At 51.3% G+C, this 115,343-nt stretch carries 93 protein-coding genes, 1 tRNA gene, 1 riboswitch and 1 other annotated feature (1 of these 96 running past the window's edge); of the genes, 48 read left to right on the forward strand and 46 right to left on the reverse strand.

The genetic code is table 11. The features are described 5' to 3' along the window. The 4 genes from tmaR to dacD all read right to left on the reverse strand — a co-directional run. A protein-coding gene (gene tmaR, locus LBW88_RS07100) for a PTS system regulator TmaR (protein ID WP_034824689.1) crosses the window boundary here: on the reverse strand, window positions 1–163 show its 5' portion. It extends 158 nt beyond the left edge of the window; only the first 163 of its 321 coding nucleotides appear in the window; it begins with the start codon at window positions 161–163; its stop codon lies off the left edge, out of view. 161 nt (window positions 164–324) lie between these two features. Further along, complete coding sequence (locus tag LBW88_RS07105) at window positions 325–1,383, reverse strand: FUSC family protein (RefSeq protein ID WP_224931383.1); 1,059 nt, start codon at window positions 1,381–1,383, stop codon at window positions 325–327. Window positions 1,384–1,542: 159 nt separating this feature from the next. Then, a complete protein-coding gene (locus LBW88_RS07110) occupies window positions 1,543–2,007 on the reverse strand; it encodes a GyrI-like domain-containing protein (RefSeq protein WP_224931381.1) in 465 nt (154 codons plus the stop codon). Window positions 2,008–2,091: 84 nt separating this feature from the next. Next, a complete protein-coding gene (dacD, locus tag LBW88_RS07115) occupies window positions 2,092–3,258 on the reverse strand; it encodes a serine-type D-Ala-D-Ala carboxypeptidase DacD (RefSeq protein WP_224931379.1) in 1,167 nt (388 codons plus the stop codon). Between the two features lie 201 nt (window positions 3,259–3,459). Between dacD and sbcB the strand changes: the two genes are divergently transcribed. Continuing rightward, the gene (gene sbcB, locus LBW88_RS07120) at window positions 3,460–4,881 is read left to right on the forward strand and encodes an exodeoxyribonuclease I (protein ID WP_224931377.1); all 1,422 of its coding nucleotides are present in this window, start codon (window positions 3,460–3,462) and stop codon (window positions 4,879–4,881) included. Window positions 4,882–5,116: 235 nt separating this feature from the next. Here the strand turns inward: sbcB and LBW88_RS07125 are convergent, their stop codons facing one another. The 5 genes from LBW88_RS07125 to ltnD all read right to left on the reverse strand — a co-directional run bounded on the left by LBW88_RS07125 (window position 5,117) and on the right by ltnD (window position 10,276). Beyond that, window positions 5,117–6,469 carry a GntP family transporter gene (locus LBW88_RS07125; protein WP_224931376.1) on the reverse strand — a complete coding sequence of 451 codons (1,353 nt, stop codon included), beginning with the start codon at window positions 6,467–6,469 and terminating at the stop codon, window positions 5,117–5,119. 234 nt (window positions 6,470–6,703) lie between these two features. Then, window positions 6,704–7,483: an HPr family phosphocarrier protein gene (locus LBW88_RS07130; protein ID WP_224931374.1), complete on the reverse strand. Its 780-nt coding sequence runs from the start codon at window positions 7,481–7,483 to the stop codon at window positions 6,704–6,706. Beyond that, entirely contained in the window at window positions 7,483–8,109 is a 627-nt protein-coding gene (locus tag LBW88_RS07135) for an aldolase (RefSeq protein WP_058972504.1), read from the reverse strand. Before LBW88_RS07135 ends, LBW88_RS07130 begins: the two co-directional genes overlap by 1 nt. Next, on the reverse strand, window positions 8,106–9,365 hold the full coding sequence (gene otnK, locus LBW88_RS07140) for a 3-oxo-tetronate kinase (RefSeq protein ID WP_224931372.1): 1,260 nt from the start codon (window positions 9,363–9,365) through the stop codon (window positions 8,106–8,108). The genes LBW88_RS07135 and otnK overlap by 4 nt, the downstream gene beginning before the upstream one ends. Before the next feature lie 2 nt (window positions 9,366–9,367). Continuing rightward, window positions 9,368–10,276: an L-threonate dehydrogenase gene (gene ltnD / locus LBW88_RS07145; protein ID WP_224931371.1), complete on the reverse strand. Its 909-nt coding sequence runs from the start codon at window positions 10,274–10,276 to the stop codon at window positions 9,368–9,370. A gap of 259 nt (window positions 10,277–10,535) precedes the next feature. Between ltnD and ygbI the strand changes: the two genes are divergently transcribed. Continuing rightward, a complete protein-coding gene (gene ygbI, locus LBW88_RS07150) occupies window positions 10,536–11,297 on the forward strand; it encodes a DNA-binding transcriptional repressor YgbI (RefSeq protein WP_224931369.1) in 762 nt (253 codons plus the stop codon). A 93-nt stretch (window positions 11,298–11,390) separates the two neighbouring features. On the opposite strand, the gene LBW88_RS07155 is transcribed toward ygbI, so the two are convergent. Next, the gene (locus LBW88_RS07155; RefSeq protein WP_224931367.1) at window positions 11,391–12,746 is read right to left on the reverse strand and encodes an APC family permease; all 1,356 of its coding nucleotides are present in this window, start codon (window positions 12,744–12,746) and stop codon (window positions 11,391–11,393) included. Window positions 12,747–13,103: 357 nt separating this feature from the next. Beyond that, the gene (locus LBW88_RS07160) at window positions 13,104–14,519 is read right to left on the reverse strand and encodes a glutamine synthetase family protein (RefSeq protein WP_224931365.1); all 1,416 of its coding nucleotides are present in this window, start codon (window positions 14,517–14,519) and stop codon (window positions 13,104–13,106) included. A 213-nt stretch (window positions 14,520–14,732) separates the two neighbouring features. On the opposite strand from LBW88_RS07160, the gene puuD reads away from it, so the two are divergent. The 3 genes from puuD to LBW88_RS07175 are packed head-to-tail and all read left to right on the forward strand — an operon-like array spanning window position 14,733 to window position 17,353. After that, entirely contained in the window at window positions 14,733–15,497 is a 765-nt protein-coding gene (gene puuD, locus LBW88_RS07165) for a gamma-glutamyl-gamma-aminobutyrate hydrolase (RefSeq protein ID WP_224931363.1), read from the forward strand. After that, window positions 15,494–16,051 (forward strand): HTH-type transcriptional regulator PuuR, encoded by a 558-nt coding sequence (puuR, locus tag LBW88_RS07170; protein WP_224931361.1) that lies wholly within the window; start codon window positions 15,494–15,496, stop codon window positions 16,049–16,051. Before puuD ends, puuR begins: the two co-directional genes overlap by 4 nt. 24 nt (window positions 16,052–16,075) lie before the next feature. Next, entirely contained in the window at window positions 16,076–17,353 is a 1,278-nt protein-coding gene (locus LBW88_RS07175) for an NAD(P)/FAD-dependent oxidoreductase (RefSeq protein ID WP_265112580.1), read from the forward strand. Between the two features lie 122 nt (window positions 17,354–17,475). Here LBW88_RS07175 and LBW88_RS07180 read toward each other — a convergent pair whose 3' ends face one another. Continuing rightward, window positions 17,476–18,303 (reverse strand): SDR family oxidoreductase, encoded by an 828-nt coding sequence (locus LBW88_RS07180; RefSeq protein WP_224931357.1) that lies wholly within the window; start codon window positions 18,301–18,303, stop codon window positions 17,476–17,478. 179 nt (window positions 18,304–18,482) lie between these two features. Between LBW88_RS07180 and hisL the strand changes: the two genes are divergently transcribed. The 11 genes from hisL (at window position 18,483) to LBW88_RS07235 (ending at window position 27,969) form a co-directional block, all read left to right on the forward strand. Then, window positions 18,483–18,530, forward strand: a complete 48-nt coding sequence (gene hisL / locus LBW88_RS07185; RefSeq protein WP_100396937.1) for a his operon leader peptide — start codon at window positions 18,483–18,485, stop codon at window positions 18,528–18,530. Next, window positions 18,506–18,627 (forward strand) — a sequence feature (His leader region). It overlaps the preceding gene by 25 nt. Before the next feature lie 54 nt (window positions 18,628–18,681). Further along, on the forward strand, window positions 18,682–19,581 hold the full coding sequence (hisG, locus tag LBW88_RS07190) for an ATP phosphoribosyltransferase (protein WP_224931355.1): 900 nt from the start codon (window positions 18,682–18,684) through the stop codon (window positions 19,579–19,581). A gap of 4 nt (window positions 19,582–19,585) precedes the next feature. Beyond that, entirely contained in the window at window positions 19,586–20,893 is a 1,308-nt protein-coding gene (hisD, locus tag LBW88_RS07195) for a histidinol dehydrogenase (RefSeq protein ID WP_224931353.1), read from the forward strand. Next, a complete protein-coding gene (gene hisC, locus LBW88_RS07200; RefSeq protein WP_224931352.1) occupies window positions 20,890–21,954 on the forward strand; it encodes a histidinol-phosphate transaminase in 1,065 nt (354 codons plus the stop codon). Before hisD ends, hisC begins: the two co-directional genes overlap by 4 nt. A 2-nt stretch (window positions 21,955–21,956) precedes the next feature. Beyond that, window positions 21,957–23,024 carry a bifunctional histidinol-phosphatase/imidazoleglycerol-phosphate dehydratase HisB gene (gene hisB / locus LBW88_RS07205; protein WP_224931350.1) on the forward strand — a complete coding sequence of 356 codons (1,068 nt, stop codon included), beginning with the start codon at window positions 21,957–21,959 and terminating at the stop codon, window positions 23,022–23,024. Beyond that, window positions 23,024–23,614: an imidazole glycerol phosphate synthase subunit HisH gene (gene hisH / locus LBW88_RS07210; RefSeq protein WP_034824743.1), complete on the forward strand. Its 591-nt coding sequence runs from the start codon at window positions 23,024–23,026 to the stop codon at window positions 23,612–23,614. The genes hisB and hisH overlap by 1 nt, the downstream gene beginning before the upstream one ends. Continuing rightward, complete coding sequence (gene hisA, locus LBW88_RS07215) at window positions 23,614–24,351, forward strand: 1-(5-phosphoribosyl)-5-[(5-phosphoribosylamino)methylideneamino]imidazole-4-carboxamide isomerase (RefSeq protein WP_224931348.1); 738 nt, start codon at window positions 23,614–23,616, stop codon at window positions 24,349–24,351. The genes hisH and hisA overlap by 1 nt, the downstream gene beginning before the upstream one ends. Further along, window positions 24,333–25,109, forward strand: a complete 777-nt coding sequence (gene hisF, locus LBW88_RS07220; RefSeq protein ID WP_034824747.1) for an imidazole glycerol phosphate synthase subunit HisF — start codon at window positions 24,333–24,335, stop codon at window positions 25,107–25,109. The genes hisA and hisF overlap by 19 nt, the downstream gene beginning before the upstream one ends. After that, window positions 25,103–25,714: a bifunctional phosphoribosyl-AMP cyclohydrolase/phosphoribosyl-ATP diphosphatase HisIE gene (hisIE, locus tag LBW88_RS07225; RefSeq protein ID WP_034824749.1), complete on the forward strand. Its 612-nt coding sequence runs from the start codon at window positions 25,103–25,105 to the stop codon at window positions 25,712–25,714. The genes hisF and hisIE overlap by 7 nt, the downstream gene beginning before the upstream one ends. A gap of 171 nt (window positions 25,715–25,885) precedes the next feature. After that, on the forward strand, window positions 25,886–26,683 hold the full coding sequence (locus LBW88_RS07230) for an ABC transporter substrate-binding protein (RefSeq protein ID WP_224931346.1): 798 nt from the start codon (window positions 25,886–25,888) through the stop codon (window positions 26,681–26,683). A gap of 170 nt (window positions 26,684–26,853) precedes the next feature. Next, on the forward strand, window positions 26,854–27,969 hold the full coding sequence (locus tag LBW88_RS07235; RefSeq protein ID WP_224931344.1) for a succinylglutamate desuccinylase/aspartoacylase family protein: 1,116 nt from the start codon (window positions 26,854–26,856) through the stop codon (window positions 27,967–27,969). 269 nt (window positions 27,970–28,238) lie between these two features. Here LBW88_RS07235 and LBW88_RS26590 read toward each other — a convergent pair whose 3' ends face one another. Further along, the gene (locus LBW88_RS26590; protein WP_224931342.1) at window positions 28,239–28,445 is read right to left on the reverse strand and encodes a transposase; all 207 of its coding nucleotides are present in this window, start codon (window positions 28,443–28,445) and stop codon (window positions 28,239–28,241) included. Window positions 28,446–28,744: 299 nt separating this feature from the next. On the opposite strand from LBW88_RS26590, the gene pgsA reads away from it, so the two are divergent. Together pgsA and opgB are read left to right on the forward strand one after the other, a co-directional pair. Then, window positions 28,745–29,284 carry a CDP-diacylglycerol--glycerol-3-phosphate 3-phosphatidyltransferase gene (pgsA, locus tag LBW88_RS07245; RefSeq protein ID WP_224931340.1) on the forward strand — a complete coding sequence of 180 codons (540 nt, stop codon included), beginning with the start codon at window positions 28,745–28,747 and terminating at the stop codon, window positions 29,282–29,284. 53 nt (window positions 29,285–29,337) lie between these two features. Beyond that, entirely contained in the window at window positions 29,338–31,626 is a 2,289-nt protein-coding gene (gene opgB, locus LBW88_RS07250) for a phosphatidylglycerol--membrane-oligosaccharide glycerophosphotransferase (RefSeq protein WP_224931338.1), read from the forward strand. Between the two features lie 689 nt (window positions 31,627–32,315). Here opgB and gndA read toward each other — a convergent pair. The 22 genes from gndA to wbaP all read right to left on the reverse strand — a co-directional run bounded on the left by gndA (window position 32,316) and on the right by wbaP (window position 63,826). Next, on the reverse strand, window positions 32,316–33,725 hold the full coding sequence (gene gndA / locus LBW88_RS07255) for an NADP-dependent phosphogluconate dehydrogenase (protein WP_224931336.1): 1,410 nt from the start codon (window positions 33,723–33,725) through the stop codon (window positions 32,316–32,318). Between the two features lie 138 nt (window positions 33,726–33,863). After that, window positions 33,864–34,976, reverse strand: coding sequence for a glycosyltransferase family 4 protein (locus tag LBW88_RS07260; protein ID WP_265112579.1), 1,113 nt, complete (start codon window positions 34,974–34,976; stop codon window positions 33,864–33,866). Further along, window positions 34,973–36,115, reverse strand: a complete 1,143-nt coding sequence (locus tag LBW88_RS07265) for a glycosyltransferase family 4 protein (RefSeq protein WP_224931334.1) — start codon at window positions 36,113–36,115, stop codon at window positions 34,973–34,975. The genes LBW88_RS07260 and LBW88_RS07265 overlap by 4 nt, the downstream gene beginning before the upstream one ends. Window positions 36,116–36,157: 42 nt before the next feature. Beyond that, complete coding sequence (locus tag LBW88_RS07270) at window positions 36,158–39,808, reverse strand: glycosyltransferase (RefSeq protein WP_224931332.1); 3,651 nt, start codon at window positions 39,806–39,808, stop codon at window positions 36,158–36,160. After that, window positions 39,808–41,070 (reverse strand): class I SAM-dependent methyltransferase, encoded by a 1,263-nt coding sequence (locus LBW88_RS07275; RefSeq protein WP_224931330.1) that lies wholly within the window; start codon window positions 41,068–41,070, stop codon window positions 39,808–39,810. Before LBW88_RS07275 ends, LBW88_RS07270 begins: the two co-directional genes overlap by 1 nt. Then, the gene (locus LBW88_RS07280; RefSeq protein WP_224931328.1) at window positions 41,063–42,283 is read right to left on the reverse strand and encodes an ABC transporter ATP-binding protein; all 1,221 of its coding nucleotides are present in this window, start codon (window positions 42,281–42,283) and stop codon (window positions 41,063–41,065) included. Before LBW88_RS07280 ends, LBW88_RS07275 begins: the two co-directional genes overlap by 8 nt. Beyond that, entirely contained in the window at window positions 42,283–43,068 is a 786-nt protein-coding gene (locus LBW88_RS07285) for an ABC transporter permease (RefSeq protein ID WP_265112578.1), read from the reverse strand. The genes LBW88_RS07280 and LBW88_RS07285 overlap by 1 nt, the downstream gene beginning before the upstream one ends. A gap of 1 nt (window position 43,069) precedes the next feature. After that, window positions 43,070–44,455 carry a phosphomannomutase CpsG gene (gene cpsG, locus LBW88_RS07290; protein ID WP_224931324.1) on the reverse strand — a complete coding sequence of 462 codons (1,386 nt, stop codon included), beginning with the start codon at window positions 44,453–44,455 and terminating at the stop codon, window positions 43,070–43,072. 15 nt (window positions 44,456–44,470) lie between these two features. Then, window positions 44,471–45,886: a mannose-1-phosphate guanylyltransferase/mannose-6-phosphate isomerase gene (locus tag LBW88_RS07295; protein WP_224931323.1), complete on the reverse strand. Its 1,416-nt coding sequence runs from the start codon at window positions 45,884–45,886 to the stop codon at window positions 44,471–44,473. A gap of 531 nt (window positions 45,887–46,417) precedes the next feature. After that, on the reverse strand, window positions 46,418–47,431 hold the full coding sequence (galE, locus tag LBW88_RS07300) for a UDP-glucose 4-epimerase GalE (RefSeq protein WP_224931321.1): 1,014 nt from the start codon (window positions 47,429–47,431) through the stop codon (window positions 46,418–46,420). Window positions 47,432–47,475: 44 nt separating this feature from the next. Next, window positions 47,476–48,369: a UTP--glucose-1-phosphate uridylyltransferase GalF gene (gene galF, locus LBW88_RS07305; RefSeq protein ID WP_224931319.1), complete on the reverse strand. Its 894-nt coding sequence runs from the start codon at window positions 48,367–48,369 to the stop codon at window positions 47,476–47,478. Window positions 48,370–48,883: 514 nt separating this feature from the next. Then, on the reverse strand, window positions 48,884–50,224 hold the full coding sequence (locus tag LBW88_RS07310; RefSeq protein WP_224931317.1) for a lipopolysaccharide biosynthesis protein: 1,341 nt from the start codon (window positions 50,222–50,224) through the stop codon (window positions 48,884–48,886). Further along, a complete protein-coding gene (locus LBW88_RS07315; protein WP_224931315.1) occupies window positions 50,221–51,444 on the reverse strand; it encodes a glycosyltransferase in 1,224 nt (407 codons plus the stop codon). The genes LBW88_RS07310 and LBW88_RS07315 overlap by 4 nt, the downstream gene beginning before the upstream one ends. A 3-nt stretch (window positions 51,445–51,447) precedes the next feature. Then, window positions 51,448–52,710, reverse strand: coding sequence for a colanic acid biosynthesis pyruvyl transferase WcaK (gene wcaK, locus LBW88_RS07320; RefSeq protein ID WP_224931313.1), 1,263 nt, complete (start codon window positions 52,708–52,710; stop codon window positions 51,448–51,450). A gap of 197 nt (window positions 52,711–52,907) precedes the next feature. Then, window positions 52,908–55,118: a phage tailspike protein gene (locus LBW88_RS07325; RefSeq protein ID WP_224931311.1), complete on the reverse strand. Its 2,211-nt coding sequence runs from the start codon at window positions 55,116–55,118 to the stop codon at window positions 52,908–52,910. Window positions 55,119–55,227: 109 nt separating this feature from the next. Then, window positions 55,228–56,262, reverse strand: coding sequence for a glycosyltransferase (locus tag LBW88_RS07330; protein WP_224931309.1), 1,035 nt, complete (start codon window positions 56,260–56,262; stop codon window positions 55,228–55,230). 85 nt (window positions 56,263–56,347) lie between these two features. After that, window positions 56,348–57,100, reverse strand: a complete 753-nt coding sequence (locus tag LBW88_RS07335) for a glycosyltransferase family 2 protein (protein WP_224931307.1) — start codon at window positions 57,098–57,100, stop codon at window positions 56,348–56,350. A gap of 72 nt (window positions 57,101–57,172) precedes the next feature. Further along, window positions 57,173–58,090, reverse strand: coding sequence for a glycosyltransferase family 2 protein (locus LBW88_RS07340; protein ID WP_224931305.1), 918 nt, complete (start codon window positions 58,088–58,090; stop codon window positions 57,173–57,175). A 239-nt stretch (window positions 58,091–58,329) separates the two neighbouring features. Beyond that, window positions 58,330–60,507: a tyrosine-protein kinase Wzc gene (wzc, locus tag LBW88_RS07345; RefSeq protein ID WP_224931303.1), complete on the reverse strand. Its 2,178-nt coding sequence runs from the start codon at window positions 60,505–60,507 to the stop codon at window positions 58,330–58,332. A gap of 12 nt (window positions 60,508–60,519) precedes the next feature. Beyond that, window positions 60,520–60,954 carry a protein tyrosine phosphatase gene (locus LBW88_RS07350; protein WP_224931301.1) on the reverse strand — a complete coding sequence of 145 codons (435 nt, stop codon included), beginning with the start codon at window positions 60,952–60,954 and terminating at the stop codon, window positions 60,520–60,522. A gap of 8 nt (window positions 60,955–60,962) precedes the next feature. Next, complete coding sequence (locus tag LBW88_RS07355; protein ID WP_224931299.1) at window positions 60,963–62,093, reverse strand: polysaccharide export protein; 1,131 nt, start codon at window positions 62,091–62,093, stop codon at window positions 60,963–60,965. 299 nt (window positions 62,094–62,392) lie between these two features. Beyond that, complete coding sequence (wbaP, locus tag LBW88_RS07360) at window positions 62,393–63,826, reverse strand: undecaprenyl-phosphate galactose phosphotransferase WbaP (RefSeq protein ID WP_224931297.1); 1,434 nt, start codon at window positions 63,824–63,826, stop codon at window positions 62,393–62,395. A 792-nt stretch (window positions 63,827–64,618) separates the two neighbouring features. Here wbaP and LBW88_RS07365 point away from each other — a divergent pair. Next, window positions 64,619–66,184: a TerC family protein gene (locus LBW88_RS07365; RefSeq protein ID WP_224931295.1), complete on the forward strand. Its 1,566-nt coding sequence runs from the start codon at window positions 64,619–64,621 to the stop codon at window positions 66,182–66,184. A gap of 48 nt (window positions 66,185–66,232) precedes the next feature. Here LBW88_RS07365 and asmA read toward each other — a convergent pair whose 3' ends face one another. From asmA to udk, 3 genes are all read right to left on the reverse strand, one after another. Next, window positions 66,233–68,035 (reverse strand): outer membrane assembly protein AsmA, encoded by a 1,803-nt coding sequence (gene asmA, locus LBW88_RS07370; RefSeq protein WP_224931293.1) that lies wholly within the window; start codon window positions 68,033–68,035, stop codon window positions 66,233–66,235. A gap of 135 nt (window positions 68,036–68,170) precedes the next feature. Then, entirely contained in the window at window positions 68,171–68,752 is a 582-nt protein-coding gene (dcd, locus tag LBW88_RS07375; protein ID WP_084935026.1) for a dCTP deaminase, read from the reverse strand. Between the two features lie 87 nt (window positions 68,753–68,839). Further along, entirely contained in the window at window positions 68,840–69,478 is a 639-nt protein-coding gene (udk, locus tag LBW88_RS07380) for a uridine kinase (protein WP_007888949.1), read from the reverse strand. A 229-nt stretch (window positions 69,479–69,707) separates the two neighbouring features. Here udk and LBW88_RS07385 point away from each other — a divergent pair, with 229 nt between their 5' ends. The 3 genes from LBW88_RS07385 (at window position 69,708) to yegD (ending at window position 74,450) form a co-directional block, all read left to right on the forward strand. Next, window positions 69,708–70,322, forward strand: coding sequence for a phosphatase PAP2 family protein (locus tag LBW88_RS07385; protein WP_224931291.1), 615 nt, complete (start codon window positions 69,708–69,710; stop codon window positions 70,320–70,322). Between the two features lie 148 nt (window positions 70,323–70,470). Further along, window positions 70,471–73,035 (forward strand): diguanylate cyclase, encoded by a 2,565-nt coding sequence (locus tag LBW88_RS07390; RefSeq protein ID WP_224931289.1) that lies wholly within the window; start codon window positions 70,471–70,473, stop codon window positions 73,033–73,035. A 62-nt stretch (window positions 73,036–73,097) separates the two neighbouring features. After that, the gene (gene yegD / locus LBW88_RS07395) at window positions 73,098–74,450 is read left to right on the forward strand and encodes a molecular chaperone (RefSeq protein WP_224931287.1); all 1,353 of its coding nucleotides are present in this window, start codon (window positions 73,098–73,100) and stop codon (window positions 74,448–74,450) included. A gap of 132 nt (window positions 74,451–74,582) precedes the next feature. Here yegD and LBW88_RS07400 read toward each other — a convergent pair whose 3' ends face one another. Both LBW88_RS07400 and LBW88_RS07405 read right to left on the reverse strand, forming a co-directional pair. Then, window positions 74,583–75,923, reverse strand: coding sequence for a carbohydrate porin (locus tag LBW88_RS07400; protein WP_034824836.1), 1,341 nt, complete (start codon window positions 75,921–75,923; stop codon window positions 74,583–74,585). Window positions 75,924–76,136: 213 nt separating this feature from the next. Continuing rightward, the gene (locus LBW88_RS07405; protein WP_224931285.1) at window positions 76,137–77,099 is read right to left on the reverse strand and encodes an aldo/keto reductase; all 963 of its coding nucleotides are present in this window, start codon (window positions 77,097–77,099) and stop codon (window positions 76,137–76,139) included. 240 nt (window positions 77,100–77,339) lie between these two features. Between LBW88_RS07405 and LBW88_RS07410 the strand changes: the two genes are divergently transcribed. The 10 genes from LBW88_RS07410 (at window position 77,340) to yegS (ending at window position 91,618) form a co-directional block, all read left to right on the forward strand. Then, on the forward strand, window positions 77,340–78,566 hold the full coding sequence (locus LBW88_RS07410) for an MdtA/MuxA family multidrug efflux RND transporter periplasmic adaptor subunit (protein WP_224931283.1): 1,227 nt from the start codon (window positions 77,340–77,342) through the stop codon (window positions 78,564–78,566). Then, entirely contained in the window at window positions 78,566–81,688 is a 3,123-nt protein-coding gene (locus LBW88_RS07415) for an MdtB/MuxB family multidrug efflux RND transporter permease subunit (protein WP_224931281.1), read from the forward strand. Before LBW88_RS07410 ends, LBW88_RS07415 begins: the two co-directional genes overlap by 1 nt. Next, entirely contained in the window at window positions 81,685–84,753 is a 3,069-nt protein-coding gene (mdtC, locus tag LBW88_RS07420) for a multidrug efflux RND transporter permease subunit MdtC (protein ID WP_224931279.1), read from the forward strand. The genes LBW88_RS07415 and mdtC overlap by 4 nt, the downstream gene beginning before the upstream one ends. Before the next feature lie 71 nt (window positions 84,754–84,824). Further along, window positions 84,825–85,058: a type II toxin-antitoxin system VapB family antitoxin gene (gene vapB, locus LBW88_RS07425; RefSeq protein ID WP_224931277.1), complete on the forward strand. Its 234-nt coding sequence runs from the start codon at window positions 84,825–84,827 to the stop codon at window positions 85,056–85,058. Further along, window positions 85,058–85,456, forward strand: coding sequence for a type II toxin-antitoxin system tRNA(fMet)-specific endonuclease VapC (gene vapC / locus LBW88_RS07430; protein WP_224931276.1), 399 nt, complete (start codon window positions 85,058–85,060; stop codon window positions 85,454–85,456). Before vapB ends, vapC begins: the two co-directional genes overlap by 1 nt. A gap of 16 nt (window positions 85,457–85,472) precedes the next feature. Continuing rightward, the gene (locus LBW88_RS07435; protein WP_224931274.1) at window positions 85,473–86,879 is read left to right on the forward strand and encodes an MFS transporter; all 1,407 of its coding nucleotides are present in this window, start codon (window positions 85,473–85,475) and stop codon (window positions 86,877–86,879) included. Beyond that, on the forward strand, window positions 86,876–88,267 hold the full coding sequence (gene baeS / locus LBW88_RS07440) for a two-component system sensor histidine kinase BaeS (RefSeq protein ID WP_224931272.1): 1,392 nt from the start codon (window positions 86,876–86,878) through the stop codon (window positions 88,265–88,267). The genes LBW88_RS07435 and baeS overlap by 4 nt, the downstream gene beginning before the upstream one ends. A gap of 3 nt (window positions 88,268–88,270) precedes the next feature. After that, on the forward strand, window positions 88,271–88,978 hold the full coding sequence (gene baeR / locus LBW88_RS07445; RefSeq protein ID WP_224931270.1) for a two-component system response regulator BaeR: 708 nt from the start codon (window positions 88,271–88,273) through the stop codon (window positions 88,976–88,978). Window positions 88,979–89,118: 140 nt separating this feature from the next. Then, window positions 89,119–90,486: a tRNA 5-hydroxyuridine modification protein YegQ gene (gene yegQ, locus LBW88_RS07450; RefSeq protein WP_224931269.1), complete on the forward strand. Its 1,368-nt coding sequence runs from the start codon at window positions 89,119–89,121 to the stop codon at window positions 90,484–90,486. Between the two features lie 232 nt (window positions 90,487–90,718). Then, window positions 90,719–91,618, forward strand: coding sequence for a lipid kinase YegS (gene yegS / locus LBW88_RS07455; RefSeq protein WP_224931267.1), 900 nt, complete (start codon window positions 90,719–90,721; stop codon window positions 91,616–91,618). A gap of 60 nt (window positions 91,619–91,678) precedes the next feature. Here yegS and LBW88_RS07460 read toward each other — a convergent pair whose 3' ends face one another. Continuing rightward, window positions 91,679–92,800 (reverse strand): Gfo/Idh/MocA family protein, encoded by a 1,122-nt coding sequence (locus tag LBW88_RS07460; protein WP_224931265.1) that lies wholly within the window; start codon window positions 92,798–92,800, stop codon window positions 91,679–91,681. 308 nt (window positions 92,801–93,108) lie between these two features. Here LBW88_RS07460 and LBW88_RS07465 point away from each other — a divergent pair. After that, window positions 93,109–93,184 (forward strand) — tRNA-Asn (locus LBW88_RS07465). A 53-nt stretch (window positions 93,185–93,237) separates the two neighbouring features. Here LBW88_RS07465 and LBW88_RS07470 read toward each other — a convergent pair. Next, window positions 93,238–93,570 carry a type II toxin-antitoxin system PemK/MazF family toxin gene (locus LBW88_RS07470; RefSeq protein ID WP_034824863.1) on the reverse strand — a complete coding sequence of 111 codons (333 nt, stop codon included), beginning with the start codon at window positions 93,568–93,570 and terminating at the stop codon, window positions 93,238–93,240. Next, window positions 93,571–93,834, reverse strand: a complete 264-nt coding sequence (locus LBW88_RS07475; protein WP_224931263.1) for an antitoxin — start codon at window positions 93,832–93,834, stop codon at window positions 93,571–93,573. 674 nt (window positions 93,835–94,508) lie between these two features. Between LBW88_RS07475 and LBW88_RS07480 the strand changes: the two genes are divergently transcribed. The 4 genes from LBW88_RS07480 (at window position 94,509) to LBW88_RS07495 (ending at window position 99,274) form a co-directional block, all read left to right on the forward strand. Further along, the gene (locus LBW88_RS07480) at window positions 94,509–95,519 is read left to right on the forward strand and encodes a Zn-dependent oxidoreductase (RefSeq protein WP_224931261.1); all 1,011 of its coding nucleotides are present in this window, start codon (window positions 94,509–94,511) and stop codon (window positions 95,517–95,519) included. Window positions 95,520–95,691: 172 nt separating this feature from the next. After that, window positions 95,692–96,975: an MFS transporter gene (locus tag LBW88_RS07485; protein ID WP_224931259.1), complete on the forward strand. Its 1,284-nt coding sequence runs from the start codon at window positions 95,692–95,694 to the stop codon at window positions 96,973–96,975. 53 nt (window positions 96,976–97,028) lie between these two features. Then, complete coding sequence (locus tag LBW88_RS07490; RefSeq protein WP_224931258.1) at window positions 97,029–98,489, forward strand: mannitol dehydrogenase family protein; 1,461 nt, start codon at window positions 97,029–97,031, stop codon at window positions 98,487–98,489. 98 nt (window positions 98,490–98,587) lie between these two features. Beyond that, the gene (locus LBW88_RS07495; protein WP_224931256.1) at window positions 98,588–99,274 is read left to right on the forward strand and encodes a GntR family transcriptional regulator; all 687 of its coding nucleotides are present in this window, start codon (window positions 98,588–98,590) and stop codon (window positions 99,272–99,274) included. A 63-nt stretch (window positions 99,275–99,337) separates the two neighbouring features. Here LBW88_RS07495 and fbaB read toward each other — a convergent pair whose 3' ends face one another. From fbaB to thiM, 3 genes are all read right to left on the reverse strand, one after another. Then, complete coding sequence (gene fbaB, locus LBW88_RS07500) at window positions 99,338–100,390, reverse strand: class I fructose-bisphosphate aldolase (protein WP_100701024.1); 1,053 nt, start codon at window positions 100,388–100,390, stop codon at window positions 99,338–99,340. A gap of 203 nt (window positions 100,391–100,593) precedes the next feature. Further along, a complete protein-coding gene (gene thiD / locus LBW88_RS07505) occupies window positions 100,594–101,394 on the reverse strand; it encodes a bifunctional hydroxymethylpyrimidine kinase/phosphomethylpyrimidine kinase (protein ID WP_224931254.1) in 801 nt (266 codons plus the stop codon). Continuing rightward, window positions 101,391–102,176, reverse strand: a complete 786-nt coding sequence (gene thiM / locus LBW88_RS07510; protein WP_224931252.1) for a hydroxyethylthiazole kinase — start codon at window positions 102,174–102,176, stop codon at window positions 101,391–101,393. The genes thiD and thiM overlap by 4 nt, the downstream gene beginning before the upstream one ends. Before the next feature lie 34 nt (window positions 102,177–102,210). Further along, a riboswitch (TPP riboswitch) is annotated at window positions 102,211–102,306 on the reverse strand. A gap of 266 nt (window positions 102,307–102,572) precedes the next feature. On the opposite strand from thiM, the gene LBW88_RS07515 reads away from it, so the two are divergent. The 11 genes from LBW88_RS07515 (at window position 102,573) to LBW88_RS07565 (ending at window position 114,816) form a co-directional block, all read left to right on the forward strand. Further along, window positions 102,573–103,082: a DUF4823 domain-containing protein gene (locus LBW88_RS07515; RefSeq protein WP_224931250.1), complete on the forward strand. Its 510-nt coding sequence runs from the start codon at window positions 102,573–102,575 to the stop codon at window positions 103,080–103,082. Window positions 103,083–104,498: 1,416 nt separating this feature from the next. Further along, window positions 104,499–104,840, forward strand: a complete 342-nt coding sequence (locus LBW88_RS07520; RefSeq protein ID WP_224931248.1) for a hypothetical protein — start codon at window positions 104,499–104,501, stop codon at window positions 104,838–104,840. A 128-nt stretch (window positions 104,841–104,968) separates the two neighbouring features. Continuing rightward, window positions 104,969–105,952 carry a hypothetical protein gene (locus LBW88_RS07525; protein WP_224931246.1) on the forward strand — a complete coding sequence of 328 codons (984 nt, stop codon included), beginning with the start codon at window positions 104,969–104,971 and terminating at the stop codon, window positions 105,950–105,952. A 177-nt stretch (window positions 105,953–106,129) separates the two neighbouring features. Then, a complete protein-coding gene (locus LBW88_RS07530; RefSeq protein ID WP_224931244.1) occupies window positions 106,130–106,309 on the forward strand; it encodes a hypothetical protein in 180 nt (59 codons plus the stop codon). Between the two features lie 134 nt (window positions 106,310–106,443). Next, window positions 106,444–111,234 (forward strand): hypothetical protein, encoded by a 4,791-nt coding sequence (locus tag LBW88_RS07535; protein ID WP_224931242.1) that lies wholly within the window; start codon window positions 106,444–106,446, stop codon window positions 111,232–111,234. 74 nt (window positions 111,235–111,308) lie between these two features. Next, the gene (locus LBW88_RS07540; RefSeq protein WP_008105056.1) at window positions 111,309–111,524 is read left to right on the forward strand and encodes a hypothetical protein; all 216 of its coding nucleotides are present in this window, start codon (window positions 111,309–111,311) and stop codon (window positions 111,522–111,524) included. A 13-nt stretch (window positions 111,525–111,537) separates the two neighbouring features. Further along, window positions 111,538–111,708 carry a hypothetical protein gene (locus tag LBW88_RS07545; RefSeq protein WP_224931240.1) on the forward strand — a complete coding sequence of 57 codons (171 nt, stop codon included), beginning with the start codon at window positions 111,538–111,540 and terminating at the stop codon, window positions 111,706–111,708. Continuing rightward, window positions 111,708–112,109, forward strand: a complete 402-nt coding sequence (locus tag LBW88_RS07550) for a hypothetical protein (RefSeq protein ID WP_224931238.1) — start codon at window positions 111,708–111,710, stop codon at window positions 112,107–112,109. Before LBW88_RS07545 ends, LBW88_RS07550 begins: the two co-directional genes overlap by 1 nt. A 35-nt stretch (window positions 112,110–112,144) precedes the next feature. Next, on the forward strand, window positions 112,145–112,633 hold the full coding sequence (locus LBW88_RS07555; RefSeq protein WP_224931236.1) for a hypothetical protein: 489 nt from the start codon (window positions 112,145–112,147) through the stop codon (window positions 112,631–112,633). Between the two features lie 99 nt (window positions 112,634–112,732). After that, entirely contained in the window at window positions 112,733–112,951 is a 219-nt protein-coding gene (locus LBW88_RS07560) for a hypothetical protein (RefSeq protein WP_224931235.1), read from the forward strand. Between the two features lie 23 nt (window positions 112,952–112,974). Then, window positions 112,975–114,816: a hypothetical protein gene (locus LBW88_RS07565; RefSeq protein WP_224931233.1), complete on the forward strand. Its 1,842-nt coding sequence runs from the start codon at window positions 112,975–112,977 to the stop codon at window positions 114,814–114,816. Window positions 114,817–115,343: the final 527 nt, after the last annotated feature.

A 115,343-nucleotide genomic window follows, 5' to 3' on the forward strand; every position in this document is an offset into this window, starting at 1 on the left:
CTGGTTTGATGTATTCACTCAGGTTGTCCAGCAGCAACACACGTTTCTGGTTATCACGGACTTTCTTCTCGTTATCCACGATTTCGCGCTGCAGTTTGTTTTTACGACGAAACATACGCACAAACTCCAGAACGTCCTGAAACGATTGCTTGGCATTTTCCATGTTGGCACCTTTCTTTGAGCCTGCCGCGGCAGGCGGAATAGTCATGAGCTACAGCTTAGCGGCTGACTTAATGTGAAAGCAATTTTCACAGCTAAATTCGGACTGGCACTTATCTTAGCGCAAAGAAAGGGTGATTCACATTAAGTCATTGCCGGAGAAAACTATTTGCGCAATGCCAGTCGTACCAGGTCCGTTATACGCTCCAGTTGACGCGCCTGTTCCAGACTCAGCCATACGTAGCCGTAGATCGCCGTGGTCTCTAAGCGCCCGCTACGATTGGCCATCAACTGCTCCAGTTCCTGCGTGATCTCTTCCAGTTCATGACTGTTGGCGATCACTTGCTCCGTCTCCCCTTTCACCATCAGCGTGGCCAGGGCATTCAGGGTATCTTCCGTCATCTTCTGACTGCGACGCAGCGTCGGCGCGTTCAACAGCAGCAGGTGGCTCTCACGTGATGACCACCATGCATCAATTTGCATCTGCATAGTGTTAACCATATTACGGTTGATGGTCTGAATCGCTTCAAACACCGATTTCGGAATACGCGTCTCTTTGCTGGCTGGTTCCAACAGCGCGCGCATTTTGATCACGCTGGAGAGCTGTTTCTGGAAAGTCTTATTGAGTCGCGGTTTTTCCAGCAGGTTGGCGGAGAATCCGGTGTGATGCAGTTTCGCCATCGCCAAAAACGAATCTGACAGCTGAATGCGCCAGTGCGTGAAGGCTCGCTGCGCCAGAATCGCACTGAACAGCAGCGCCATGATCGACCCGAGGATCACATCACCGCCGCGCCACAGCGCCACGGTGAAATCACCAGCCGGAGCCCCCACCACCACGCCGAGGGTAATACCAATCAGTAGCGCCATGTAAGGATGTTTGCCCAGCGTCAGGTAGCCGCAGATGATCATCACCACGAAGCACCACGACAGCATCATTGGCAGCGAAATCAGCTCCAGCTTCAGGGCAATCAATCCCGATGCCAGCCCCGCAAAAGTACCGCTGATGCGTTGAATCACGCGCGGAAAAACATTGCCCCAGGTTGAGATCGGCCCCATTACCACCACCAGCGTGATCAGCGGCCAGGTGCCTTCCGGAATATCAGTCAAACGCACAAACAGAAAACAGAGCACAAAGGCGATAGCGATGCGCACGCCGTGCACAGCGCGATAATGGCGGTAGAACCAGAACTCAATGGCAGAGATGGGTTTGTCGGCGCGTAACATGGTGGTCCGGAAACGATAAAAATTTGCGCGCTATGTTACCCTGGCGCGACACGAACATTGAGTGCTGCACAGCACTATTTCCGCTCTTTTTTTGCAATTCAACAAGTGCGCTACATCTTATTTTCGCTTATGAAACATCGAAGTAACGCACTGATGATATTAGTCGGCTGCACGTACCGGAATGTACATGTCCACCAGCCAGTCGCCGCTGTCAGAGCCGTCGGAAAGGTAATGTTCGAAGCAGGGACGATTATCCACCTGCCAGTCGGTTTTCGTCTTGAGATGATCAAACAGGCTGTGCCAGGCAGTGAAGAAATCGTTATTCATCACTTCCATGCGCGCATGGAAATATTGCCCACCGGGTAGCAATCCCTGTTCGATGTCGTCGCCATAAGAGGGCACCGCATCGGTAGGCGCAGTGATCACCGTTTCAACGCGCAGCTCTTCCGGCGGTATGACTTCTGGATTGCCATAATAGATGGCGAGCCATTCGCCTTCGACGCCATGCTGTTCGACCCAGCTTTTCAGCTGGTTGAATCCGCGCGGCACCGTCTCTTGCCAGGGTCCCTGCAGATGATAGCCCAGCCAGCTTTGAGGATTACGCTCAACGATTGATGCTTTCATACCTTTGCCTCCGTTCAGCAGCAGAAAGCCCATTCTGGCCGCTCCCTTGATATCGGCAAGAGCGGCCATGCCATCCGCTGCGGATTACAGTTTCAGTTTTACGTAGTCACTGATACGCGTGATGATGCCGGCTTTATCCACGCCTTGTAGGGCATATAGCGGATAGCTCGCCAGCTGCTTGTCTTTGTCCATTACCTGGATTTCACCCACCTGCTCACCCGCTTTCAACGGCGCTTCCAGGTCTTTACGCTCAATCACATACTTCGCCATCACGTTTGACACTTCGGTACGCGGCAGCGACAGATAAATATCCTGGGTGGTGCCGACATCCACTTTATGCGGATTGCCGTACCAGACGTTCTCGGTGCCGATTTTCTTACCCGCATGGAACAGCTGCACGGTATCGAAGTTGTTCTGACCCCACACCAGCAGTTTACGCGCCTGCTCTTCACGCCCTTTCGAACTCTTGCCGCCCATGATCACCGCAATCAGGCGATGGCGACCCACCACATTCGACGCGATGATATTGAAGCCTGCTGATTCAGTATGGCCTGTTTTCATGCCATCAACGTGAAGGTTTTGATCCCATAACAAACCGTTACGGTTATTTTGCGTGATGCCGTTCCAGCTCAGGGTTTTCTCGGCGTACATGGCATAGAAGTCCTGCTCACCGCTGATGATGGCGCGCGACAGCACCGCCAAATCGCGCGCGGTGGTGTGCTGACCCGGCGCATCCAGGCCGTGCACGGTTTCAAAGTGGGTGTGCGTCAGGCCAAGCTTCTGTACGTAGTTGTTCATCATATTGACGAAGCTGTCCTGGCTGCCTGCCACGTAGTCCGCTAACGCCACGCAGGCGTCGTTGCCGGAATCAATGATCACGCCACGCATCAGATCACGCACCGTGACTTTATCACCCGGTTTGAGGAACATCAGCGAGGAGCCTTTGAACACCGGATTCCCCGCTGCCCAGGCATCTTTGCCTACGGTAACGTAGTCATCGCGGGTGATTTTTTTCTGATCGACCGCGCGATCGACCACATAGCCGGTCATCAGCTTGGTAAGACTCGCTGGGTTACGCTCTTCATCAGGATTACCTGCGGTGAGGATCTGGCCCGTGGTGGCGTCCATCAGCACCCATGAGGCCGCATCAATCGGCGGAGGCGTCATTGGGAATGGCATGCTGTCGTCAGCGTGCGCCAGTGATGCCCAAACAATCATTCCAGATACAGTTACCAGCAGACGCCTTTTCAACACTTCTTCCTCAAAATCAAAAAATGAATTTACCGCCGCACGTTTTACGGCAATTAGCGTCTGGATAGTTGAATAAATTGAAAAAAAGTATGAACTGCGGACAAATGCTGCGCGCCTGCCCGCAGCAGCGGTAATCAAGGTTGTGCTCCACCCGGCGGGCGACTATTCTGTGCCTTGATTTTCTACAGCCAGGATACCGCCGTGCCCGCCTCTGAGTTCACCTTTTTGTTTCACGATTATGAGACCTTCGGTAAAAGTCCTTCGCTGGACCGTCCGGCGCAGTTTGCCGGGCTGCGCACCGATAAAGATTTCAACGCCGTAGGTGAACCGCAGGTGTTTTACTGCCAGCCCGCTGATGACTATCTGCCGCAGCCGGAAGCCGTGATGATCACCGGCATCACGCCTCAGGTGGCTAAAGCGCGCGGCGTGACAGAAACAGCGTTTGCTGAACGTATTCATGGCCTGTTTACCGAGCCGCAAACCTGTGTCATCGGTTACAACAATGTGCGCTTCGACGATGAAGTGACGCGCAATATCTTCTATCGCAACTTCTTCGATCCTTACGGCTGGAGCTGGCAGAACGGCAATTCGCGCTGGGATCTGCTGGATGTGATGCGCGCATGCTATGCCCTGCGCCCGGAAGGCATTGTCTGGCCGGAAAATGATGATGGCTTCCCGAGCTTTAAGCTGGAGCATCTCACCAAAGCCAACGGCGTGGCGCACGAACAGGCGCACGATGCGATGTCCGATGTGTATGCGACGCTGGCGATGGCCAAACTGGTGAAAGAAAAGCAGCCGAAGCTGTTCGAGTTTCTGTTCACCCATCGCAATAAGCAGAAGCTGATGCACCTGATTGATATCCCGCAGATGAAGCCGCTGGTGCACGTCTCCGGTATGTTCGGTGCGGCGCGCGGCAACACCAGCTGGGTAGTGCCAGTGGCGTGGCATCCGGATAATCGCAATGCGCTGATTGTGGTGGATCTGGCGGGCGATATGCAGCCCCTGCTGGATCTGGATGCGGATGAACTGCGCGAGCGGTTGTACACCAAACAGAGTGAGCTGGGCGATCGCGCGGCAGTGCCGATCAAGCTGGTGCACATTAATAAGTGCCCGGTGCTGGCGCCGGCGAATACTTTGCGTCCGGAAGATGCTGAGCGTCTGAATATTGACCGTCAGCGCTGTCTGGCAAACCTGGCACTGCTGCGTCAGCACGCTGAAGTGCGCGAAAAAGCGGTGACGCTGTTTGCTGAGGCCGAGCCGTTTAAGCCTTCGGAAGATGTGGATGCACAGCTGTATGATGGTTTCTTCAGCGATGCCGATCGCGCGGCGATGAACATTGTGCGTCAGACGCCGCCGCAGAATTTACCGGCACTGGATTTGACCTTCGACGATAAGCGTATTGCGAAGCTGCTGTTCCGCTATCGTGCGCGTAACTTCCCCGGCACGCTGGATGATCAAGAGCAGCAACGCTGGTTGCAGCATCGCCGCGAAGTGCTGAATGCCGATCGCGTTCAGGCGTTTCTGTTAGAGCTGGAGTCGTTAGCGAGCTTGCATGAGGATAATGCAGAGAAGATGGCACAGCTGAAAGCACTGTATTTGTATGCGCAGGAGTTGGTGTCTTAGTCAGTCCACATGCGTTAACTCTGCCATATGAATCGCGGTATGTTGCGACCCAGTGCGCATAAATGCGCACCCTACGATGCCCGCTGTGACGTGTTACCCATGTGCCCGGTTTGTACCTTAATGCGTACTCTAAGATTCCTGGTCGTTTGATAGGTATTTGGGGTGAAGGCGCACATAAATGTGCGCCATACGAGTGGATTTCGTAGTGTCGCCATTTATGGCGACCGGTTTATCCTTAAATCAATTCCCACACCATCCAGGTGAGCGCAAAGCCGCTCAAGCCCATCAAGGTGGTCAGCACGGTCCAGGTTTTCAGGCCATCGGCCACTGAAAGCCCCAGATAGCGCGTCACCACCCAGAAGCCGGCATCGTTAACGTGTGACAAGCCCAATCCACCGAAGCACGCTGCCAAAGTTACCAGCACGCGCTGCATATCGGTCACATCGCCTACCGCCTGGCTCAACAGGCCGCTGGTGGTCAGAATCGCCACCGTAGCCGAACCCTGGGATGCACGCAGCGCCAGTGACAGAATAAAGGCGGCTGGCACCAAGGGCAGATGCAGAGTTTCTAGCGTGACCGCCAGCGCTTTACCCACGCCCGATTCCACCAGCACTTTACCGAACGCACCCCCAGCACCCGCCACCAGAATCACGCTGGCAGAGCTTGGAATCGCGCGACCGGTCAGATCTTCCAGTTTCTCTTTGCTCCAGCCGCGACGCACGCCCAGCAACCATGCCGCCAGCGCCAGCGCAATCAGCAGCGCAATCGGCGGGTTACCAATCACCGTCATCACGTTACGCAGAATGCTGCCTTCCGCCAGCATGGTGTGCGCCAGCGTACCCAGCACGATCAACACAATCGGCACCACAATCAGGCCCGCGATGGTCATTGCCCCCGGTGGTGGCACTTCGCTTTTTGGCGTGCCTTCCGGTTTTGCCAGCTGTAACTGCTCAAGCACATCCACGGAAAGGTGGTATTGACGCAGGTTCATCGCTTTTGCCACGTAGTAACCGACAATGCCAACCGGAATGGAGATCAGGATGCCGAGCATCATTAACCAGCCCATATCGGTATGCAGAATACCGGCCGCGGCTGCCGCGCCTGGGTGCGTCGGCAATGCTACGTGCACGGTCAACATCACGCCTGCCATCGGCAAACCAAACTTCAGCGGTGAGACGCGCGCGACTTTGGTAAAGCCGTAGATCAGCGGAATCACAATGATAAAGCCGACTTCAAAGAACACCGGAATACCGAGGATAAACGCTGCCATGGTCAGCGCGGCGACGGTACGTTTGATACCGAGCGACTTACTGAAGCGCTGCGCCAGCGATTCGGCACCGCCTGAGGCTTCAATCACTGCGCCGAGCATCGCCCCCAGCACGATGATAATGGTGATATGACCCAGCAGGTTGCCCATGCCGCTAAAGATGGTTTCCATAATCTTATCAGCCGGGATACCGGTACTGATGGCGACGATCAGACTGACAATCAGCAGAGCAACAAACGGATGAACTTTGGCTTTTATCACCAGCAGCAGCAGTATGACAATGCTGGCAGTAGCGATAGCTAACAGCAACGCGGTTGACATGATAAACCTCTAATTCTATTCCCCCCGTCATACTTCAAGCTACAGGTGCGTTGGCTACGTGGATTCGCCCCAGTCACTTACTGATGTAAGCTTCCGGGGACTCACCCACTTGCCGCCTTCCTGCAGCTCGAATTATTTAGGGGGTACTTGGGTATATTTTTAATGTTTTATGAATTCAGGTAAGACTTCACCCGCACAGGGCGCAACGCACTGTGCTGGGCGGTACAACAAAGGTTATTTCGCGTAAGGCGCGAACCAGCCGAGGCCCGCTTCGGTACGACCGCGTGGGAAGTACTCGCAGCCAACCCAACCGTCATAGCCGACCTCATCCAGCAGGCTGAACAGGTACGGATAGTTGATCTCGCCTTCATCAGGTTCATGACGATGCGGCGCAGAGGCGATCTGGATATGGCGATAACGCCCAGCGTATTCGCGAATCAGATGGCTGAGGTTGCCGTCTACCAACTGCGCATGGAACAGATCCAACTGTGTGAACACGTTCGAACGATCGATACGTTCCATCATCGCCAGCGTCTGATACTGGCTGGAGTAGAGATAGTTCGGCTTCGTTACCGGGTTCAGCGCTTCCAGCAGCAGGCGAATACCGTGCGGGGCAAAACGCTCAGCGGCATAATGCATATTGCGCACGAAGGTCTCTTCGTAAGCGGCACGATCGGCACCGTTCGGCACCGTTGCCGCCATCACGTGCACCTGCGGGCAGTTCAGCGCCAGCGCATATTCCAGCGCACGATCGATATCGGCACGCGCTTCTTCTTCACGGCCCGGAATCGCAGATACCCCCCACTCCCCGGCCTGCACGTTTCCGGCCGCGGTATTGAACAGCACCAGCTCCAGCTGATGTTTCTCCAGCTCGGCTTTGATCACCTCGGCCGGATAGTCATACGGGAACAGGAACTCAACAGCACGGAAACCGGCGTTGGCGGCTGCGGCAAAGCGTTCAATAAACGGCACTTCGCCGAACTGCGTGGATAAATTAGCTGCAAACTTAGGCATCAGTAATTCCTCAATTCCGCGACTTCATCATCGGTCAGATAACGAATCGAGCGGTCGCCGAGCGTAAACATCAGACGCGCGGTCTCTTCCAGTTCTTCAGTGTTATTAGCTGCTTCACGCAGCGATTTACCCACGACCACCGGGCCGTGATTGGCCAGCAGGAACGCGTTATAACGTGGCGCGAGCTGCGCAAGATCTTCGGCCAGACGATCGTCACCCGGTTTGTAATACGGCACCACCGGCACATCGCCCACGCGCATCACCACATAAGGCGTGAACGGGCGAATGCAGTTTTCGCTGTCGAGATCGTTGAGGCAGGAAAGCGCCGTCAGATAGTGGCTGTGCAGGTGCACCACCGCTTTGCAGGCGGGATTGTTCAAATAGAGCGCACGGTGAAACGCCACTTCTTTCGAAGGCTTGTCACCCGAAATCCACTCGCCCTGCATCGTCACTTTTGACAGGCGATCGGCCTGCAGTTCACCGAGGCAAGAACCAGTAGGTGTCGCCAGCAGGTTGCCGTCTTCCAGCAACAGTGAAAGATTGCCTGCTGAGCCGGTGGCGTAACCGCGCTGGAAAAAGGAGGCGCCAAGTTGCACCATCTCTTCGCGTGCTTGTTGTTCGGTCATGCTGAAAACTCCGTTTGTGCGCGGGCAAAGAATTGTTCGTCGCCAAAGTTGCCCGACTTCAGGGCCAGCGACAGTGGCTGATGGATGTCGCGCACCCACGGCACGCCAGGAGAAATCATCGGGCCGATGTGGAACGCCGTGACACCCAGGCTTTGTGCGACCACGCCAGAAGTCTCACCGCCGGCGACGATAAAGCGCTGCCAGCCGCGTGATTTCAGCTCACAGGTAACGGCGGCAAACAAGTGCTCAACCGCTTCGCTGCTGCGTGCCGCGCCATATTGCTGCTGAATCGCCTGCAGTTGCTGGGCATCGGCAGTGGCAAACAGTAGCGGTGCCAGCGGTTGCTGGTTATTCGCGACAACCCAATCGCACAGTTCCTGCGCGTAACCTTCCGCATCGTCGAGGCAGCGCTCAACCAACACTTCGTGCGAAGGCGCCTGCTGGCGATAAGCTTGTACCTGACGGTTGGTCATCTGCGAGCAAGAGCCAGAAATCACCACCGCACGTTCGCCCTGTGGACGTCCGGCTTGCTCGGCATCACTGTTCTGTTGCTGGGTAGCCCAGGCGCGCGCAATACCAATTGCCAGGCCGGAACCGCCGGTCACCAGCACCGTCTCTTTAAGCGCTTCGCCCTGGGTCAGCAGATGCTGTTCGTTGAGCGCATCCAGCACCACATAGTTGATGCCCTGCGTTTTCAACACGGCTAGCTGCTCACGCACCGCTGCCACGCCTTTATCCAGCTGAGCAGCATTGATCACCGCCGCCTGCCCTTTTGCCTGGCGCGTCATCAGGCGCACCAGATTGCTGTCGGTCATTGGCGTCACCGGATGATGGCGCATGCCCGATTCAGACAGCAGCTGATCGGCAACAAACAGATAGCCCTGATACACGGTACGACCGTTCACCGGCAGCGACGGAGAGATCACCGTTTGCGTTTCGCCCAGCGCGGCCAGCAGTGCATCCGTCACTGGGCCGATATTGCCGTGCTCGGTGCTGTCGAAGGTGGAGCAATACTTAAAGTAAAAACGATCGCAGCCCTGCTGTTGCAGCCACGCCAGCGCCGACAGTGACTGATCAATTGCCTGCTGTGCCGGGCAAGAGCGTGACTTCAGGCTGATAACAATCGCCTGCGCGCTCACATCGTCATGACTTTCCGGCACGCCGTTGAACTGGATAGTGGGCAGACCGTTTTGCACCAGGAAGCTGGCAATGTCCGTTGCACCGGTAAAGTCGTCTGCAATCACGCCTAAACGCATGGTTACTTCTCCTTTGACTCTGGCAGCGTGATGCCGCTGAAAATCTTGATGACTGCGCTGTCATCTTCACGACCGTGGCCGGCATTACTCGCTTCGGTGAACATGTTGAGTGCGGTGGAGGCCAGCGGCAGTGGGAAATGCAGCGATTTGGCGGTGTCTGCCACCAGGTTGAGATCTTTCACGAAGATATCGACGGCGGATTTCGGTGAGTAGTCACCGTCCACCACATGACGCATGCGGTTCTCGAACATCCACGAGTTACCGGCGGCGTTGGTCACCACGTCATACATGGTATCGAGTGGAATGCCTGCACGCGCGGCCAGCGCCATCGCTTCTGCGCCCACCGCAATGTGCACGCCCGCCAACAGCTGGTGGATGATTTTGACGGTTGAACCGAGGCCAATTTCACTGCCCACGCGATACACTTTAGCGGCCACCGCATCCAGCACCGGCTTCAGCAGCGCAAAGGCTTCGTCGCTACCAGATGCCATCACCGTCATCTCGCCGACGGCCGCTTTAGCTGCACCGCCTGAGACTGGCGCATCCAGCATCAGCAGTTGATGTTGTGCCAGTTGCTGTTCAATCGCCTGCGCATCTTGTGAAGAAATGGTGGAAGAAACCATCACCACGGTGCCAGGTTTCAGCTGCGCAGCCAGACCGGTTTCGCCAAACAGAATCGCTTTGACCTGCGCGGCGTTAACCACCAGAAGCAGTACGGCATCTAATTCTGAGGCAAAGCTTGCAGCTGAAGACTGTGCATCACGCGCGCCAGCCTGACGCAGGGTTTCTAGCGCTTGCGGATTTAAATCAACGCCCCAGGTGTTCAATCCAGCGCGAATACAGGACTGCGCTGCGCCCATGCCCATGGAACCCAAACCAATGACGCCAATGTTATTCACGGTTGCTGACACAGCACACCTCCGTTGTTAATTTAAGTGATATTTTGTTCAATGGTGTTAATTCTGCCGCAGTTACTGGCGGAGAAACGTGCGGTAAATCACATAAATTAACTTACCTGCACAGCAGATAACATTGATTCACACGACTGTATTTCTGCTGGAACGCCCATTCTAAAGGGATATACACTCACAATCGCTCAGGATAAATTGTGCTGCAGGCTGTGAATTGATGCCTTACAATGTGAAAAATTGGTAATTCAGGGAGAGCGATGTGATTCCGGTAGAACGTCATCAACAAATTTTAGCGCTGGTTGCTGAACGCGGCGTGGTGAGCATTGCCGAGCTTACCGAGCGTTTGGGTGTCTCGCACATGACCATTCGTCGTGATGTGCAAAAGCTGGAGGAGCAAGGTGCCGTACTGTCGGTATCGGGCGGCGTACGCTCAGCAGATCGTCTGGCCGCTGAGCCGTCGCATCTGGCGAAAACCAGCATGTACAGCAGTGAAAAGATGGCGATTGGCCAGTTTGCCGCGCGCCATATTCCGCGCAACAGCTGTATTTACATCGATGCAGGCACCACCACGCTGGCGCTGGCTCGCGAGCTGGTCGAGCGTGAAGATTTATTAGTGGTGACGAACGATTTCGTGATCGCCCGTTTATTGATGGAAAGCAGTGGCTGCAAGTTAATCCACACTGGCGGTACCGTGTGTCGCGAGAATCGTTCCAGCGTGGGCGAATCAGCGGCCAGAAGTCTGCGCATGCTGGCGATTGATATCGCCTTTATTTCCGCCTCCTGCTGGGGGCCACGCGGCTTGTTTACGCCGGATGAAGATAAGGTGCCGGTGAAACTAGCGGCCAGCGATGTCAGCAGTAAACGCGTGCTGCTGAGCGACAGCTCGAAATACAACAAGATTGCCACGCATCTGGCGTTACCGCTGGAGCGCTTTGATACGTTGATTACTGATACGGAACTGAGTAAAGCGGGACGTGAGGCGCTGAGTGCGGGGAGTTGGGAGTTGGTGCTGGCGGGTTGAGTTTGCAGGTCTAAAAGCAAAAGGTCGCCAACATGGCGACCTTTTGCGTACGACACGAAGTCTTTATCCGCTGCGCATAATGCGCACCGAAAATTACACTTCTTCGCTGAACTGCGGAACCGGATTGCGGAACGTGCGGGTAACAAACGCCAGGTAAATAATACCAATCGCTGCCCACACCAGGCCGAGCACCATCGAGGTCTCTTCCAGGTTGATCCACAGAGCGCCCACTGTCAGCGCACCCAACACTGGCAACACCAGATAGTTGAGGTGATCTTTCAGCGTCTTGTTACGCTTTTCACGGATCCAGAACTGCGCAATCACCGACAGGTTCACGAAGGTGAATGCCACCAGCGCACCGAAGTTGATCAGTGCGGTCGCAGTGACCAGGTCGAAGTTAATCGCCAGCAGTGCCACACCACCCACCAACAGCACGTTCAGTGACGGCGTGCGATATTTCGGATGCACGAAGCCAAAAAAGCGCTGCGGGAACACACCATCACGGCCCATCACATACATCAGACGGGAAACGCCCGCGTGTGCTGCCATACCGGAAGCCAGTACGGTGACCACAGAGAAAATCAGGATGCCGATCTGCAGGGCTTTACCTGCCACGAACAGCATGATTTCAGGCTGTGAAGAGTCCGGATTTTGGAAGCGCGAGATGTCCGGGAAATACAGCTGCAGGAAGTAAGACACACCGATAAAGATCACACCACCGATCAGCGCGGTCAGGAAAATCGCGCGCGGGATGGTACGTTCTGCATCTTTGGTCTCTTCCGACAGGGAGCTAATCCCATCAAAGCCAAGGAACGAGAAGCAAAGTATTGTTGCACCGGTAATCATCGGCACCACATGGGCATTCTCAGACCAGAAAGGCTTGCTGCTGGTCAATGTTCCTGCGCCAACACCGTGCGCCACACCGTAAACCACCATACCGGTAATCACTATCATCACCACAACCTGCAGCACGACGATCACACTGTTGAAGTTGGCAACGGTTTTGATACCACGGAGGTTAGAGATGGTCATAAAGGCCACCAGCAACACCACGAAAATCCACGATGGAATGCCCGGCACCAGCGTCTCAAAGTAGCTTTTCGCCAGCAGGATGTTGATCATCGGCATGAACAGATAGTCCAGCAGTGATGACCAGCCCACCATAAAGCCGACGTGCGGACTGATAGCCTTCTGAGCATAGGTGTAAGCGGAGCCCGCAGATGGGAAGCGGCGTACCAGCTTGCCGTAGCTCACGGCAGTAAACAGTATCGCGATCAGCGCGAAAGCATAAGCGGTGGCGACGTGGCCGTCGGTCAATCCAGAGACGATACCGAAAGTATCAAACAGGGTCATTGGCTGCATATACGCCAGGCCCATCATGACAACCGGAATCAAGGTCAGGGATTTTTTCAGGTGTGCACGCTGTGGTGCAGAGGTGTTAAGCGACATTGTTCAGGCCCCCAACAGAGGTGATCTGCGGGATACTGCGCAAAGTGCTGCAGTGAGAAGTGATATTAGTGTTTGCGATTGTCGTCGCGCCGTAGTCATCACGAAAGCGAGAACCAGCTTGCGCTGGTGCAATTGTAAACAGCCCCATCTTTGTTTTCCTCAAATCTCACGCACAACGCGTGTTGTCAGTATCTATCTATCCGGATGCGTGTCCGGCCTCGGTAATTTGTGTGTGTACTTCAATCTGCAAAAAAATAACCGACGTGGTCGACGTCGGTTAGTTTCATATTTTGCAGGCCGCGTATTCTGCCCAACTTATTCCCTGGACACAAGACGTTGCAATCATTCTCTTCGTTATCAGGCGTTCTTCAGCATCCAGTCAATCTCCGTGGCGGTGATAAGCCGTTCAAACTGCATTAACTCGTTCTGTTTGCAGCTGTGCCACACGCCGCTGAAATGCTCGCCCAACAGTTTTTGCAGAGGATAGCTATTCTCGAATTCGTACAGCGCATCGCTCTGTCGCACCGGTAATGCCAGCCCTTCCGCCTCATGGCCATTGCCCTGCACCGCATGCGGTAAAGGTAGCTGATTATCCAGACCGTGCAAAATACCGGCAAGAATTGTTGACACGACCAGGTAAGGATTTGCGTCCGCACCGGCTACACGATACTCCACGCGATGGTTATCCACATCCCCACAAGGAATACGTAAGGCCACCGTACGATTGTTGTGTCCCCATGAAGCCTGGAGCGGCACGTAAGCTTCCGGCAGGAAGCGGCGATAGGCATTGACGTTCGGTGCCAGTAACGCCATCGATGCCGGCATCAAGTCAATCATCCCGGCGAGCGCGCGTTTCAACAGCGGTGAGTCGCTGCCGTCGTCGAGTGAAAAAGCGTTATGATCGGCCGCGTCCAGCATGCTGATGTGCACATGCATCCCACTACCCGCGTACTCCTCATAAGGTTTCGCCATAAAGGTCGCGGTCATGCCGTGATTTTCGGCCACCTGACGCACCAGACGTTTCAACAAAATCGCATGGTCGCAGGCTTTCAAAACATCACGGGTATGATGCAGGTTGATTTCAAACTGGCCCGGCGAAGCTTCTGCCAGCGCACCATCAGCGGGAATACCCTGCTGTTTAGCTAGATCGTCGATTTCACGCAGAACGTCGGCAAAATGATCGAGATTATCCACCGAATAAACCTGACTTTGCATGTTACGTTCGTCACTGCCCGGCGCGCACGGTGGCTGAATATAACCTTCTGCATCGCGCTTTTTATCCACCAGATAGAACTCCAGCTCTACCGCTACCACCGGGAATAGCCCTCGATTGCGCAGTTGCTGCCACAGCCGATTGAGGACATTACGGGGTTCAACGTCAAAGGGAGTGCCATCTTGGTTACACATGGTGAGCAGGAGTTGCGCGATACGTTCAGGATCGGCGGCAGAGGGAATTAAGGTGCCGGGAACCGGGATGCAAAGGTTGTCGGGTTCACCGAGAGACTGTCCGAGCCCGGCTTCTTCGACGGTATTACCGAGGATATCCATGGCGAAAACCGAGGCCGGGAAGTAACAGCCTTTTTCCAGTTTTGCCAATGCAGAGATGGGAATGCGCTTACCGCGAAAGACCCCATTTAAATCATTAAGAAGAATATCGACATACTGCGTTTCAGGATGGCGTTCCAGCCAGGTTTTGACCTCCAGCTGGAACGCGCTTGTTCGTTTCTCTTCACTGTGCCGCGTGAAGTCTTCTACTTCTACGAGGTTCGTCATGTTCCCACCCGCCCTTTACCGTTTAGTATTGGCTCGCGTAATGCTCAAAATAACAGCCACTCTTCTAACATAGCCCTAACGCAAAAAGTGTGCAAATGTAACAAACCTGTTGAAAGAACGAACAAGCGGTTGCTAGATTGACAATATATTGCACACTTTTCAGGCCGGATACGCAAAAACGGTGAAAATATTGAACAGCAACGCGGAGACGTTATGGGCATTATTTTTGACAAACCCTTGATTGGCGTAGTGATGTGTCAGAACCACATCGGCAGCCATCCTGGACAGACGGTTCACAATAAGTATCTCGATGCCATCGTGCTTGCCGGTGGCGTGCCCTTGCCTTTGCCACATCAACTGATGCACGCCCCTCATCTATTAGAAAACAGTATGACGCTGCTGGACGGATTTCTCCTCACCGGCAGCCCGAGCAATATCGAACCCTGGCATTACGGCGAAGAAGGTAAAGAAGAGCATGCCGATCCGGCCCGCGACCGCCTCGCCTTCGGCATCATCACTCATGCGATTGGTAAAAAGATGCCGATATTTGGCATCTGCCGGGGCTTGCAGGAATTGGTGGTGGCCAACGGTGGATCCCTGTATCGCCAACTGCATATGACGCATCTTTTTCAGGAGCATCGTGAAGATGATACGTTGCCGCTCGATCAGCAATATGCGCCAGTGCACGAGGTTCAGCCCGAAGCGGAAGGCTTGTTGAGCCAGGTGCTGGGCAGCGCGCAGTCCTTTGCGGTCAATTCTCTGCATGGACAAGGCATTCGTGAACCTGGCCCGCAACTGCGCATTGAAGCGCGTGCGCCGGATGGGCTGATTGAAGCGGTGAGTTTGCGCCAGCATCCGTTTGCACTCGCGGTGCAATGGCATCCGGAGTGGCACTCCGATCAAGACCCGGTTTCGCAACGCCTGTTTGCGGCCTTTATCCACGCGGCTCTCCATTATCACGAGGGAAAACATCCATGAATGATGCCACTCTGGCGCCCGGACGACGTTTATCGCAGATCCGGCAGGAGATGGGATTGTCTCAGCGTCGCGTCGCTGAGTTGTCAGGCCTCACCCACAGTGCCATCAGCACCATTGAACAGGACAAAGTCAGCCCGGCGCTGAGTACCCTGCAGAAACTGCTGAAGGTGTATGGCCTGTCGCTGTCTGAGTTTTTCTCCGAACCGAAGGTCAACAGCACGCCGCGCGTCATCGTACGGCCGGACGAGTGCGTGGAGATCGGTAGTCTCGGCGTATCGCTGCGCATGGTGGATAACGGTGCAGACAAACGCGCGCTGGCAATGCTGATTGAACGTTACGAACCGGGTTCCAGCACCGGTGAGAAGCTGCGTCATCCCGGTGAAGAGACCGGTACGGTGCTGGAAGGAGAAATCACGCTTGTGGTGAACGGCCAGAGCTATCACCTCTATTGTGGCGAGAGCTATGTGATCGATACCGGTTTGCCACACAGTTTTACCAATATGTCTGAGCTGCCGTGTCGCATTATCAGTGCGCACACGCCAGCCAATTTCTGAGTTCACGCGCTTAAGGAGGATGTGATGCAACATGTGGGAAGTTATTACGCAGCAACTGCTAATGCGCATGAGCCATGGCCCGAACTGCAGGAATCGGTGCAGTGTGATGTCTGTATTATCGGCGGCGGATTTACCGGTCTCTCCTCCGCACTGTTTTTGACCGAAGCGGGTTACGACGTGGTGCTGCTGGAAGCGGCCAGGATTGGCTTTGGTGCCAGTGGTCGTAACGGCGGTCAGGTGGTGAATTCTTATAGCCGTGATGTGGATGTGATTGAACAGCGCTACGGCAAAGACGTGGCGAAGATGCTGGGTAATATGATGTTTGAGGGCGCGGAGATTATTCGCGATCGCATTGATCGTTATGCCATCGCCTGCGATTACCGGCCCGGCGGCATTTTTGCGGCGTTGAATCAGCGCCAGATGGGCCACTTGCGCAGCCAGAAAGCCAACTGGGAGCGCTATGGTAACCATAATCTGGAGCTACTGGATGAGCGCGCGATTCGTCGCGAAGTGGCGACCGATCGCTACGTCGGCGGCTTGCTGGATAAGCGCGGCGGACATCTGCATCCGTTAAACCTGGCGCTGGGTGAAGCGGAGGCGATTCGTCGTCACGGCGGGCGCATCTATGAACAATCCGCGGCGCTGGAAGTGAAGTACGGCGAACCGCATCGGGTTAAAACCGCCAAAGGCGAGGTGACCGCCACCTTTGTGATTTTTGCGGGTAATGCTTACCTCCCCTCACAACTGGAGCCGCGCCTGAGTCGCAAAAGCATGCCGTGCGGCTCGCAAATCATTACCACCGAACCGCTGAGCCGCGATCAGGCGTTAGGGCTGCTGCCGAATAATCACTGCGTCGAAGATTGTAATTACCTGCTGGATTACTTCCGTCTCACCGCCGATAACCGCCTGCTGTACGGCGGTGGTGTGGTGTATGGCGCACGTGAACCAGATGACATTGAAGCATTGATTAGGCCGAAGCTGCTGCGCACCTTTCCCCAGTTGAAGGATGTGAAATTCAGCCATCGCTGGAGTGGTAACTTCCTGCTAACGCTGTCACGTATGCCGCAGTTTGGGCAGATCGAGAAAAATGCGTTCTTTATGCAGGGGGATAGCGGGCATGGTGTGACCTGTACGCATTTATCGGGAAGGTTGATTGCCGAGGTGCTACGTGGGCAGGCGGAACGGTTTGATGCCTTTGCGAAATTGCCGCACCTGCCGTTTCCGGGTGGGAGACGGTTTAAAGTGCCGCTGACGGCGATGGGCGCGGTGTGGTATGCGTTGAGGGATCGGTTGGGGGTTTGATTATCTTACCAGGTCGCCATGAATGGCGACCCTACAGGTGTGATTTGCGGTCTTCGTAGGGTGCGCATTTATGCGCACCAGGAAATTTAGCGAGCGCATAAATACGCACCAGAAATAAATGCTCACTCCAGCGGCATCTTCATCGGGTCATCGTAGCTGTACTCAAATCCCAACTCATTACAGATCTTCGACCCATCTACCACCTTCCCTGCCTCTCGCTCAGGTTCAGCCGCAAACGTCGGTGCCACCAGCCCCAACTGCTTCGAGACAAACGGATAAAAATCATCACGCGCGGGATGTTTAGACGCACACAAGTTATACACGCGTCCACCTTTCGGCGTTTGCAGCAATAGCACTATCGCATCCACCACATCATCAAGATGCACCAGATTTACCGCATGACCGCCGTTATCCAGCCCGGTTTTCCCGGCAAGGAATCGTCCCGGATGGCGATTTGGCCCAACCAGTCCAGCCAAACGCACAATATCCACGCTGGTGCCCGGCAAATCGTGCAGCCAGTTTTCCAGCTCCACCAGCGTTTTACCCGCCACGCTCTCCGGCTGCAGCGCGCTGCTCTCTTTCATCACGCCCGAACCGGTACCGTACACCGATGATGAACTGGTGAAGATGATGCGCGGGACTTTATGCGCCAGTGCGGTATCCACCACGTTTTGTACCGCTTGCATATAGTCTTCGCCGCCTTGCACAGTGCGGCTGGCGGGCAAAGTCACCACCAGCGCGTCCACGGCCATCAACGTGGCTAATTCATTCGCTTCACACTCAATTTCCGGAGTAAGCACCAGTTGGAACGCCTCAATACCGCAGCGACGTGCGGCATCAACACCATCGGGAGAGGTTTTGCTGCCGGTGACCTGCCAGCCGCGTGCCGTTAACGCCATCGCCAGCGGCATACCCAGCCATCCCAGACCTACAATCGCGACTTTTTTCATACCGACTCCTGCTTTACGCGCTAAGACACTCCATCTTAGTCCCAGCGGTTGTGGCAAACCAGCGCAAACTGTTGCGGAAGGTTCCGAGAACTGACGTTAAAAAAGGGTTGCCAATCGCCGTCATCTTCGTTAGGTTAATCAGCACGCAAATGAATACTCATTCAGCAACGGAATTTACTATGACACGCGTTCAGTTCAACCACCATCATCACCATCATCCTGACTAGTCTTTCAGGCGATGTGTGCTGGGAGACGATTAGGATCTTCCAGTGGTGCGAACGCAAAGAGAGCCCCCGGAAGATCATCTTCCGGGGGTTTTTTTATGGGCGAACGCAACCCAACTGAGTTCAGACAGGATTGAATAAGAGGACAGGAACCATGTTAGATAACACCCGTATTCGCATAGCTATGCAGAAATCTGGCCGTTTAAGTGATGAATCACGCGAATTGCTGGCCCGCTGCGGTATCAAAATCAACCTTCAGCAGCAGCGTCTGATTGCGTTTGCGGAGAACATGCCTATCGATATCCTGCGTGTGCGCGATGACGATATCCCTGGCCTGGTGATGGATGGCGTGGTGGATCTCGGCATCGTCGGTGAAAACGTGCTGGAAGAAGAGCTGCTGGACCGCCGCGCACAAGGCGAAGACCCGCGTTACTTCACCCTGCGTCGTCTCGATTTCGGCGGTTGCCGCCTGTCGCTGGCGATGCCAGTGGATGCGGAATACACCGGCGTGCAATGCCTGCAGAACTCACGTATCGCTACCTCTTATCCGCACCTGCTGAAGAAATACCTCGATAAGCAAGGCGTTGCCTTCAAATCTTGCCTGCTGAACGGTTCTGTCGAAGTGGCGCCGCGTGCAGGTCTGGCTGATGCCATCTGTGACCTGGTCTCAACCGGTGCCACTCTCGAAGCCAACGGCCTGCGTGAAGTGGAAGTCATCTACCGCTCCAAAGCGGTGCTGATTCAGCGCGATGGCGAGCTGCCAGCGGCGAAACAAGAACTGATCGACAAAATGATGACGCGTATTCAGGGCGTGATCAAAGCGCGTGAGTCCAAGTACATCATGCTGCACGCGCCAAGCGAGCGTCTGGAAGAAGTGATTGCTCTGCTGCCAGGTGCTGAGCGCCCAACCGTACTGCCATTGGCAGGTGATGTCAGCCGCGTGGCGATGCACATGGTGAGCAGCGAAACCCTGTTCTGGGAAACCATGGAAAAACTGAAAGCGCTGGGTGCCAGCTCGATCCTCGTACTGCCAATCGAAAAAATGTTGGAGTAACAGCATGAGCACAATCATGACCCCAATTGACTGGCAACAGTGCGATGAACAGCAGCAGCAAGCGCTGCTGATGCGCCCGGCGATTTCTGCCTCGGCGAGCATCAGTGAAGTGGTGCGCGACGTGCTGGCGAAAGTAAAGGAAGAAGGCGATGACGCGCTGCGTGAATTCAGCGCGCGCTTCGACAAAGCACAGGTGGAAAACCTGCGCGTCACGCCTGAAGAGATGCAAGCTGCCAGCGATCGTTTGAGCGATACGCTGAAGCAGGCGATGGCAGTGGCCGTGGGGAATATCGAAACTTTCCACAATGCGCAGATTTTGCCCGCGGTAGATATCGAGACGCAGCCTGGCGTGCGCTGCCAGCAGATTACCCGTCCGGTGCAATCTGTTGGGCTGTATATTCCTGGCGGCTCCGCCCCGCTGTTCTCCACGGTGCTGATGCTGGCAACCCCAGCACGTATTGCCGGTTGTGGTCGTGTGGTGCTGTGTTCTCCTCCGCCGATTGCGGATGAGATTCTGTACGCGGCGCAATTGTGCGGCGTTAAAGAGGTGTTTCAGGTCGGCGGTGCGCAAGCGATTGCCTCACTGGCCTTCGGTACCGAAACCGTGCCAAAAGTGGACAAAATTTTTGGCCCAGGCAACGCCTATGTGACCGAAGCGAAACGTCAGGTCAGCCAGCGCTTAGATGGTGCAGCAATCGATATGCCTGCAGGCCCATCAGAAGTGCTGGTGATTGCTGATGAAGGCGCCACGCCAGCGTTCGTGGCTTCAGACCTGTTATCACAAGCGGAACACGGCCCGGATTCACAGGTGATCTTACTGACGCCTTCGCTGAAACTGGCAGAAGGCGTGGCGCTCGCAGTGGAAGAGCAGTTGGCACAACTGCCACGTGCGGCCACCGCGCGTCAGGCACTGGAGAGTAGCCGTCTGATTGTGTTACGCGATTTGGCACAGTGCGTGGAAATCTCCAACCTGTATGGCCCAGAGCACCTGATTATTCAGACGCGCCAGCCGCGCGATCTGGTGGACGCGATCACCAGCGCCGGTTCGGTTTTCCTGGGCGACTGGTCACCTGAATCAGCGGGCGATTACGCTTCCGGCACTAACCACGTCTTACCGACTTACGGTTATACCTCGACCTGTTCTAGTCTGGGACTGGCCGATTTCCAGAAGCGCATGACGGTGCAAGAGCTGACGCCGCAAGGCTTCCTTAATCTGGCCGCCACTATTGAAACTTTAGCGGCTGCTGAGCAGCTGGAAGCTCACAAAAACGCCGTTACCCTGCGTGTTGCCGCGCTGAAGGAGCAAGCATGAGCATTGAAGATTTAGCCCGCGCCAACGTGCGCGCGTTGACGCCCTATCAATCGGCGCGTCGTCTGGGTGGTAATGGTGATGTATGGCTAAACGCCAACGAGTTCCCGCTGCCGGTGCCGTTTGAGCTGTCTCAGCAGACGCTGAACCGCTATCCGGAATGCCAGCCGAAAATTGTGATTGAGCGTTATGCGGCTTATGCCGGTTTGACGCCAGAGCAAGTGATTGTCAGCCGTGGCGCCGATGAAGGTATCGAACTGTTAATGCGCGCCTTCTGCGAGCCAGGTAAAGACGCGATTTTGTTCTGCCCGCCCACTTACGGCATGTACAGCGTCAGCGCGGAAACCATCGGCATTGAGTATCGCACTGTGGCAGCACTGGGGGACTGGCAGCTAAATCTGCCAGCGATTGCTGAGCAGTTAGACGGCGTGAAAGTCGTTTACATGTGCAGCCCGAACAACCCGACCGGTAACCTGATCAATCAAGACGATATTCGTAAGCTGCTGGAGATAACGGCCGGTAAAGCGCTGCTGGTCGCCGATGAAGCTTATATTGAGTTCTGCCCGGAAGCGACGCTGGCCGGCTGGTTGCAAGAGTATCCACATCTGGTGATCCTGCGCACCTTGTCGAAAGCCTTTGCGCTGGCGGGCCTGCGCTGTGGTTTCACGCTGGCCAACAAGCCAGTCATCGATCTGCTAATGAAAGTGATCGCCCCTTACCCGCTGGCTACGCCGGTTGCCGATGTAGCAGGACAAGCCCTGAGCGAGCAAGGCATTGCGCTGATGCGTCAGCACGTGGCCGAACTCAACGCCAATCGCGCGTGGCTGTTTGAACAACTGCCGCAGCTGAGCGTGGTGCAGCAGGTGTTCCCGAGCGAAACCAACTACATTCTGGCGCGCTTCACTGATTCACCAAAAGTATTTAAAACGTTGTGGGATCAAGGCATTATTCTGCGCGACCAAAATAAAAACCCCGGCCTTGCGGGATGCCTGCGCATCTCTATTGGCACCCGTGAAGAGTGCGAGCGCCTGATCGCCGCGCTGCAAGCCTTATCAGTGGAGTAAGCATGAGCCAGAAGACCCTTTTTATTGACCGCGACGGTACCATCATCTCTGAGCCGCCAACGGATTATCAGGTAGATCGCATGGAGAAGCTGGCGTTTGAAAAGAATGCCATTCCTGCGCTGCTGGCCCTGCAAAATGCCGGTTATCAGTTAGTGATGATCACTAATCAGGATGGCCTCGGCACTGACAGCTTCCCGCAGGCTGATTTTGATGGCCCGCACAACCTGATGATGCAGATTTTGAGTTCACAGGGCGTGAACTTTAGCGACATCCTGATCTGCCCGCATATGCCCGAGGACAACTGCGATTGCCGCAAACCGAAAACCAAAATGGTGGAAGCCTGGCTGGCACAAGGCGCACTGGATACCGCAAACAGCTATGTGATTGGCGATCGTCTGACCGATATCCAACTGGCTGAGAACATGGGCATTCAGGGCCTGCGTTATGGTGCAGAAGGCATTGACTGGGATGCGATCCAAACTCGCCTGACCAAACGCGATCGCCATGCGCTGGTGCAGCGCGACACCAAAGAAACGCAGATCAAAGTGGAAGTCTGGCTGGACCGCGAAGGCGGTAGCAAGATCAACACTGGCGTCGGCTTCTTTGATCACATGCTGGATCAGATCGCGGTGCACGGCGGCTTCCGCATGAACATCGACGTGAAAGGTGATCTCTACATCGACGATCACCACACCGTGGAAGATACCGGTCTGGCGCTGGGTGAAGCGCTACTGAAAGCGCTGGGCGACAAACGTGGCATCGGCCGTTTCGGCTTTGTGCTGCCGATGGACGAATGTCTGGCGCGCTGTGCACTGGATATCTCTGGCCGTCCGCACATCGAATTCAAAGCCGAGTTCAGCTATCAGCGTGTCGGCGATCTCAGCACCGAGATGGTTGAGCACTTCTTCAGCTCCCTCTCCTACGCGATGATGAGCACCCTGCACCTGAAAACTAAAGGCAAGAACGACCATCACCGTGTGGAAAGCCTGTTCAAAGCCTTTGGCCGCACTTTACGTCAGGCGATTCGCGTGGAAGGCAACACCCTGCCGAGCTCGAAAGGAGTGCTGTGATGAACGTGGTGATTCTCGATACCGGCTGCGCCAACCTGTCATCGGTAAAGTGGGCAATTGAGCGCCTCGGCTATACGCCAGAGGTGAGCCGCGATCCCGACGTGGTGCTGCGTGCCGACAAGCTGCTGCTGCCGGGCGTGGGCACCGCCCAAGCGGCCATGAACCAGCTGCAGGAGCGTGATCTGATCGATTTGATCAAAGCCTGTACCCAACCAGTGCTGGGGATTTGCCTCGGCATGCAGTTGCTGGGTCGCGGCAGCGATGAGAACGGCGGCGTAACCACGCTGGGCCTGGTGGATGAACCGGTCTCGCTGATGGATACCCAGGGTTTGCCATTGCCGCACATGGGCTGGAACCAGATCACCTCGCAGGCGGGTAATCACCTGTTCCGTAATATCCCGGACGGCAGCTACTTCTACTTTGTGCACAGCTACGCCATGCCGGTAAATGCCGCCACCATCGCCCAGTGCGACTATGGCCATCCGTTTACCGCCGCCCTGCAGAAAGATAACTTCTTCGGCGTGCAGTTCCACCCGGAGCGTTCTGGCAAAGCAGGCGCGCAGCTGTTGAAAAACTTCCTGGAGATGTGATGATTATCCCCGCATTAGATTTAATCGACGGCAAAGTGGTGCGTCTGCATCAGGGCGACTACGGCCAACAGCGCGACTACGGTAGCGATCCACTGCCGCGCCTGCAGGATTACGAACGTCAGGGCGCGGAAGTGCTGCACCTGGTGGATTTAACCGGTGCCAAAGATCCGGCTAAGCGCCAGATCCCTCTGCTCACTACCCTGCTGCGCGGCGTCAATGTACCGGTGCAGGTCGGTGGCGGCATCCGTAATCGTGAAGACGTTGCGGCCTTGCTGGAAGCTGGCGCGACTCGCGTGGTGGTCGGTTCCACCGCCGTGAAGCAGCCGGAAGAAGTGAAAAGCTGGTTTGAAGAGTTTGGTGCTGATGCCATCGTGCTGGCGCTGGATGTGCGCATTGACGCTAATAATCGCAAAGAAGTGGCGATAAGCGGCTGGCAGGAAGCGGCAGGCGTGACGCTGGAAGAGGTGATTGGCTGGTATCAGCCGGTTGGTCTGAAGCACGTGCTGTGCACCGATATCTCGCGCGATGGCACCTTAAGCGGCTCCAACGTGGCGCTGTATAAAGAAGTGTCCGATGCCTTCCCGGACATCGCGTTCCAGAGTTCAGGCGGCATTGGCTCGCTGGATGACATCGCGGCCCTGCGTGGCAGCGGCGCGCAGGGCGTGATCGTCGGTCGCGCATTGCTGGAAGATAAATTCACCGTAGCGGAGGCGATTGCATGCTGGCAAAACGGATAATTCCTTGTCTCGATGTTCGTGACGGACAAGTGGTCAAAGGCGTGCAGTTCCGCAACCACGAAATCATCGGTGACATCGTGCCACTGGCGCAGCGCTATGCACAGGAAGGCGCTGACGAGTTGGTGTTCTACGATATCACCGCCTCTTCTGATGGCCGTGTAGTGGACAAAAGCTGGGTATCGCGCGTAGCAGAAGTAATCGATATTCCGTTCTGCGTGGCGGGCGGTATCAAGAGCGAAGAGGATGCCGCGCGCATTCTGCAGTTCGGTGCAGATAAGATCTCTATCAACTCCCCGGCGCTGGCTGATCCGACGTTGATCACCCGTCTGGCGGATCGCTTTGGTGTGCAGTGCATCGTGGTGGGGATTGATACCTGGTTCGATGAAGCCACCGGCAAGTATCACGTCAATCAATATACCGGCGACGAATCCCGTACGCGCGTTACGACCTGGGAAACCCTCGACTGGGTACAGGAAGTGCAAAAGCTGGGCGCGGGCGAAATTGTGCTGAACATGATGAACCAGGATGGCGTGCGTAACGGCTACGATCTGGTACAACTGAAGAAAGTGCGTGACGTGTGTAAAGTGCCACTGATCGCTTCTGGCGGCGCGGGCACCATGCCACACTTCCTCGAAGCCTTTGAACAGGCAAACGTTGATGGCGCACTGGCCGCTTCAGTGTTCCACAAACAAATTATCAATATCGGCGAGTTGAAAAACTTCCTGATCGACAACGGTGTGGAGATTCGCGCGTGTTAACTGCAGAACAACTGGCCAAACTGGATTGGGCCAAAACCGCGGGCATGATGCCTGTCATCGTCCAGCATAATGTTTCTGGTGAAGTGCTGATGCACGGTTACATGAATGAGGAAGCGCTGCAAAAGACGCTGGCGGAAGGCAACGTCACCTTCTTCTCTCGCACCAAAAACCGTCTCTGGACCAAAGGGGAAACCTCCGGACATTTCCTGCAGGTGGCGAGCATCACGCCCGATTGTGATAACGATACGCTGCTGGTGCTGGCAAACCCGATTGGGCCAACCTGCCACCTCGGAACATCAAGCTGCTTCTCACCGGCGGCGCCAGATTGGGCGTTCCTGTATCAGCTGGAGCAGTTGCTGGCTTCGCGTAAGAGCGCCGATCCGGAAAGCTCTTACACCGCGAAACTGTATGCCAGCGGCACCAAACGTATCGCGCAGAAGGTGGGTGAAGAAGGCGTGGAGACCGCGTTGGCTGCTACGGTGAACGACCGTCACGAACTGACCAACGAAGCTTCTGATTTGCTGTATCACCTGATGGTGCTGCTGCAGGATCAGGAGCTGGATTTGAGCACGATTATTAATAATCTGCGGGCGCGTCATAAGTAACAAGATTCCCAGCAAATGTTCAGGCGCACTTCGGTGCGCCTTGTTGTTTCTAAGCCAGAGAGCATTGCCACTTATAATGGTAACGTGATGAAAATAATCTGCTAATTGCCATGGCTCACCGTGATCGGTACTCTGCTTTATTCCACATCACGAAAAAAGAAGACCGATATTATGGCAAGTTCTCGTTTTACTGCCCGCCTGCGTCAGACGCTGGCGTTGGCTGTGCTGGCAGGTTGCGCGTTTGGCGCACAGGCAAAGATTGAACAAGTACGCTTCGCGGTTGATCCAACCTATCCTCCTTTCGAATCCAAAACGCCACAGGGCAAGCTGGTTGGCTTTGATATCGACCTTGGCAACGCACTGTGCGAGCAGATGCAAACCAAGTGCGTGTGGGTAGAGAGCCAGTTCGACGGCATGATCCCTGCGCTGAAAGCCCGCAAGTTTGATGCCATCCTGTCGGATATGGGTATTACAGAAGAGCGCTTGAAGCAGATCGATTTCACCGTGCCGCTGTATGACACCAAGACTCAATTAATTGCACGTAAAGGTTCCGGCCTGTTGCCAACCGCTGAATCGCTGAAAGGCAAGACGGTTGGCGTTGAGCAGGGAACCGTGCAGGAGCGTTATGCGCTGGCAAAATGGCAGCCACACGGCGTGAATGTTGTGCCTTACGGCGATCAGGCGCAGGTGGAGAGCGATTTGATTTCTGGCCGCCTGGATGTGGTGTTCACTGATGCGGCTCAGGCGGCAAACGGCTTCCTGAAACACCCTCAGGGCAAAGATTTCGAGCTGGCCGGCCCTATTGTTGAAGACCCGATTATCGGCCCAGGTACGGCAATTGGTTTGCGTAAAGGCGACGAAGAGCTGAAAACGGCACTCGATAACGCTTTCGCTGAAATCAAGAAAAACGGCACCTTCGATAAGATCCAGAAGAAATACTTCGCCACCGATATCTCGATCCAGCATTAATCCATACAGAGGCGGCCTCAAGGCCGCCCGATTCGCGCTGCTAACATGAGCGAGCGCAAATTTAGCGGCTTCATTTTCGCTCATTCTCACAGCAGCACTATAATTCCAATCAATAAAATTAATCAGGCACCACGTTCAACGTGCCGTAGATACAGGACATCGACCACGTCATGCAACAACAACATCATCCTCTGTTAAGTGCTTCCCTCGGTACACAGCGCGAAATCGTCAGCTTCCATTTCGGTACCGATTCACAGCAGCGCGTCTACATTCAGGCGGCACTGCACGGCGATGAACTGCCGGGTATGGCAGTGGCGTGGTTCCTGAAACAGAAACTGCTGACGCTGGAATCTGCCGGGCAGCTGAAATCAAAGATCACGCTGGTGCCGGTGGCGAATCCGCTAGCGATGGGCCAGCACTGGCATGGCAGCCATCTTGGGCGTTTTCATACGCTCTCTGGTCAGGATTTTAATCGCCGCTTTCCGGCTTTGGGCGATACCCTGGCTGAAGAGCTTGCCGATTCATTAACGCAGAGCGAGTATGAGAACAAGCGGCTGATCCGTGATGCCATTGACCGTCATTATCGCGATCGCATTGCTCGTACCGAGCTGGATGCGCAGCGCTTTACGCTGATGCGAATGGCCAGTCAGGCAGATTTGATGATTGACCTGCACTGCGACTGGGATGCATTGCCACACCTCTACACGACCCCGCATGCCTGGCAGGACATTGAGCCTTTAGCGCGTTGGTTAGGTAGCGAAGTACAGCTGCTGGCGCAGATTTCAGGTGGCGAGCCGTTTGATGAAGCCTGCTGTGAGCCGTGGCTGACGCTGGCAGAACGGTTTGGTAGTGAGTATCCAATGCCACGTGGTTTGTTGCCGGTGACGCTGGAATTACGTGGTGTAGTAGATGTGTCGCCTGAACAAGCAGAGAAAGATGCGGATGCGATTATTAATGCGTTGATCGAAGGTGGCTACATTGCGGGTGAAGTGGGTGAGTCCCCCGCCCTGATCAACCCTGCAACGCCGCTGGCGGGTTGTGAGTATATTCATGCGCCGCATTCTGGGTTGCTGTTGAATCGCCGTGAGTTGGGCGAATGTATTAAGCCGGGTGAAGTGGTGGCGGAGATTGTGGACCCAATTACCGACCAGGTGACGCCACTGGTGGCGGAGTTTGGTGGGGTGTTGTATGCGAGGAATTTGATGAAGTTTGCTACGGCTGGGATGCTGGTGGTGAGGTTGGCTGGGGAGAATGCGGGGCGTGATGGGGAGCTTTTAGTGGTTTGAGTTTAACCAAAATGAATAATGGCCAAACATAAAAATTTTAATTGTAATCAGCTTTTATTTAAGTTAGATATTTTTTAAGGGAAATAATATGTCATTTGAATAAATTAAAGTAAAAAAGTTGATATACATTATATACTTAGTTTATTAATCGTTTTGGCTACGTTGTATAGAGTCTACTTTCAAAATTATATACAATGATTAGATAGGAACATTGCCTTGTCTGTTTTTAATAGCGTATTTCTTCAGCTTAATTTAAATTCAGCCGATGCCTAGTAATTTAGCCATAAATGAAATTGTGACTCGTTATAGATCTGCACCAAGTCATTAACGATTTTCCGAGCATTGAGAACATCGTTGAACGATTGCTCATTCAGGTATTCATAAGGAAAGCGATCGTTGAAATTTTCAATGAATTCGCTCTGAGTTGGTTTACCCGAGAAGTTTAAGCGCAACTTAACACACTGTACAAGGCCCATAGCTCTAATGTAAGCAAAGTAGATTTCTAGCCATAATCAGTTCTTATCGTCGCCGGATAAAAAATAGACTGTACAATGCTGTCCAAAAATACGTGTCACCTGAATGCCTGAAGCTCATCCCAAATGTTGGGATGAGCTTCAGGCTTCCTGTGTGAAATCATCCACAAAGATAGGGCACTTAGTGTGGCAACTATTGCCGAACATGAGAATTGAAAATAAGAACATTTTCAAATTACATCCTTGTCAGAAAAAGCAATGTGTAGCAACATACATCACCTCATTTCAAAATCAAAATTACAATGAAACTAAATATACCTATATCATTGACATTATTCAGGTTTTTTTTGATTCCGTTTTTTGTAATATCATATTACATAGATTATTCATGGTCAGCGGCTGTGACTACCATAATTTTTATTGTCGCTTCAGCTACTGATTGGCTTGATGGGTATCTTGCCCGAAGACTAAACCAAACTACTCAGTTTGGTGCATTTCTCGACCCAGTTGCTGATAAAGTTCTCGTCACCATCGCCTTTGTTCTCATAGCCGAACATTTCCATTCATGGTGGGTAACCATCCCTGTATCGATAATGATCGCCCGTGAGATTATTATCTCTGCGCTAAGGGAATGGATGGCTGAATTGGGAGAGAGAAACTCGGTAAAAGTTTCATGGGCTGGAAAGCTTAAAACATCATTACAAATGATTTGCTTAACTGCCCTCTTGTGGCGAAGTGGCTTAACCCTAACGTCAATAGGAGTAATAGCATTATATACTTCAACTGCTTTAACGATATATTCAATGTATGGATATCTAAGGGCTGCAAAAAAACACTTATAGGCCGTTAGAATTAAATTTTGGTAATTATTAATTTTGTCACATGGGATAAAAATATGCTTAGCTTGTTTATTTCAATTTTTTTCATGTTTATTTCGCTTCTTTTAGCGAGGAAATTTATATCACAAAGACTCTCTGAAAAAATATTTATCATTTCATTATATGTGTTAATATTATTTATTAGCTGTTTTTATGTTGGAGCCAACTATTTTACAGGTGCAGGCATAAATGAATCGGTTATCTACACTCTTCTTAGTGATTTGAAGGGCGCTGGCGTTCAAAAGTACGTCTTTCCATTTTCAATGATACTGTTTACGTTCCTATGCATGGTATTCATGATGTGGAAAGCTGTAAATGTAAACAATTCCATTCCAACCAAATCGAGCAAAAAGAACACGTTGAAAGTGTTCATTGTTATTTTAGCATCTATTGTTATCAATCCTGGTGTGATTGGGTTATATAAAATCATCAATACTAGACTTCACGATTCAAAAGATTTCACTAAATATTATATTGACCCATCAGAGTCAACAAAGAAACCAACAAAAAATATAATTTATATTTATGGTGAAAGTCTGGAAAGAACATACTTTGATAAATCTTGGTTCCCTCATTTAACTGATGATCTCTCATCTATTAAAGATAAGTCATATGACTTTAATAACACAATTCAGTTACCTGGTACTGACTACACTATTGCAGGAATTGTATCATCACAGTGTGGAATTCCTTTATTTGCTCCTTTCTCTGGCAATTCTTCTGACTCCTTGGCTTCGTTCTTCCCCGGAACCACCTGCCTTGGAGATATACTAAAGAAGTCAGGTTATGAACTCTATTTTTACCAGGGAGCAGATCTCGATTTTGGTGGGAAAAGATTATTCTTTGAAAATCATGGGTTTGACCATATATTTGGTCGCCAAGAATTAGCCGCTGATGTGGTAGACCGTTCATATGTTAACGATTGGGGATGGTATGATGATACAGTTCTAGATCTTGCATTTAAGCAGTATCAGAAACTGTCGAAATCAAACAAGCCATTTGGACTTTTTTTATTGACCGTAGATACTCATCACCCTGACGGATTTGTTAACAAATCATGCAGCAAAGATAACTACCTGTTTAATGCTAAATCTAACTCATCAATGTCAGCAGTTTTTTGCTCACAAGAGCAAATAGCTAAATTCATTAATAAAGTCAAATCTTCTCCAGAATTTAAGAACACAATTATCGTCGTAACTTCAGATCATCTGGCCATGAATAATACAGCCTACGACGCGTTGATTTCTCATCCTCGTAGAGACCTGTTCATGCTTATTGATAGCGAAAGCAGTGCACAAAAAGTGGATTTAAGCAAAGAAAGAAGCAGCCTTGATAACGGCGCAACAGTGCTTGATGCTATGGGAGGAGATTCACGTATTGGCCTTGGAAGAAGTTCTTTCAAGAGTGAGACTCTATACGAAAAGTTCCCGGATATGACTGAAAAAGTCAACTCATGGAAAAACTCTGTAATCGCCTTGTGGGGATTTCCAAAATCAATTAAAAATTTTACAATACATAAGTCGGCGATGCAGATTGAGCTTCCTGAGACCTCTTTCAAATTACCAGTTCTTCTTAAAATAACCAAAGACTCTATAGAACCTTATTTCGATAGAGATGTAAGCGTGTCGTTAGCTACACAGCTTTCTGAGTTTAGTGAAGGAAGCCAATTCTTATGGGTGGATGACTGTTTCAAGATCACCCATGTATTCTCTAATAAAATCGAACCTGGGCTTTGTGTTGCATATGGGAAAAATAACGGCGGAGTCTTTTTAAGTAAAGTTGATGATGACAAGATTAAATTCACTTACGATATATCAAATGCTAAAAATTATGATGTTAGCTTTAAAGATCGTATTACTCAACTTAAAATTCCACTTCGAGAGTTAAAATACCCAGGTAATAAAATTGATTTTAGTTATCCTGGAATGCCAGAGTATGTGAAAAAAATAACTGGTTTATCTCATCGTGAAGATTGGGGAAGATGGAGTGATGCTTCTCTAAGTGTCTCAGTCATAATCGAAACTAAAGATCCTCTTCCTGAGGATGTAAGTATTGACTTAGATGCCAGCGCATACAAAGATGGTGATGGCGGATTGGTTGATGTAACTATTGGAAATGAAACTAAGCGGGTAGATTTCAAGACCATTGGAAATATTCAGGGTCTTTCTTTCGCTAACAGGCAGCATTCAAATGAGATTCTGATTACACCAATTCATCCTTCATCACCGCTTTCCAACGGTGAGAGCGGGGATGCAAGAATTTTGGGGATAGGCTTAAGAAATTTAATTGTTAATAATATAAGATAAAAACACATGGCTTAATCTTAAGATATTTTTATTAAGTGATGTAGGCCAAGTAGTTTCAGCATTAACATTTTGGATTAAATAATAGGCCTGTCAAACGGGCCTGTCATTTTTTAAATCTCAACAAGTCAGCACCCATGATTTTTGATCAAAAAAATATCATTGTTATTTTAATTAGATATGAAAGCACACCATACAGCTTATATTACGTTAAATTCGCTTGTTCTTTTCTATCCCCCTAGTTAACTACGTACCAAAGATTTAAGAATTTCACTTTTATTATCAGCTTTTAAATATATCGATGAACAACTCCACAGCGTTGCAGAATACTAATTAAACTTCCATTTCTCTTTGTCACCCCTGGGAGGGAGTTGTATTAATCCATGTCTTACTGGTAGCAAAAATTCTGTACTGCAGATATTTATTACTTACTCATCCTTATTTAAATCATAGCCGCACGAGTGTAAATATAATATGACAAACCATTGAATGAAGAAATTTAAAATTAGATGAAAAATTTCATTATAACAACATCTATTTTTACCGGAATTGCATCAAATCCTAAAAAATAAATTGGTGAAATTGTGTTTATTGAATATATTCATTTTCAAATACAATAATATCAATTTAAAAAAAAGGCTCAATGCTATGCATTAAGCCTTTTACTTAACTAATCATATATCTAATAAAAATTAGTCAAGCCACTCGGTGTGGAAAACACCGTCTTTGTCAGTACGCTTGTAAGTATGAGCACCAAAATAGTCACGTTGAGCTTGAATCAAGTTCGCTGGTAAGATTTCAGAGCGATAGCTGTCATAGTAAGCGATAGCTGCTGAGAAGGTTGGCGTTGGAATACCGTTTTGGATAGCGTAAGAAACGACATCACGCAGCGCTTGCTGATACTCATCAGCAATGTTTTTGAAGTATGGATCCAGCAGCAAATTAGCGATATTGGCATTGCTTGCATACGCATCAGTGATTTTCTGCAAGAACTGAGCACGGATAATGCAACCCGCACGGAAGATCTTAGCGATTTCACCGTAGTGCAGATCCCAATTGTTTTCTTCAGAAGCAGCACGCAGCTGTGAGAAGCCCTGTGCATAAGAAACAATTTTACCCAAATACAAAGCACGTCGTACTTTCTCAACGAACTCAGCTTTATCACCAGTGAAGGCTTTAGCTTGTGGACCGCTCAATACTTTAGAAGCAGCAACACGCTGAGATTTCAGAGATGAAAGGTAACGGGCGAATACAGATTCCGTAATCAGTGACAACGGCTCGCCGAGGTCCAATGAGCTCTGACTGGTCCATTTACCGGTACCTTTGTTCGCTGCTTCATCCAGAATCACATCAACTAGGTATTTACCGTCTTCATCTTTCTTAGTGAAGATATCTTTAGTGATGTCAATCAAATAGCTGCTCAACTCACCATTGTTCCAGTCAGTGAAGGTTTTAGCCAGTTCTTCGTTGTTTAGACCCAGCGCACCTTTTAGCAACGCATAAGCTTCTGCAATCAGCTGCATGTCGCCGTACTCGATGCCGTTATGTACCATCTTAACGTAGTGACCAGCACCGTTTGGACCGATGTAAGCAACACAAGCTTCGCCATCTTCGGCGCGCGCTGCGATCTTATCCAAAATTGGTGCGACCAGTTCGTACGCTTCTTTCTGACCACCAGGCATGATGGAAGGACCTTTCAATGCGCCTTCTTCACCGCCAGAAACGCCTGTACCAATGAAGTTAAAGCCTTGATCAGAAAGTTCTTTATTGCGACGAATAGTGTCTTTATAGAAAGTGTTACCGCCATCAATAAGGATGTCGCCCTTGTCCAGATGCGGTGTCAGTGAAGCGATAGTTTTATCGGTAGCTTCACCGGCTTGAACCATTAGCAAAATGCGGCGTGGTTTTTCTAGTGATTCAACAAACTCTTCTACGGTGTAAAATGGCGCGAGTTTCTTACCCTGATTTTCCGCGATGACTTCATCAGTCTTTTCACGAGAACGGTTGAAGATAGAAACAGTGTAACCACGGCTCTCAATGTTTAAAGCCAGATTACGTCCCATCACAGCCATACCAACCACACCGATTTGTTGCTTGGACATTATCTACTCCTGTCTGAAGGTCTCATCACCAGACACGTTCTGCTGGTGAACAAAGGTGGAAATTATGTTAACTCACTATAGTCATGTTCGGGTAGTGATTGATGCTAAATTCATTAATCGCATAAATCGTTAAAGATACTATTTTATCAACGACTTATATAAACCAAGGTAAGCGGAGACCATTTTTTCACCGGTAAAATGTTCCCGGTAACGTTGATAAGCATTTTCTCCGTAAGCCTTTGCCAGCGCCGGGTTTTCCCACAATGTTTCAAGGGCTACGGCCAGCGCTTCTGGATCAGAAGGTGGAACAACAATCCCTGTCTCGTGATGGATATTAATCCATGAAGTCCCTGTGCCTATCTCGCTTGATATTAATGGTTTGCTAAACATAGCCCCTTCTAGCAAAGAAATCCCAAATGCCTCTGACCTCAAGTGCGATGGAAAAACCATCGCATAGCAGAGATGTAATAAAGCTATTTTATCAATGTCATCTAATGCACCTAGGAAAATAATATTTTTGAGCCCTACTTCTTCGGCTTGCATTTTCAATTCATTTTGAATGGGACCGGAACCCACAATTACAATTGGGTAATCCTTGGTCTTATTAGCTTCTAATAAGATATGCAAGCCTTTATAATAACGAAGAGTGCCAACAAAAAGGAAAAACCGCTCGGGTAGTCTGGCCTGCCACGAATCTAGCGCGGCGGGAGCGGGTAATTTATATCCTGCTTGGTTGATTCCTATGGGAATTACATCGACCTTATCAATATATTTTTTTAATATTGGACTTGTTTCTACATAGTTTGGCGATGTAGCGACTATTTTATCCACTGATGACATAAACTTATGCATTAGCGGAGTGTAGATTTTCAGTAACTTCCTCTGCCGTACAATATCAGAATGATAACTAACCACCGTTGGTCTGTTTATCTTGCAGATAAAATGCAAAATATCCATGAATGGCCATGGGAAGTGGTAGTGAATAACATCAGCCTCACTGGCAAGTTTTTTAAAGAGTGACAATGCGCGAATTGAAAATGGACTCGATGCTATGGAGAAATCCGCATGAATTCTGAAAGCCTTGTGGGAGGCTATTGTGGCATTGAGATCTGTCTCTCCTGGGGTCAATGAGAGTACAGTGGTTTCAATCTCGCTATTTTTCGCCCCTTCAGCGAGTTGAAATATAACCTGTTCAATGCCGCCGAAAGTATCTGGATAATAGGTTTTATAAAAATGGAGAACTTTTATCATAAATGATTTAATTCTTTATAAACATCCATAGTTTGTTGGGCACATTTTTCCCAACTGAAACGTTTGGCATGAGTGATTCCCTGCTCGATAGCATGGTTTCTGTGTTCAACAGAGCACAATGCAATTTCGAGCTGACTACGTATACCCTCAACATCCCCGGATTCATGAAATAGTGAATTTTCACCGGCGACTTCGGTCAATGAGGAATTATTTGAACATACCACCGGTACTCCAGATTGTAGAGCCTCTAAAACAGGCAAACCAAATCCTTCATAATTACTGGGGAAACAAAATACTTTAGCAGCACTATAGAGCAATGGGATATCTGAATTGGGAATGTATCCCAGATAGATCAACCATCCTTCACGTTGTGCTTTTTCAATTCTGAAAAGAATCTGCTCGTTTCGCCATCCTTTGAATCCACTGATAACGAGTGGATAGGAAAGCCTGAGCTCAGCTGGCATAGATTCATAAGCATCGATAAGAGAAACTATGTTTTTTCGCGGCTCAATAGTGCCGATAAAAAGAGAGTAGCCTTGATAATTTAAATTATATTTTTTTAATACCGGTAATGTTTGCAACTCATTTCTTGGAAAAAAATTATCTGAAGCAGCCAAATGCGTCGTTTTGATTCTATCACTTGGATAATCGAAATGTTCACTCAACTCTTTTTTAATATAATCCGAGACCGTAATAATGAAATCACTACGTTTAAGACCTTTCAAAATTTCTTGTTGGGTGTACTTACACCTTTTGGGCTCAAAAAAGTAGGGATACTTGAATGGACTCAGATCATGAAATGTACTAACTTTTTTAGCTTTGTGTTCTGGCAAAAAAAAATTTGGACCGTGATAAATATAGTCACCATAACGGGACAACACTCTTTTTTTAATCTTTGGCGAGAGTGTTTGATAAATTTTTATTGCAGCGGAATTGTTTTTTAGAATGTTTTTCAGACCGTGCGACACTGTAACAGATGAATTTTCACCTGGTATATTCTGAACGATTTTTTTTCCATCAAAGTATAAAAGATGTTCAATCTCATTGGTTTTTTCAATAGCTCTTGCCAATTCGTATGTATAACGACCAATACCTGTTAAGGGATATTTGATTGGTTCAACAGAAAGAATGACCTTCATAAATTCCTCAAGAGAGCCATAATGCTATGGCTCATTCTATAATTAACACCAATCTTTGATTGCTCTATTTCTAATCAATCCATTACAGATATTATTAAGTCGCATGCTTACAGCACTGTAGTCATGCTGGTTGCGCCAACTCTCTGCAGCACTAGTAACTGATTCCCATTTTGGGGTTTCGCCTTCAATTTCTTTAAGCCCTGCAATGATGTCCTCAGCAATTTGTTTTGCAGTAAAACCATTAAATTTAAAAACAGCATCACCAAGGTCGTTGAAAATTGGAATAGGCGTAACAATGACAGGTTTGCTTGTAGCCATCCCGTATCGTACCGCCCCGCTTGCAGATTCTCCAGTGTCTTGATAGGCAAACAAAAGCAGGTCAGCATCAGACAATAAATTTAAACTTTCATCATCAGATAAGAAGCTATTATGGAATTCTACGAGATCGCCAATATTGTTATCATTAACATATTGCTTCAGTTTATGTATTAAATCTCGCGATTCTCCAACTGGGAATTCAGCATTGACTAATTTTAATTTAACTGGAACTTTTTGATCTCTTAGTATTTTTACCGCTTCTACAATTTCACTCAAACCTTTATGAGGTAAGCAGAAACCATAACTAGCGATAACGTGCATATTTTTTTTTGTTTGATGCTTGATCGATAGTCTCTTGTTGCTCAATACGCCATGCGGGAAAAGCGTTACGTTATTTTCCAAACCAAGAGATTTTAAACGATTCATATCAGCAAAGGAATGCACTAATAGACGGTCACAGCATTTTAAGGCATCAATCATATGAACTAATTTAAAATTCTGTTCAGGTTTCTTCTCAGGATCGACTGTTGAATGCAGGGTCATAACAACAACTATATTTTTTTGTTTTAGTGCGTAAATTAACTCTGATAACTCGGCATGATTGAAGAAGCCATAGTTAAACTGAATTATAATGGTATTAATTCCAGCTTGCATTATATGCTTGAGGATGGCATCGAAGTCATTATTCTCTTTCCCAATACTCCAACTACGAATACTAGAGTCATTTTTTATATCAAGGAGTTCTTGTCCATTGGGTGAGAAAATAACTGGGTTAATCCCAGACATATTATCTATCAAATGCTGTGAGTAAGTTGCTATGCCGCATTTAGTATTCCAGGTCGTTATCCAACCTATTTTAGCTTTCTGATTTAATTCCCAATTTTTAGTTTCTAACGTATGAATAGCGGAAACAGAACGCTCTGCCACAGCTGACCATGTAAAATCAGAAAGAATCTTCTCACGTCCATTCTTAGCCATTTCACTTCGTTTATCGGCTGGCGTCAACGCAGCAAGTTTCATCTTCCTCGCCAGGTCATCAACATCAATGTTGACCCAGGCCGAAGAGTAAAGACCAAAATGTGTTTTAGCATGAGCATAGTCGTAGTCCACTAGCCAGCTATTCGTTGAATCACAAAAATCTTTTTGCCCACTCCAGTCGGTAACAATGGCGGGCATTCCACTTAACATTGCTTCCGCAATGGGTAGCCCAAAGCCTTCCGCACAACTTGGCGCGACGAGCACATCACATTGTTCGTAGATGCTCTTTAGGCTACCTTCGTCAAGGTCCTCTTTGATGATGACAACTTGCGGAAAATCAGGATTTTTTTTCTGCCATGCTGTCAGGCTCTCAGAGATTGTATTATGGGGATTGTCAAACGTCTTAATGATAAGTGTCACATCATCTTCAAGGCTGAATGCTTGACCGAAGGCTTCAAGCATGGCTTCTGCCCCTTTACGCGGGAAGCAAGATGAGACATGCAGGAAACGTAATGTTTTGTCTGTTCCAAGCGAATAGTGCTTAGCATTAACACTTTCCCAATGATCACAACCATTCCCCGTGACAATTGCTGGTATGCGCAAGCCGTTATCAATAAGAACTTTTTTAACATGGTGTGAAGTGCAGAGAACAGCATCAAGTTCCTGATTAAAGTTGTGAATCCACTCTAAGGGATACCCGGTCTCTTCCCAAGCATAACAATGTAGGAGTTTTACCTTCGAATTGAGTCCAGAAACTCGTGGCGGATAGATATTACGTGACTGAATAGAAACTGATACAGCTCTCTCTCTTACTGCCTTCTCATTCCATGCGAGCAAGTCAGCATTAGCCGCTTTCTGCATGAAAGATATGTCTGGGGAGAAATCACCTGGCCCCTCAGTGGAATGCAGTCTAATTTCTACGCCTTTCCTAGCAAGGCCACGAGCAAATTCACGATTAACCAGGGCGAGACTATAAGATGAATCAAAGGGGCCATCGACCTGCCACTGCAAAGGTTCTACCAAGGCATTATTCAGTTCAACTCTCTTAATATTCCGGTCGAGCGCCTCGGCGACGCGTAACAAGTCCTGATCAGTAGGTCTGACCTTAGTGCTGATTCTTTTTAAACTGTCGAGTGCAGAGATGCTTTCTCTGGTATTTTCAACCGTTAGAACAATTTCCGACTTAAAGTGCTCAAAGGCATCAAGAGCACGTTGAGCAGAAATGTCCCAGGAAAATTTTGAGGCTTGGCTCAATGCATGATTTTTGAGGGAGTGACGAAACTGGTCATTGATAATCACTTCACGAATTTTACTGGAGATCGATTTCACAGAAAATGGGTCGAAGAGCGCCTCTTCCAGCCCAATAACTTCGGGTATACTGGTCACATTGGAACCAATAGTTGGTGCGCCACATCTCATTGCTTCCAGAATAGGTAATCCGAACCCTTCATGCTCTGAAGCAAAAACAAATAAGAAGCAGTTCCGATAGAGAAGAATCAGTTCGTCATCACTAACATACCCGGTTAAAATAACGTCAGATTTTAACAGGCCAGCATTTTTAACAATTGATTGCAGATAGTTTCGATCAGCTTCATTGACCTTACTTATAATAACTAATTGTTTATTAAATCGTAATTCAGGTTCAATTTCAGAGAAAGCAACAATGAGTCTTTCAAAGTTTTTGCGCTTATCAAAACCACCCGGCGCATAAAGAATAATATCTTTCCTAATTGAAAATTTTTCTCTAACCGCTTCGATATTAATATCAACTATCTCTTTATCGTACCACATATCCTCAGTAGCTGAAGATATTGATACAATTTCACCTGAAGCATCAGGTAAATATTCATGAGTTTCTTGAGCTGTATAATCTGAATTCGTCAGAATAAGATCTGCCATTTTTAGACACTCAATTTTTTTCATGTAATATTGGCGAAACTGACCATCTTGCAAGTACGTTTTTTCGTTGACGAGGGGTATGAGATCGTGATGAAGCACAGCTACTTTCGTATTGCTTTGCAATTTTTTAATGGTGAGCGTGGCATCATCAATATGACCTTCAAATAGGCTGGTAATGAAAACCCAATCAACTGAAAGCGTGCGAATCATTTCCTCGCGAATAATCGCAGCAGCACTCTGTCTCCATTCATTACCCTCATCGCAAGCACGAAGAGGCGTCGGTAGTTGACATACCAAGATGTTTTTTTCTGGTAATAAACCATCCAGAACGGTTTTGATATCTTCGATAGTTTCTTCAAAGTTACCATTGAGGAGAACATAGAAGTCATGATATTTGTTATTCCGTAGTAAACCTTTAGTAATAGATAATGAATAGCGCCCTATTCCTCTAAATCTGCTTTCAGTTTGTGCGCCCTGTAAATCGATTAAAATTTTCATTATTTATTACCTTTATGATTCTTTACTTCATCTTTATGAAGATCCTCATAGATCCCCTTTGCCCTGTTTGTCAAATTATCAACATGCGATATTGAAAAGGAATTATTATAATTGTGCGAAAGATTTTCTTCGCTTATAGATTTAAAATAAAAACTCTTTACTAAGGAATATAATCCAAGCTTACGCATCAGACTCAACGCGCTAGTTCTTGCCTTGGGGTATTTCCCGGATATAAGGACAAGACGCTGAAATATTTTACGCACAATAGCTTTAGCGAGATACTTAAGTCCTTTTTTACGAGCAATATTTGTACGTTTACCCAAGTCTATCACACGTCGTAAGGGAGCAGTTATACGCCATGAGTTACTGGAATAAACGGCAGCCAATCTATTTTCTAACTGTTTATTGAACTCAATAATATCTTTAATTTCAGCTCGAACACTTTCTATCTTCTTTTCGTGCTCAAGGGATATAACTTCGAGTCTTTCTCCTAACACCATTTCATAACGGTCAGCTAGCACCATATCATAGCGGTCAGCAAGTTCATCCAGAGTTACACCAATTTTTTTTACAAAAAACTCATTAAATTCGGTAATTAATTCATGAGAACCTGACTTTTGAGAGACAGTACTGTAATCTGGACTAACCCCCTTCAACACTTCCGATAGCGTTAGTTCAGAAGAATTATCTTTAATTCGAGCACTCTCTTGCAATCTGACTATTCGAGTTCTTTCAAATCCGTAATAATCAGGAAGAAACTTTAACAGTTCTGGAGGGATGGGGTTTTGATGAGTGGGATCCATGTAGAACGAACAACTGCCAACACTTAAATTTTCTGGATTCGGTGTTTCAAGTATCAGTAGACCTCCAGGTTTTAACACCCGCTGTGCTTCTGATACCAAGGTATGAACAATTTCAAAAGGAAGATGTTCGACTAAATGAAAGCCTGTAATTGCAATTGCACTTTCATTTTTTTTCTTCTTCAAAAAATTGATGCAATCGTCTAATTCTACGGTAAGACCATCCTTTAATGCTTCGGCAAGCATTCCTTCATCAAGATCGACTCCGACCGCGCGTATATTATTATCACGAAGAAGTTTTAACCATTCACCTCGCCCGCAGCCAATATCAATTACGCCATCATCTGGAAAGTAAGAATTAAGTTTAGTGACTAACGGCAAATATACTGTCAATCTTTGACGAATATCGGCAACACTACCACGATGCTTGTCTTCAAATGCACGGTAAAAATTATTACTCACCTTTAATCTCCAATTGGGGTGGCATCCAGGCTACGCCTATAAAGGATGGTTTACCGCTGTTCACAACAGTGAATACTAGAGCCAGATCACGCCACTCATAGTTTCGAGCTACATGTGTATCTGATGAGTGCAAAGCTACAGCAATCGAATAGGAGCCAACACCCAAGTTGGCGTCAAAACTAAAAGTATATTCCAGTTTTTTACCAGCCGTCAGTTCACTCAAGACTTTCCTCATGTGGTGAGTATTTGTACCGAATACGGGTTGTCCAAGGCGGTCCTTGATAACGTAGCCTACAACTAATTCATCGATATCCTCATATATTTCCGCTTGAACTTTTAAAGAAACTGCTTGCCCAACCTGCAAAGATTCAATTGACTCATTGTTTTCATTCAGCAGCTCTATACGACTAATGCGCGCTTCCCCAGTACCTGAAAGCGTCGCCAGCTTGCCATCGTTATTACTCAACTTAATGGATTTTTTTTCTTTGTCTGCTAATAGCGCGTTATAAAAATCCATTACCGCTTCAGGTTCCCCCTCCATGGCCACCTCCCCTTTGTTTAACAGGATGGCGCGGTCGCAAATGCTTTGGATTGCCTGCTTATCATGTGAGACGAGGAGTAAAGTTGTCCCTTTTCTTCTGAACTCACGGATTCGCTCGAAACTTTTATGTTGAAAATAAGCGTCTCCCACCGACAGTGCTTCATCAATGATTAAAATATCCGGACGAATCGCTGTTGCAACGCTAAATGCCAGTCTTACCTGCATACCACTGGAGTAGACTCGAACAGGTTGGTCAATGTAGTCATCAATCTCCGCAAATGACTCAATTTCAGGCATGAGTTGATTAATCTGTTCAACGGATAAACCGAGTAGTTGGCCTGACATGTAAACATTTTGCCGACCGGTAAAATCAGCATGAAATCCCATACCAAGTTCTAGCATGGCAGCGACCCGGCCTGAAATATCAATATTTCCTGTTGTTGGTTTTGCAGTACCAGTAATCAATTTCAACAACGTGCTCTTTCCTGCGCCATTGATACCAATGATGCCAACTGCTTCACCCTCATTAATTTCAAAATTAATATCTTTTAAAATCCACTTAAGTGAGTGCTGCGATTTAATACCTGGAATTATCCATTCCATCAGCCGATGAACTTTTCGCTGATAAATTTTATATGCTTTCCCTACACCCGAAACTAAGATATGTGTCATTAGAGTTCATCCACCATTTCAGCCGAGTGTCTTCTAAATAAAACAAACCCGTAAGCACAAAAAATAATACTTAAAATTAAAACTGGAAGCAGAGAACCCCAATCCGGTATTTTATGGTAAGCAAATATCCCTTGATAAGCCTGCATTAAGCGAGCGACCGGATTATACATGAGTATTTTGTGCGCCCACTGAGGAAGAGAGTTCAATACGTATACAATCGGTGTAAACCAAAACCAAAATTGTAGTAACACACCAACAAACTGCCCAACATCTCTGAAAAAAACATTCATCACACCAAAAATCATCCCCAACCCTGTCGCAAATGCGATTTGCAATAGGATAACTGGAATCATTGTCAGAATTAGCCATCCAGGGAAATTCCCGGTAAATATTAGGAAAATAATGAAAAGTGAAAAAATTATCAAGAAATTAAGCACTGCTGAGGCGACAACAATGAACGGAAGGCAGATCTTAGGGAAACTGAGTTTTTTTATCAGGTTGGCATTATTAATAAATACACCCTGACTTTTGTCTAAAATTTCAGTAAACAGCCCCCATGTTAATACACCTGAACAAAGATAAATGCTATATGCAAATGACCCTGTATTATCGGGCATTCTGGCTTTCATTACCTGTGAGAAAACCAATGTATACACTAATATCATCGCAAGTGGTTGGAGCACTAACCATAGTGCTCCTAGCATACTTGTTTGATAACGAGATTGAAAATCTCGCTTTATACTACTGATAATAAAACCGCGATACTGATAGATAGATTTTAACATGTCAGGCACAATCACCTTTATCCAAGAATGATAATATCTCTGAGGTCTTAATCATCATAAGTTCATTATTATAGCGACTTTCAATATTTAGTCGCATTAAAGGCTCAGTATTAGACATCCTTAAATTTAAACGCCAATCTCCGAATGTCATACTCAAACCATCAGTTTTATCAATTTCTAAAGCATCTGCTCTGTATTTTTCCTCTACCATTCTAATGAGAGTGGTCGCATTATTAACTTTTCGGTTAATTTCACCGGAAGCTGGGAATTGAGCCATTCTCTCTTTGACTAAAGATTGAAGACTCGTCTTATTAGTCTGTAACAACTCAGCTATTAATAACCACGGAATCATCCCGCTATCACAATAAGCAAAGTCACGAAAATAGTGATGTGCACTCATCTCCCCACCATAGATCGCATCTTCTTCACGCATACGCTCTTTAATGAACGCATGGCCGGTTTTAGATATGACAGGAATTCCACCAGCTTTAGTCACTACATCAATGGTGTTCCATGTAAGGCGCGGGTCGTGGATTATTTTGGCACCCTTTTCTTTCTTCAGGAACGCTTCTGCCAAAAGGCCAACGATATAATAGCCTTCAATAAACTCAGCATTCTCATCAAAAAGGAAGCACCGGTCAAAATCACCGTCAAAAGCGATACCCATATCCGCATTGTGTGCACGTACTGCATCTGACGTATCTTTGCGGCATTCAGGCAGTAAAGGGTTAGGGATACCATTAGGGAAGTTGCCATCAGCCTGATGGTGCACCTTAATGAAGCTGACCGGCGCATTTGCCAGCTTGAAGCGCTTTTCAATTTCATCAATGACATGGCCTGCAGCACCATTGCCTGAGTTGATCACCAGTTTCATTGGCTCTTTGAAATTGGCCAAATCGATGTAGCCCATCAGATGATCTACATAAGCGTCCAACACTGAAATCTGCTTGTAGCTACCGCGCTTTGATTCATCGACGGCTGAAAACTCATTAGCTTCAGCCAGACGCTGTACATCGCGAAGGCCTGTATCACCGCTAATAGGGCGTGCGCCTTCACGCACCAGTTTCATGCCGTTGTAGTTCATCGGATTGTGGCTGGCGGTAACTTCAATCCCTCCGTCAATTCCAAGGTGGAAAGTGGCGAAGTAAATCTCTTCTGTACCGCTCATGCCAATATCCAGCACATCTGTGCCAGCGTCCCGCAGACCATTTGCTAACGCCAGCTTCAGAGATTCACTGGTGAGGCGCACGTCTCCACCGACGACGATTGTTTTTGGCTTAATGAATTCGCCATATGCACGGCCAATACGATAAGCGATATCTTCATTGAGCTCTTTGCCCAGCTCACCACGAATATCGTAAGCTTTGAAACAAGTTAGTGCTTCCATTATTTCTTTGAATCCTTATTTACGGGCAAATTGCTCTTTAATCAGAATGAGGTCGTCATCACCGAGGTATGAACCAGACTGGATTTCCAATAGCTCTAAAGGAATTTTGCCAGGGTTTTCCAGCGTGTGCTGGTGACCAATAGGAATGAAGGTAGATTGGTTTTCAGTTAACAGTAGGGTCTTATCCTGAATCGTCACCTTCGCGGTACCAGACAGAATCACCCAGTGTTCAGTGCGATGGTAATGCATCTGTAATTCGAAGGATTCACCCGGTTTCACCGTAATACGATTTACGTTAAAACGTCCGGTGTTAACGATCAGATCGCAACGACCCCATGGCCAATAGGTTTCACGGTGACGGCGATACTCACTACGACATTCTGACTTCAGGAATTCAACGACACGTTTTACGTCCTGCACCTGATCTTTACGCGCAACCAGTACGGCATCTTTGGTATTTACGATCACAAGATCTTCTACACCAATGGCTGCGACTAATTGGTCTTCACTGTTGATATAGCAATTTTTAGTGTTGTGCAGGAAAGTGTCGCCCTTCAGTGAGTTACCCGCAGCATCCTTCTCATTTACTTCCCACAGCGCTGACCATGAACCTACATCACTCCAACCTGCATCCAATGGCACAACTATAGCTGCATCGGTTTGTTCCATTACCGCGTAATCAACGGATTCATCAGGACAAGCGATAAAGTCATCTTTATCGATGCTGATGAAGTCACTGCCTTCTTTCACGTTCGCCATTGCACGCTGACAGGCTTCAAGAATATCAGGGCGGAATTTTTCCAGCTCTTGCAAGTAACGTTTTGCGCGGAACATAAACATACCGCTGTTCCAGTAATATTCACCGGATGCGAGATAATCTTCCGCTGTTTTAAGATTGGGTTTTTCGACAAAGCGTTGTACGCCGAATGGGGCGTTCAAATCATCCGAAATCTGACTTCCACGATGGATATAGCCGTAGCCTGTCTCAGGACCTGTCGGCACGATACCGAAGGTGACTAAATGGCCTTGCTTGGCATATTTAGTAGCTGTAGTAATCGCCTGATGGAATGCCGCACGATTTTCAATGACATGGTCTGCAGCCAACACCAGCAGTACAGGGTCATCTCCCTGCTCAATCGCATTCAGCGCAGCGAGAGCAATGGCTGGGGCAGTATTACGTCCAACCGGTTCAAGGATGATGTTGTGAGAAAGCTTATTGATTTGGCGAAGCTGTTCGGCGACCAGGAAGCGGTGCTCTTCGTTACAGATAACCAGAGGAGCGCGTGCTTCAACTCCGGTTAAGCGGTTGACGGTTTCCTGCAGCATTGAGTGCTGCCCATGCAAACTGATGAATTGCTTTGGATAAAGTTCGCGTGAAAGGGGCCACAAACGACTGCCGGTTCCTCCGGCCATAATTACGGGAAGTAACATTCCACAACCTCTAATGTGTCATTTAAAACTGCTTTATCTATTTAGAGCGGGTTATTTTTTCAATGCATTATAAAAAACAGCCACGCTACCGCCCTTGGCTTGCAGCAACCAATATGCTGTGTAACAAGTCAATTTTGTGTGCTCCGCCTCTTTTACATGATACGGTTAATTATTCGTCAAGCCTCAGCCAACACCAAAGCCACCGCAAATAATACATTTTGTGCTGGTGAAATAACATGGTTATTGTCTTATGCGACTGTTACGAAGTTTTATATCACCTAATCGTTTCGCTTAAATCCAACCTATTGACCTCATTGAATATAGTTGCTTTTTCTGATAGTTAAAGCTCGCGGTTCGTGCATGGTCAAACAAGGGCATATAGAGTTTGAACATTAATCTTATTTGCCGGGGTTTAGGAATAATCTGTGTCTAAAATCACTCGATTGATTAAAAAACCAACAAACATGATGTTAGTAAATTTAGCCATAAAAAAACCCGGCAGATGCCGGGTTTTGATCAATTCATCGAGAGTTACTTAAACCCATCCGGGTTCTTACTCTGCCAGTTCCACGTGTCGCGCATCATCGCGTCGATCCCACGTGTCACACGCCAGTCCAGCTCATTGTTAGCGAGCGTCGCATCCGCCCAGAACGCCGGCAGATCGCCATCACGGCGTGGCTTGAACTCAAACGGAATCGCTTTACCAGAAGCCTTCTCGAACGCCTTGATCATCTCCAGCACTGAGAACCCGACTCCGCCGCCAAGGTTATACGCTTTATAACCAGTGACTTTTGGCAGGTGGTCCAGCGCCTTCAAGTGCCCTTCAGCCAAATCCACCACGTGGATGTAGTCGCGCTGTGCGGTGCCGTCTGGCGTGTCGTAGTCATCGCCAAACACGCCCAGCTTCTCCAGGCGACCAATCGCCACCTGTGCGATATACGGCAGCAGGTTGTTAGGGACACCGGTTGGGTCTTCACCAATCTCGCCAGACTCATGCGCGCCAACCGGGTTGAAGTAGCGCAGCGCGATGGCTTTGAAATTCGGGTCAGCTTTCGCGAAATCGCGCATCACGAATTCGATCATCAGCTTAGAGGTACCGTACGGGCTGGTGGTGCCACCGATTGGCGTGGTTTCCACGTAAGGAACCGGTGCATCGGCGCCGTAAACAGTCGCTGAGGAGCTGAAGATAAAGTTCCACACGCCAGCGGCGCGCATCTCTTCCAACAACACCACGGTGCCTGCCACGTTGTTCTCGTAGTATTCCAGCGGCATGCGCGTGGATTCGCCCACGGCTTTCAATGCGGCGAAGTGAATCACTGCCGAGATGTCGTTGGCGGCAAACAGGTCACGCAGGCAGGCGCGATCGCGGATGTCGCCTTCAACGAACACCGCTTTCTTGCCAGACAGCTTCTCCACGCGATTAACCGCTTCGCGCGAAGCGTTGCAAAGGTTATCCAGGACCACAACGTCGTCACCGCGCTCTAACAGCGCCAGCACCGTATGGGAGCCGATGTACCCTGCTCCGCCCGTTACCAAAATAGCCATGTGTACTCCTTTAAACCGCGCAAGCGGCGCGGCATGAGAATGGATTATTTCGCCAGGATTTTCTGGATAGCTTCGCGGAAATCACGACCCTGCGCGTTGTTACGCAGACCGTAAGAAACGAAGGCCTGCATGTAGCCCAATTTTTTACCGCAGTCGAAGCTGGTACCGGTCAGCAATTGTGCATCTACCGGTTTTTTCTTGCTGAGTGATGCGATGGCATCGGTCAGCTGGATACGGCCCCATGCGCCCGGCTCGGTATTTTCCAGCTCTTGCCAGATATCCGCAGACAGCACATAACGACCCACCGCAGTCAGGTCTGAATCCAGCTGGCCCGCTTCTGGTTTTTCAACGATGTTGGTAATAGTGCTGATGTCGCCTGGGTTATCGATCGGCTGTTCGGTGGTCAGAACACCGTATTCGGTCAGGTCTTCGCCCGGCATGTGTTTCGCCAGCACCTGTGAGTGACCGGTTTCTTCGAAACGCGCCACCATCGCCGCAAGATTGTAGCGCAGGTGGTCAGCGGTTGAGTCATCCAGCAGCACATCTGGCAGCACCACCACGAACGGGTTATCACCGATCATTGGACGTGCACACAGCACAGAGTGGCCGAGGCCCAGCGGGTTCGCCTGACGCACGTTCATGATAGTCACGCCAGGAGGACAGATTGATTGCACTTCGCTCAGCAGCTGACGTTTTACGCGCGCTTCAAGCAGCGCTTCCAGCTCATAAGTGGTGTCGAAGTGGTTTTCCACTGCATTTTTGGAAGCATGGGTGACCAGCACAATCTCCTTGATGCCCGCCGCCACACATTCGTCAACGATGTATTGAATCATTGGTTTGTCGACGATTGGCAGCATCTCTTTCGGGATAGCTTTTGTTGCAGGGAGCATATGCATACCGAGACCCGCAACCGGGATTACTGCTTTAAGCTTGGTCATATTTATTCCATTTCATGAAGTGAATACGTGGGGTCGATTATGCAGGATCGGCCGGTGCAGCAAGTATAATCTTTATCTGAAAATCCGGCACTAACTCTCTGTCACGCCATCAGAAATCGCCAAAAAGCCTGGCTGCCGCTTCGCCTGACACTGCGAAAATGAACCCGCTAAACTGCTGAAAAACAGTGAGGGATTGATGGTAAAAGCACGGATGATAAGACCATTGATTTGCAGAATGCAGGAGGAGGATTTTGACGAGGGTGCTCGGGTTTTAATGACGTCATGCCATGTACCGCGACGCATGATAGCCCGCAAAAAACGTCGCGGCAGGATTTATCGCACATTCAGACAGTATCACGGCGGCCATGGTGCGCCATAAATGGCGCCGCTACGTATGCAAACCTGCGGAAAAACGTAGCGGCGCGATTTATCGCGCATGCCAGCAGTATCACTACGGCCAGAACGTGCCATAAATGGCACCGCTACGGATTTTTGCGAGGATTGATGGCAAAAGCTACAGCCAACCCTCAAACCACTCCGGCATCACAAACAAGTTGAAGTGATTGACCAGCAGCATCAGGCCGACAAACACCACCGACACCGAAACCCACTGACGGGCATACGGCATAAAGCGGATACCAATCACCGGCTTGATGAAGAACGGATGCGCAAAGGCAGAAATCAGCACCTGCGAGATGGAGAGCGTCAGCGCCACATACAGCACGTTCGGCCAGATGTAGGTTGTCGCTAACACCACTACCACCACCAGACTGGCGACGATATTCCAGTAGAACTCGACGTTAGTCTTGCCGTTTGCCTGCGAAATCGCGCCGGTTAAGCCGCCCATCGGACGCAGCATGCCGAACAGCAGCATCAGCGGAATCAGATGGTAAACCTGCTCATGCGATGCACCGTACAGCACGCGCACAATCACTGGTGACAGAATGCCAATCGCCAGGTACATCACGCTGCTGAACAGCATGATGACGAAGGTGCCTTTCAGGAACAGTTTTTTCAGCTGCTCCGGATCGTGCTGCTTCTCGGCGAAACGCGGCAGCGCCAGGCGGTTAATCACCGGCGATACCAGTTTCAGCGGCTGCAGAATCAGCTCTTTTGCCAGCGAGTAGATCCCCAGCATCTCCGCGCCCATCACTTTACCGACGATCAACGCATCCGCCTGGGTACGCAGCTGATTAATGGTCTGCGAACCCAGCTGGTAGATACCGTAACGGACCGCGCTGATGAAGGTAGATCCTTCAAACTCCCACGTTGGACGCCACGACTTCTCACCGAAATAGATCATGCACAGGATGCGCGTGAAGGCATTGATGAACAGCCCAAGGATCGCCGCCGCCACCGTTAATGAGGTGTAATAGAGCATCGCTACAGTACAGATAAACGCGAACAGCTTGGTGGCCATCTCAATCTTCGCCAGGGTCACCATGCGTTTCGATTTCACATAGTGCGCCTGATACTGCGACAGATGTCCCAGCACCAGGAAGTTGAGGCTGGTGAGCATGATCAGCCCGGTGAGTTCTGGCAGGTGATAGAACCACGCCACCGGGAAGGCTATCGCCAGCATAATTAAACCGGTACACAAGCTGAGCGAGACGTTGACCCAATAAATCGTACTCTGCTGGCGGCGATTGATGTCCTGGCGATGCACGATGTAGCTGCTCATCCCCATATCCTGCAACACCGTCGCCACTGCCAGAATGGCGTTGATAATTGCTAATAAACCTAACTCATGTGCTTCCAGCTTACGCGCCAGAACGCTGAGCTGTAACACCTGCAGCAACGCCGCGAAGCAGGTACTGCCAAACAGCCAGACGGCCTGTTTTTTTAATCCGCTCACACCATGCGCTCCAGAATTTTGGCCAGCTCACCATAAGCGATGTGCTGATTGAACTCGGTTTCCACTTTGTGTCGCGCGGCAGCCACTACCGGCGCGACATCGACATCACCACGCGACAGGCGCAGCAGCGTGTCCGCCAACTCCTCGGCATCGTTCTCGGTGACCAGCCAGCCGCTGACGTTGTTCTGAATCAGCTCCGGGATGCCGCTGTGATAGGTCGAGACCACCGGTAATCCCACCGCCATCGCTTCCATCAACGCCACCGGAATGCCTTCCATATCACCATCAGCTGCGGTTTTGGACGGCAGCAGGAAGATATCGGCATCGTTCAGCGCCTGACGAATCTCATCCTGCGGCTTAAAGCCCGGCATGGTGACAAACGCTTCCAGTCCGGCGCGCGCGATGTGTTCACGCATCATGCCGTCCTGCTCACCGTTACCGATGATGGTGAACTCAAACTGCCCACCGTTGTTACGCAGGATTTCACTGGCTTTCACCGCCACGTCTAAGCCTTTCTTCTCGGTTAAACGCGCCACCGAAACGATACGCAGTGGCTGATGAAACGCCTCACGCGGCCTGAAGTTAAACTTCTCGGGTTCGATACCCATGCGCGTGACATGCACCTTCTCACGTGGGCAGCCCATTTCGATCAGCTTGTTCTCCCACAGATGGCTGATCGGCAGCATCAGTTCGCTCTGTTTGAACAGGTTGACGTAGTCGAGCTTGTGCTCTTCGAGAATGTGGCGGCGCGAGATATCCGCGCCGTGGAACACCGTAGCCTGCTTGCCTTTCAGCACGCCCAGCTCACGCAGTTTGTTGGCCAGCGCACCGGCATAGCCAAAGTGCACCAGGAACACATCGGCGGTGAAAGTTTGCTTCGCGTTAGCGACAATCGCTGGCAGCAGCAGCTTTTTCGCCTGCTGGCCGTAGCGCCCGACATTCAGCGATTTAAGCAATGCCGGCTTGGCAATTTTCGGTAGCATCAAGCCAATCCGCTGCGTCAGCTTATCGAGATTCGAAACTTTCTCTTCCGGCAGTAAATAGTGAGTCTTCGCTGCCAGATTGTAATCATCGAACGCAGCGTGGCGATTGATCATATCGCCTGGAAACACGGAGATAATCTCCACGTCATAGCCTGCATCGATGAAATGCGTCACCTGATTGAGGACAAACGTCTCAGAGGCAACCGGAAAACGCATGGTGAAAAAGGTCAGCTTCATCACTTACCCCAGCACGTTGAGAATTTCTGCCGTAATGCGGTTGCCAATTTCACGCTCCTGCTCCACCGCGGTATCCACTTTGCGCTTCACGTTGTCGTAGTCGGCCAGCACGGTTTGCACTTTGTCGATCAGCGAACCATCCATCAGGCTCTGCACGTCGGTGGCCATCTGCGGCAATCCAAGCTGCTTCATCACGCCAAGCGATTTGTGCTCGTAGTTGATGGCAACGGCTGGTGTACCGAAGTTCATGGAGATGATGGCGGAGTGCAGGCGGGTGCCGATTGTCAGGTGACAATGGCTTAGCAGGATGCCGAGTTCGAGGTCGTTGAACTCGTCCATGATGACGTGGTAATGCTCAGGATTATCGACGTGGTCACGCAGCGTCAGTGCGACCATACGGTCGTCTTTGGCGTAGCTGTCGATGCCGGTACAGGTAGAGAAAGCCACCACCTGATAGCCCTCGGCAATCATCGCGTTGATGACCTTACCGAAAGCCGCTTCGTACTCTTTCTGCGTCACGCCAAGACGTTTATCGAACGGTGCCAGTTCACGCACGGTAATGGCGATGGTTTTACGTGCGCTGATGATGTTTTTCCAGTGCAGCAGGTTGTGGCTTGGGTTCTCCACCTCACGTGCTTTCACCAGGAAGGCGGTATCCACGCCCTTCTTCACGCGGCTGGTGGTGACGCCGTCTTGTTTCAGGCGGTCAAAGCTGACTTCTTCTCGTAGCACCAGGCTATCAACGCGATCAAACACGAAGTTGGCCAGCGCATTCACGCGAGGATTCTCAAACGGGCCGACAGAGTGACCGACCATGTGCAGCGGCTTTTTCGCCATCAACGCACAGAGCGCGTGGTCAAACTGCGTCACACCATACAGATCGACGAAGAACGAACCGCCCACCTGAATGATCGCGTCATACTGTTCCAGACTTTTGGTGAACTGTGCCAGATGTGGCGGCACGGAAAACGATTTGTATACGCCACCTTTGCCCAGATGCGCCATCATGATTTCAGGCATCAGACGGTTGGCCACTTTACGTTTGACGCTGCCCACCAGCCCTTTCGCTGATTTGCTGTTATGCAGAAACAGGGAGTCTTGCTGGATATCCTGTTGCAATAAGTACCCGGAGCTTGTTGGATAACGACTAATCACGTCAATATCGAGGTCGCCACGCGCAGACTGCAAAGAGTCGATCAGTCCACGTAAAATCGCGCCATCCCCACGATTTCCACAGGTATGGTTTCCCACCAATAAAATCTTCATAAACACTCCAGATAAATTTTTTTAATTTTTACAAGCCACGCCATTTCCTGAACGGGCAAAGTGAACTCTGCGTTAAAAAACTGCAATGGGAACAATGCCCAAAATAGAAAATCTGTCCTCAAACGGGCGACCTGAAGGCCGCTCCCAACCTCTTTCTGAAGAGGGCGCAAACGGCTGCGCCCTCTCCGGTTACTGCATTACGACTTCACTGCAAAATAGGGTAACGCCACCTGCTCACCGTTGATCACCACCGAGACAAACCCTTTTGGCTCACGTGTATCTACCTGCTCCGGTTTCAGCGCACGTGAGGCCAGCAGCAGATCGCCCTGCTCATTGCCGCCAATCCCCGCTTTACCGTTGTGCAGGCTAAAGCGCTGCGGTGCCTGCTGGCTGCCGCTGGTGGGATTGCCTTTGTCCATTTTGGCGTCCACGCGGGCACAGCGTCCGGTGAGGAAGCGATCCTTCGCGGTGCTCTTAATCAGCACTACCGCCGTCGGCATCCAGCCGGCCAGCTTGACGAACACTTTGGCGTCGGTTTCACTGCGCGGATCGAAGCGCACTTCCAGCACTGGCGAACTGCCCTCTGCCGACCAGCTGGCTTCCGCATTTTTGGTTTTGCGTTGCAGATGAATCACCGCGCGTCCGCCGGTGGATTTACCGCCGATGGGATCCATCAGCGGCTGATTCATCGTGCCGTTGTTAAACTGCGACTGACCAAACACCTCGATTTCCCAGCTATCACCCACCGTCGGCGAGTAGAAGTTACCCAGCTCGAACCAGGTCTCTTGATTGGTGTTATTGCTGAGGCGGAAACGCGAAGTGATGTAGTTGTATTTCAGGCTGCCATCGATGGCGACGCCGTAGGATTCGACGCGCGTCGAGCCCATCTCCCACATACTCAGCCAGGGTTTGCCCTGCAGCGAGTTGTCGATCCAGCTGCCGGATTGCAGATTGGTTTGACGCATGTTGAGGCGCGAGTTGTGAGCAATCAGCGGATTTTTGCAATCTTCCAGACTCAGCGCATCGATGATCCACTGCCCGTCGGAGATATCACCCGGATGCTCGGTATGCTCAATCCAGCCGTTATGAATGATCGACTGACCACAGCGAGGCAGATTGAGTACCATGCCGCCGGAACAGTGCTGCGCATTGAAGTTGGAGAGCTCAATCGCGGTGCTGTGATCCCAGACGCCGATCTTCTGCCCGGACCAGGTGGCTTTAATTACATCACCGGTACAGGTTTCGGCATACCACTGGTCGATTTTACAATCCAGCGTATCCATCAGGCTCAAACAGACGCCGCCCACGCGATTAAAGCGCAGACAGGCGCCACGGAAGAACTGACCGCCCGGACAGGTATTGTGGAACAATCCCTGCTTATTCGGACGCTGGTCGTTGTTGCCGTTGAAATTGAGGTTAGAGATTTCGGTCCAGCGGGCGTTAACCGAGAACACGAACTCCGATCGACCATCTGAAACCAGCGTGGTGGCCGGGAAGTAACCGAAGTTCACCATCGCGCCGGAAATACGGAAGAAGCGCAGTTGTTCATCGCCGAAATCGCAGGCGGAAACAAAGAAGGTGCCGGCCGGGAACTGCACGCAGATCGGTTGATCGGCATCTCTCGACCAGTGATACATCGCTTTGATGGCTGGCGCGGCATCGGTTTTGCCATCGGCAATGGCACCAAAATCAAACAGCGTCAGGCGGTTGAAATCTTCTACCACGCGACGCCAGTAGAAACCGTTACCGGCGAAGATCACCCCACCATCTTCTTTGCCGTCGCCGTAAGTGCCGACAAACTCGCCGCCGCCCACTTCCAGCCCTTCGTGCCAGCTTTTCAGCTTGATTTTGGCACCGGCAAACAGCGGACGCGTTTTGCGCAATTCTTCAACGGAAGGGATTTCGCCAATCAGCTGATAACCATTGGGCTGCGCCAGGCGCTGACTGAAATTGCTCTGATTCGGTCGCGAGACATCCGTAATCGAGAACAGCATATTACCCTGATTGTCTTCCACCACCATCGAGTGCGCGGGATCGGCAATCAACGCCGCATTATCGTGGATGAACTGCGCAAAGTTGCCCTTGTTCAACGCAATCGGCTGGCTGATTTGCGAGACTTTGCCTTTGGCATCGCGCAGGAATACCGGAATCTGGTTGCCCGACTGGCTGGCATCACTACCCGCTTTCCCGATCCACAGCTTGCCCTCAAAGTTCTGCCAGAACTGCGGCGGCATGGTGTAGACGTTTTCCGGCGTCAGAATCGGCACGTCGCCCTGCGGTACGCTGGACGGATCGACCGATTTCAGCGCAGGTTGACCACTTTTTGCGGCGTAGCTGGAAAATGCACTCACTGAGAGCGCGGCAACAATGGAGGAGGCTGCGGTCTGCAAGACTTCTCTTCTTTTCATGCTTTCAATCCCGTGGTCATATTGGGCCATGAGGCCGTAAGTGTGATCCCGGAGGCATTAAGCCGTCATACTTCACGCCACAGGCGCGTTGGCGGCATGAATGATGTGGCTAAACCAGTGCCAGCCAGCTTTGTTTGATCTGATTACCGTCAAACTTCAGCGCCGTTTCTTTGGTTTTTTCGCTCATGGCGTAGAACAGGCTATCGTCGCTCGCCAGCTGTTCCATCCGCGCCAGAAACGTTGATTTGTCATTCATCGGCACCAGGAAACCATCTTCACCGTGATTGATGATCTCCTGCGGGCCGGTTGGGCAGTCATAAGCCACCACCGGCAATGACCAGGATTTCGCTTCGAGCAACACCAGCGGCAGACCTTCATAGCGCGAGGTCATCAGTGCCATGTCGCTATCGCGGTAGTAATCGTTGATATTGCTGACTTTGCCGACGAAGTTAACGCTGTTGGTAATGCCCAACGCCGCGGCCTGATCCTGTAGCTGCTGACGCAATTCGCCGTCACCGGCAATCACCAGCTTCCATTCAGGATGGGTCTTGCTGAAGTCAGCCCAGATATCCAGCAGCAGGTCGAAGCCTTTCTGATGATCCAGACGCCCCACCGCCAACGCCTGGCGGCTGCGGCTCTGGCGCTGAAATGCTTTGTACACCACTGGATTGGGAATCTGCTTGCTGGCGATATTCCAGCGATTGAACACCTGGTGATCTTTATCCGTCAGAACGATGACCTGGTCGTAATAGCGCAGCAGCATCCACTTCAGCGCTTTAATAGGCTTGCTGAAAGAGTTAATGGCAATGTGTTCGCAGGCGTAGGCTTTAAAGCGTTTTTTCTTCATCGCCATCAAATTCCAGAAGGCGAACATCACGCTCAGGCGGCCCATGCTGATCAGGAATACACTGTCGAAGCCTTCCTGATGAATGCGCGCCACGGCGCTTTTAATCGGGTTGCTGTGCCCTTCAAAGCTGACAATCTCTTTAACGCGATCGAACGGATAAAAGGTTTTGCCGTGTCCTTCCAGCGAATAAATGGTGACGGCGTGCTGCTCTCCGAGGCACTCCGACATGAAATTACAGATGTTTTCCGTACCCGCGTACGAGTAGGCATCCTTAATCACTAAAACGATCTTTTTCATAAAACGCTTTCCACCTCAAAATTTGAACTTAAGGCCCAAATCCTTCGCGCTGTCGACACAGCGACAATGCGAAAGATACAGGGTCTTAACGATGCTTCAGGGTGAAGAGAACGCCGTTCACCATATACCAGCCGTAATAGTAATAGATTTTTAACGGATTGTTTTTATAGATAATTCTTAATAATTCGAGGTGCCATTTTGCCGCTTTGTTCTTGTTGCGCGAGAGTGAATCGCCCAGCTCGTAATAGTTGACCAGCGTCTTCTGGATCACCCGAGCTTGCTTGTAACGGAGGAACAGTTCGTAGAGGAACAGGAAATCTTCATGTCCTTTACGCTGGAAGAAGATGCCCTGAGGAGGACGGCGGAAACACACGGAAGAGAAGCAGACGCGATACTGCTTCTTCACGAAGTTTTCCTGCTGCAGATAGGGTTTGCTGTAGAGAATATCGTGGTCGGCACTTTTGGTTTTGTAGTGGTAATGCGTGATGACAAAGTCATCGCCTGCCGCAATTGCCGCAGTCTGTTCGGCGAGCTTGTCAGCGTGCCACTCGTCGTCGCTGTCGAGGAAAGCAATAATCTCCTCTTTCGCCGCGCGCAGGCCAACGTTACGCGTTTCCGCAGCACCGAGGTTGACCTCATTATTGAGGATCGTAATCCGCGCGTCCGTGCAGTGCTCACGCACAAAGGCCAGCGAATCATCGGTGGACTGGTCGTTCACCAGGTAAAGGTGCCAATCGCTGTAGGTCTGATTGACGATGGACTCAACCGCACGCAATACGGTTTTACGCGCGTTATACATCGGCATCACAATACCGACGGTGCCAACATGATTTGTCATTTGTATACCCGGAGTGTCAGGAACCAAAAAATTGCTCCCGATGTGGGAGCAAGTGAAATTTTTTAAAATGAATCAGGAAACGGCTCGCCCACCGGAAAAGCGCGATTTCACTTTATCGAGCAGGCGATTCATGAAGTAAGCGCGATTATCACGGTTGGTCAGGAAGAAATAGCGCGCAAAGCTCAGGCTGGCTAACAGCGATTTACCGTCCATCTTGTAGCGCAGCGGCAGCTTGAACGCTTTATAGGTATGGATATCGCGCGCCGTCAGATGCGGCTTCATGGTATCCAGCCAGAAGAAGGAGTACTTCACCGATTCGCCTTTGTGTTTGGAACCAAATTTGGTCACCAGGTGATACGTTGCCAAAGGCTTGTCGATCATCACGAACGCGTAGCCCATGCGATCGGCGCGGATGCAGAAGTCATAATCCTGATGGCGAATGTAGCGCGCATCAAAACGGATTTTATCGGCGTCTTCGCGTTTCAATACAATGGTGCTGGTCTGAATGAAGCCGTAACAGCCAAACAGATATTCCGCCACGGTTTCGTTTTTACCCGGCGGCTGCATCGGCATCACTTTCAGGAAGCTACCGTCCTGATGGATGTTCACCTGGCTGAAAATCACATAGCGCGATTTGCCCTGTGCCTCCAGTTTGCTGATGGTGTCGTGCACGGTCAGCAGCTTATCGGCGGCCCATTCATCATCGGCATCCAGGAAGCTGATGAAATCGCCTTCAGCCAGCTCGATACCTTTGTTGCGGGCGCCCGCACCGTTCAGTTTGACCTGCGACAGTTCCAGCTTGATGTCCAGATCCTGATAGCGCTCACTGCGTACGACCTGCGCCAGTTCGGCTGCATCAGCCGATTTGTCATCGACGATGATGACTTCAAAATTGCGATAGGTTTGCGCTTTGACGCAATCAAGCGTCGTGACAATTGATTTCGACGCGTTATACGCGGGGATTACAATTGAGAAGCGGATGTCCTGCATTGCCAGCACCTCTTAAACAGCTGTTCCAGATTTAACGGTAACGCGGACAGCCCTCAGAAAGGAATCGGCTTTGTTCTGAAAAATCATACCGTTATTTCTCTTTCTCATTGAGCTGCTGCGATCCATCACGGAAGTTCCTAAGACTGTGCTGTGTGTATGTTCAAATCAAAGCTTCCTCTCAATAATTTGAGTGATGAAGAGGAAGAAAAAGGGGCGGATAATCCGCCCCTGAGTGTTACTTAGCTTTTAGTTTCTTTGCCGTATTCGTAGTTGTAGTAGTCGTAGCCATAACCGTAGGCATTCGACGCTTTACGTACCACGGCGTTAAGGATGACGCCTTTAATCTCAATACCGTTCTGCGCGAAGCGCTTGTAGCTGACATCCAACTCTTTGGTGGTGTTGGTTTCGAAACGCGCCACCATCAGCGACGTACCGGCCAACTTACCGATGATGGAAGCATCGGTGACCGCCAGAATTGGTGGTGTATCAATCAGCACCAGGTCGTAGTTCTTGCTCGCCCAGTCCAGCAACTCGCTCATGCGACGATGCATCAGCAGTTCAGACGGGTTCGGTGGCACCTGACCGCGTGGCAGGAAATCAAAACCGTACACGCCTTTCTGAATCATCGTCGGTGAGAACTCGCTTTTACCGGACAACACATTGGAGAGACCCAATTTGTTTTCTGAACCCAGCAGCTCATGGGTATAACCACGGCGCATGTCACCATCGATGAACAGCACACGCTGGCCTGCTTTCGATACCAGAGTCGCGAGGTTGGCACAGATAAAGGTTTTACCAATACCTGGGCTGGCACCCGTAATCATCAGAATGTTGTTTTTGGCTTCCATCATCGCGAAGTGCAGGCTGGTACGCAGGCTACGAATCGCTTCTATGGAGAGGTCAGTCGGATTACCCAATGCCAGCAGCGTATTGTGTGGGTCACTCTTCTCTTTGTGACCGCGACGCGCCAGAGCTTCGGTATCTTTCTTACGTTGCCATTCTGACAGCGGTACGCTGGCATAGACGTTCATGCCCAGCTCTTCCAGCTGCTCAGGGTTCTCAATACCGTGGTGGAACAGCGCTTTCAGCAGCACCAGACCCACAGAGAGCATCAGACCCAGAATAAAGCTGGCAACGATAATCAGCAGTTTCTTCGGTGCCACCGGGCTACCGGCGGTTTCCGCACCGTCAATGATGCGCACATCACCCACGGTACTGGCTTTGCTGATGCCCAGTTCTTGCTGGCGATTCAGCAGCTGCATGTAGATTTCCTGACCTGACTGCACATCACGGGTCAGACGCAGAATTTCCTGTTGGGTTTGCGGCATACCGGCAATTTTTTTGTTCAGTTTTGCCTGCTCGTCTTCCAGGGTTTTGCGTTTTTCCAGCAGCGCGCGGTAAGTCGGGTGATCTTTGGTGTAGAGCTGAGACACTTCGGCTTCTTTGAAGGTCAGTTCATTCAACTGGCTCTGCACGCTAACAGATGAATCGAGCGCCGATTTCGCTTCCAGCGACATATCTACCGATTCATTCTGGCGGCGATAGGCGTTGAGCTTGTTCTCCGCATCATCCAGACCGGTGCGAACCTGTGGCAGCTGTGTACGCAGGAACTCAAGGCTCTTCTCAGCCTGCTCAGACTTGCGGTCCACGTTCTGCAGCAGATAGTTATTCACGATCTGGTTCAGTACACGACTCGCCTGCTCGGGATCTTCATCCTGGAACTCAAGGCCCAGCACACCGGTGGTTTTACCTTTGTCGGCAACAGTCAGTGCGCCCAGCACGTTTTTAATCGCCTGCAGGTCGCTCAACTTGGTGACGTTGAAGCTGGTGCCTTCGTCAGCCTGAATGCCGCTAACCAGCATGGTGACATCACCGTGCTGCTCCAGCTGACCCACGCGGCCTTTGAACAGCTCATCGCCATCTTTGGTGACGGTGTAGGTCTGTGGGCCGGTCACTTCCAGCTCGACGGTACGCTTGTCGATTGACTTAGGGATTTCCAGACGCGAGATGGCAATTTGCGCTGGCTTATTGCCCATCAGGCGAGATAAACCTTTACCAATCACCGGGAAGTAATTCTGCTGCACCACGGTGTCCAGACCGAGGTCATTGACCGTTTTACCCAGCACCATACGCGATTCAACAATCTGAATTTCCGTATCAGATGCTGGCGTGGTTGGCAGCACATCCTGCAATTCATTCAGAACAGAAGCGGTATTCTTCTGTTCTACCTGAACCATGGCGTCAGCGCTGTAAATAGGCGTTGCAAACAGTGTGTAGAGCGTTCCTGCCAGCATGAAGAAGGCGGTAACGGCCACAATGATCCAACGATGATCAATCAGCTGTCCCACAAGATGCGCCAGATCCCATCCATTCGAATCTTCTTTTGGCGCGGTCATAACCTTGTTTTTAATATTCATGGATATTCCCAACTATCGGCTTAGTACGTTTACCCATTTCTGGGTAGCGTTTTCCAGTAACCCGTAGACCTCTTCAAAGGCCTCGCGACTTTTTTTGTACGGATCCGCAATTTCCTGTTGGTTGAGCCAGTGCCCAAGCAGCATGGTTTTTCCGCGAGCGGCTGGGTCGATACGATTCACCTGCTCAACGTGGCGCTTCTCCATTACCAGAATCAGGTCATAGTCGCGGCACATACTGGCCGTTAACTGCTGAGCATGATGGCCTTCCAGCGACACGCCGTGTTTGGCGGCGACATCGCTGGCAGTCTGGTCTGCCGGATAGCCCTTCAGGGCACCGAGCCCTGCAGAAGCCACCCGGGTTTTAGGCAGCGCGCGCTGGAACAGACGCTCCCCCGTAGGAGAGCGGCAAATGTTGCCGACGCAGACGACTAACACGGACTTGATCATGATTGAACCTAGTCAGACCAATTGCGGAAACGCAGAGCTGCGGAGCTTGCATCGTCGACACCAACGATGGTCGGCAGCAACCCGGAAATCACACGGTTCCAACGGGTAATTGGTGTAGCGGTGACGTAGACGATGTCGTACGGCTCCAGTTGGAATTCAGTGCCCATCACCATTGACGCCGCATCTTTGGTATTCAACTGATAGATGTTGGCGATCTTGGTGCGGTTGGCACCGCGAATAGGACGAATAACGAAGACGCCGGTGGCATCAGAAGTGGTTTGATCCATCCCTGCCGCATTGCCCAGCGCTTCCGCCAGCGTCATGCCGCTGCGGTCCATCTTCAGCGTAGACTGCTGTTTCACTTCGCCCATGACGAAGACTTTCAGGTCATCGTTACGCGGGACGTAGAGAATATCGCCTGGATACAGCAGATGGTTCTGGCTCAGGTCGCCGTTTTGCATCAGCGCCTGCAGTGAAATACGTTGCTCTTTGCCCTGATGCGTCAGCACCACGTTACGCCAGTCAGCATCGGCGGCTAAGCCACCGGCGGCGTTAACGGCATCGAGCACGGTAAGCGGTACGTTGGTAATCGCCTGCTGTCCTGAGGTGGTCACCGAACCGGTCACGTAGGTTTTCTGTGAGCGGAACGCTGCAATATTGACATCAACCTGAGGACTTTCAATGTACTGGGCAAGACGACGCGCAATTTCAGAGCGAATCTCGGTTACCGAGCGGCCTGCTACACGGACTTTACCAATGTACGGGTAGAAAATAGTGCCATCTGCCTGTACCCAGTTACCGGTGTCACTTGAGCTACGATATTGGCCCGCTGGTGTAGTCAATTCCGGGTGGTCCCACACGGTGACGTTAAGCACGTCGCCGACGCCCACGCGATATTCGTAGCTCTGAATTTCGGTTTGCAGCGCCGGATTGGCCTGTGCAACCAGTGGCTTCGGTCGCATCTGTTCAACCAGACGCGGCGTCAGCGGGAAGACGTTTACATATTTATCGATGTCAAAGTTGCTATCCTGTTGCTCAATGACATCTTTTCCGCCAGTGGAAAGGTGCGAACCTGGTTCAATGGTGCACCCGGAGAGAAAAGTCGCGGATACCAGTAAAGGTATCAATTTAATTTTCATTATCATCTGATTCTTCGCTATCAGTTAATGATTGATAGAGGCGAAAACGCCGCTGTGTAGCGTCTTATAAAAAAATAAAACTGACGGGTTAAACACTGAAACTGTGGGTCATTATTATTCGCTCCCTTGGTTTTTATGTTGTCACCGTGCCCTGAGACGACATCAAGTAAAGTCGGTGATTACCCTGCCGGCAAATCACCGACTCTATTCAGGCTCGATAGTGGCAGTTGTCAGTTAAGGCACTCCCAGCACCGGCACTTCAGACGGGGATAATGATTTCGTCCCCTGCCCTTCATCTATCAATAAGCGCCATCGCGTTTCAGCACGACACCCACTGTCTTAAACAGGATCGCGATGTCATTCCACAGCGACCAGTTTTTGACATACCACGAATCGAAATAGACGCGCGTTTCATAGTCAACATCGTTACGACCGCTGACCTGCCACAATCCCGTCATGCCTGGCTTCGCCATCAGGTAATAATCAACATCACCGGCATAACGACAGAGTTCGTCTTCAATTACTGGACGTGGGCCTACAAGGCTCATGTCGCCGCGTACCACATTCCACAGCTGCGGCAGTTCATCCAGACTGGTTTTACGGATGAAGTGGCCAACTTTGGTAATACGCGGGTCGTTCTTCAGTTTGAAATCTTTATCCCACTCGGCGCGAGCGACGGGATCGGTGCGCAGCACTTCTTCCAATACCTCTTTCGAGTTGATCACCATCGAGCGGAATTTAAGGCATTTGAATTTACGGCCGTTCATGCCGACACGTTCGTGCCCGTAAATCGGCGGACCGCCGTCGCGTCCAACCATAAAGCCGAGAACCAGCAACGCCGGTGACAGCGCAAGAATGATGCCGAGAGCGCCAACAATATCGAAAGCACGTTTCAGGAAGCGAGAGGTGCGTTTCGCCAGATTGTTGTTCACGCGCAGGATCATCACTTCATGGCTGAAGATGTAAGCCATGTCGGTGCCGTACAGCGGTACACCGCGCAAAGTAGGAATCACAGAGACTGAACGGCAGTTGTGCATCGCCAGCATTTTCAGCCAGTTGTCGCGATGATGACTCTGTTCAAACTCCACCGCCACGATGAACTGGGTTTCGCTGTGCGTCAGATGCCACAACTCTTGCTCATTGTGCAGCACCGGTACGCCAGAGATGCTGGCCTGCGGACAGCTGCCATCCACATCGAAGAAGGCAATCACATCAAAACCCATCACCTCTTCACTTTGCAGCGCCTGCCAGGCTTCCTGCGCATTACGGCTGCTACCGATGATGATGGTTTGTTTTTTCCACATACCGAAGTGATTCAGTACGCGCTTAGAGATGGCGCGCGCCAGTGGAATTAAAATCAACGCCAGAATCCAGGTCGTGACCCAGACAAAGCGCGACAGCTGCCATTGCGATAATGCTGAAATTGACAAATCGATGACAGAGAAAATAAGAATGGTACGAAATATCTCTTTCAGCTCAAACCAGAATGGCTTGCGATAGGTGTAATGACGCAGGCGAACCCAGAACCAGCCTACGCAAATAACGGATAGACAAACATGGGTGGCGATTTTTAAGTGCAGGTATTTTTCAGATATATCTGCCAGTGGAGAATCTGTGAACGAATTAATCACCGCCAGAGCAATAAACAATGCCGCGTTGAAACAAATTAAATCCGAGCACGCCAGTAAAATTTTAGTGAGGAGACTTTTATATGTAATTTGGTTATCGCGCATATTTAACTCTTTTATTTTATTTCCCTAATCCCTAACGCCTCTGCCCTGTGTAATAAATGAGCGATATATCCACTGCAAGCGGGGAGGCAATCTGCGGCAAACGCTCCGATGTATATGCCAATTCTCTTTTTAGTAAAGCCAAAGAATTGCAATAAATACCAACAGATTAGTCTGACTTCCCTTGCCATGATGGCTGGCCTAATCTGAACGGAGAAAAGCACTTCAGGCACGCTACCGCCCTTGGCTGTCGCTGCCAATACCGCTGCAATCACATCTATTTTTATCGTGATCACTGAGATTATTCTTAGCCAGCGGCAGGCTAATCCCGTGCACGATCACAATTCACAACATTAAGAAGCTAAACAGCGCGCTATTAACAACATCGGCGCAGACATTTACTAACACGTTGCTATACTAGTTATTACTGGCTTGTTTACAAGTAGGCCCCGTGTCCCCTGCACTATTTTAGGAAAAAGACTACCAGCCATAAGTATTGATGCCATCCCTTTCAGCCCATTCCTGTGTAAAATTCAGAATAATTCGATACTCACCCTCAGACGACTTCGTATTAAAAACGTACGCAGGCCTGTGAAGATTAGAATTAATCGTCACTATCACGTTACGGTGAAGTTTATCCATACTTTCATCTTATCGACGAAATGCGTTTTCTCAGAATATGCCTAAAACCCAGGGCAATCCGCTGATATAGCGCGTTGAACCCCATTTGTACCTTGCCTGCCGATTAACTATCATCAGACAAAACGCATTTTCAGACATTCAGGTGATGAAAGCATGATGGAGTGGATCCTTGATCCGTCGCTCTGGGCAGGATTAGTGACGCTAATCGTTCTCGAGCTGGTGCTGGGTATTGATAACCTGGTTTTTATTGCCATTCTGGTGGAAAAGTTACCGCCTGCGGCGCGTGACCGTGCGCGCGTGATCGGTTTGCTGTTGGCGTTGCTGCTGCGACTGGTGTTGCTGGCCTCGCTTTCCTGGCTGGTGACCCTCACTCAACCGCTGTTTACCCTGTTCCAGCACAACTTCAGTGCGCGCGATATGATGCTGCTCTCCGGCGGGTTGTTTCTTCTTTATAAAGCCACCACGGAACTCAATAGTCGTCTGGAGGGTAGTGACGAAGAGAGCGGTCAAAGTAAGAACGGTGCTAAATTCTGGCCAGTGGTCGCGCAAATTGTGGTGCTGGATGCCATCTTCTCGCTCGATGCGGTGATCACGGCCGTCGGCATGGTGAACGAGCTACCGGTGATGATGGCGGCGGTGACTGTCGCCATCTTGCTGATGCTGCTGGCGAGTAAGCCCCTCACACGCTTTGTGAATGGCCATCCTACCATTGTGATTCTCTGCCTGAGCTTCCTGCTGATGATTGGCTTCAGCCTGGTCGCGGAAGGCCTCGGCTTTATTATTCCGAAAGGCTATCTCTACGCGGCGATTGGTTTTTCAATATTGATCGAGATGTTTAATCAGCTGGCGTTATTTAATCGTCGCCGCTTTCTTAACGCCGGACGCCCGCTGCGCCAGCGCACCTCAGAAGCCGTATTGCGCATTCTGCGCGGTGAAGCTCAGCGCGCCGAGCTGGACGCCGATACCGCTTCATTACTTAGCGACAGCGAGGAAGGGGCATTATTTAATCGCCAGGAGCGGCGTATGATTGCCCGCGTGCTCGGACTGGGGCAACGGCATATCAGCAGCATCATGACGTCACGCCACGATATTGAGCACATCGACCTGAGTGAAGATCCGGCCGCGATTATGACCAAGCTGGATAACAATCAGCACACCCGCATTCTGATTACCGAACAAGGGCGGGACCCGCTCGGCGTGGTACATGTGATTGATTTGCTGCATCAGTCGCTGCACAGCCATTCGCTCGATTTACGTTCACTGGTAAAACAGCCACTGATCTTTCCCGAACGCCTGACCTTGTTACAAGCACTGGAGCAATTCCGTCACGCTCGCACCCATTTTGCCTTTGTGGTCGATGAGTTTGGATCGGTGGAAGGCGTCGTCACCCTGAGTGACCTGATGGAAACCATCGCCGGGAATCTGCCGAATGAAGGCGAGGAGATTGATGCGCGCTATGACATCCAGCCCTTACCGCACGGCGGCTGGGTGGCGAACGGACATATTCCTTTAGAAGATTTGGCCGCCTATGTGCATTTACCGCTGGATGAGAAACGCAATTACCACACGCTGGCCGGATTATTGATGGACAGTCTACAGCACGTGCCTGAAGAGGGTGAAGAGTTACAGGTGGGGGATTATTTATTGCGTACGTTGCAGGTGGAAAATCATCGGGTACAGAAAGTGGAAATTGTGCCCACGGCAGAGTTAGCACAGTAACTGCGCCACTATACCTGATGAACACAGGCATAGCGGCGTATAGCGGGATTACGGCTGTTTCGCTGGCGCCTGCTGGCGATCCAGCCAATCGTTAAGCCGCGACTTCGCTTCACTCTGCAACTGCTGGCGCACCACATCATCAACCGGCAGTGAATACTGCAGATTGTTCCAGCCACCGTACATCCGCAACGGAATCGACTGGTCGTTGAGCAGACCCGCTAACTTATCGTCACCTTTCCAGCCGCGCAGCATCATATTAATGGTGACGTCGAGTTGCTGGTTCACCACATCGATAGTGCCTTTGGTCTGCACCGCCAGGCGGTTGCTGCCACCCTGCAGATCCGGCATCACAACCTTGCCCTGATTGAGGCTAATACGGCCGCTCAGCTGCTGAATCCCCTGATCGTCCGGCTCATCATTGGTTACGCTATTACTGACGCGCGCCACGGCACGGCGCACCATCTGTTGCAGATTAAGCTGGGCAAGTTGCAAATTGGTGGCCTCCAGCTCGGCATTACCCTGCCAGTTACGTTTCGCTTCGTCCACACTCAGGCCCGCACCGCTGAGGTCGCCCTTCAGGGACACCGTGCCTTGCAAACTCTCTGGCAGTTCAAGCGCTTTCATCAACGGCGCAATGGCGATGTTTTCGATCTCCGGCTGCAAGGCGACTTTGGTCACCGGCTGGCGGATATCAATGCTGCCTGGAATCGAGAAGTGCCCGTCGCCAAACTTGCCCTGCAGTTTGCTCAGGGTCATCAATCCTTCCTGATTGCTGGCATCGATCTGCAGATTACTGAGCGTCAATCCGCGCCACACGCTGGAATCCGCAGTCAGGCTCAGGTTCAAATCCATCAGATTCAACGGCGAGTCAGCATTAGTGCGCGTGCGCGGTTCAGCAATCACCGGCGTACGCGTCACGCTGGCATGCTGCGGAGTGCTGGCATCGTTGACGGGCGCACTGGCCATCAGATTATCGAGATTCAGTGTGGTGGCATGTAAAGCCAGATTGAGCTGTTGCGGCAGGGTTATACGCCCCTCGGCACTGCCATCCAGCGTGCTGTCATTGGCCGTCAGCTGCATCTTTTGCAACGAGAACTGCTGTTTATCGGCGTTCCATTCACCCTGTCCGCTCAGCGCACCTTTAATGCCCTGTGGCGGGAGGTTAGCACCGTCCAGCGCGTAGTCCATCTCATCAATCTGCCCCACCAGCCGATGCGGGTACTGCGCCACATTCATCTGGCCTTTAAGGTTGACGCTGACATTGCGCTGATTTCGAGAAATACGCGTGGCGAGTTCGATGCTGGCATTTTTGCTGGCATCCTGATCAAGGTTGAGATTGAGATTACGGAAGTTATATTCATCGCCGCCGGGTTGCTGCCAGATCAGCAGACTATCGGCGAGGCGCAGTTTTGCGATATCGAATGACCAACCATTATTACGCGTCACCACGGGTTCCGCGTCCGTGGGCGCAACCGGTGAGCCACTCGGTTTCTGAGCGGCGCTGTCAGGCGTAACCCGGATCACCGCGTTTTTCAGCATCACCTGGCTGACGCTTAACTGGTGCGACAACAGCGGCCAGAGATTGACATCCAGACGCATATTTTCAGCAGTGACCATCGGCTGACTGGCGCCGGGTGCGGTGAGGCTCATGCGACCGGCGAGAATGCTGAGTTGCGGCCAGACGTGCCAGCGCAGGCCACCGCTGACTTCAAGCTGATAACCGCTACGCTGCTCTACCTGCTGTACCATATAGGTACGGAAGTCGTTGGGATTGACCAGCAATACCAGTGCCGTCATGCCCGCCACAACCACCACTAACAGGATGGCCAGCGTCGTTATCACTCTTCTCATAATCCCTCATCACCGTGATTCTTCATACTGCAGCGGCGTTGGCTGCGCTCATTTACCCCAGTCATACTCAGATGCCAGCGACCGGAGATTCACTCTCTTACCGCCTTGCCGCACGTTGAATCATTTGGGCGAACATCAATCTTTGTCGATACGGCTCGCGTCGGCACCCTGCTGACCGCGATATTTTGCATCTTCGCGGCGGTTATAAGGGCGTGCCGCCGGGCCAGACAATGGCTCAAAGCTCAATGCACCGATCAACATGCCTGGACGCAGTGCCAGCGGCAGCTTACCGGAATTGTAGAATTCCAGCACGATGCGCCCTTGCCAGCCCGGATCGATACGGTGCGCAGTGACGTGTACCATCAAACCCAGACGCGCCAATGAAGAGCGGCCATCCAGCCAACCTACAAGATCATCCGGAATCGTGACCGATTCCAGCGTCACTGCCAGCGCTAATTCGCCCGGATGCAGGAAGAACGCTTCCCCTTCCGGCAGCACAATCTCATCGCTCATTACGCGATCCAGTGCGGCGCTAACTTCGTGTTTTGGACCACTCAAATCAATAAATGGCGCAGTGTGACCACTGAAGGTGCGGAACTGATTGCCGAGGCGCACATCCACGGTAGCGCCATTAATGCGCTCAACCGGTGGGCGCGGTTCAATCGCCAGTTTACCGTTGTCGAGCCAGGCTTCAATGTCGCGATCGCATAATCTCATCGCTGAGTCTCCATGCTTTAAGTGTAGCGAAAGGTCGCCACTGTTGTGACAACCTTCACGCGTCACGTCCATCCGGACGCAGTATTTTCAAAGATATTGGTTAATCTTGGCTTTGAGAATATCGATAGCGATGCGGTTCTTCCCGCCACGCGGCACGATAATGTCAGCGTATTGCTTGGATGGCTCGATAAACTGCAGGAACATCGGACGTACGGTCTTCTGATACTGACTCATCACCGAATCCATCGAACGGCCACGCTCATTCACATCGCGCTTCATACGACGCATCAGGCAGATATCCAGCGGGGTATCGACGAAGATGGAGAAATTCATCTCCTGGCGCAGACGCGCATCGGTCAGCAACAGAATGCCTTCAAGGATAATCACTTTTTTCGGCTTGAGATGAATACAGTCACTGGTGCGCGTGTGCTCGACGTAGCTGTAAACCGGTAACTCAATATCCTGACCCGCCTTTATCGCGCGCAGATGCTGCAACAGCAGATCGTGGTCCATGGCGCTGGGATGGTCATAGTTGGTTTTCACCCTCTCTTCCATGGTGAGGTGGCTCTGATCTTTATAGTAGGCATCTTCGGGGATCACACCGATATGCTCGTCACCGACCTGGTCACGGATTTCACGATAGAGCGTGCTGGCGATAAGACTTTTTCCGGATGCGGATGCACCTGCAATGCCAACGATCACGCACTGATGAGACTTGTCAGTCATACTTTTTTAAGACCTGATAACTGGAGCCGATTGCAGCCAAAACCGCAATGGGCCGATTGAGAGGGTTAGTTGGCGGCAATTATAGGTATTTCACCGGTTTGATGCCAGAGAAATGGGCCTGCCGCTTTTCAGAATATCCCCTTTTGCAGCCAGACGCTTAATCGATACACTGTTCTCCTGCCCGAGTTGTGTTCCACTCTGGTTGACTCAATAAAGCCCAAGGAAAAATATGAGTTGGAAAACCCTGACCTATTTTGGTGACAGCATGTTGCTGATCCCGACCGCAGTGATTATCGCGCTGGTCTTGCCGTGGAAAAGCGACAACCGCCAGACCGTCTGGTATTGGCTGCTCGCTTTTGGCCTCGCGGGCCTGCTGGTCAGCCTGTCTAAAATCCTGTTTCTCGGGTTTGGCATTGGCAGCGCCAGATTTAACTTCACCGGATTCAGCGGCCACAGCGCCATGTCAGCGACGCTTTGGCCAGTAATGATGTGGCTGGTTTCAGGTCGCTTCCCGACCTTTTGGCGCACACTGACTATCGGTATTGGCTATCTGATTCCGATGATGGTCGGCTTGTCACGACTGGTGATCCACGCGCACTCCTTCAGTGAAGTGCTTACCGGCCTGATGCTGGGCTTCACGTTGAGCAGCGCCTTCCTGGTGACGCAACGCCGCACCGCATTGAAAGGTTTTAGCCTGGCGCAAGTGTGCGTTGCTCTACTGGTGCCGCTGGTATTGATGAGCCATGGCCGCGTTGCCACTACCCAGCAATTTCTTGAACGTTTTTCCGCTAATCTTGCTGGATTAGAAAAACCCTATACCCGCGCCGATCTGTTTCGTAATTAGCTTTTTTTAGTCAGGGCCAAAACTTTCATCGAATCAGGGCTAAACTAGATTCTGCGCAGACATCTGATGCAGATGTGCTAGCATGCAAAACAGAGAATGATTGGCGCATTTTTCGACCTGTAACGAATGCGCGCTGCTGGATTCGTGCATGACCCTCGAAATAGTGACCTCACAGGATAGACCGCAAAGTAAATGGCTTAATGCGCTGTTTCTGGGAGCGTTGGCCTTTTTACTGACGCTGTTTTGTCTCGAACTGATTGTCATTAGCGGACGTATTTCCCCGCTCTGGTACTCCACCGCCCTGATGACGGTGGTGGTATTTCGTGCCCCCTCAAAACATGTTCCGCTGCTGCTGCTCAGCTGTGTGATTGGCACTTCACTGGCCAATTTAATCGTCATTGGCCCGGCGCTGAGTAACCTTAAATTTGCCATCCTGAATATGGTGCAGGCCATTCTCGGCGGTTTGATGCTGCGCGCGCTGCTGGATCGCAGAAATCCCCTAAACTCGCTGCTCGATTGGGTGCGGTTTGCCGTCTGCGCCGGTTTGATTGCGCCTCTAATTGGAGGGGTAGTAGCGGTCTGGATGCTGCAGGTTGGTCATCGTGCATCCTTGCCCTTCTTTTCTACCTGGGTGATCTCCGAAGTGATTGGCGTGCTGGCGTTTGGGCCGGTGCTATTACTGTGGCCCAACAAGCCGCTGCGTCAGTTGATCACCCCCGGCCGCCATCTGGAAACCCTGCTGACATTGATAGCCACGCTGCTCGCCAGCTATCTATCGCTGCGTTTTCTGCCGTGGCCGTTCACCTTTATCGTGGTGATCCTGTTCTGGTGCGCGGTGCGGTTACCAAAGTTTGAAGCCTTTGTACTGTTCTTTTTGAATGCCAGTTTTATCTCCATTCTGCTGGCTTTTAACTTTGTTAACCTGGCACAAACCGGTTTGTTGCTCGGCCAGGTCAGCACCTGGTTGCCATTCCTGTTAGTGCTGCTCCCCAGTCATGTGATGGCGCTGGTGATGGATGCCTTCCAGCGTGAAAAGCATCATATCAGCGAGAGTGAGACCCGCTTCCGCCATGCAATGGAGTATTCAGCGATTGGCATGGCGTTGGTGTCGCCCAATGGCGGCTGGCAGCAGGTCAATCAGTCGTTATGTCAAACGCTCGGTTTCCCCGCTGACGAACTGAAAAAACTTACTTTCCAGCAGATTACCCATCCCGACGATCTCAATAGCGACCTGCTACAACTTGAGCGTCTGGTGGCGGGCGACATCATGAGCTACACCATGGAGAAGCGCTATTTTCGTAAAGATGGCGAAATCGTTTGGGCGCGTCTGACGGTATCCATGGTGCGCGATGCCGAGCACCAACCGCTCTATTTCATTTCGCAAATTATCGATATTTCTGAACTCAAACAGAGTGAGCAGGTGAATCGCCGCCTGATGGAACGTATCACGCTGGCGAACGAAGCGGGCGGCATCGGTGTGTGGGAATGGAATCTGCTGACCGGTGAAATGCTGTGGGACAAGCGCATGTACGAGCTGTTTGCACTCGGTCCGCATCAGGTACCTACTTATGACGTGTGGCTGCATCTGTTAGATCCCGCCGAACGTGAAACCGCCGCGCTGACTGTGCAGCAGGCGATTGAACGGCGTAGCGCTTTCCATATGGAATATCGCGTCAATCTGCCCAGTGGCACGCGATATGTGCGTACCGAGGCTAACCGCATTCTCAGTCAGGATGGTCAGATTGAGCGCATGCTCGGCATCTGCCAGGACATCACGCCACTGCGCGCACTCAATGAAGCGTTGTTCCAGGAAAAAGAGCGTATGTCGATCACCCTGGATTCAATCGGCGAGGCGGTAATCAGTACCGACGATGAGATGCGCGTGACCTTTATGAACCCGGTGGCTGAAACGCTGAGCGGCTGGTCACAGGAAAAAGCGGCGGGAGTGCCTTTGACCGAGCTGTTGAATATCACGCGCGGCACCAAAGGACCGCGCGTTGAAAACCTGTTGCTATGCAATTTGCCGGGCGCAAAAACCTCGCCCGACCTCGAAGAAGAGCTGGTGCTGCACACGCCGGATGGCGCACTTGTTGAAATTCACTACAGCATTACGCCGCTGAAAACCCTCACTGGTGCCAGCATCGGTGCGGTGATGGTTATTCAGGACGTCAGTGAATCACGCAAAATGATGAAGCGCCTCAGCTACAGCGCCTCGCACGATATGCTGACCCGGCTGCCAAATCGTCATAGCTTTGAACAGCAATTAAAACGCATGGTGAATGATGCGGCAGCCAATCTCAGTCAGCATGTGCTGGTGTTTATCGATCTGGATAAATTCAAAGCGGTGAATGACAGTGCGGGACATGCGGCGGGCGATGCCCTGCTGCGTGAACTGGCAGAGTTGATGCAAAAGCACCTGCGCAGCAGCGATCTGCTAGCACGGTTAGGTGGCGATGAATTTGGTGTGCTGCTGCCCAACAGTGACGTTGACCAGGTGCGCGATGTGGTTCAGCGCATTGTCACCTCGGTTAACGAATATACCTTCCTGTGGCACGATCACCCTTATCACGTGGGCGCCAGCGCCGGTATTACGCAGATTGATCAGCACAACTGCATTAGCAATGTGGTGATGTCACAGGCGGATGTCGCTTGCTATAGCGCGAAACATGCGGGCCGTGGTCAGTATCACGTTTATCAGGAAGTTCAAATGTGATCATTGCCAGCCCGCGCTGGCTGCGCTAAAGTCGCCCCCTTTTTTCTGGCATGGGGGATAAAATGTTCATTGGATTCGATTACGGTACGGCCAACTGTTCTATCGCGGTCAGCGATAATGGTACACCGCGCCTGCTGACACTGGAGAACGGTCAGCGCCTGCTTCCCTCCATGATTTGTGCACCCACGCGCGAAGCGATCAGTGAATGGCTGCATCGCCATCACCAGGTGCCAACGCCGGACACCGAAGGCACCGCGTTGCTGCAACGCGCACTGCGTTACAACCGTGAAGAAGATATCGATGTCACGCCAGGCAGCGTGCAGTTCGGTCTGACCGCGCTGAAGCAGTATATGGTGGATCCGGAAGAGGTGTGGTTTGTAAAATCACCCAAATCCTTCCTCGGTGCCAACGGCTTAAAACCACAGCAAATCGCCTTCTTCGAAGATCTGGTGTGCGCCATGATGCTGCACATCCGCCAACAGGGGGAAACTCAACTCGACCGCCCGATTGAGCAGGCGGTGATTGGTCGTCCGATTAACTTCCAGGGTCTCGGCGGTGAAGACGCCAACCAGCAGGCACAGGGTATTTTGCTGCGTGCGGCCAAACGTGCCGGTTTCCGCGACGTGGAGTTCCAGTTTGAACCGGTTGCCGCAGGTCTGGACTTTGAAGCAACGCTAGAGAAAGAAACGCGCGTGCTGGTGGTCGATATCGGCGGCGGTACTACTGACTGCTCAATGCTGTTAATGGGGCCAGAATGGCGCAATAAAACTGACCGCCGTGAAAGTCTGCTGGGCCACAGTGGTTGCCGTGTGGGCGGTAACGACCTGGATATTATTCTGGCGTTCAAAACCCTGATGCCGCTGCTGGGCCTGGGCGGCAATACGCAGAAAGGCACCGCTCTGCCCGCGCTGCCGTGGTGGAATGCAGTGGCGATCAATGACGTGCCGGCACAAAGCGACTTCTACTCTGCGGCCAGCGGCAAGCTGCTGCGCGATCTGATCCGTGATGCCGAGCAAGGTGACAAAGTGGCGCACCTGCTGAAAGTGTGGCAACAGAAGCTGAGCTATCGTCTGGTGCGTGCGGCAGAAGAGAGCAAGATCGCGCTGTCCGAGTTGCCGCAGACTGAAGCATCACTGGCGTTTATCGCCCAGTCATTGCAGGCGGAAATCAGTGCCACGCAACTGGAAGAAGCCATCAACCAGCCGCTGGAGCGTATCCTGGAGCAGGTGCATCTGGCACTCGCAACCTGTGAAACCAAGCCGGAAGTGATCTACCTGACCGGCGGCAGTGCACGTTCCCCGGTGCTGCGTGCAGCACTGCAGCAAGCTCTGCCGGATACGCCAATCGCTGGTGGCGATGACTTCGGTTCCGTTACCGCCGGTCTGGCGCGCTGGGCGGAAGTGCTGTTCCGTTAACCCCGGTTTCAGGCACTCTATCGCGCACCGTTCCGGTGATCACTTTGCTGAACGATGCGCAATGCATTGTGCCGGTAATACGCGAAAAAAATGGCGGCCAATCTGGCCGCCATTTTTGTTTACTTCCGCGAATCAGAAATTAATGTTCGCCGCGATGCCGCCAACAAATGCATCTTTCACTTCACTCACTGCACCCGGTGCCACCACATACTGCAGGTTCGGACGCAGCTGCAGCCATTTGGTCAGCTGAGCGTTGTAATAGATCTCGTAGTTGTATTCCGAGCCATCCTGAATCGGCAGATAGGTTGGGCTGTTGAAATCGGTTTCGCCGTTAGCGTTGTTTTGCTCACGCAGCGAACGGGTATAGGCGCTGTTCACGTGAATGCGCGCTGCACCGACACCGATTTCATCCTGTGGACGCGCATCAAACGGTCCTTTCCAGGTAAAGCTGATGGATTGGTAGTTATCAGTTTTCGAGGTTTTATGGTCGTTCATCACCGCCTGAACCGTCACGCCTAATCCACGGCTGGCATCGCCACCTTGCGCCGTCAGCTGTTGTTGTAACAGCACATAGCCGCCGTAAGCGTGATCCTGGCTCTGATACGCGCCATCGCGCCAGCTGCCGTAGTTATCGCTGTTGGCTGACGAGTAGTAATACCCGATACGGTAGTTACCCGGTAGTTTGTCGGCACCGAAAGTCGGTTTCCAGCCCAGTTCCACCGGCACCATATTGCCTTCAGAGTTGCTGGTATCCAGACGGAAGCCATCGCCGCGATCGTAGTTAGAACTGTTCTGGTTATAGAAGCCGACCTGGAAGAACACTTCCGGCGTGATGTTGAATTTCACACGGCCGCCCCACTGGGATACCGGCCAGTTAAACCAGCGGTCGCCACGCCAGTTACCCGCCTGGCCGCTACCAAAGGCCAGGTTCTGGAACTTACTGTCGAAGTTATCAAAGTCCTCACCCACGGTGACACGACCGGCTTTCAGGTTGACCGCGTCATCAAACAGACCTTTGCTCAGCCAGAACTGCGTCAGGCGCCAGGTTTGCCCGCGACCGTACACTTCCTGCGTTGAAGAGAGCATGCCAGTGCGACGATCGGCGACCTGATCGGAGATGTTCTGCCCATTACGGTCAGTGATGGTCATCTGGAATTGCGCATCCTGCCAGTTCAGCAGTTTTTCCAGATCGAAGTTCGCGCCAAATGCCCACTGATCGCTGTAGCGCATTGACGTATTGGTATCGGCGCCGCCGCCAAGGTTGGACGCGCTTTCCATGGTGTAATTGACGTCGAATTTAATGCCGTCTTTTTCCAGCTGCGTTCGGGAACCACCCCAATCGCCGAACATGTAAGGTGAGTCATAGCTGAATGCATCAGCCGCCATTGCGGATGTACTCAACATCGCAAACATCAGGGTGCCCGCTGCCAGACGGGGCATATGCTGCACTGCTTTTTTTCTGTTCATGATCATTATTCTTTTGTGATGTGACGGGAAAGGATCGAACAGAGGATAGTGCTGGCGTTATGTCAATTTTTGCAAATATGTGCGCAGTGATTGGAAGGGTGATAGTTAATTAACGCAACTGTGACAAGGGTCTATGAATGAATATCTTTTTACAGAAATGGCATTTTTTGCATGGCAAAAAAACAAAATAAAGCGGGACGCCGCAGCGTCCCGTGAAGATTACAACTTACTGGCGCTCGCCAGTTCTTCGATTTCCTGCTTACTCAGTTCTAACTCAGTGGCTTTCACCAAATCATTGATCTGCTCCAGCGAAGTCGCACTAACGATCGGTGCGGTGATGCTTGGGCGCGCAATCTGCCACGCCAGCGCCACCTGAGTCGCTGATGCATCATGCGAAGCTGCCACATCCTCCAGCGCCTCTACAATGCGTTTGCCGCGCTCGTTTAGGTACTTCTCAACGATGCCCTGCCCGCGTTTACTTTTACTGGCATCTTCCGGCTTTTTGTATTTACCGCTGAGGAAACCGCTGGCCAGCGAGTAGTAGTTAATCACGCCGAGGCCGTTTTTTACTGCCACCTGCTCCAGCCCGCTCTCATAGTCCTGTCGGTCATACAGGTTGTATTCCGGCTGCAGCGTTTCATAGCGCGCCAGCCCCTCTTTCTTACTGATATCCAGCGCTTCCTGCAGACGTTTGGCATTGTAGTTGGAGGCGCCAATCGCACGCACTTTGCCTTCTTTAATCAGCGAATCGAAAGCTTTAAGAGACTCCACCAGCGGCGTGTCTTGATCGTCGCGGTGCGCCTGATACAGGTCGATCACGTCGGTTTGCAGACGGCGCAGCGAATCTTCCACCGCCTGACGAATGTAAGCGGGTTTTAGTCCGGTTTTCTCCGGGGATAACTCCATCCCAACTTTCGTCGCCAGGACGATACTGTCGCGCTTGCCGCTCTTCTTCAGCCATTTACCGATAATGGTTTCGGATTCGCCGCCCTCATTACCCGGCGCCCAGCGCGAATACACGTCCGCGGTATCGATAAAGAACAGCCCTTTTTCCACCAGTGCATCGAGCAGTGAAAACGAGGTTTTCTCGTCGACTGTCCAGCCGAAAACGTTGCCGCCAAAAGTGAGAAGCGGAACCTGAATACCACTGTCGCCAAGCTGTCGGGTTTTCTGTTGACTCATTTTGTTCTCCTTATTGAAACGAGACATGACTGCCTTTGAGCTTAGCAAAGGAAATCGCTGCGCTTATGCGTTTTCCTGCCAAAATGTTTACGTAATATGAATACTTAGCCTGCAAGGGGAGATATTCTTAATTCCTTCAATTTTTGCCCGGCACGGGCGTCTACAATCATTTCGTTTGCGAAACGGCCATTTTGCTTTCGCATTTGGGGAATACGAAACCGCTGGAGAGCACGCAAGCAGATGAACAGTCGACTGAAAACAAGCCTGATAACACTTGTCGCGATCGCCGCGGTGGCGGGTGGATATTACTGGTGGCAGCATCCTGCGGAACCGAGTAAGCAGCCGCAAGCCGAGGGCCAGCAACATCATGGTCGTGGCGCGACCGGGGCGAATCGTCGTCCTTTAGCACCGGTTCAGGCTGCTGCTGCAACTACCCAGAGTGTGCCCTACTATCTCAGCGGGCTTGGCACCGTGATGGCGGCCAACACCGTTACCGTGCGCAGCCGCGTTGATGGGCAGTTGATGGCGTTACACTTCCAGGAAGGACAGCAGGTTGCAGCGGGTGCGCTGCTGGCCGAAATCGATCCCCGACCTTATCAGGTCGCCTTAATTCAGGCGCAGGGCCAGCTGGCAAAAGACCAGGCCACTTTATCGAATGCACGCCGCGATCTCAGCCGTTATGAAAAGCTGGCGAAAACCTCGCTGGTCTCACAACAGGAACTGGATACGCAGCGTTCGCTGGTCAGCGAAACCCTCGGCACGATTAAAGCCGATGAGGGCAACGTTGCCAGCGCTCAGCTCAATCTCACTTACAGCCGTATTACCGCGCCGATCTCCGGGCGCGTGGGCCTGAAGCAGGTCGATGTCGGCAATTACATCACCTCCGGCGATACCACTGGCTTAGTGGTGATCACCGAAACCCATCCCATCGACGTGGTGTTCAGCGTTGCCGAGAACAATATTAGCCAGATCCTCAAAGCGCAAAAAAGCGGGCAGCCGCTGATTGTTGAAGCCTGGGATCGCAGCAATAAAACCTTGCTCACCAGCGGCACCCTGCTCAGCCTTGATAACCAAATTGATGCCACCACCGGCACCATCAAACTCAAAGCGCGATTCGATAATCAGGATGACACGCTGTTCCCTAATCAGTTTGTGAATGCGCGTCTGAAAGTCGATACGTTGCAGGATGCGGTGGTGATCCCGACGGCAGCGCTGCAAATGAGCAATGACGGTCACTTTGTCTGGGTAGTGAACAGTGACAACAAAGTGAGTAAAAAACGCGTGACGGCCGGTTTGCAGGATAGCCAAAAAGTGGTGATCAGCGACGGGCTGGGAGCCGGTGAGCGCGTGGTCACGGATGGACTGGATCGCCTGACCGAAGGCGCCAGCGTCGAAGTGGTGTCACCGCAAAGCACCGCGACGCACAGCACGCGTTCTGCACAGCCTGCCCGTGGAGAGCGTCAATAATGCAGGTGATGCCTCCTGACAGCAGCGGCGGGCCGTCGCGTCAGTTTATTCTGCGCCCGGTGGCGACCACGCTGCTGATGGTTGCCATTCTGCTGGCGGGTGTGCTGGGTTACCGTTTCCTGCCGGTCTCGGCACTGCCCGAAGTGGATTACCCGACGATTCAGGTGGTCACGCTCTACCCTGGCGCCAGCCCGGATGTGGTGACCTCCTCGATTACCGCCCCGCTTGAACGCCAGTTTGGCCAGATGTCGGGGCTGAAGCAGATGGCGTCGCAGAGTTCCGGCGGCGCCTCGGTGGTGACGTTGCAGTTCCAGCTGACGCTCTCATTGGATGTCGCCGAGCAGGAAGTGCAGGCGGCGATCAACTCCGCCACCAATCTGTTACCCAGTGACCTGCCCAATCCGCCGGTCTACAGCAAGGTCAACCCCGCCGATCCGCCGATCATGACGCTCGCCGTGACCACCACCAGCATGCCGCTGACGCAGGTGCAGGACATGGTGGAGACGCGCGTGGCGCAGAAAATTTCACAGGTCACCGGCGTCGGTCTGGTGACGCTGTCCGGCGGACAACGCCCAGCCGTGCGCGTGAAAATGAACACGCAGGCGCTGGCCGCATTAGGTTTAACCAGCGAGACAGTGCGCACCGCCATCACCAACGCCAACGTCAACTCCGCCAAGGGCAGCCTCGATGGCCCGACGCGCTCGATCACGCTGGCCGCCAACGATCAAATGACCTCCGCCGAGGATTACCGCAAGCTGATCATCAGCTATAACAACGGTGCGCCAGTAAGATTGGGGGATGTCGCCACTATCGAACAGGGTGCAGAAAACAGCTGGCTCGGCGCCTGGGCTAACCGTCAGCAGGCGATTGTGCTTAACGTACAGCGCCAGCCCGGTGCGAATATCATTGCCACCGCGGACAGCATTCGTGCGCTGCTGCCGTCACTCACCGCCACGCTGCCGAAGTCAGTGGACGTGAAATTGCTGACTGACCGCACCACCAACATCCGTGCTTCCGTGGCGGATACCCAGCACGAGCTGCTGCTGGCGATTGGCCTGGTGGTGATGATCATCTATCTGTTCCTGCGAAACGTACCCGCCACCATTATTCCCGCCGTCGCAGTACCGCTGTCGCTGGTGGGAACGTTTGCCGCGATGTATTTTCTTGGCTTCTCGATCAATAACCTGACGCTGATGGCACTCACCATCGCCACCGGCTTTGTGGTGGATGACGCCATCGTGGTGATCGAGAACATCTCGCGCTATATCGAAAAAGGCGAGAAGCCGATGACGGCGGCGCTCAAGGGCGCGGGCGAAATCGGCTTTACCATCATCTCCCTCACCTTCTCACTGATTGCGGTGCTGATCCCGCTGCTGTTTATGGGTGATGTAATTGGCCGCCTGTTCCGCGAATTTGCCGTGACGCTCGCAGTAGCGATTCTGATCTCCGCCGTGGTCTCGCTGACGCTCACGCCGATGATGTGCGCGCGCATGCTGAGTGCCGAGTCGCTGCGCAAACAGAACCGTTTTTCTCGCGCCAGTGAAGCGATGTTTGATCGCATCATCGCCAGCTATGGGCGTGGGTTAACGCGCGTATTGCAGCATCCGTGGATCACTTTGTCGGTGGCGCTCGGCACGCTGCTGCTGACGGTGGCGATGTGGATTGCCATTCCGAAAGGCTTCTTCCCGCAGCAGGATAACGGCATTATTCAGGGCACCTTGCAGGCGCCGCAGTCGGTGTCGTACGCCAGCATGGCAGATCGCACGCGCGATGTGGCGTCGATCATCATGAAAGATCCGGCGGTGCAGAGCATGACGTCGTTTGTCGGCGTCGATGGCACCAATGCGGCACTGAACAGCGCGCGTTTGCAGATCAACCTCAAACCGCTGAGTGAGCGTGATGACCGTATTCCCGCGGTGCAAAAGCGCCTGCAGCAAGAGATTGATAAAGTGCCGGGGGTGTCGTTGTGGCTACAACCGGTGCAGGATCTGACCATTGAAACCCAGGCCAGCCGCACGCCGTATCAGTTCACGCTGCAATCGGGTTCGCTGGAATCACTCAGCACCTGGGTGCCTAAGCTACTGGAGCAGCTAAACGGTTTGCCGCAGCTGCGCGATGTCAGCAGCGACTGGCAGGATCAGGGATTGGAAGCCTTTATCCGCGTCGATCGTGACAGCGCCAGCCGCCTCGGCATCAGCATGGCCGATGTCGATAACGCGCTGTATAACGCTTTTGGTCAGCGGTTGATTTCCACCATTTACACCCAGGCGAATCAGTATCGCGTGGTGCTGGAGCAAAACAACGAAGCCACGCCGGGTCTCGCCAGCCTGGACGGTATTCGCCTCGCCAGCACGGACGGCGGCAGCGTGCCGCTGAGTGCCATTGCCCAGGTGGAAGAGCGTCATGCGGCGTTGAGCATCAACCATCTCGATCAGTTCCCTTCCGCCACCTTCTCGTTTGATGTTGCCGAGGGCTATTCACTGGGCGAAGCGGTCAAAGCCATCAGCGCCGCCGAAGATCAGGTGGGCATGCCCGCCGAAATGATGACGCAGTTCCAGGGCAGTACGCTGGCGTTTGAAGCGGCGCTCACCAGCACGGTGTGGCTGATTATTGCCGCCGTGGTGGCGATGTATATCGTGCTCGGCGTGCTGTATGAGAGTTTTATCCATCCGATCACCATTCTCTCGACGCTGCCGACAGCGGGCGTGGGCGCGTTGCTGGCGCTTATGCTGAGCGGTAACGAGCTGGATATCATCGCCATCATCGGGATTATCTTGCTGATCGGTATCGTGAAGAAAAACGCCATCATGATGATCGATTTCGCGCTGGCCGCCGAGCGCGAACAAGGCATGGCACCGCGTGAAGCGATCTATCAGGCCTGTTTACTGCGCTTCCGTCCGATTCTGATGACCACCATGGCGGCGCTGCTCGGTGCCCTGCCGCTGATGCTGAGCACCGGAGTGGGCGCAGAGCTGCGTCATCCGTTGGGGATTGCGATGGTCGGCGGCTTAATACTCAGCCAGATCCTGACGCTCTTCACCACGCCAGTGATCTATCTGCTGTTCGATCGCCTGGCGCACGCCACGCGCCGTCGCTTTAAGCGTTCTGAGGCGCAGCCGTGAAGTTTTTCGCGCTGTTTATCCATCGGCCGGTGGCGACCACGCTGCTGACGCTGGCGATTGCGCTGGCCGGTATTCTCGGTTTCCGCCTGCTGCCGGTGGCCCCGCTGCCACAGCTGGATTTCCCGGTGATCGTGATTACCGCCTCACTGCCCGGCGCGTCGCCTGAAACCATGGCGGCCTCAGTAGCGACCCCGCTGGAGCGTTCGCTGGGGCGTATTGCCGGAGTAAGTGAGATGACCTCCACCAGCTCACTCGGCAGTACGCGTGTGATTTTGGTGTTCGATTTTGACCGCGATATCAACGGTGCAGCGCGTGACGTGCAGGCGGCGATCAACGCGGCACAAAGCCTGTTGCCCACCGGGATGCCGAGCCGCCCAACCTATCGCAAAGCCAACCCCTCGGATGCGCCAATCATGATTTTGACGCTGACCTCGGACATTTATAATCCCGGTCAGCTGTATGATTACGCCTCAACGCAACTGGCGCAGAAGCTGTCGCAGATTCAGGGCGTCGGTGATGTCACTGTCGGCGGCAGTTCGTTGCCTGCGGTGCGCGTCGATCTCAATCCACAGGCATTATTCAATCAAGGCGTGTCGCTGGATGCGGTGCGAACCGCCATCAGCAACGCCAACCAGCGCCGCCCGCAAGGGGCGATTGATGATGTGCGGCAGCGCTGGCAAGTGCGGACCAATGATGAACTACAAACCGCCAGCGTCTATCAGCCACTGGTGGTGCACTACAACAACGGTGCGGCCGTCAGGCTGAGCGATGTGGCTAACGTACAGGACTCGGTGCAGGACGTGCGTAACGCCGGGATGACCAATGGCAAACCCGCCGTGCTGCTGGTGGTGCGTAAATCGCCGGACGCTAACATCATCGAAACCGTGGATCGTATTCGCAGCGAGATGCCGCTGCTGCATGAAGTGATCCCCGCCGCCATCGATTTACAAATTGCTCAGGACCGTTCACCCACCATTCGCGCCTCGCTGCAGGAAGTCGAACAGTCATTGATGATTGCGGTGGCGCTGGTGATTCTGGTGGTGTTTGTGTTCCTGCGCGACGGCCGCGCCACACTGATCCCAGCCGCCGCCGTGCCGGTGTCGCTAATTGGCACTTTCGCCGCCATGTATCTGTGCGGTTTTAGTCTTAACAATCTGTCGCTGATGGCGCTGACTATCGCCACCGGATTCGTGGTCGATGATGCGATCGTGGTGCTGGAGAACATTGCACGCCACGTCGAAGCGGGAATGAAACCGTTGCAGGCAGCGCTGACCGGCGTGCGCGAAGTGGGCTTTACCGTGCTCTCTATGAGCCTGTCGCTGATTGCCGTGTTCCTGCCGCTGCTGATGCTGGGTGGGATTATTGGGCGCTTCTTCTCGGAATTTGCCATAACGCTATCGGTGGCGATACTGATCTCGCTGTTTATCTCCATCACCCTGACGCCGATGATGTGCGCCTACCTGCTGAAACCGCAAGAGAAGCGCAGTCAGCCGCGCACCCGCGGTTTTGCCAAAGTAATGCTCAGGGTGCAAAACGGCTACGCGCGCTCGCTGGGTTGGGTGCTGAATCACGCGATTTGGGTGCTGCTGCTGCTGCTCGCCACCGTCGGGCTGACGGTATACCTGTTTATCTCGATCCCGAAAACCTTTATGCCGGAACAAGACACCGGGCGCTTAAACGGTTTTATCTCGGCGGATCAGAGCATTTCTTTCCAGGCGATGCGCGGCAAGCTGCAGGATTTCATGAACATCATCAAGGCCGACCCGGCGGTGGATAACGTCACCGGCTTTACCGGCGGTTCGCGCACCAACAGCGGCTCGATGTTCGTGTCACTCAAGCCGCTGTCGGAGCGCAGTGAAAACGCCCAGGAAGTGATTGCCCGCCTGCGCACCAAGCTGGCGAAAGAGCCCGGCGCGAATCTGTACCTCAATGCGGTGCAGGATATTCGTATCGGCGGACGTGAATCCAACGCCAGCTACCAATACAGCTTGCTGTCGGACAATCTCGCGGATCTGCGTGAGTGGGAACCGAAAATTCGGCAGGCGTTTGCTGCACTGCCGGAGCTGGTAGATGTGAATTCCGATCAGCAGGACAAAGGCAGCGAAATGGATCTGACTTACGATCGGGAAAGCATGGCGCGGCTGGGCATTGAAGTTTCGACCGCCAATGCGCTGCTGAACAACGCCTTTGGTCAGCGTCAGATCTCCACCATTTATCAGCCGCTCAATCAGTACAAAGTGGTGATGGAAGTCGATCCGCGCTACACCCAGGATATCAGTGCGCTTGACCAGATGTTCGTGATCAACAGCGATGGCAAAGCGATTCCACTGAGCTGGTTTGCCAAATGGCAACCTGCTAACGCGCCGCTGTCAGTGAACCACGAAGGCCTGTCCGCCGCCTCGACTATCTCCTTTAACCTGCCGGAAGGCGTGTCGTTATCTCAGGCTTCAGCCGCCGTTGAACGCACCATGACCGCGCTCGGCGTGCCCTCCAGCGTGCGCGGCAGCTTTGCCGGTACCGCGCAGGTGTTCGAGCAGTCACAATCCAATCAGCTCTATCTGATGCTGGCAGCGATTGCGGCGGTGTATATCGTGCTGGGGATTTTGTATGAGAGCTATGTGCATCCGCTGACCATTCTCTCCACCCTGCCCTCGGCGGGCGTGGGCGCGCTGCTGGCGCTGGAGCTGTTTAATACGCCGTTCAGTTTGATTGCGCTGATAGGAATATTGCTGCTGATTGGCATCGTGAAAAAGAACGCCATCATGATGGTGGATTTTGCGCTGGAGGCGCAGCGCAACGGCAATCTCAGCGCGCGTGACGCCATTTTCCAGGCCTGCCAGATGCGTTTCCGCCCGATTCTGATGACCACGCTGGCAGCGCTGTTTGGCGCACTGCCGCTGGTGCTGACCAGCGGCGACGGTGCCGAACTGCGTCAGCCGCTCGGGATCACCATCGCCGGCGGTTTGGTGATGAGCCAGCTACTCACGCTCTACACCACGCCGGTGGTGTATCTGATGATGGATAAGCTGAGTCGGCGTAAAAAAGCGGCATTGATTACCGAATGACCATGCTATACACCTTTGCTACATAGCATAAAGCGAGTAAACTTTATCCAGTCACTATGAAGGAGGTTTATATGTCTCAAGGTACAGTGTTTACCAATAATCGTACGCAAAACGTGCGCATTCCTGCTGACGTGCGCTTTCCAGACAACGTGAAAAATGTCACGGTGCGTGCGGTTGGCAAAGAGCGCATTCTCACACCAATAGAAAACGCCTGGGATAGCTTTTTCCTCAATGGCCCCAGCGTAAGCGATGATTTTATGAATGAGCGTGCGTCACAGGAGCAATCCGACAGGGAAGATTTTTGATGCATCGCTATATGCTGGATACCAACATCGTTATCTATGTCATCAAACGCCGCCCGATTGAGGTTTTGGAACGCTTTAATGCCAACGTCGGCCGCATGGTCATCTCATCAATTACGCTTGCTGAACTCGTTCATGGCGCGGAGAAAAGTGCTTTTTTTGAAAGGAATCTACGCACTGTTGAAGACTTTATTTCCCGTCTGGACGTACTCAGTTACGACCAAAGGGCAGCATTTCATTACGGCTCGATTCGCGCTGACCTGGAAAAGAAAGGCACGCCCATAGGTCTGAATGATTTACACATTGCTGCACACGCGCGAAGTGAAGCGCTAACACTCATTACTAACAACCTGCGCGAATTTTCACGGGTGAACGGGTTAATCAGCGAAAACTGGCTTTAATACAACGGTAATCTTCATGAACTCGCAAAACGCCACCGTGCGCTGGCAGCTGTGGATCGTCGCCTTCGGCTTCTTTATGCAGGCGCTGGACACCACTATCGTCAACACAGCCATCCCTTCGATGGCACGCGACCTCAACGTCAGCCCGCTCAATATGCACTCGGTGATTGTGTCGTACGTATTAACCGTGGCCATCACACTGCCGATCAGCGGCTGGCTGGCGGATCGCTTCGGCGTGCGTAACATCTTCTTCTGCGCCATTGTGCTGTTCAGTATCGGTTCGCTGCTGTGCGCCTTCTCCACCTCGCTCGATCAACTGGTGATGGCGCGCGTGGTGCAAGGCGTCGGCGGCGCGATGATGGTACCGGTGGGGCGTTTGACGGTGATGAAGATCGTGCCGCGCGAGCAGTACATGTCGGCGATGACTTTTGTGACCACGCCGGGGCAAATCGGCCCGCTGCTCGGTCCGGCGCTGGGCGGGATTTTGGTGCAGTACGCCAGCTGGCACTGGATCTTCCTGATCAATATTCCGGTGGGGATTATCGGTGCCATCGCCACGCTGACGCTAATGCCGAACTACACCATGCAGACCAAACGCTTTGATTTCCTGGGCTTTGTGCTGCTGGCAGTGGGCATGGCAACGTTGACGCTGGCGCTCGACGGTCAGCGCAGCACTGGCGGTTCCCCGCTGCTGCTAGGCGCACTGATTCTGGTCGGGGTGTTCTCCCTGCTGTTCTACCTGATGCACGGCCGTAACAACGACAACGCGCTGTTTAGCCTAAAGCTTTTCGATAACCGTATTTACTCGATTGGCCTGCTCGGCAGCTTCACGGGGCGCATCGGCAGCGGCATGCTGCCCTTTATAACGCCGATCTTTTTGCAGGTGGGTCTCGGTTACAGCCCGTTCCACGCCGGTTTAATGATGATTCCGATGGTGCTCGGTAACATGGGCACCAAACGCGTGGTGGTGCGCATCGTTAACCTGTTTGGCTATCGCAATGCGCTGGTCGGAGCGACTATCGCGCTGGCGCTGGTGGTGTTGCTGTTCCCGGCCGTGGCGCTGCTCGGCTGGGTATGGATGCTGCCGGTGGTGCTGCTGTTGCAGGGGATGGTGAACGCTATCCGCTTCTCCTCGATGAATACCTTAACGTTGAAAGAGTTGCCGGATGATTTGGCTTCCAGCGGCAACAGCCTGCTCTCGATGATCATGCAGCTGTCGATGAGTATTGGCGTCACGGTCGCAGGATTGCTGCTGGGGTCGTTCGCCCACGGTGCCGTGACGAATAGCGCCGCTGCGCATCAAACCTTTATTTATACCTACCTGTGCATGGCGTTAGTGATTGTGTTGCCGGCACTGGTGTTCTGGCGCGTACCCAAGGATGTCAGCAAGAACGTTGATCTCAGAGGCAGGAGAAAAGCATGAAGCAGCCGTTAAAACTCGGCATCGGCGCCAAGCTGTTTATGGCGATCTTTTCCACCTGCATGCTGGTCATTATCACCATGCACTGGGGCGTGCGCCTTAGCTTTGAGCATGGCTTTGTCGATTACATCAAGAAAGGCAATGAACAGCGTTTAACCCTGCTGAGCGATGCGCTGGCGGATCAGTACGAGCAGCACGGTGACTGGGATTTTCTGCGTAACAACGATCGGCTGATTTTCACCATTCTGCGTTCCATGGAGCAAAATCCCGGGAGCAGTACGCAGTTGCCGCCACACGGCTGGCGCACTCAGTTCTGGATTATCGATCAGCAGTATAAAGTGCTGTCCGGGCCGCACTCGCCGGTGCCGCCGGAAGGTACGCGGCGCAACATCACCACCAGCACTGGCAAAGTGGTGGGTTGGGTGATCGCTTCGCCCGCTGAGCGGCTGACGCGCAGCACTGACATCAACTTTGATTTACAGCAGCGGCGAACCAGCTGGATGATCGTCACCCTCACCACGCTGCTGGCGGCGCTGGTCACCTGGCTGCTGGCGCGCGGCCTGCTGGCACCGGTGAAACGGCTGGTAGACGGCACCCATGAACTGGCGGCAGGCAAATTTTCCTCGCGGGTGGAAGTGGGCAGCAGTGATGAAATTGGCCAGCTGGCGCGCGACTTTAACCAGCTCGCCAGTTCGCTGGAAAAAAACGAAAGCAACCGTCGTGCCTTTATGGCCGATATCTCCCATGAGCTGCGCACGCCGCTGGCAATTTTGCGCGGCGAGCTGGAAGCAATGCAGGATGGCGTGCGCAAGCTGACGCCGGAGGCCATCACTTCACTGCAGAGCGAAGTGGTAGTACTGACCAAACTGGTAGACGACCTGCACCAGCTGTCTCTGTCTGATGCCGGCGCCCTCGCCTATCGCAAGCAGCCAGTGGACTTGGTGAATTCGCTGGAAGTGGTGGCCGGCAGTTTTGGCGAACGCTATCGCAGCCGTGACCTGAAGTTAAATCTGGCGCTACCGGCAAAAGCCGAAAGCTTTGGCGATCCGGATCGTTTGATGCAGTTGTTCACCAATCTGCTGGAGAATAGCCTGCGTTATACCGATGCCGGTGGCGAAGTGCGGGTCAGTGTGCAGCAAAACGCTGAATATTGGCAGTTACGCTTTACCGACAGCGCACCAGGCGTGGACGCTGAACATCAGGCACATCTTTTTGAGCGTTTTTTCCGTGCGGAAAGCTCACGTAATCGTGCCAGCGGCGGCTCTGGATTGGGCCTGGCGATCTGTAAAAATATTGTTGAAGCACATAGCGGCAGCATTTCTGCGGAGCACTCTGATTTAGGTGGACTGCAAATCGCGCTAAACTTGCCGTATGTTCCTCACCAGAAATAACTTATGAGCCCGGATAATCACGATCCCCTGATTCTTATTGTTGAAGACGAACCGAAACTGGCGCAGCTGATGATCGATTATCTGCAGGCGTCGAACTATCGCACTCACCATATTGCCGATGGCAATGAGGTGTTGGGCTATGTGCAGCACTCACCACCGGATTTGATGCTGCTGGATTTGATGCTGCCCGGTCGCGATGGCTTAACGCTGTGCCGTGAGATCCGCCGTTTCTCTGAGCTGCCGATCATTATGGTGACAGCACGCACCGAAGAGATTGACCGCCTGCTGGGGCTGGAGATTGGCGCGGATGATTACATCTGTAAGCCGTTCAGCCCGCGTGAAGTGGTGGCCCGCGTGAAAACCATTCTGCGCCGCGTAAAACGCTCGCCGGAAGAGGCGCAGTTGGCCTCGCATCTGCTGATTGATGAAGGACGTTTCCAGGCCAGCTGGCGTGAGCAGCAGCTGGAACTGACGCCCGCTGAATTCCGCCTGTTGAAAACCCTGGCGCTCGAGCCGGGTAAAGTGTTCTCGCGTGAACAGTTATTGAATCATCTTTATGACGACTATCGCGTGGTCACTGACCGCACCATTGATAGCCATATCAAGAACCTGCGACGCAAGCTGGAAAATCTCGATGCTGAACAGCCGTTTATTCGCGCGGTCTACGGCATGGGCTATCGCTGGGAAGCGGACGTCTGTCGCCTGATGTAGCCTTTAGCTTGATGTAGATCAATTTACTTCAGCGGCGGCCCTGCCTACAATTCCCCACCTTTTGCAGGGCCGTTTGATGCGGCTCGTGCACCTGCCATCGCCGATGGCATGCTGACCTGACATCAGTGAGATTTCCCTCCATGTTTAAACCTGAACTCCTTTCTCCAGCGGGATCGCTGAAGAATATGCGCTATGCCTTTGCCTATGGTGCTGACGCGGTGTATGCCGGCCAGCCGCGTTACAGCCTGCGCGTACGTAACAATGAATTCACCCACGAAGTGCTGGCTAAGGGCATTGAAGAAGCCCACCAGCTGGGCAAGAAATTTTACGTGGTGGTGAACATCGCGCCGCATAACGCCAAGCTGAAAACCTTTATCCGTGATTTAACACCCGTGGTCGAGATGCAGCCTGATGCACTGATCATGTCCGATCCCGGCCTGATCATGCTGGTGCGCGAAGCCTTTCCTGGGATGCCGATTCATTTGTCGGTGCAGGCCAATGCGGTGAACTGGGCAACGGTGAAATTCTGGCACCAGATGGGGCTGACCCGTGTGATCTTGTCGCGCGAGCTGTCGCTGGATGAGATTGCAGAAATCCGCCAGCAGGTGCCAGAGATGGAAATTGAGATCTTCGTGCACGGCGCACTGTGCATGGCCTATTCCGGCCGCTGTCTGTTGTCGGGCTATCTCAACAAACGCGATCCCAATCAGGGTACCTGCACCAACGCCTGCCGCTGGGAATACAAAGTGGAAGAAGGCAAACAGGATGAGGTGGGCAATATTGTCGGCTTCCATCAGCCGGTTGAAGTGCAGGAGCCCACGCTGGGCATCGGTGAAACCACCGATCGCGTGTTTTTGCTGGAAGAAAAGATGAAGCCCGGCGAAGTGATGAGTGCCTTTGAAGATGAACACGGCACTTACATCATGAATTCGAAGGATCTGCGCGCGGTGGCGCATGTTGAACGCCTGAGCCAGATGGGTGTGCATTCGCTGAAAATCGAGGGTCGTACCAAATCCTTCTATTACTGCGCCCGCACCGCACAGGTGTATCGCCGTGCGATTGATGATGCGGCTGCTGGCAAGCCGTTCGATCCCGCACTGCTGGAAACGCTGGAAGGTTTAGCGCATCGCGGCTATACCGAGGGTTTCCTGCGTCGTCATACTCATGACAGTTATCAAAACTATGAACAGGGCTTCTCGGTATCCGAGCGGCAGCAATTTGTCGGGGAGTTTACCGGTGAGCGTCGCGTTGACTGGGCGCAAATTGCGGTGAAGAATAAGTTTTTGCTCGGCGATTCTGTGGAGATCATGACGCCGCAGGGCAATCTGAACTGCACGCTGGAATCGATGCAAAATGATAAAGGTGCAGCGGTAGATGTCGCACCGGGAGATGGGCATAAGGTGTGGATCCCGGTACCGGAATCAGTGGATCTGGCTTTTGCTTTGCTGATGCGTAATTTCACCGACGGCAACAGTACCTACGATCCACACGGAAAAAAGCGCACATAAAGAAAAGAATGCAGCGAAGTTAGAACAGGATCACAGACCGCCGCTGCGCCTCGCTTTAGAATCCCGCCTGCTGCTAACGAGTAACAATAAACAGCAGGTAGTACCAGGAACCACCTCATTCACCCGCCCGGCTCCCCCGTGCGGGTTTTCTTTTTTTCATCGCTCGCCGATAAAGTTCCTCGCCCAGCTATGCTATAACCACTGCATCGTATTACGCCTCAAGGAACTGATTATGCAAAATAAACCACTGACGCTGCTGATCCTCAATGGGAAAGGTGCGGGCAATGAAGATTTGCGTGCGGCGGTGAATACGCTGCGCGATGAAGGTTTTAATCTGGCGGTACGCGTGACCTGGGAAAAGGGCGACGGTGACCGTTTCGTGCAGGAAGCGGTGGAGTTGCAGGCTGAGACCGTGGTAGCCGGTGGCGGCGATGGCACCATCAATGAAATCGCCACGGCGCTGGCAGCAGTGCCCGCAGAGCAGCGTCCTGCATTGGGTATTCTGCCATTGGGCACCGCTAATGATTTCGCCACCAGCGTGGGTATTCCAGCGGAAATGGAACCGGCACTGCGTCTGGCGGTATTGGGCAAAGCCAGCGAGATTGATTTGGCGCGCGTGAATGGCGATCGCTACTTTATCAATATGGCGACCGGTGGCTTTGGCACGCGCATCACCACGGAGACGCCCGAGAAATTGAAATCGGCTTTGGGCGGCGTGTCGTACTTTATTCACGGTTTGATGCGTGTCGATGCGCTGAAGCCGGATAGTTGTGAGATCAGCGGTCCGGGCTTTGAGTGGCAAGGCGATGCACTGGTGATCGGTATTGGTAATGGTCGTCAGGCAGGTGGCGGACAGAAGCTGTGCCCAGATGCGTTGATCAATGATGGGCAGCTGAATCTGAGCATTGTGACCGCGCAGGAGTTGTTGCCGACGCTGCTGCATTCGCTGACGCGTGATGATGAGAACCCGAATATTGTCACTGCACAGTTACAGTCACTGAGTATTCGCTCGCCACATGAGATGACGTTTAACCTGGACGGCGAACCGCTGACCGGCAGCGAATTTGAAATTGAAGTGATGCCAGGCGCACTGAGTTGCCGCCTGCCGCCACAGTGCCCACTGCTGGCGTGATGCACATAACGCAGCGGGGCGATTGATCGCCCCGCTTATCCTGTTTATTGCTCTTCAGTTTTACACTTTCATCCAACGGCGTTCGACGGCGGATACCGCCACCGCTTCCAGTACCTTCTGCACCTGCAAGCCTTCGGCAAAATCTGGCCACATACGATCGCCGGCTGCGATACCGTTGATCAGATCACGGATCTCAACGGTTTTCTGGTCGTTAAAGCCAATGCCGTGACCCGCTGATACGCAGAAGTTGGCGTAATCCGGATGGGCTGGGCCAGTCAGAATGGTTTTGAAGCCCTGACGTCCAGCGGGTTCATCATGGATATACAGCTCCAACTCGGCCATACGCTCCTGGGTGTAGCGCAGCGTGCCTTTGGTGCCGGTGACCACGTAGGTGAGGCCCATTTTGCTGCCGCAGGCGATGCGCGAGGTTTCAAACACGCCGTGTGCACCGTTTTTAAAGCGCAGCAGCGCGCTGGCCTGATCTTCGTTCTCTACCGGCAGCAGACGTGAGTGATCTTTTGGATCGGGACGCTGGTTAATCACTGTCATCATATCGCCGCTGACTTCTTCGATATCACCCACCAGATAGTGCGCCATATTGACGATATGTGCCGCCAAATCGCCCAATGCACCTAAACCGGCCAACGCTTTCTGGCAGTGCCAGTCGAGCGGTGTTTCCGGGCGTGCCAGATAATCTTCGTTGTGGGTGCCATAGAAATGGATCACTTCACCAATTTCACCGCGCTCAATGATTTCACGCGCCAGCTGGCTTGTCGGGTTTTTCATATAGTTGAAGCCCACCAGCGTTTTCACGCCGGCCTGCTGCGCGGCCTGCACCATCTCTTCTGCATCGGCTACAGACAACGAGAGCGGCTTCTCAGAATAAACGTGTTTGCCATTACGAATCGCTTCCAGCGCCATCTCTTTGTGCAGGAAATTTGGGGCACATATGTCTACTACATCAATATTGGGATCGCGCACCAGCTCACGCCAGTCCGCCGTTGAGCGGGCAAAGCCAAAGGTCGCCGCCTGTTTAGCGGCCAGCTCCGGATTCACTTCTGCCAGCATTTCACGCACGATTTCACCTTTCAGCGCGAAAACAGTAGGTGCCTGCGCGTAGGCAATTGCGTGACAACGACCAATGTAACCACTGCCGATCATACCGATTCTGACTTTGTTCATGCTGCACCTGGAGTTGTGGGTAAGAAGTGATCTGGAATATATGTTTCGCTTTTGGCCTCTACAACGGCGAAATGAAATATCTGTGATCATACATGCGAGGTATCTGACAAAATCGACAAATCGGAATGTAATCTTGCATAACATTAGTGACTTACATCACAAATCATCCCGTCATTGAGGGTGATTCAGTGCGCTAAGGCGAAGAGAATCGCAAAATTGACGTTTTATTCAGCAGTCAGTAAAAAATCTGGAAAAGGCCTTTGACAACCCAGAGCCTGCTCGTTACTATGCGCCCCGTTCCAAACGATTCCTCTGTAGTTCAGTCGGTAGAACGGCGGACTGTTAATCCGTATGTCACTGGTTCGAGTCCAGTCAGAGGAGCCAAATTTGAAAAGCCTGCTTTTGAAGCAGGCTTTTTGCTTTTCTGGGTCCTGCCGTTAACTCAAAATAGCATCCAGCCTGGCAAGCACTTCATTCACCACAGCGTCTGGTATGCGTTCCAGCCGCTTGCCGTTCCGGGCAGCCATATCAATGGTTCTGGGCTGGTCGCAGCGAATAACGCCCATCGTTTTTGTTCCTGCCCATTCCAGTGAAACAGTGAAACCTGCCGTACGAGCAAAGTTTCCGCCGCTGGTGATGGGAACAACAACGGGTAACCGGGTCAGCTTGTTAAACGATGCCTTCGATACGATAAGCACCGGACGTTTTCCGCTTTGCTCGTGGCCTGCAATCGGATCCAGTGAAACGAGCCAGATTTCCCCTCTGTCCATCTAAAGGATCTCCTTGCCCACCGCAGGAGCATCAATCCATTCCCGTTCCCGTTCCTCTTCGCTGATTTCGGCGTGCGGATCGCATTGCGCCAGCAGCTCCTCAAGAGAATAATGAGGCCGTTTCTGGGGTTCAATAATCAGGCAGCCATTATTAATGGTCATGCCGACTTCGCTGTCCGTCGACAGCTCCAGCGTTTTGAGCACGGCGGGAGGAACCGCCAACATGATGGATCCGCCAACCTTTTTCAGGCGAGTGGTATACATAGAGCACCTCCTAATATTATATTTTAATATAACATCCATGACGGGCTGTGCACAATTATTCATCAGATTCATGGTGATTTCCTTTTCGTCATAAAGCGTGAAAAAAGCTGTAATCCATCAAAGGGCAGACCCGGCAGTTTTCAAAGGCGGCCTTGCCGGTAAAACGGCGACCGTCCTGATACATCAGGCGCTTCTTTCAGGTCATGAAGCATTTCATACAGGTAGGAGCTTAGCGCGTAACAAAGAAGCCCGATAATAGAAAACTGTTTTTACGGTTTAAAGGATTATGGCGGTTCAGATAAATGAAATGCGAGGCGGCTTCCGGATCGGAGCTACTTCGGGGGAGCATCAGCGGCAGCGTGAAGGCCAGATTTTTCCAGGCTCGAAGTCGAACGCTTCAGCAATCAATCTTTCGCTTTTGGGCAGCTGAAACAGATGTCTTGCTGAAAATCTCAAATATCTGCATGCGTTAAGATTTAAGAACCACACCAACTTCCCCTGTCCATCCCCCAAAATGCCACGGTTCTTCGCTCCCCCTCCCTGCACTCTGTGACTCTCTTCACAACTCTTTAACGCCGACTTGTATGGTAGTATTTGCAGGCGTATTTTTTCATCATTGCATTCCCGTTGATGCTAAATCCACCGATTGAGCGTGCGCTGGCAAGGAGTAAATGATGAAAAGTGTCGTAATTGAACAACCGGGTGAACTGGTGCTGGCGGAACGTGCATTGCCAGAACCTGCCGCAGGTGAAGTGCGCGTGAAAGTGCAGTTTGCCAGTATCTGCGGTTCAGATGTGCACATCTGGCACGGTCACAATCCTTTTGCCAAATACCCGCGCGTGATTGGCCACGAGTTCTTCGGCTTAATCGATGCAGTGGGTGATGGCGTGGATGCCGCGCGTATCGGCGAGCGTGTGGCGGTGGATCCAGTAGTCAGCTGCGGACACTGCTATCCCTGCTCCATCGGCCGCCCGAACGTCTGCAAAGAACTGCAGGTAATCGGTGTGCACCGTGACGGTGGTTTCAGCGAATTCGCTGTGGCGCCGGCGAAAAACGCTTTTACTCTGCCTGCTTCCATTCCCGACAAACTCGCCAGTCTGGTGGAACCGTTCACCATAGCGGCGAACATCACCGCTTTCCTCAAACCTCAGGCCAATGACGTGGCACTGATTTACGGCGCAGGCCCGATGGGCTTAACCGCGATTCAGGTGCTTAAAGGCGTCTACGGCGTGGAAAAAGTGCTGGTGGTGGATCGTCTGCCGGAACGACTGGCGCTGGCGCAGGAGAATGGCGCTGATCAGGTGTTCAATAACAGCGACATCCCGCTGGCCGCGCAGCTGGAAGGCGTGCAGCCAACACTGATCATTGATGCCGCTTGCCATCCGACCATCCTGGCCGAAGCCGCCGCCCTCGCCTCTCCGGCGGCGCGGATTGGCCTGTTGGGCTTCTCCGGTGAACCTTGCAGCATCACGCAGCAGGCGTTAACCAGCAAAGAGCTGTCGCTGTTCACTTCACGTCTCAACAGCAATCGCTTCCCGCAGGTGATTGAGTGGATGGAGAAAGGTCAGATCCAGCCAGAGAAATTAGTCACCCACTATTTCCCGCTGGCCGAGATTGAAAAAGCGATGACGCTGTTCGAAAAAGATCCGCGCACCTGCTGCAAAGTGATTCTGCACATGGGTTAAGTTAATCTTCACACCAGGTGTCCTTAATCCGGTGCGTACCCGCCGGCCAATATAATAATCCTCTCAATGCTTCAGGCTGTATCAAAGCGGCAAGTGATTAAATCCCGAAAGGGATGCGATTAAACAGGCCACACAGAGACAGATTGAAGCATGACGAGGAAACGGAGTTTCTATGTTAAAGAATCTACGCTGGACCCTCGTACTGCTGCTGTTCCTGGTTTATATGATCAACTACCTCGATCGTATTGCCCTTTCTCTGACCGTACCGCTGGTGGAAAAAGACCTGATGATCAACGCCGAACAGTTCGGCATGATTTTCGGTAGCTTCTTCTTTGGCTACGCGCTGTTCAACTTTATTGGTGGCCTGGCGACCGATAAATTCGGCCCGACCATTGTGTTAGGCACCGCCGTTGGCATGTGGTCGCTGTTCTGCGGCATGACCGCACTGGCAACCGGCTTCTGGTCGATGATGATTCTGCGCGTGCTATTCGGCATGGCGGAAGGCCCGATCTGCGCCTCGGCGAACAAGGCCATCAACGGCTGGTTCCCGAAAAAACAGGCGGCTACCGCCATGGGCTTGCTGAGTGCCGGTTCACCCTTGGGTGGCGCCGTGGCCGGTCCGATCGTTGGCTATCTGGCACTGTCATTCGGCTGGCGTCCGGCGTTCGTGGTGATCTGCCTGATTGGCCTGGTGTGGATGGGTCTGTGGTTCTTCTTCGCGGCGGATAACCCGGCACGCAGCAAGAAAGTGTCACCGGAAGAACGCGCATTGGTGGAGAAACTGAAAGCTGAAGAACCGGCTGATGTGATCGATGCTTCAGGCAAACCGCACGGTATGGGCTTCTACCTGCGCCAGCCGATCATTCTGGTCACTGCCTTCGCCTTCTTCTGCTACAACTATATTCTGTTCTTCTTCCTGAGCTGGTTCCCGGCCTATCTGGTGCAGGCACACGGCCTGGATATCAAATCCATGAGCATCACCACCATGATCCCGTGGATTGTGGGCTTCGTTGGTCTGGCATTGGGTGGTTGGATCTCCGATAAGATTTTCAACATCACCGGCAAACTGCTGTTATCCCGCAAAATCGTTCTGGTGGTTTCATTGCTGGCCGCAGCAATTTGTGTGGCGCTGGCAGGTACGATTAAAGAAGTGCACTCGGCAGTGATCATGATGTCGATCTCCATCTTCTTCCTGTACATCACCGGCGCGATTTACTGGGCGATTATTCAGGATGTGGTGCACAAAAGCCGTGTCGGCAGCATCAGTGGCTTTATCCATCTGATTGGTAGCCTGTCCGGGATTATCGGCCCTATCGTCACCGGCTTTATTGTGCAGAACACCGGCAAGTTTGACAGTGCATTTATTCTGGCCGGAGCCGTGGCGGCAGTGGGCGCGATACTGGTACTGTTTGTTATCCGCGAACCCAAAACCACCGATAAACCGGTAGCTGTTTAACCGTTTTGATGAGAACGGGGCGCTTAGCGCCCCGTTTGCTAAAAGGAAAACGCATGTTAGAGCTTGAACGCCTTCCCGCTGACGTACAACGCCCCACTTATGACCGCAGCCAGTTAAAAACCCGCATGGTACATATCGGTTTTGGTGCCTTCCATCGTGCGCATCAGGCACTCGCCAGCGATAAACTGGCGGCCGAAGGCAGTGATTGGGGTTACTGCGAAGTCAATCTCAACAGCGGTGCTTTGATTGAGGCGCTGCGTCAGCAAGACCTGCTTTATACCCTGACCGAAATGGCAGATGACAGCCTGCACACCCGCGTGATTGGCGTGGTGACGCAAGCGCTGCATGGCAAAGGCGACGGTATTGATGCGGTGATTGAGGCGATGAGCCAGCCGGATGTGGCGATTGTCTCGATGACGGTGACCGAGAAAGGCTATTGCTATATGCCTTCCAGCGGCAAGCTAAATCCGGATCATCCCGATATTGTGCATGACCTGGAAAACCCTGCGCAGCCACGCTCGCTGCCGGGCCTGATTCTGGCGGCGATTATGCGTCGTCGCGAGCGTGGTTTAGCACCGTTCAGCGTCATGTCCTGCGATAACATGCCGGAGAATGGCCACGTCACCCGCAACGTCATCATCCAGCTGGCAGAACGCCACAGCCATGAACTGGCGGAGTACATTCAAACGCACATCACCTTCCCGTCCACCATGGTGGATCGCATTGTCCCCGCGATGACTGATGCGGCATTTGATGCGCTGGAAGCACGCTTAGGCAGTAGCGATCCGGTGGCGGTTGAAGCAGAACCCTTCTTCCAATGGGTCATCGAAGATAATTTCGTTAATGGCCGTCCGGCATGGGAAAACGCCGGAGCCGAACTGGTCAGCGACGTGCTACCGTTCGAAGAGATGAAGCTCCGCATGTTAAATGGCAGCCATTCGTTTTTGGCTTATCTCGGCTTCCTGGCCGGATATGAACACATCAGTGATTGCATGGCCGATAGCAACTTTCGCACGGCAGCACGCGCGCTAATGTTGCAGGATCAGGCTCCGACGCTGCGCACTAAGGGTGTCGATCTCACCGCCTATGCCGATTCGCTGATCGCGCGCTACGAGAACCGCGCCATCAAGCATCGCACCTATCAAATCGCTACCGACGGCACGCAGAAGCTGCCGCAGCGTTTGCTGGACAGCGTGCGCTGGCATCTGCGCAACGGCACATCCTGTGACTATCTACTGCTCGGTGTGGCGGGCTGGATGCGCTACGTGAGCGGTGTCGATGAACAGGGTCAGCCGATTGAGATTCGCGATCCCATGAAGGAGCAGTTGGCGAGTATAGTGGCGCACAGTGATGAGGGCACGCAGCGCGTAGAAGCCTTACTGCGTTTGCAAGCGGTGTTTGGCGATGATTTACGTTATCAGACCGCCTTCGTTTCACGAGTGACTGAGCTCTACAAGCAGCTGAATACGCAAGGCGCACGCGCCACGGTACAGGCCCTTGTGACGCAGGCATAAGTGCCTTCACAAATGTGTAGCGCAGATGCAGCGTGCTGATTAGACTGAACCTTTCTCATCAAGCTGGCGTAGGCCAGCCGTAATACGGATATTGCTGCATGTCGATTGCCTATACCATAACCACCAGCGAACCCGTAAATCAGCAGATTTATCGTTATCTGCGCAAAGATATCGTGACCTGCGTCATTCATCCGGGCTCGTTGCTGTCGGAAAAGGAAGTGTCCGCACGCTTTAACGTGTCGCGCCAGCCAGTCCGCGAAGCCTTTATCAAACTGGCGGAAGCGGGCCTGGTGCAGGTGCTGCCGCAGCGCGGAACATTCGTGCGCAAGATTTCCGCCCAGCGTGTAGCCGACGGCCGTTTTATCCGTGAAGCAGTGGAGATCGCCGTGGTACGCCGCGCCGCGCAGGAGATCAGCCCTGAGGGATTGATGGCGCTGGAGCATAACTTGCAGCTGCAGCGTTTAGCCGCCGATCGTCACGACAGCCAGGCATTTTTAACGCTGGACGATGAGTTTCACCGCTTAATCGCCGAAGGAATTAACTGTTCGCTGGCGTGGGAGACGGTGGAAAACATCAAAGCCACCATGGATCGCGTGCGCTTCCTCACCTTGAGCGAAGTTTCACCGCCAGAGAGTTTGATTCAGCAGCATCAAGATATTTACCACGCGTTAAAAGCGCAGGATGTTGAAGCGGCAGAAACTGCGATGCGCCGTCATCTGCAGGAGATGATTTTAACCATCACGCCGATTGCTGAACGCAACAGCGAGTGGTTTGAAGCCCCTTAAAATGTTTCTCGCGGACGGGCAGTGCACTGCCCGACCGCGAAATGGCAAGCCAGCCAGGTTTAATTAAGCAATCGTCACATCTTTCGCCAGATAGACATCCTGCACCGCATTTATCAGCTGCACGCCCTCTTTAAGCGACTTCTTAAACGCCTTACGACCCAGAATCAGCCCCATACCGCCCGCACGTTTGTTGATCACTGCAGTACGCACAGATTCGGCAATATCGGTGTCCCCTGCAGACGCCCCACCTGAGTTAATCAACCCGGCACGTCCCATATAGCAGTTCGCCAGCTGATAGCGCACCAGATCAATCGGATTCTCAGTGGTTAGCTTGCTGTAGACGCGCTCATCGGTATGACCGAATTTCACCGCTTTATAACCGCCGTTGTTCTCGGCCATCTTCTGCTTCACGATGTCTGCGCCAATGGTGGCTGCCAGATGGTTGGCCTGACCGGTTAAATCGGCGCTGGCATGATAATCCACGCCGTCTTTCTTGAAGCCATCATTGCGCAGATAAGCCCACAGCACGGTCACCATGCCCAGCTCATGCGCACGCTCAAAGGCCGCTGAGATCTCTTCAATCTGACGACGTGACTGCTCTGAACCGAAGTAAATCGTCGCGCCTACCGCTACTGCACCCAGATTGAATGCCTGCTCGACGCTGGCGTACAAGGTTTGATCGTACTGAGTGGGATAGCTCAGCGTTTCGTTGTGGTTCAGTTTGACCATAAACGGAATACGGTGCGCATAGCGGCGCGAGACCGAGGCCAGCACGCCGTAGGTGGACGCCACGCAGTTACAGCCGGCTTCAATCGCCAGCTCAACGATGTTCTTCGGATCGAAGTAAGCCGGGTTGGCGGCAAAGGAGGCGCCCGCGGAGTGCTCAACGCCCTGATCGACCGGCAGGATTGACAGATAGCCGGTGCCCGCCAGGCGGCCAGTGTTATACAGGGTTTGCATATTACGCAGTACGGCAGGAGAACGATTGTTATCGATCATTACGCGATCGACGAAATCCGCGCCCGGTAAATAAAGGCTGTCCGCTGGAATGGTCATGCAGCGATGTTGAAGAAGAGAATCCGCTTCTTTGCCCAATAACTGTACGATGTCCGTCATGTTGGCTCCTGAATAAATGGCTGGAATGGAACCGGCAATAGCCGATTCGCCCCCAACAGCCTGGACCGAAATGCGCCAGGCTGGCAAATTGCTGACACCATTTTTCAGACGGATACGCAGTAAAAAAATTCTGCCACCTTGCTATGAGCCGCCTTCAGTTTGAGTCCTGTAACGCGGAGGCACGCCTTAATGTCGGTTTTGCCTTACCACCATTGATGGAAATGGTGCACCGGCCCGATGCCTTTACCCACTTCCAGCGAGTCCGCGTGTAGCAAGGCCTGCTGCAGCCAGGCTTTGGCCTCTGTGACTGTGTCAGCCCAGTTATCATGACGTGGGCGCAGTGCAGCTAAAGCGGCGGACAGCGAGCAGCCGGTGCCATGGGTATGGCGCGTATTGACGCGTGGTGCGGTGAAGCGCTGACGGCCTGCGCGGGTGATCAGCCAGTCCGGGCTCTCGGCATCACTAAGATGGCCACCCTTCATCAGTACCGCTTCACAGCCGAGATCCAGTAGCGCATCGCCCTGCATCAGCATGGTTTTCTCATCCTGCGCCATATCGCGTCCCAGCAATGTGGCTGCTTCAGGCAGATTGGGCGTGATCAATGACACGTGCGGCAGCAGCAGTTCACGCACGCTGGCCACCGCATCGGGCGACAGCAGCGGATCGCCGCTTTTGGCAATCATCACCGTATCCAGCACCACAAACGGCAGGCTGGCGCGTTTCAGCCGCTCGGCCACCACTTCGACAATCGCGGTTTCAGACAGCATGCCAATTTTGGCGGCATCAATACGCACATCGTCCAATACCGAATCCAGCTGCGCGCCGACGAAATCGGGTTCGATGCGATATACCGACTGCACGCCGCAGGTGTTCTGCGCCACCAGCGCGGTGATCACGCTGGTGCCATACGCACCCAGCGCGGAGAAGGCTTTGAGATCGGCCTGAATGCCCGCGCCGCCGCTCGGGTCAGTACCAGCAATAGTTAACGCGTTGATGCGTTTCATACGACAACCTCCAGCGTCCATAATTTGTCGAGGAATGCCGCGACAAAACTGCCCGGTCCTTCAACGGCGCGCGCCGCCTGCTCACCCGCCATTGACATCACGCGACAAGCCGCCGCGACATGCTGCAAGCGATCGCCCGGCAAACTGCTGAACGCCGCCACCACGGCGGAAAGCGCACAGCCGGTGCCGACCACCCGCGTCATCAGCGGGCTGCCGCCTGGAATGGCCAGCGTGCGTTTACCATCGGTGACGTAATCGACTTCACCAGTTACCGCCACCAGCGTGTGGTAATCCTGCGCCAACTGCTGCGCCGCGCTCAGTGCGGCATCGGCCTGATGCACGCTGTCCACGCCGCGTCCGCCCGCAGCCTGATTAGCCAGCGCGAGGATTTCCGAGGCGTTGCCACGAATCGCGGCCGGTTGCAGGCTCAGCAGCTGCTGACAAAATTCGGTCCGCAATGAGAGTGCGCCAACGGCCACCGGATCGAGCGTCCAGGGCGTGCCCGCCTTTTGTGCAGCCTGCACCGCCGCCAGCATCGCATCGCGACGATCGCGGGTTAAGGTGCCGACGTTGATCAGCAGCGCATCGGCAAAACCGGCAAACTGCGCAGCTTCTTCGGCATCGATCACCATCGCAGGAGACGCCTGCAAGGCCAGCAGCACATTGGCGGTAAAGGTTTGCACCACGTCATTGGTCATACAGTGCACCAGCGGTGCTTGCTGACGCAGCAGTTGCAGGGAGTGCGCGAGTTGCGCGGGGGAAAGAAGGTCAGGCTGTGTCATAAAAGCTCCCAACCGGCGATCAAGAAGGCGAATGCGGTCAGGCATCTGACTTCCCTACGCTGGCATTATCCAGATCAGGTCAGCGGGTGTATCTCAGCCCTGCTTTACAGGGGCACCCCGAGTCATATAGATGTATTACTTCCATCTATATAGCAGCTTACGGGAAGTGGCTTGTTGGCACAAGCCGGGCCCAGATGCCTGACCGCATTCTTTTACGCGTTGGGGGTTTATCACAGTTTTATACCAGTTTTATCACACCCTTTATCTCACCTACCCTCTCTTCTTCTATACAGGGTGGTTAATAATCCGCTTGCTATAAGAGAAGCGGCAGAGCAATACTTAGGAATATTCTTAGTAAGGCTTTAGCAACAATTAATTAACTATCTGGGGAAAGGGATGAAGGGAATTTTATTAATAATGGGGGCGCTAGCTCTCACAGGATGCTCAGCACATTATAAAAGCACTGATGTGAAGACCAGCACAGAGAAATTAAAACAGGATATGCCTGTTTCTATTGCCGTCCCTAAAGATGGCTTCTACAGCACGACTGTTTACCACGGCTCAGGACAGGAAACGGCTAGTGCTCTACAAGCTGCATTTGTACGTTACTCTGAAAAGGTGAGCATCACTAACACCTGTGGAGATGTTGAATGCTTATCTAAGGCAACTACAACAGAAGGCTATTTAGTTGTTCCTCAAATATTGCATTGGGAAGATAGAGCTACAGAATGGTCCATGAAAAGAGATAAGCTTGAGGTTAAAATTTCGGTTTACAAAGCTTCCAATTTAACTTTAATCAATTCAACAATTCTCAATGGCGAGAGTAAGTTAGCCACTTGGGGCGGAGACCATCCGCAAGATCTTCTTGCTGAACCCATCAATAGTTACGTTTCCCAGCTATATTGATTGCCGTAAAACTATTTGGCTACATCATTCTATAGGGAAAAGAAATGAGCTTAATTCCAAGGTGCGGTGAGGTTATAACGGGAAATGTTGTATCGTAATACGGTGATTGGGGTGAGTGCTCATTCAACTACGGGAAGCAAGCTTGTATTGGAGAATTCATTTCTCATCTGCTGTGCTTCATTCTGTGGCTTAGTATCAACCAGATGTATCACTCAATTACTCCAAGCTTCTTGGGGCCTGTTTTAAGTGGGATTGCATTCTTAGGGGTGTTCTTCTCAACGATGGTGATATGCGTTTTGTTGAATTCTGTACTTAGCAAGGCTATTGTTAATCTTGTTCGTCTGAGGGTTTTGAGACAACAATCAATTAGCTTAAAATTGAATATTCAATGACACCCTCTGTAGCGCTCTAGAATCAATCCTGAGCGCTTTTACCTTCTACCAATACATTCCCTTATCTTTTGTATTTAAACTCAGCAGAGATCGTTACAGGACGTTCTAAAGGCATATAATGATCAAGCTTCGATTCAGACCTGAGATATTGACTGTAATTAATTAACGGGGGGTCAGATGAAACATGTAATCAACACACTAGTGTTCATTAAGAACGCGGCATTCATTCTCTTGGCTGGCTACATTGCAATGCTCATTGTTGTTGCAGTGATGAAGCCAATCGTCAATCTGTTTCAATAAGAAAATACTATCATATCATCAAAGATCAAAGGGCATGCCAAAACAAGGAAGTCGTTCGTTCCTCTCTCCTCCCATTGAAGGTCAAAAGCAATTCCTCCCGCTACTTCGTTCGTCTGTCTTGCTCGTGCCCCTTCAGCAGAGCGTGAAAGGGGACACATCGCGACAGCCATCACTTCGTTGACGCGTTAGGAAATCGGAACCATGACCCATGTAAATCTCATAGGAACATGTGACAAGATTTCTTGAGAAAGTGAGAAAAAGTGAAAAATAAATAATGGAGTTATTCAAACACTTAGCTTTTCACTGAAAATTAATTTGTCACGAACACCCCATTTTACCCTCCTTACTTTTTAGAAGGGTAAATTTTATGAAACACTCATCCACATCTCATACAGACAAATCGATTTTGTCACAGTGAAAATGTAATAGCGCTCTTACTTAATATGAGGCTAAGAAATTATGAACCTCTCATGCAGATTAGAAAGTTTGTCACGATAACAAAGTTAGACCACACTCTTTATTAGTAAGGGCAATGAAAAAGTAGACCTATAACTTCCCTGTTTTACCCTGTTCAACTACACAGTGCCCCTCCTTCATTGTGTAGAACATTGTTGTTCTGTTAAAGCATGGATGCTTACTCCCCCAGACAACGCAAGGAGCCTTCCTGATAAACCCCTCAAAGGCGTACAGGTTACTTAATTCCAGATATGGAAACTTCAGACTTATGACATACGCATCAAAAGTATCGACCGATACAAATCAAAATCAAAGAATAAATCCATACCACTTTCACGCAGTAAAACACTTCCTCATTAACGAGGAGATAGAACGCTTTAGCGGAGATATGAAAATTGTCTTCTCTCACTTAGCCAACTTACAGAATAAATTTGGAAAAGTTTATCTTAGCTTCAGACGCATTGATGAAATGCTTGGACTGGGAACAGACCTTTTCAACTCTTCGCAATTCATCATTCAGAAGTTCATGCAGATGGGAATAGTGAGTAAGCATGAGGATGGAAGTAGAAGCTTCTTCATTCTCCACACTCCTAAACTGGAGGTGGTTTGATGGATGTGTTCTTTATCTTCTGTGTTGCTGCGTACACTTTCACTCTCTGGCCTTAACTTACTACTTCCGAAATAAATCCACTACTAATACCTACTTCCGAAATAAAAATAATAACAATAAGGTTCACTATGATTAAGATGATGATGTTTGATGGGAAGATGAACGCAGTAGATACAACGACTGGTGAGATTGTTAACGATGCCTTCCCTGTCCTTCCTGATGCGTTTGATATTACCCGTGCTGTTGACATTGCTTTGTTTGGGGATGCGGATACCGAGGCTGTTATACATCCTACTTCCGAAATAAAGAAAGAGACTAGAGGCCGTAAAACTAAGGTGACCATTAACCCTTACGCGTCCCTTTTCGCTAATGTGTCATATGATGAAGACACTGGGGAATGCTCTCTTGGTAAGAAAATGGATGACCTACTTTACTCTGTTTCAACTACAGCGGAAGAAAGTACACGTATCCCGGTGAAGCAACTCATCTATGTGATGAAAAACATGGAACTGAGCACCAAGACAATTCAGGCATCAATCAATAAACGTAGAGCTTTGAAGGTTGGTGAGACTATTGGTGAGCGTTACGCTCGTATTCTACGTAATGCAGCAGACATATTGATACGGCGTTTGGGAGAGCCTGAGAACCACGACGCTATCCAATTAGATTCAGGTATGTCTTATTGTTTTGAGGCTGACACAGCACGTTACACACATTCTGATGGCACGTCTAAGGCTGTAGTGTGTCCTGTTGAATTCACTGAAGGAGACAAGGAAACGATTCGACGATTAGCTATTGCAGGTTTATACGCTCAGATTGAATCCCACATTCAAAAAGTGACGGAACAATCAGGCCGAATGATGCAGCGCATTCAAGGCGAAATAGTTCCATTAGAACAAGTGTACGAAGCTGTCACTAATGAATTCCCATACGAAGTAGTAGTGCCTGAAGCTGTTAAAGCCTGTGAGCCTGTTTATCTTGACGCGGATGATGCTTACATTGATTCAGTATTAAGCGGTAATAAGTCTGAAGAAAAAGAACCTGATGACTGGGTAATTAACTTCCAGTCTTCCTCTCACAAATACACTAATGAACTGGGTGAAGAATGGTAAACAAAAAGGAATATATCAAAGCTCCTCACAAGGGTGTTGTACTCCCCCGTGACTTCCTCTCACGGATTGACAACATTAAAGGTGAACTAAGCCGCAACGCTTACATTGTTCGGATGGTTTCTCACTATCTTAATTTGGTGGAAGGTGGACATATCAAACCAGCGGGGAATGAAATTCATGTCAAACAATAAAGCCCCTGCTGTTGTAGTTACTCACTTTCCAGCGTCAACATTAGAATGGATTGACAAGGTACGTGGTAAGAAAAGCCGTCAGGCTTGGCTTGCAAGAATGATTAAAGATATGAGACTAGATTATGAATTGGAAGTTATTATTGAACAGACTGGCTCGGCTAATTGAAAAAGTAAAATGCTATCATAATGGCTTTGGGGAGCCAACTTGGAAGCATTGGTTTTTGCTCCTATTCATCTTGGGTGTATTGAGAGCAAGCCTTCACCTAATTAAATAAAAATAATAAAGGACACTAGAACAATATGACTTATTCCCTTGACGACTTTTTAGATAATAACACAGCAAGTATAAATGATTTTACTGATGGTAGAAGTGATTCATCCCAGCCCCAACAAGCTATGGTGTCTAGCCCTTCAGTACGTAATAGTGCCGCAACTACTGCTTTATTGAATGCCCCTAATGACCCAAATCAGGTGATCCCCACCTATGACACAATCTCTTCTGAACATGCACAGCTAGGCTACAGCCCAACACAGAATCAAATCTTAGACGCTCGAAAGACTCAGGAAGCTAGCGGCTTTCAGCAAGCTATGTACGACAGCTTGGCTAATCCAGAAGTGCCAGACCTGATCAAGCAGAACATTCTTCAGGCTCATCAGGAAGGCCGTATTGCTAAGAGCAATCTGCTTTCAGCTCAGGGAATGTTAGGCTCTCAAGAGGCTGGAGAAACTAACCCGCAAGAGACAGCAGAAGCCACCGTAAGCCGTGATCTTTTCGCTGCTGGCATGGACAAAGCCATTGAGTTTAAACGCCAGCAACAGGCCATCTACAACGCTACGGCGATGGCTCAAGAAGAAAATGGCCTGACAACTACAGTGGTGGGCATGGGGGAGAACATGGTTCCCGGTGTTACATCGGCTAAATCAGCCCGCCTGTATTCAAGCCTGAGCAATGACACCAAAGGAGTGATTGCCTCCTTCTTCCTTCAGGGTTCAAGTAAAGCGGCTTTAGCTGATAAGTTTAACAACTTGCCCTTAGACCAGAGAATGGCTGTGCTAGATGGCATTGCAACAACGGTGAATGGTGAAGGCCGCACAATCTTGCTTCCATCTGAGAAAGATAATGCCAATCTAGCCACCCTCCAAGCCATCACTCAATCTGGCAGCTACACACTTACAGATGAAACTCTGGATAACTTAAGTGGGCTGCTTGATATGTCTGGCTTAGCTGTTCCATTTAAATTCGCTGCACGTCTGTTAGGGGCAGGTAAGACAGTGAAAGAGGCTAGCGCATTGGTTGACGCTGGCAAGGCCGGGGAAACCGCTACAAACGCTGAGGTAGCCATTCAGCAACGCCAGCTTATGGCTCAGCAACAGCCTTCCGCCCCACTCGAAATCATTAAAGATGCAAACCCCGATAAAGCTCGCCGCATCTTAGCGGGTGTGGCTCAGGAAGAAACTGAAGAGTTCTCACAGGCTATGACGGGAACAGGCCGGGATAATGCTTTTGCGGGATACATCGCTGCTCAGCCCAAGGTGGTTGATAACACCGTACAGAGCAAGGTGTATGACCCAACCCGGTATGATGATTTTCAGTACATGCCAGATAACGACACGCTTGATTTAGTCCGCTCAGCTTCAGCCCCAAACCTCTCAACTGTAGAAAAGCGTCGATTAGATGCCAATGTCACCAACGACTTCCAGAGCGCTACAGGCATGGTCAATCGTAAGGAGATGACAACTGTGGGCCCTGCTGATGACGGCAACGGCTTGGACATTTCAGCGGTGTATGGGCCATCTGATTCAGGTTGGACAAGTTTACAGGATGCTGTCTCACAGGCTCAGTTTGCCCTACGTAAATACGGCGTAGATGAGAAGGATATAAACGTTCTTGTTAAAGATGGTGATACCTACCACCCTGTTCCCTACTCATCTCTAAAGGATGCTGAAGGGGATATTACGGGGGACTATCTCCTTCAGGTTAAACAGAATTACAAGTACAACGCAGGTGACTTAGACGATAGTCAGTTTGAGTTGTTTGATGTTAAGAAGAACTGGGGAAACCGACTTGACGCCTTTTATGGAGCAGGTGGTAGAGGATCAGCTACTTCCAACTTCATTGCTCCTGAATCTATGTTCCACCCTGAGTTTATGAGAGGTGCTGTCCTCTCTGACCTCAAAAAGGATGTGGTGAGTGAGGAACTAGTGAAGGTGGCTAAGAACTTCACTGACGGACTACAGCCCATGTCCCAAGAACGCCGCAATGCTATCATTGACACAATCAAGGAAGCGAACGCCAAAGGGATTACGTACAACTACACCGACTTAGCTGCACGTGGTTTCAACGAAACGGAGATTCGCACCTTTGAGCATTTCAAGAAGACTCAGGACACTCTTTGGCATCTCACCAATGCGGATATGGTGCGGAGCTACAGGACTAGGGGTTTTGGGCGGATGGTTCATCCACAGAGCGGATTAGATGTAATTGCACGTCCTGTATCGCTGAACAGCGTTCGCAACAATACAACTATCTATGATGCAGCACAGGACACTGTACGGGTTCTCACTCCTGAAGATCGTGCATTGATGAACTTACGCAACTCAGGCTTAGCTGAATTAGCTCATCCAATTGAGATTGACGGTCAGCAAGTGTTGCATGTAGTGAATGACAATCACGCAGCAGGAACCTACCTCCGTGGTCTTTCTGATGACGACACAGTGATGTCATACCGTAAGGGCTACTACTCAGTTCGGTATAGCAATCCACACTTCATTGAGAAGAAGCTTGTAGATGCTGATGGAGTAGCTGTTAAAGATGAGCATGGGCAAGATATTTGGCAGGCATACGCTACAGCCCCTGACATGCTGACAGCCAACAAAGCAATTGAGCGATATAAGAAGACACGCCCAAGTGACTACCGTGTGCGTTCTGATTTGAAAGGGGGTGACTATGACAAGGCTTCTACACAGGCCATGTCAGCAGGTGGGCTTTCTGCTCAGCGTGTTCGTGGTAAACGCCTTGAAGACGCCATTGGTTCAAACACTGAACTGGATGGTGCCCATTTGCAATCTCCCATTGAGGCAATGAGCAGCAGCATCGAAAGTGTTTCATCTCGCATTAGCTATCGTGACTGGATAGAAACGAGTAAGAAGCGCCTGCTAGCTACATACAGCGATGTTATGCCATTACGCAATGGCCGCCCTGACTATCCAACTAACATCTCTGAAATTGCAGGAACTGGACGCAGGAAGGCAGATGCCAGAGCCATGTTTGAGCATATACGGGCGATGGAGAATGGCTATAACAATATGTTGGATAGCGTCACTAAGACATTCTTTACTCAGGCGGCTGATGCACTTGGCGGCTTGTCTGTTAAAGCTGGTGACAATGCAATTGGTAAAGCTCTGTCAGGCACTGAGAAAGCCTCCAGAACAGTTGCAGGAGGTAGCGTATCTGGCACCTTAAAATCCCTATCCTTTACGATGATGATTGCCCTCAATCCATTCCGTCAATTGGCGGTACAGGCTGCTCAGGCATTCATGACATTAGGGCGTCATCCTTCTTACATCACACATATCTTTGATGATGCCACGCTCCTACTGATGGATAAGTTCAACCCTAACGCCCCTGAACAATTCTATAAACTGTTTGGACGCAGTAAAGCAGAATTCAAGGCTATGAAAGCTGCTATGGAATCATCAGGTGTTACCAAGGGCTTGGCTCGACATGAGATGGTACAAGGCATGTTGGGGACGAATACGGATTTAGCAGTTGGATATGCCAACAGAACAAAGCACATTGTGAGTAAAGGGACTAAGACAATAACTGGTCTCCCTCGTAAGATCGGCTTTGATTCAGGGGAATATCTGGTACAGGCTTCTTCCTACTTCGCTCATTATGACGAAGCATTAAAGGCTAGTGTTAAGGCTGGAAAAGGGACTACCCTCTCGGCTGACATGCTGAAACAAGTAGCCAGTGACTCTCGTCAACTCACAGGTAACTTTGCCCGTTCTGGACAGATGGCGCTCAACCATAACGAGCTGAGCGTAATCGGACAGTATGGACAGGTTCCTTTGAAAATGATTGGCCTGCTGTTCAACCGCTCCATTCCTGTAAAGGCTAGAGTGAGTATGGCGGTATTTGGCGTGTCTATGTTTGGTGCTCCAGACTGGCTCGGACAGATGCTCTCCGAACACTTGCCAGACGACGCAACGCAACGTGAGTTAATTTTGGGGGGGTTGTCCAACGTTCTAACCAATGGAATGATTGAGGCTGTATGGGGCCAGAAATCACAAGTTGATTGGGGTGGCGGCGTTAACCCTTATGACCCGCAAGGCGTGATTGATATGGTGGGCCACCTATTCAAGGATGGAATTGGAGAAGCGATTACTAACGCTCCTGTTGGTTCTCTCCTTATGGGAAGTAACCCACGTATCACAAACTTGGTGCGCGATTTCGGTATTGCATCTGGATTGGTGACAGACCCGTCATCCGATACCAGTGTAGAGAAATGGCATGCTGTAATGCAGGATGTAGCCAACATGTCATCAGGTTATTCAAATGGCTATAAAGCGTGGCTCATGCTCAAGTATCAACGCGAGTATTCAGCTACAGGCGCTATGACCCGTGATAATGTCACCACACCAGAGGCATTTGCTAAAGCATTAGGTTTCCAAAGCCTTGCTCAGGCGCGTAGCTTTGCCGTAATGGATGATATTAGAACGGAAAACGATAAATATAATGCTGATGTTGACCAGTATTTTAATGACGTGTCCCGGCGTTTGATGGCAGATGGAGTTACAGCAGAACAGCAGCAATATTTAATCCGCATGTCACAATATGGTATGTCAGCCTTTCCTAATAACGTTGCAGCCCATAAGCGCTGGATGGCAAATATGATGAAGCAAATCGAAGGCGGTGACCGCCGCTTGTTCGACTCCATTATGTCTGCTTCCGGCTGGGCTACACGTGAAGATGTTATTGGCTGGATTAACCAAGCTTCTCTTAAACCTGAACAGCGTGAGGCATTATTAAAAATTGCCAAGTGGAGCTATTCAGAGGATGAGTTAAAACAAATGAACAAACTAAAATAGGAATCCGGGGCAGCTTTTAGGAGTTGCCTCCTTCCTTCTCCCTCTCAAGACAAAAAAACATCGAGATAAAAAACATGCGACATACAGGAACTTCATTTGCTGAAGCTCGGGCTAACCGCACCCGTAAATATGATGAGAAGATTAAACCAGTGGTAGAAGATCTATTAGATTACGGCTTAGGTAATGCAGCCTTAGCTAATGCTCTAAATACTAAAGGCCATGTTACGGTCACTGGTAAAGAATACACCACAGCAAGCGTTGTTGCGCTTCTAGCGCGTTTATTTAAATAAGGCAGGTGAATGTATGGCTAAGTATTCTAAGAAGGCTAGAGACGCGTTTAAAGCTGAAATGGCACGTAAGCACATCTATTGGGAACAGTTACTTGAAGAGTCTGCGCGCTATACATTCGACTGGACAGAACGGGTTTTATTAGGCGCATATCGCCGTAATTATATTTCAAAGGAAACAGAATAATGACTACATCACTTTTCGATACCACTCCAGATACTACCGCATCAAGTTTTGACATTGAAGCAATCATGCAACAGCTGATGCAACAAACGGGCTGCTCAGCTCAGGAAGCAGCGGATGCTGTAGCACGTCAATTGGCTAAAAGATCCCAGGCTAAGCAAGCCCCACAGGAAACTTATTCCTCCCTATACGGGCGGGAAGCTCAAGCTGATTACATGCGCCGTATTCGTGAGAGCACTAACACTGAGTATTTTATGACGCCTGCAATGAAAGACATTCAACGTGGAGACGTGGCAGTAGCAGAAGCTCAGGCACAGTTTGCGGAGAACATGAAGAACAAAGCACGCGGTAACACTAACGCCAACGCTATTGATTTCTTCCGTAGTGCTCGCTCTGGTGAATAGTTTATTTCGGAAGTAGGTATTAGAGAGGTTTCGCATTGAACAGAAATTGGAGTATCGGAAAGAGGCAAACCCAAGCTAACGCTCATCACTCACAACGCATTCAACGTAAGAGAGATAATCAATCAGGACTATCTCACTCACCAGCCCAATCAGTAATTAATTTCTCTTATAAGGGAGTAATTATTAGGAAGGAGAATCATGAGTATACCATTGCCAAGCAAGTGATGATTAGTGGCTGTGATGTATCAAAGATTCAAGGCATATGGAATAGCGGAATAGCTTTAGCTGGGGCTATTGATTACATGTTAGAAACGGCTAAGCCGGAAAGACTGGCTGAGGTTCGTAATCAACACAGGAATTGGACCTGCTCAAATCCGCATTGCAAATGCACATGTTTGTATGACAAGGGATATGAAGAATTCTTAGATACTCCCCATCCACAAATACATTGTAAGTATTGTGGGTTTGATACCTTCCTGCGTAATGTTGATGACTATTGGGCTTCGGATGAAGTCATGAGGTAGGTATGATTTTAATATTTATCCTCAGCGTAATCACTTTGAACATCTTCACACCCTCAATCGTTTCCTACTTAATTAAAATAACAAAAGGAAAGCAGAGCAATGAATACAGAGCAATTATTGCAGAACACCGTAGCAGAATTAGCAGAAGCTGAATATGAGCTTGAACGATGGCTATTAATCCTTCGTGCTACAGACATCTCTCAGACAAGCATTCTGGTGGTATGCCGTGAGGCATTAGCCGCATGGAAAACTAAACATGACCATTTGATGGGGCAAATCTCCTACCTCACCAATTCTACAGAGCTGGCCTTACACTAATAATAAAATAGGAAAACAGAACAATGCCTAGCGGAATCTTTGAGACACAGGACATCCCAGCACCACAAAGTAATATCCAGCCACAACAGGCTGTAGCTCCAGCTCCGGGAAATGGTAGCGTTTTAGCTGCTGGCTTCCAAGGGCTTACCCAGCTCTTAGGAACAGGCTTAAACATCTACGCTAATAACCAAAAACAAGAAGCGGTTAAACAGAAGAATTCAGCCACTGCTGGGTTTGCTCAGACTATTACAACTTTGAACGAAGGCGTAGCACAGGGGCGTATTTCACAAGCTGATGCTCAGCGTAGACAGCGTGTGGAATTTAATAAGCTGATTGCTTCTCACCCTGAATATACAGACGACTTGGTAGCGCTTAATAGTGGATTAGCAAAATCCTCTGGCTTAGGAGACACCCTTGCACAAGGCACCGCTGTTGAACAGCAATTCCAAGCTGACCTCAAGAAAGCTACAGGCTCAGGCTGGATTACTCAGGGTATGACTGAAGACCAGCAGCAGGACGCAGTTACACAAATGCGCCAGCAAGAGCACTCAGCACAGCAAATGGATTTCTACAGCAAACAGTTGAACATCCAAAACCAGAAGCTGTCTTTACAGGAGAAGAGCGCCAACATTGCTAACGCTCAGGCGCAGCGTGCTAATGCAGTGATGGAAGCCAAAATGAAGGCTAACCAGCTTCAGGTACGTAATGGCCTTAATGGAGCTGTACAGGCTGAATATGACCGCCAGCGTAATCAGATTGCAGCTATTCAGCAGAATAATGTTATGACACCAGAGCAAAAGGTGCAGGCGGTTACACAGCTTCAGCAGCAGTTTGAAGGACAGCTCATGCAATATAGGGGCATAGCGGGGAGTGATTATGTGGATGGACTTACTAAGCCCTTCCGAGATATGTACAAAGCAGGTAGCGATTATGCATCGGGTAAGGTGACAGCGGATGTTTATAATGCTCAGATTGACGCAGCAAACGCTAAAGCATTGCTCCCATTCGCTGCTGACCCTAAATATGCCACTCCATTGGCCTTGGCTAAAACTCTTGGCCCTGCTGCTGGTGCTTCTATCATTAACCGCGTCACTCCGCAGCTAATGGATAAATACGATGAGATTATGAAGGGATATAATTATAATCCCACTTCAGCTAACCCATCAGATAAAGCAGACACAAAAACTCATACCGACATTCTCAAATCTACCATAGATGCCCTTTCAAGTAAGTCTCCACTGATTGACGATGTGAAAGGAGCGCAGAGTGAAATTCATCAACACGTTAATGCTATTCTATCTGGAACGGTAGATTTTGCTTCCTCTCAGAAATCCCCTAATCAGATGAATAACGTAATGGATTTTTTAGCTTCTCCTCAGTTCCTCAAATATAAACAGATGGGTGGTACTGTGGATGAAAGCGTTGCGGCTAACATTGAGAATGTCATTGGCACTAACTACACCGATAAGCTTGCTCCAGCAATACAACAGGCGTGGAAGTATGCTCAGGTCACTACAGGCTTCACTGTAGATACGTCAGCCAAAAGCCAATACAACGTAGGCTTTGCCAATGTCCAGCAGCAGACACAGAGCAGTGAGGGAGCATTAGAATATGTATTCCGCTCCGGTTCTCTTACCTTCCGTCCTAAGAAAGGTTATGAGGGTAATCCTGCTGTAGTCGCTAAGGCTAAAGATCTTAATCAGCAAGTGGCTCCTCTTGTAAACCGCACTGTACGAGCTGCTGCACACCTTCAAGGTAATGAAGATTTTGATGCTCAGTGGAACAAATATAAAGATGAATTCTTTGGCCCTGAGAATACGCAGCCAGTAGCACCAGAAGGCGGGGAGGCAGCCAATGGCCGTTAAAGCCCCTACAATGATCTAGGAACGAATATATGCCCTTCTAATGCATCTGTACCACTACAGGCCTAATAGTGGCTCACAGATCGTCTGAAGGGCTTTATTTTCGATGTATTGCATCACTTATAACAATAATAAATAAAGGAGCCATAGAATAATGGCAGACGTTACACACGCCTCTCTGACAGGCGTTGATTTACATGAGTGCAAGGGGGCAGCAGCCGCTACGTCTGGTCAATTCCTCATTGCTACAGGCTCAGGAACAGCCACCTTTCAAACTCTCTCATCCATCCCCGCTACAGTGACAGTGAGCGGAGTGACACTGGCATCTCTTATTGCTCGCATTGCAGCGCTGGAATCCAAAGTGGGAACATAATCGAGAGGGGCAATCGAACAGATTGCAAGATATACATGGCCTCTCCAACTGTAGACGCTATAGATTTCCTCTTAGTCTCCCTAGGCGTAGCCCCATTAAAGGTGATTGCGTACATGTGGTGGAGGTGGAGGAAAAAGAACAGAGAAGAGGCATTAAC

The organism is Pantoea sp. alder81 (genome assembly GCF_020179835.1).
Classification (GTDB): Bacteria; Pseudomonadota; Gammaproteobacteria; order Enterobacterales; family Enterobacteriaceae; genus Pantoea.

Coding starts and splice junctions, on each gene's coding strand:
- LBW88_RS07105 (WP_224931383.1), bottom strand. CDS start 1,383: ATGTTACGCGCCGACAAACCCATCTCTGCCATTGAGTTCTGGTTCTAC.
- LBW88_RS07110 (WP_224931381.1), bottom strand. CDS start 2,007: ATGAAAGCATCAATCGTTGAGCGTAATCCTCAAAGCTGGCTGGGCTAT.
- LBW88_RS07125 (WP_224931376.1), bottom strand. CDS start 6,469: ATGTCAACCGCGTTGCTGTTAGCTATCGCTACTGCCAGCATTGTCATA.
- LBW88_RS07130 (WP_224931374.1), bottom strand. CDS start 7,483: ATGCCTAAGTTTGCAGCTAATTTATCCACGCAGTTCGGCGAAGTGCCG.
- LBW88_RS07135 (WP_058972504.1), bottom strand. CDS start 8,109: ATGACCGAACAACAAGCACGCGAAGAGATGGTGCAACTTGGCGCCTCC.
- otnK (WP_224931372.1), bottom strand. CDS start 9,365: ATGCGTTTAGGCGTGATTGCAGACGACTTTACCGGTGCAACGGACATT.
- LBW88_RS07155 (WP_224931367.1), bottom strand. CDS start 12,746: ATGTCGCTTAACACCTCTGCACCACAGCGTGCACACCTGAAAAAATCC.
- LBW88_RS07160 (WP_224931365.1), bottom strand. CDS start 14,519: ATGACGAACCTCGTAGAAGTAGAAGACTTCACGCGGCACAGTGAAGAG.
- puuD (WP_224931363.1), top strand. CDS start 14,733: ATGGGCATTATTTTTGACAAACCCTTGATTGGCGTAGTGATGTGTCAG.
- puuR (WP_224931361.1), top strand. CDS start 15,494: ATGAATGATGCCACTCTGGCGCCCGGACGACGTTTATCGCAGATCCGG.
- LBW88_RS07175 (WP_265112580.1), top strand. CDS start 16,076: ATGCAACATGTGGGAAGTTATTACGCAGCAACTGCTAATGCGCATGAG.
- LBW88_RS07180 (WP_224931357.1), bottom strand. CDS start 18,303: ATGAAAAAAGTCGCGATTGTAGGTCTGGGATGGCTGGGTATGCCGCTG.
- hisG (WP_224931355.1), top strand. CDS start 18,682: ATGTTAGATAACACCCGTATTCGCATAGCTATGCAGAAATCTGGCCGT.
- hisD (WP_224931353.1), top strand. CDS start 19,586: ATGAGCACAATCATGACCCCAATTGACTGGCAACAGTGCGATGAACAG.
- hisC (WP_224931352.1), top strand. CDS start 20,890: ATGAGCATTGAAGATTTAGCCCGCGCCAACGTGCGCGCGTTGACGCCC.
- hisB (WP_224931350.1), top strand. CDS start 21,957: ATGAGCCAGAAGACCCTTTTTATTGACCGCGACGGTACCATCATCTCT.
- hisH (WP_034824743.1), top strand. CDS start 23,024: ATGAACGTGGTGATTCTCGATACCGGCTGCGCCAACCTGTCATCGGTA.
- hisA (WP_224931348.1), top strand. CDS start 23,614: ATGATTATCCCCGCATTAGATTTAATCGACGGCAAAGTGGTGCGTCTG.
- hisF (WP_034824747.1), top strand. CDS start 24,333: ATGCTGGCAAAACGGATAATTCCTTGTCTCGATGTTCGTGACGGACAA.
- LBW88_RS07230 (WP_224931346.1), top strand. CDS start 25,886: ATGGCAAGTTCTCGTTTTACTGCCCGCCTGCGTCAGACGCTGGCGTTG.
- LBW88_RS07235 (WP_224931344.1), top strand. CDS start 26,854: ATGCAACAACAACATCATCCTCTGTTAAGTGCTTCCCTCGGTACACAG.
- LBW88_RS26590 (WP_224931342.1), bottom strand. CDS start 28,445: ATGGGCCTTGTACAGTGTGTTAAGTTGCGCTTAAACTTCTCGGGTAAA.
- pgsA (WP_224931340.1), top strand. CDS start 28,745: ATGAAACTAAATATACCTATATCATTGACATTATTCAGGTTTTTTTTG.
- opgB (WP_224931338.1), top strand. CDS start 29,338: ATGCTTAGCTTGTTTATTTCAATTTTTTTCATGTTTATTTCGCTTCTT.
- gndA (WP_224931336.1), bottom strand. CDS start 33,725: ATGTCCAAGCAACAAATCGGTGTGGTTGGTATGGCTGTGATGGGACGT.
- LBW88_RS07260 (WP_265112579.1), bottom strand. CDS start 34,976: ATGATAAAAGTTCTCCATTTTTATAAAACCTATTATCCAGATACTTTC.
- LBW88_RS07265 (WP_224931334.1), bottom strand. CDS start 36,115: ATGAAGGTCATTCTTTCTGTTGAACCAATCAAATATCCCTTAACAGGT.
- LBW88_RS07270 (WP_224931332.1), bottom strand. CDS start 39,808: ATGAAAATTTTAATCGATTTACAGGGCGCACAAACTGAAAGCAGATTT.
- LBW88_RS07280 (WP_224931328.1), bottom strand. CDS start 42,283: ATGACACATATCTTAGTTTCGGGTGTAGGGAAAGCATATAAAATTTAT.
- LBW88_RS07285 (WP_265112578.1), bottom strand. CDS start 43,068: ATGTTAAAATCTATCTATCAGTATCGCGGTTTTATTATCAGTAGTATA.
- cpsG (WP_224931324.1), bottom strand. CDS start 44,455: ATGGAAGCACTAACTTGTTTCAAAGCTTACGATATTCGTGGTGAGCTG.
- LBW88_RS07295 (WP_224931323.1), bottom strand. CDS start 45,886: ATGTTACTTCCCGTAATTATGGCCGGAGGAACCGGCAGTCGTTTGTGG.
- galE (WP_224931321.1), bottom strand. CDS start 47,431: ATGGCTATTTTGGTAACGGGCGGAGCAGGGTACATCGGCTCCCATACG.
- galF (WP_224931319.1), bottom strand. CDS start 48,369: ATGACCAAGCTTAAAGCAGTAATCCCGGTTGCGGGTCTCGGTATGCAT.
- LBW88_RS07315 (WP_224931315.1), bottom strand. CDS start 51,444: ATGAAGCTGACCTTTTTCACCATGCGTTTTCCGGTTGCCTCTGAGACG.
- wcaK (WP_224931313.1), bottom strand. CDS start 52,710: ATGAAGATTTTATTGGTGGGAAACCATACCTGTGGAAATCGTGGGGAT.
- LBW88_RS07325 (WP_224931311.1), bottom strand. CDS start 55,118: ATGAAAAGAAGAGAAGTCTTGCAGACCGCAGCCTCCTCCATTGTTGCC.
- LBW88_RS07330 (WP_224931309.1), bottom strand. CDS start 56,262: ATGAAAAAGATCGTTTTAGTGATTAAGGATGCCTACTCGTACGCGGGT.
- LBW88_RS07335 (WP_224931307.1), bottom strand. CDS start 57,100: ATGACAAATCATGTTGGCACCGTCGGTATTGTGATGCCGATGTATAAC.
- LBW88_RS07340 (WP_224931305.1), bottom strand. CDS start 58,090: ATGCAGGACATCCGCTTCTCAATTGTAATCCCCGCGTATAACGCGTCG.
- wzc (WP_224931303.1), bottom strand. CDS start 60,507: ATGAATATTAAAAACAAGGTTATGACCGCGCCAAAAGAAGATTCGAAT.
- LBW88_RS07350 (WP_224931301.1), bottom strand. CDS start 60,954: ATGATCAAGTCCGTGTTAGTCGTCTGCGTCGGCAACATTTGCCGCTCT.
- LBW88_RS07355 (WP_224931299.1), bottom strand. CDS start 62,093: ATGAAAATTAAATTGATACCTTTACTGGTATCCGCGACTTTTCTCTCC.
- wbaP (WP_224931297.1), bottom strand. CDS start 63,826: ATGCGCGATAACCAAATTACATATAAAAGTCTCCTCACTAAAATTTTA.
- LBW88_RS07365 (WP_224931295.1), top strand. CDS start 64,619: ATGATGGAGTGGATCCTTGATCCGTCGCTCTGGGCAGGATTAGTGACG.
- asmA (WP_224931293.1), bottom strand. CDS start 68,035: ATGAGAAGAGTGATAACGACGCTGGCCATCCTGTTAGTGGTGGTTGTG.
- dcd (WP_084935026.1), bottom strand. CDS start 68,752: ATGAGATTATGCGATCGCGACATTGAAGCCTGGCTCGACAACGGTAAA.
- udk (WP_007888949.1), bottom strand. CDS start 69,478: ATGACTGACAAGTCTCATCAGTGCGTGATCGTTGGCATTGCAGGTGCA.
- LBW88_RS07385 (WP_224931291.1), top strand. CDS start 69,708: ATGAGTTGGAAAACCCTGACCTATTTTGGTGACAGCATGTTGCTGATC.
- LBW88_RS07390 (WP_224931289.1), top strand. CDS start 70,471: ATGACCCTCGAAATAGTGACCTCACAGGATAGACCGCAAAGTAAATGG.
- yegD (WP_224931287.1), top strand. CDS start 73,098: ATGTTCATTGGATTCGATTACGGTACGGCCAACTGTTCTATCGCGGTC.
- LBW88_RS07400 (WP_034824836.1), bottom strand. CDS start 75,923: ATGATCATGAACAGAAAAAAAGCAGTGCAGCATATGCCCCGTCTGGCA.
- LBW88_RS07405 (WP_224931285.1), bottom strand. CDS start 77,099: ATGAGTCAACAGAAAACCCGACAGCTTGGCGACAGTGGTATTCAGGTT.
- LBW88_RS07410 (WP_224931283.1), top strand. CDS start 77,340: ATGAACAGTCGACTGAAAACAAGCCTGATAACACTTGTCGCGATCGCC.
- LBW88_RS07415 (WP_224931281.1), top strand. CDS start 78,566: ATGCAGGTGATGCCTCCTGACAGCAGCGGCGGGCCGTCGCGTCAGTTT.
- vapB (WP_224931277.1), top strand. CDS start 84,825: ATGTCTCAAGGTACAGTGTTTACCAATAATCGTACGCAAAACGTGCGC.
- vapC (WP_224931276.1), top strand. CDS start 85,058: ATGCATCGCTATATGCTGGATACCAACATCGTTATCTATGTCATCAAA.
- LBW88_RS07435 (WP_224931274.1), top strand. CDS start 85,473: ATGAACTCGCAAAACGCCACCGTGCGCTGGCAGCTGTGGATCGTCGCC.
- baeS (WP_224931272.1), top strand. CDS start 86,876: ATGAAGCAGCCGTTAAAACTCGGCATCGGCGCCAAGCTGTTTATGGCG.
- baeR (WP_224931270.1), top strand. CDS start 88,271: ATGAGCCCGGATAATCACGATCCCCTGATTCTTATTGTTGAAGACGAA.
- yegQ (WP_224931269.1), top strand. CDS start 89,119: ATGTTTAAACCTGAACTCCTTTCTCCAGCGGGATCGCTGAAGAATATG.
- yegS (WP_224931267.1), top strand. CDS start 90,719: ATGCAAAATAAACCACTGACGCTGCTGATCCTCAATGGGAAAGGTGCG.
- LBW88_RS07460 (WP_224931265.1), bottom strand. CDS start 92,800: ATGAACAAAGTCAGAATCGGTATGATCGGCAGTGGTTACATTGGTCGT.
- LBW88_RS07470 (WP_034824863.1), bottom strand. CDS start 93,570: ATGGACAGAGGGGAAATCTGGCTCGTTTCACTGGATCCGATTGCAGGC.
- LBW88_RS07475 (WP_224931263.1), bottom strand. CDS start 93,834: ATGTATACCACTCGCCTGAAAAAGGTTGGCGGATCCATCATGTTGGCG.
- LBW88_RS07480 (WP_224931261.1), top strand. CDS start 94,509: ATGAAAAGTGTCGTAATTGAACAACCGGGTGAACTGGTGCTGGCGGAA.
- LBW88_RS07485 (WP_224931259.1), top strand. CDS start 95,692: ATGTTAAAGAATCTACGCTGGACCCTCGTACTGCTGCTGTTCCTGGTT.
- LBW88_RS07490 (WP_224931258.1), top strand. CDS start 97,029: ATGTTAGAGCTTGAACGCCTTCCCGCTGACGTACAACGCCCCACTTAT.
- LBW88_RS07495 (WP_224931256.1), top strand. CDS start 98,588: ATGTCGATTGCCTATACCATAACCACCAGCGAACCCGTAAATCAGCAG.
- fbaB (WP_100701024.1), bottom strand. CDS start 100,390: ATGACGGACATCGTACAGTTATTGGGCAAAGAAGCGGATTCTCTTCTT.
- thiD (WP_224931254.1), bottom strand. CDS start 101,394: ATGAAACGCATCAACGCGTTAACTATTGCTGGTACTGACCCGAGCGGC.
- thiM (WP_224931252.1), bottom strand. CDS start 102,176: ATGACACAGCCTGACCTTCTTTCCCCCGCGCAACTCGCGCACTCCCTG.
- LBW88_RS07515 (WP_224931250.1), top strand. CDS start 102,573: ATGAAGGGAATTTTATTAATAATGGGGGCGCTAGCTCTCACAGGATGC.
- LBW88_RS07520 (WP_224931248.1), top strand. CDS start 104,499: ATGACATACGCATCAAAAGTATCGACCGATACAAATCAAAATCAAAGA.
- LBW88_RS07525 (WP_224931246.1), top strand. CDS start 104,969: ATGATTAAGATGATGATGTTTGATGGGAAGATGAACGCAGTAGATACA.
- LBW88_RS07530 (WP_224931244.1), top strand. CDS start 106,130: ATGTCAAACAATAAAGCCCCTGCTGTTGTAGTTACTCACTTTCCAGCG.
- LBW88_RS07535 (WP_224931242.1), top strand. CDS start 106,444: ATGACTTATTCCCTTGACGACTTTTTAGATAATAACACAGCAAGTATA.
- LBW88_RS07540 (WP_008105056.1), top strand. CDS start 111,309: ATGCGACATACAGGAACTTCATTTGCTGAAGCTCGGGCTAACCGCACC.
- LBW88_RS07545 (WP_224931240.1), top strand. CDS start 111,538: ATGGCTAAGTATTCTAAGAAGGCTAGAGACGCGTTTAAAGCTGAAATG.
- LBW88_RS07550 (WP_224931238.1), top strand. CDS start 111,708: ATGACTACATCACTTTTCGATACCACTCCAGATACTACCGCATCAAGT.
- LBW88_RS07560 (WP_224931235.1), top strand. CDS start 112,733: ATGAATACAGAGCAATTATTGCAGAACACCGTAGCAGAATTAGCAGAA.
- LBW88_RS07565 (WP_224931233.1), top strand. CDS start 112,975: ATGCCTAGCGGAATCTTTGAGACACAGGACATCCCAGCACCACAAAGT.